The following is a 114,518-nucleotide window of genomic DNA, read 5'->3' on the forward strand; positions in this document are numbered from 1 at the left end:
CAGCTTGATGGCGCGGAAGTCCCGCATACCACCTCCCACGCGCTTCGTGCTGTAGAAGAGGACGTGGGGTTTTGCAGTGAACGGATCACGCAGCATCGATGTGTTGCGGTCAACGATGGTATAGGCTCGTTGGAAGTCGCCAAAGGCGATTGAGATGCTATTAGCCGAAACGTCCGGCATGTTCTCGTCTTCGTGCACGGGATAACTCAGCAGCGTTGACGGTTGTCCGGCTTCTAATCCCTCCTTCCAAATGTAGTCACCGTTTGCGTTCTTGAATGTCCTTATCAGCTCAAGCGTATTGGTATTCATCGTCCAGGCGGCATTGATGCGGTACCGGGGCTTAAGAGAATGAACCAGCTTTATCAGCTTGTCGGAGGGATTGCTTGCAGCGAATGCTCCGGACGCACCAGAAGCGACATACTGTAGAGCGCTTTCTGCCCGTACTCCGTCAGCAGTGCTTTCTATATCGTGAGTCAGAATGCCGCGTGGTTTATTGACCCCATCGCCGACAATGAACGCCTCGCCTTCACCCTCGCCGAATGCTTCAGCAAGCTCGTTGATCAGCCAGTTTTCCAGGTCAAAGTTATTGTCATCAAGCAAGCGTTGAGTCACAGCAGGGCTTGCGTAGACTTCTCCCATGGCTGGTTTCAGTTCTATAAAATTGGGGCCATCTGTCTTGGGTCTGGATTGAGTTTCCCCCACCCATGAGTAAGTGGTGCCGCCTACGCTATGGAGCATCGAATATTCACCGCTTTCGATCTTCACTACGCGCGCAAGCTGCCGCATGGGCGAAAGCTCGCGCAGGGCTTTAGAGATGGTGCCGTCGATCTGTATCGGAACGAGATAGCCGCCGTTCGGGTCGTTATTGGTAGCCATGGCCTTGGCTTCAAGTCCACGCTCCCGGCCAGACCGCAGGTAGCCTAAGAAAGCCTGCTTGTGCTCTCTCTCTTCCGGCTCTTCCGCTCCATGAAACCCGGCGCCGGGTCTATTCGCCTTTTTTGCAAATTCGTTTAGAGCGGTCTCCAGATTCTTGATGCGCTCGTTTTGAGCATTCTTGAATTCGGTAAATGCCTCGCCCTGCTTTTCAAGAATTTCCTTAATTTCATACATGTGATAAAGTCCTTATAAATGTCATCACCATACTCATAAAATTCGAGTATGGTGTGATAATACAAGGACTTATTCCCCGTTTAGGGGTACTAGGGAATTACTTATTTAAATTTAATTTGCACCAGGTAAATTTATTCCTGATGGTCTTGAAGGTGAGTTGCTGACGACCGTTGCGGGGATGGTGGTAGGTTATAAGTTGCCAGACTCGGTCTACTTTCTCTATGGGACTTGAGGCGGATCCATGCATGTCTCGCCTTACAGCCTCAAGTTCCAATTCTTCCAAAAGTCTCTCGAAGGTGAGGGGGTTTCCTATTCTGGTAAGCAGCTTGAGAAGATAGTCCTTTAAAAATCCCGGTCTCTTCCCAAGCCGCTGCTGTTGTTCGAAGGATAGCCCCAAACGTACCAGATTCATCACGCGGTCCCGTTCAGGGCTGGGTGGCAAGGTTTTCTCGATGTAAGAAGGAATGTTCACTTGCCGTCCTGAAGCTGAGACACGATGATTTTGGCCCGTTTCACGCTGTAGCCTTGCGCTCTAAGCTCCTTCTCGATCTTTCGTTTACGCAGTGCCTCCGCACGTCTGCTGCCTTTCAACATAGACGAGACGAACGTCCGTCCTAGTCCTGTTAGTTTACCCATGTAGACCTCTCTGCTCTGCGATAGGCCAGCAAGGGACCACCAATCACTTTATTGTCCGGGCCCACCGCGAAGAGCTCTAGCCCGTTTACATCCGCCTGCAAGACAAGACGAGCCTTGCCGTTATTCACCAGGTCATCAACAATCTCACTGGCTTCCTTGTTCTGCCGGCCGATAGCGATAACCATCAATTCCATAATTTGCAATGATGTTTTGACGCCATTTTCCAGGGTGTCCAGGATTTCTTTGTCTATTTCTTGAGTCATTTTTTACCTTTTTTGTTACGGTTTATGAAAGGAAAGGGGACGGCGCGGTCTAGGCCGGTTTGCTCTGGACTTTTTATGCCCCCCATACGCTCTCGGCTCATGCCGCCTTCCTTTCCAACTGTGCGTCCGTGCTGAATTGCTCGATTACCTCAAGCAATGCGAGCCCGTCATAATGCGCGTGCGGGATCGCCAGCTCGAAAGTCCCGATACCTTTGATGCCTACCTTGACCAGCACCGGGTCTGTGCTGGCGTCATCTACCAGCACAGCGTATTTCCTTCCAGCTTTGATCTGATCTTCCAGACTGGCTTGACCAGCTCTCACACGAAGCTCTGCAAGAAGCGCCTGCTTATTCTCCCTGATCACATTCGGCCAATCACTGACCGCACTTCCTTTTCCATCAAGATAAAGATTTCCGCTTTCAGAAACAGACAGCGTTAAGCCGTCAGCAGCAATCTGCTCAAGGATCAACGCCGGGTTCATATTTCTATCCTTACCATGCGTTCTTCATTACTTGCAGCGTCATAGTCATCCAACCATGGATCACTGGTTACTTCCTTTTCTAAAGACTGGTTTTGACTTTGCTTTTCTTGGCTAAGCTTTTCTGTACTTGACTGTACTAAGGACCCGACCTTGACCCGTCGGGGTTGCTGCGGGTTAGTCGTCGGCATACCCGACGAGGTAGCCGACGGGTTAGGCGTATCTCCTTTATTTGGGCGGCTTCTAGCGTTTCTCTTTTTCTCGTTTGTGATGGCTGCACCACGCTTTCCACCCTCTGATTTCCTCTCTTTTCGCTCGTCCAAGTACTTTCTGTAGTCTTCCAATTCAGGAGAGAAAATAAAGCCTTCTGATACCCTAAAAAAAGGCATTACGGCAGGCAGACAGTCAATGATTTCTTGCTCAGAAAACCCCAATACCTTAGCAAGCAAACCCGGTTTTTCTGGGAGTCTTTTATTCGCCCAGCATTCATGCCGCATGGTATACAGCAGACCCCGCTCCTGTAATGTCATGGTTCGATACTCGATTCTCGCCATCATTGCTGCGGCATATTCCTGATAAGCAGGAGCTTCACGGTTTTGGCTCATGCTGCCCCTCCATGGAGGAATTGAGCCATCTCCAGCAGATGCGCTCGTTCCGATTGCTCCGCCACCTTTGCGACAGCAAGAGCATTGTCAGGAAGTAAAGCCTCTACCTTTTCCCTGAGTATTCGCCGCATGGTTCCCGCCGGCATGGCCTCTGCTTCCACCGTGAACGCTATATGCTGAGAGCGCGCATCAGATTCCTTGCGCGGCTTGGTTGGCAGGTTGAACTCTTCTATTTGGTCAAGGTTGATCCCTATGCGCTCGAATCTCAGCTCGATGTCGTCGCTCAAGTGCCGCCTCATTTCCTGCTCAAGGCTGCGATCTATCAGGACTCCAGCCGGGTCGTAATCGCCTATATAGAAGATTTGAAGTGGCCGCCAGTCGTCCGAATCATTGTGTTGGCTTGCCGCTTCATGAACGAACGACAGGCTGGAAAACCCTCCACATGGAAAAAGGTCAACCGCCAGCTCGTTACAGTCTTTCAATAGTACGCTTGCAATCGATCTGGACTCCGCCCACACCTCGCAGCGGCAATCAGCATCAGCCCAAAGATCAGCCCGGTATAGGCCCGCCATGCGCTCTACGAAGTCCCCAGCACCGCCGTACGTGTTCACGTAATACCCTTGCCGCGACATATCGGCAATCCAAGCGTAGGGGATGGCGCCGGAGCGCCGCAGAGCAACGCAACGCTCCTGCACATGCCGATAGCCTCGATCACTCTTTTCCACCGGCTCCCACAAGCGGGGATCGGTCATGCGGTAAAAGACATGCCGGACTGATTGCGGATGATCCTGGCGCAAGATGTCGATAATCTGCCTGTCGAGCTGTTCAACTTGGGCCGCAGTACGTCTCACGCGTTTTATCGTGCCAGCACGATAAAATTCATTCGTGCTCATTATTTGCCTCCCGTCGCGGTCATTGGCTCGACTAGCTTCAGGTAGGACGGGTTCTTTCTATAGCGGGAATGGGCTGACTTTATGGTGTTAATAATGTGGACGGAAGCATAATTTATCTCCTCCTCAGCCCATTTTTTAAATGCGGGATCCCCCCACATTCTCCATACGTAGTTGGATACGCAGGAAGGATCGGTTCCCTCCTCCGGGGCATACTCGATCTCAAATTTGCTCAGGATGGGCGGGGTTTTCTTCGGTGCTTGGCGTTCGTTCCAGATCCTCAACTCAAACCTGCCACCTTTGATTCTGGCCGTTCTGAAGTAATACAAAGGGCGGAGGTTGTCGGGCAAGTCTGAGGTATAGACAACTCGCTTCCTTGCAACGGGGAAATGATGATCAAGCGCCAGACCAAGGGAAATTAGCTCTTCCTTAGTGCCAACGTAATCTGTGAAATGAGGTGTTGCGGAAATAACGATGAACTTGTGCGCGAACGCGCGAGGGGATTTAGCAGCCATTATGGCCTCCTGATAGATACGTTGAAATTTCACCCTTGTTGAGAGGGCGGCCAGGCACTTCAACACCGCTATCAGACGGCTGGCAGCTTCAGCCCGAAGGCTCTTTTTACACTGCCCACTACCCGGCCATAGGGAAACCAATGGACGTAAAAAATCCACGACTAACGGGCGCGGAATATGCCGCTGATAGAGGTGTGTTGAGCACCATGCGTCAAACTTATATGGAAAGAATGGGGATGTCAAGCAGAAAGTCACGGTAACACCACCCCCGGTTGAGATTGCCGAGCTGCCATCCGTTTTTCCCATTCCTCGGCAGTGCGTCGGGGGATGATGACTTGATCGCCAAGTTTGATTTCGTCGGGGGCAAGATACTGCTGCTTGAGGACTTCGTAATACTCGCGGGGGCAGTGATACGCTTCGCAGAATTGCTCTATCGTGTAGGCTGCGTATCTCATTGCGCGCCTCCATTCAGAAGCGCACGAATGTCAGCAACAGGCCAGGCTAACCGGCCATTTATGCGGATAGGCCGGATAGGACCGTTCTCAAGGCAGGCCCAGGCGCGCAGGGTTTGGGATTTTCTGTTCAGGTGATGCGCGGCGGCATCGGTGGGAACTGTGACGCGGGTTTCGTGCTCCAGCGGGATGAAGTGCTGATTTGCTGCTGTTTGCATGTTGAACCACCTTTCGCCCTTCGGCGTTGTTGAAGATGGTTCATAATTATTGTCATATTATCCGTGCTGTATACACTATTCACGATTTGATGCGAATATGCGAAAGGGATTATTTTTTTTGGGAAAAGTATTTCCTTAGCCCCTTGTATCTATGCTTTCCTCCTAAGAATTCTTCCTGATTTTCATCTATCATCGTAACAAGTGCGCGTGCTTTGGTTTTTTCTACGTCATGATTTCCTTTTTCTAATACGGCATTTAATGCGGAATCGAGACTTGGATGATCTTCGGCTATTTCCCAAACAGCGTTCCATATCTTTAAACCAGTCTGCCAATCACGACGAGCCGCTACCGCTCGTTTTCCAGATTGCGGAAGCTTCTTGGAAGAGAATACTTCATCAAGAGATACCGGTCCGTCCGGCTGTAAGAACTCGCTAAATCTCTTATTAAAATCAAGCGCCAACCAAGTTGGCAGTGGCATATTTTCCTCACCGCAGTAACGAATTGCATGCAGTAAGGCTAAAGTGTCGCCCTTTTCATATCTCTTTTTAAAGACATCCAGTTGATCATGCACCTTGACAATGGATAAACATTTTATATGTCCCGGTATGTGGCCAAAGCGCATTCCCGTTCTAAGAGCCAAGGCCGCTTTGGCCCATGCAGATTCCACTTTGTCCAAGTCTTTTTCATGCTCATTGAAATAAGTTTCCGCTAAAAAGAAAGGTTCGGTCATCTTTCCACCACCCGTAAGCCGGGTTTCTCCGCTATAAATTCAATTCCCGCTTGTTCCAGGATCCATGCCTCGATCTTCACGTGCCACATTCTCAGCAGGTCGAGTGGCCGTCGAATATAGTTTTGCTCCCGTACGCCTTGCGGTTTGTGTCCCTGTATCTGTGCTGCAATTCCTGATGGCATCTCGATCCATTCACAGAGACTTGCAAAGCTGCGCCTGAGCCCGTGTAAAGTCATTTCAAGCCCTGCCACTGCACAGGCTTTATTATGCGCTATGCGCGGATCTACAAGCCTTCCAGACGCTGCCGTAGGGCTGCTGAATACCCAACCATTCCGGCGAGGTAAAACGCTCAGCAAGAGCCTTACGTAAGGCGTGAGAGGGATAATGCGCGTACCTTCTACCTTGTCGCGTATGGTCAGGCTGTTCCACTGAAAATCCACCTCTTCCCATCGAAGGGTGGCCAGTTCATTCCGTCTTGCGCCGGTCAATAACAGGGCTTGCAGGTATGCGCTGGTGACAGGGTTGCCGATCTGCTTTACCGCTGAAAACCATAGGGCCAATTGCTCACGCTGTAGAGCGTCATTCTTCACTGAGGGCTTGCCCAGGCTTTCGCGTGCCTTCCTGCTTCGCGCAGGGTTTTCAGATACGATTTCTTTATACGCGGGATGATTCTGGCACCAGAAAATAAAAGCCTTGAGAAGACGCAAGGTATTCCGGGCTCGGGTTGGTCTTCGCTCGGATTCTGTCTTTGCCCATCTATCGATCATTTCGGATCGAAGGTCAGCCAGCCGAACTGCTGCGAATGGACGGAGGATTCCGGGCTCGGTAAATTTTTTATTGCTGCGGGTCCTGGGTGCACCGCCGGCCTGCATCGCCCGTATATGGTCATGTAGATGAGCTTTGCCCCAATGCGGCTTTCGCTCTGCGATGTATTCCTCCCAGGCATCACCTACCGTGACTGATTCCTTGACGCTCTGCAATATCGCCGCAACTGCTTTTGCTTTCTTGGCGGCTTCTTTTTCGGCTTCCACTTGCCGGGGATCGTCGCCCTTGTCTATGGTGACTTTTAGCTCACGTGCTGCCTTTTGAGCTTCCGCAATGCTCCACGCGCTCACATCACCGATAGTGACGCGCATGGATTTACCGTCAACCTTGGCCTGGAAAATGTAACTCTTCCGAACTGAGCCGGCAGTGGCGCGCACTCCCAGGCCTTGAACCTCATCACACCAGAGAAAGGCCTGCTGCTTGCCTTCAGGACAATGGAATCTTTCTATCCTGCCAGCGGTAAGTCTTGCCTTTGTCATAAAATATGTAACCGATTTGTAACCCGGTTTTCAGTATATAGCGGAATATGGATCAACACAACGAACAGGTAAGAATGCCTTAATTCGTTGTTTTATATGAAAACTATGGGAATAGGGGAATAGGGATCAACAGTGATAAATACCGTCTCAGCGAGACTCATAATCCCTTGGTCGTTGGTTCGAGTCCAACCAGACCCACCAATAAAATAAAGGCTTACGGATAAAACTGTAAGCCTTTTTCTTTTTAGGGGCACTAGTGGGGCATATTCAACCGGTCTGCGCTAACCAGGAACCGGTAAATCCCCAAAAATTAGCCGTAGTTCCGACGAAGTTGAACAGTTAGGACCGATGGGTCGCCGCAGGTAAGTGCCCGAAGTGGACAAGCAAACATTAATATTCATTTAACTAGTAATTCATTAGCTAAAACTGACATTAGTGGTTTGCCAGTTTTGTTAGGAATTACCTTCTAAACATAGATTCTTACTCAACACTCAATCACGACACTCAGTTAAGCACTCTCATTGAGGGGGCCAAGAAGACTTATCGAAACGTCGAGGAGCTTTTTCAAGAAGCCTCAATCCTCCATGACCACAGAGCGCTCAACCGGGCACTGTTTCTACACCAGATATCATTGGAAGAATGCGGAAAGATCGAAATGCTGGGAGCATAGGCAATTAGCCTTCTCAAGGGCTTTAAGGTCGATGCCCAAAAGATCACAAAAGCACTTGCGAGTCACAGAGCCACTTGCGAGTCACAGAGCCAAGAATAACACAAACTCCTATTTTCTCCCCGTATTTGATGCTGAACGCCAAGCTCGTGCTACATCAGACCGCCTCGCCGCCGTAAAAGTGTTTAATGATCGGTAGTCCGACTTTCACAAGGAGTCTAACTTGGCAAAGAACTCATCCTTGTACGTGGCTAAAGCCGCTCCCCCCGCTTATGACCTTTATGTCAGCCAGGTTCAGGTCAACCTCGATGCACTGCCCTGAATCTGGAAAGGAAGCTCCATGCCGCAACCTTATTAACGATCCATCAATCTCTAACCCTCCATTTTTGTAGTTCTGCTACAACTGGTGCTAGTGTGACTCGCCAACTGCTAGTCGAGACAAATGGAAAATTGACTGCGTGCGGAGTTTGTCAGTCTGAAATACACCCCATCCTGACAAATCTGCCTGACACTTTTCCTGCCGTTTTATGTCAATCTAGAGTTCAAAATTATATTGATTGACACTCACTCATGAAGGTCATAGACTCTACTCTGACATTTTTAGCAGGGGGAGAACCATGACCAGCCAGAGAATCGGATACATTCGCGTCAGCTCATTGGACCAAAACCCGGAGCGGCAGCTCGACGGTATCAAGCTAGACAAGGTATTTACTGACAAGGCATCCGCCAGGGATACAAACAGGCCTCAGCTGCAGACTGCACTCAATCACGTGCGTGCAGGAGACACCCTCGTAGTTCATTCCATGGACAGGCTGGCGCGTAATGTCGAGGACATGCTCAGGCTTGTGAGGGAGATGAACGATCGGGGTGTATCAGTTCAATTCATTAAGGAGAATATGAGCTTTACTGCTGGCAGCGAAGATCCTCGCTCTACGCTGATGTTTACGATGCTCAGCGCCTTTGCACAGTTTGAGCGTTCGCTGATCAAGGAACGGCAGCGGGAAGGGATAGCCCTGGCAAAGGCCAAAGGAATCTACAAGGGCAGGAGGCCGGCACTGAATGCAGAGAGGATTGCGCAACTGCGTGAGCGGGCCGCAGCAGGCGCAAACCGAACAAACCTGGCGAAGGAGTTTGGGATAAGCCGCGAAACCCTGTATCAATACATCCGATAAGAAGGAAGAACGAGGTAGTTGAGTGCCTTCGTTAAACTTGAGCAGCAAAAGTGAGCAGGGATACTATTTTTTTCGCATATTCCGGGGAGAGCTGCAGTTAGGACTTAAGGTCCTTAATACATAAGAAAAATATTATGAAGATAATTAAAACATTTAACTTTTTTTATGGAAGTACTGCGTACGATGTTCCAATGTCATGAACCGCATCAAGATGGAGCGGCTTTCACTTCATCCATTTCATTGGAGTCTACCTATCATGGAAAAAGAAGTAAGGAAGTTTTAACATCCATATCCATGCGGGGCCTGCTGGCCTCCTGCACCGAGGGCGGTACGCTCGAAGCAAGGAATGACAATGTGAGCATGGCCACACAAAGTATCAGAACTTCTGTTGACGACGACGGGCTCGGCAGGTAAAGCTGCTTGGGACGCTATTTGGCAACCTTGTTCGGGATGACTTTGTTGTCACATCAAATCCGTGGTTTTCTTGGCGCGTGGTTGGATGGAATCGCTATCACCAGTCCAGGGATTTCAGCTGGATGTGGTATGCCGACATTGTACTGGCCGCTCTTGCAGCCATCATTAACTTGCCGATTCGAGAGGCGCCAGTATCGGGCGCTACTGTTAGCACACCTTAACTCTATATATAAGGTAAAAGGAATCCAGGCAATGGCAAGCGAACAGTATCTCGACGACTTTACTGTAGGGCAGCGATTTGGATCTCCACGTCTGGTGATGGATGGCGACGCGATCAAGCGATTTGCAGCAGAGTTCGATCCTCAGCCTTTCCACCTCAACGAACAAGCAGCACAGGAAACCATATTTCGTGGGCTGGCTGCGAGCGGATGGCATACAGCGGCGCTGACTCACAAGCTTTTGGTTGCGAGCGAGTTCAAGCCAGCGGGCGGAATCGTTGGTGGAAGTTTGGAAATCCAATGGCCCCGCCCAACACGTCCTGGAGACGAACTACATGTTGAAACTGAGGTGCTTGAGGTCAGGCCATCGAAGTCGCGACCCGAACAAGGCATCGTCAAGGTTCGGGTCACGACTTTTAACCAAAGAGAGGAAGTTCTCCAGACGTATGTGGGGAACCTAGTCGTACGACGCCGGCTGCCATAGCACGTTTCTCAGACACTGCTAGCAGCCACATACGCTAGAAATGTTTGCAAGATGCTTTCAAAGCGTTTGAAGTCGGTTTCTATCTCAGGGTTCTTCATCACATCGTAGGCCATGAATGTCGGCAGCGCCTCGTAGCCGATCCACTTGAAGTTGAGATGCATCGGCAGCAATAAATCGTCTTCACTGATCCCATCGAAAATCCCTCGTCGGGATTGTTGAAGGCTTCTCTAGGAGGTCAGCTCGCCCTCGGCACGTCATCGCCCCAGCACTCGACAACGTTCAGTGTGCCGTACTCCCGGAATACCAAGGCAACCTTTGCCGCATGCTGCCGGTAGATTTCACGATTGTCGTAGGCACGGCGGCAACGAATCCATCGATGTAGTTCATGATCGATCTCCTTTATGGTTTGAATTGAGCCGTTTGGTCAAACCCGCTCTTACTACTGTCTATCTGCGTGCGATCGATTAAACCCTATGCCCGTGAACTCGAGTGAAATGCCTTAAGCTTGAATGCCACGCAGCCATGCCTCAACTGTTGCCATTTCCACCCGTCTTCCGCCGTCCAGCGTAACAAGTGTCCGCGGGCCATCGTACACCCGCGGGGTGCGGAAGAGGACGCGAAGCGCCAGCCAGTGTGGCGGAGCCAGGTAACGGTCGGCAGCGTGGCGGCGTAGGCTCTGCCGTACCAGGGGGTAGTAGTGGCTGCACATGTTGGGGAAAAGATGGTGTTCGACGTGATGGCTGAAGTGAAAGTGTAGCCTATCGACCAGCTTTGGCGTCGTGACACTCATAGTTGTGCCGAGAGTGTCGCGCTCGTGAGTGAGCGGGCGCATCAGATGGTTAGTCACGATGTAAGACATAACGACAAAGTTTGCGATGAGCATCGGCAGCAGCACAACCAATACAGCGCCTCTGGGACCGCTTTCCACGCAGACCAGTAGCCAGAATGCTGCCAGGACTGCACTGTCAAGCATAGCTCGCCCGCGTTTGAGCTGCTTAAAATCCGCCCGTCCTCTTGATTTCAGCCAGAGCACTCCTTGGGCTTGAAGAGTGAAGAACAGAAAGAGATATGTAGCGCTCAGCCAGTGGCCTGAACCCGGGGCAAATTTCAGCCACAGAACATCCGCACGAGTCGGTTGGCCGAGTTTGTAGTCACTCATGGTACCGAAGTTATCAGGATCGTGACCCTCCATATTCGCGTAGGGATGATGGACTTGCTGGTGCCAGATCCGCCACAAGTGGGGTGAAAGACAAAAGATCGCAAACGCGGGATAGAGCAACCAGTCTTGCAGACGTTGCGAGCGGACTGTAGCACCGTGGGCGATCTCGTGCCCGAGAAACATCAGGCTTCCATATAAACTGCCGAGGAACAAAGAACCGATGACGGCGAGGTACCATGGCAGCGGGATCCGAACCAAAGTTATGCTGCAAAAGACGATGAGTCCAACGAGCGGAAACACGAATAAGGCTCGCCAGGGTCGATTAGTGAACGCATCCGCAGGCAAGTCAGCCCGAATCTTACTTTTAAGGATTTGATCAGCTTTCACGCTCCCCCCATGATTGCTAGTACAGCAGAGGACGTATACTCATCTAAACGTTGGATTTACTTTACGTACGCCTTCGGCATAATCGCGTCAACCTTTCATCGGATGGATCGATAGGTTGAAGCTGGGTAGCCTTTGGATAGTACAATTTGCCACAGCTGCAAACGCCGGGCCTTAAAGGCACTGGCAAAAGAGGCCAAGTAATACTCCCACATGCGGGCAAAGCGGTCTTGAGAGATGGACGTCTGCAGGGGCAGCGGCTGATAATTCTGTTTGAAGTTATCGCGCCAGCTCAGTAGTGTTCGGGTATAGTCCACGCCAAAGTTGTGCCAATCCTCCATGACGAATAGGCCTTCTATGGCTTCTCCCATCTGCCGGACAGACGGAGCCACGCCGTTCGGGAAAATATACCTATCCAGCCATGGATCACAGCGCAGGCGAGAAAGGTTGTCACCGATGGTATGGAGCAAGAACCAGCCCTCGTCAATCAAGACCTCATCTACTACTTCCATAAACGTGCGGTAGTTTTTTGGGCCGACATGCTCAAACATTCCGATTGAGACTATCTTCTCAAATTCACCATGTGCCTCCCGGTTAAGCTCGCGGTAATCGCCTTGGATAATTTCGATGGCCATTCCTGTGCAGTTCGCTCTGGCGAAAGCCGCCTGTTCTTCCGAAATGGTGATTCCGACCCCGCGGCATTGGTAGCGCTCGCAGGCAAATTTCAAAAAACTACCCCAGCCGCAGCCGATATCGAGTATGCGATCCTGAGGGGAAAGGGCTAATTTGCGGCAAATTAAATCCAGTTTGGCTTCTTGAGCCTGGTCGAGTGTCTCTGCCTCCTTCCAATAGCCGCAGGAATAGTTCATTCGTTTGTCGAGCATTGTTTGGAACAATGCGTTGCTCAGGTTGTAATGAGTCTGCGCCACCTCTATCGCCTTGCGGTAAGACTGCCGGTTAAAGACTTTCGCTTGAATAAGAGCCAGGCTCTCGCGCCAGCTCAGACTCAGCTTTTGGTCGGCTTGGTAGCGTAGTAGGCGATAAAAAAACTCCTCCAATTGCGCACACTCCCACCAACCGTCCATGTATGATTCCCCTAATCCCAAGGTTCCCTGGGCTAGCACCCTTTCGTAAAACTGCTCATTGCTTACCTGGATGTCGTAAGGTGCTGATCCATTGATCGTGATACCCGCTTCGGCAGCTAAGTTCTGAATCAGGGTGCGGTACTTATTCACAGTTTCTTCTCGCGATAGCAAACTTCGCAACAGGGAATTCAAACACCATTGGCTTGAGCTGGCAGTGAAGGTGACAGCCAGGTCCTAACGGGACGCGGTCAGTAGTAGCTATGAAATCTTCTTTCATCATCAGGCTCCCTGGTTACCTAAAGTCGGGATGTTCAAATGCGCTCTCACGCAGCCTATTGAGGAGATCCCCTGAACTCTTTATAGGTGCGAGTAATTACAGTTGCAAGCTCATGCTAAAAGAATGAAAGCCAACTTCTGTGTCCAGGAACTGGACTCCGATGCAGAGCCGGGTGAGTGTCGTTCTGGAGGGCATGGGAATGAACATCACCTTACGCCTCAGCTGAAGAAATGGTGCGACAGAAGGTTACATTGGCTCTATACGTCAGCCAGTGAAGTGGTGCGTGAAGCCTTGCGTTTGATGGAAGAGAATGAAACGCTCCGGGTTCCGTGGAGGCTGGTTGGTTTAAGTTAGACTTCGACGGTGATTTTTTCTTCGGCTTCCGCTGGTGGAATATATCCTATGGGTGCCAGCAAGCGGTGATGGTTAAACCACGAAACCCATTCCAGCGTGGCCAGCTCGACCGATGCCCTGGTTTTCCAGGGGCCGCAACGGTTAATTACTTCGGTCTTGTACAACCCGTTGATGGTTTCGGCTAAGGCATTGTCATAGCTGTCTCCACGACTACCCACGGAGGGCCGATCAAAGCCGCTGTTCAATCTGAAGGTACGATCAGAAATCAACCGAAAGGAGAATTGAAATGACTTATGGTACAACTCCTGCTATCCAGGCAAATGATTTCCTGCTCGAAGGGCAGAATAAACAGATTCACTTCGGGGCAACAACCTTTCCCGGCGTACCGTTCCTTAGCTATAAGGATGAGGAAGATGAGAGTAACGATCGCGAGTTTCGTGGAGACGAGATCGATATACAAGAAACGAAATTCGGAAAACTGATCACAGTTTTGATTGGACAAGTGCCGGATTCTCACATGGTTTACCTTGCCCTGCTGCTACCAACGATCTATCTGCCGGGGCAAACCAGGGAGTTTCCTGTTAAGACAATAGCAGTTGTTACCACCCATCGAACTCCTTTTATCGGACGCCGAGGTAATGTTAACGGGCTACAACTTGATACATACGACACGCTAACCCTTAAAGGAACTGCTCGCTTCATCATCGCATAGACATGATACTTTTTTATCATCAGACGACAGGATAAGGATTAAGCTTTGCCGCAGCTAAAAATACAAGCTGCTATGTCTGAAACCGCACGGTAACAGGCTGAGATTGAATCCAGTATTACATCTCTCTAACTAAAGCTCGGCCTCACCCTTGATAGGCCAGCATCCTTCGTTATGAAATCGTCTGCTCATATTATTGGCGCCGGAGGTATCGGCATTGCTGCAACAGCCTGCCTTAGGCGTGCTGGATGGGACGTGACCATAATTGAGTCGAACCCCGAAAAGGTCGCCGCTGGTCGCCGCAACGAAATGACGCTGAATGGGCAACCCATTCACGGCACTCATTTTGTGCACTTTGACGACTGGATTCCGCCAAAAGAGGCAGCAGTGTTGTTATGCACAAAGACTTTCGATAATGCTCCGATCCTGCAACGCATCGCGAACACGCAAACATTGGTGCCAATCCAGAATGGCTACGACGAAACCCTCGAAAGGTCCCATCATCCCGCAGAAGCTATTGCTTCATTTGTTTCCGAGTGTCCCACTGACAGTCTCGACGCTCGCATTACTCGGGCCGGGTCTTTGCATATCGGCCCACGTCGCAAGGTAGGCAGCGGTGAAGGTGAGCGTGTCCATATGCTTGCCTCTGCCTTTGCTAAGGGCAAACTATTTCCGGTGGAACACGTTGCGGATATCCGCCCGTTCAAATCAACGAAACTGATGTACAACTCGGCCATTTCACCCTTAGCAGCAAGCGCGGGCGTTGATAATGCCGAACTTCTCATTGATCCGTTTACCCAAAAACTGTTCTTCACTTTGCTGCGGGAAAATTATTCGATCCTGCAGCATGCTGGTCTTACGCTGGAAAAGATCGGGCCATTTCATCCCGACACGGTCATGCGCATATTGCAAACCCCGTTCTTGCCGAAGCTCATGGGATTATTCTTCCGCCCTTCCTTGCGTGGAACATATTGCTCCATGAGTCCGGATATGGGAAGCGGCCAGACGGAGATCGATGCTTACAACGGGCATCTTGTTCGACTTGCAGGAGACTTTCCCTGTCCAATCAATAATGCGGTTATCAAGCTTGTCGATAGAATCTCTCGCGAGCGGCTTCCCAAGGCAAGATCCCACCTTCACCACCTCGTGACGTCTCTGCCGGATAGTGTTTTGATATGAATTTGGTGACAGGTGGCGCCGGGTTTATCGGTTCACATCTGGTGCAGCAATTACTCGCCGCCGGCGAAACCGTGCGGGTGCTTGAACATCCCAAAGCTGTGGTAAGTCATTTACCACTTGAATGTATTGAACTTGTCCAAGCAGATATTCGTGACTTAGATGCAATGCGTAACGCGGCGCGCGGCTGCGAGCGCGTCTATCACCTGGCTGCTGACCCAAATCTGTGGCGACGCAACCGTCGTGAGTTTGACGAGATCAACCATGTTGGCACTCTTAACGTCATGCGTGCCGCGCTCGACAGCGGAGTCAGTAAAGCGCTGTATGTAAGCACTGAAAGTATTCTCACATCGGATCAATCCAATGGGGGAGCGGTTGAGTCTGCGCGCTTTCGCGAAGAGGATATGATCGGGCCTTACTGCTTGAGCAAATTCCGAGCGGAACAAGCCGTGTTCCAACTTGCCGAAACCGGCGCTCCGGTGATCGTATGCAGTCCCACATTACCTATTGGACCGGGCGATCGAAATCAAACGCCTCCAACTCGCCTTTCGGTTGCATTCTGTAGAGGAAAGATTCCTGCATATCTTGATTGTCAATTGAATCTGATTGATGTTCGCGACGTTGCTGACGGAATGATACGTGCGATGCAGCGGGGTCGGCCTTTCATTCGATATTTACTAGGTGGACACAACTTTCGTTTGATCGAGTGGCTTCAACTTCTCGGGGATATCGTGAATCGTCCAGCCCCACGATGGACTATTCCCTATTCGGCAGCGTTAGCGACTGGTTGGTTCAGCGAGTTATGGGCTGATAATATTTCGCATCGCATGCCTATGGCAACTGTTACAGGTGTACGCCTTACAAAACGTTTAATGCACTTCGATCCTTCACAAACCTTTGAGGAACTGGGTTTGAAGCCTCGGCCGATAGAGGAATCAGCAAGGGATGCTGTCAGCTGGTATCGTCAGCAGCATTGGATCTGATACGAGGGACTTTGGGGGCCGGAGTGTTGCATTTTATTCCATACTTGGGAACTATGGTCGTTGCGCTCGCCAGTGGTGTTGCCGGGTTGCTGCAATTCGGATCACCTGCCCTATTGTCAAGGTGGTTTGCGATCGAGCCAGATGCTTAAACCTTTGGGTGAACTTTTGGGGCAATAATCAACCTTTACCCTCACTGATAAAACCTCAGTATTTAGCAATTCTGCGATACATCGCTATACCTGTAACATTTAACCACGGAGAGCAGATGAACGTTGATAATGCCGATTATAAAGGATACAGAATTGTGGCCAGCGCAGAGCAGGACGATACCGCTGGTCTTTGGAACGGCCGTTACAGGATTATTGATAAGGAGGGTATAGTCGTTTACGAAAGTTTCGCCATGCCTGTGGACGAAGAGAGCAAGGCGCTAGAGGCTGCCCATGCAGAGGCTAAAGCATGGATCGATAGCGATACTGCTAAACTTTCCGGTTCGCCTGATTAAGAAGGTCCTATCCAGGGCAAATTTTTTGAGCTTGGCATACGGGACAGTATGATCCTTAAGAGGCGCGGAACGTAAGCGATTAAGGATGCCGCGAAAGCTCCTTGAATAGGGTCGAATGGCGCCGGATTTATTAGTCTTGAGGGCAAGAATCCACTCTACACTGTCACCAGATTGTTCCGTACCCTAGCGAACACAACGAGACTTTCACCTTCCATCTAATGAATTCCCCGGAGCTTCAGCAAAAAGCCTTCCTGCTCCTGTTAATTGTCATCTCCCTGGCATTCGGGTGGATATTGCTGCCTTTTTTCGGCGCAATATTCTGGGGCTCCGTTCTCGCCATAATATTTGTGCCGTTTTATCGCTGGTTGCTAGAGCGCCTGGGCCAGCGGCAGAATCTTGCCGCGCTCACAACCTTATTGCTTTGCCTGATCATGGTGATTCTCCCGTTCACGCTCATCACCGCTTCACTGTTGCAGGAGGGGGTAGTCTTTTATCAGAGAATTCGCTCAGGGGAGCTAAACTTTGGCGCGTATTTCGAACAAGTCATGAGCGCGCTGCCGCCCTGGATAGTCAAATTTCTCGATAACGCCGGGTTGGCCAGGATTTCCGAGCTAAAGGACACGTTGTCAAACATCGCCTTGCAGGGAAGCCAACGCCTCGCGGAGGAGGCGCTCCAAATGGGCCAGAATACATTTGAGTTCGTTGTCAGTTTTGGCATCATGTTATATCTGCTGTTTTTCTTGCTTCGGGATGGGACCCTTTTGTCTGCGAAAATTAAACAGGCAATTCCGCTACGCCCGGAGCATAAGCGGAATTTATTCGGTAAATTCACCACCGTGGTTCGTGCCACCGTAAAGGGCAATATCGCCGTGGCCGCGATACAAGGCACGCTAGGGGGAGTGATATTTTCATTCTTGGGTATACAAGGAGCGCTGCTGTGGGGCTTTGTGATGGCTTTCTTATCTTTATTGCCTGCTATTGGCGCTGCCCTGATCTGGGCACCGGTAGCGATCTATTTCCTGCTTACCGGGGCCATTTGGCAAGGAATAACTCTCATCGCCTTTGGTGTGCTTGTAATTGGAATGGTGGATAACGTTCTACGGCCCATACTTGTCGGCCAGGATACCCGGATGCCCGACTATGTAGTACTTATCTCAACGCTCGGGGGTATGGTTCTTTTTGGCCTTAACGGTTTCGTCATCGGCCCCGTAATCGCAGCACTGTTTATTGCCGCTTGGGATCTCTTTTCTACAACACGGGAGAGGCTCAACGATTAATGAGAAAATTATTCTAAACCAGCAACAGCGCGTGGGTGATTAACGGTGGGCGGCGTAGGCTCTGCCATACCAAGGGTAGTAACGGCTGTACATGTTGGGAAAAGATGGTGTTTCGACGTGAAGACCCTAGCAGAATACGCGGTACCTGAAGATTCAAACACAGCTGTCCAATTTTTTTAGCAGCAAGACACTGCCTGATACGTTTGAGCGCTCTGTGCGGATAGAGGGAAGGTCAGGCGCCATACCAGAACACGGCGAAGTAATGGCATGTGGTGCCCACCAAAACGAAGAGATGCCAAATCAGGTGAGCATATCGCAAGCGCGAATCGATAGCGAAAAAAACCACTCCGAGTGTGTAAGACAACCCTCCGGCAACTAACCAGAGCAAGCCAGGCGTTGGCATTTTGGCAATCAATGGATCCGCGGCAATCACAACCAGCCATCCCATGAGCAGATAGAGACAGGTGGATAGAATGGGTGGGGAGGCCCCATAGAATACCTTCAGCACCACGCCGGCTGCAGCAAGAACCCATATAGTTGAAAGAAGAATCCAGCCCCATGCGCCATGAAGTACCCCTAGCGTGAATGGCGTATAGGTGCCAGCGATAAGAAGAAAGATCGCAGAATGCTCAAGGACCCGAAACACCTGCTTGGCGTTGCTCGTGGGCAACGCATGGTAGACGGTAGATGCAAGGTAAAGAAATATGGTCGTTGCGGAGAAGAGAGTCACACCAACAACAAACCCATCATTTCCATGCCGTGCCGCCTGCGTGATGAGAAAGGGAGTTCCGATGAGTGCTGCGGCAAGACCGATGCCATGGCTAATGCTATTGGCGATTTCTTCCCCTTGCGATTGCTCACGACTTAGCGGGGTAAGCGGCATGATTAGAGTCTCACATGTTGCTCAATCTGATTTTGTTGTTTCTCTAATAACTCACCTTAAACGTCAGTCGCGTCTTCCAGGCTGGCGCTAAATTGGTAACCCCAATCGGATCAAGTCCGGCCAGAGGCGCCTCTATGAGACAGCATTTGTCCTGAGTCCAGAACTTGTCGCTGTTCACATCGCTTAAGTGGACCTCGACATGGGTAACTTGATCTTCGAACCCGCTCAATATCTTGGTTACGGCTGATCCAACAGGCCGGGAAAGTTCACTATCCCTCAACGCAGCTACCACTGTTTATCTGAACTTGCACGATGTGCCCCATTTGCTTTTAAACATCACCTGTCCACTGAAGCATAGCAGAGGAGCCAATGTTTAGGACTATTGCCCCCATCAAGTGGAAACCTGCCCGGAACCTCAAGCTTCCGCAGTCACCCTCGGGTTGGTCGTTACCAAAAACTAGTTGAATTTATGGTTATGGGAGGAGAAATCGGCGTAGAAAGCGTTGTCGCGGTGGAAAGCGCGTTTTGGATTGAGCTACCATCGGTGGAGTCGCCGCAAATCAAAGGTAGCAAGTAGTGGGGCAACGAACAGACTGTGGATGCATGGTTCTGTAATTTAACGGGTTTTCTTTAGGAAATCATCAATGGTCCGAATAAACGAGGACAGCTTTTGATGATTTTAATAATCCATAGTGCGTGCCCGCGATCAGGATCAAGGTCAAAGGGGCGGTTCCCAATCCCGGAATTACCTTTCAATCAAGGAGTCACTCTCTCAAAGAGTGCACCCATATGTTCAGTTTGCTATCCATATTTGATTCAAGACCGGTCCAACCAGTAGCTTCCAAAGCAAGTATTCTCATGAAAGGTTCTACTGAGCAAGTATTCCGATATCTTGGCGATAATTTCTTTGAGAATTATCCAAAATGGTCTCCCGAAGTTAAAGAGCTTAAGCAAATCGGAGATCAGCCAATGGGTCCAGGAGTTACCGCAAGGCAAGTGCGTGTTGATGGTGGACACCGATCTGAATCCAACTTCAGAATTACACTTTATGAACCCAATCGATCTCTGGCTTTTGCAGGTATTTCTGAGCCCTTCCACTGCATGTACGAGATACAGGATGAAGGTAGAGAAGGTCTAGTCAAACTGATATTTACCTTCGAGTTGCTGGAGATGAAAGTATTTATGCGACCCTTCGAGCGACTAATACGCATTGCGGCTCAGCATGGGGCTGAGCGAACGGTGCGTAATATAAAAAGGTTGATCGAAATCGATGCTGATACTGCCAACTGCCATAGCGGTACAGAGAGCTATCCAATCACCGCTATAGGACAAGAGCCTGATGGGTAAGTCGCAAAGCAGACAAGTCTGGCATCGCTCGGATAACTTAGCATCGCAAACCTATAGCAGTCGCGGTACCTCTCTGAGGTGAATATCTGGTCACCCTACCTCTCAAGATGGGATTTACGGTCTCCAGCTTACTCTCACCTCTCTCGAAGCAGCTAGAACAGCTGTCAATCAATGAACCAGAAGGTGTTCATGTTGCACGACAAATGGCTTACCGCGGGACTGGCGTATCCTTGCCGCCAAGCATCATTTTTTACGTTCTACCAAACAGGGCTGAAAGCATGAGTATTGACGTTCTATCCTACCAATCGAGGTTGCGAACGTATCCCGTTTTCCTTGTCCTTTAGCACCAATTTGCTAAGCGCGGGAAGGATGATAAACGTACATACCATGATCCAGAATATGCCTATAGTAATAATCAAACCCATACTAGCAATGCCCGGATGCGAGGAGAATGCTAATCCTCCAAAACCGGAGGAGGTGGTAAGAGCCCCATAAAATATGGCTCTAGCGGTGCTGGATTGATAGATATCGCGAGCTTCCGAAAGCGAGTGGCGCAGCTTTACAAGCATGTGAATGCCGTTGTCAACACCTAATCCTAGTAACAGCGGCAGGGCGATGATGTTGGCAAAATTAATGGCGGTGCCGGTGATCGTTGCGCTTGCCATGGTAAAAAGTCCGGCCAGTATGAGCGGCGTCATGATCAGTGCCGTATCCAGAATGCTGCGCCGGATAGCGAGTAATAGTAGTGCGATGGCAACCAGGGCGATTACAACAGCTTTCTGAAAAGCCTTGATAACCTCTCTCATGGATTCCCAGTAGATGATGGGCAGGTCCGTGGTTTCGGGAGCGACTGATTGCACTTCGGTGATAAATTCCTCAAGATTGGCTAAATCGTTCAGGTCTTTTTTTGGAAAGATCTGAATGCGATACAAGCCATCCCTGCTCAGCCATTTATCCCTAATGTCGGGGGGCAGGTCAGACAGTGTGATTGTTCTGGCTTTCAAGCTGGCTGATAGATCGTTCATCACAGCCGGTAGCGTGCCGAGCAGCGCGGTCTGGATTTTTTCAATGAATATCTCCCGGCTGGGTTGATACCGTGTATCAAGCTCGATCAAAATATCCTGCAATTCCTTTTTTAAGCGTGTGAGTGAAGTGCGCTCCTCCATATTCGATTTTTCAGGCAAGATGGCATCGATAGTTCCAATCAAGCGGGTGATCTGCGGACCCGGGTCACTATGCGCTTTGAGTTGAGGGAAGTTCTGTACTTCCGCACCAAGCATCAGTCCCATTTCTTCGATCAAGGCCAATTTTTTATCCTGGTCGGCGGGTTGAAGGTCAAAAAGACTGACCGTTTTATCAACCGAAGGTAATGCCGAAAGCTTTTGCTGCAAGATTTTGGTGCTGCTTTCATCCCTGCTCAGGACGGTCAAGGTCAGCGGAGTGGTTTCCTCGTCCTCCATTAATTTTTTGAAAGCGATAACAGATTCGGTATCGGGATCGCGAAGATTAATCGGATTAAAATCGGTTTTCACATTGAACGCCAACACGACGGAGATCAGGGAAATAACAAGTGTTACAAGGGAAATCGGTTTGGCGTATTGAAGCGGCAAAGTTCCCAGTTTCTTTGAAAGCTCCGAAGGAGCATGAGGACCTTTTGCCGATCCGAATTTTACCGGTGCTGGCAAAAGTTTTAACAGTGCCGGCAAGGCAACCAACGTAACTGACAGGGAAATAAACAAGCTTGTTCCTGCTAGCAGGCCAAGCTCGGCGACGCCTTTGTAATCGGTTGGTATAAAAGCATAAAGTCCGATGGACGTAGTACCGGCGGCCAATAGAAGTGAGGGAGCTATTGTCATTAAAGTCACACGTAGTGCACGTTCTTTACGGTGACGATTCAGCTTATCCCGGTAGCGTAAGCAGAAGTGGATCGCATATTCCACGCCCAAGCCGACATTGGTTACTGCAAACGCGAGTGAAATCAGATTTAATTCTGTTACGGAAAAGGCCGCGAATGCCCCGCAAAAAATTACTCCTAAGGCTAGAGTTATCAACGTGGCTACCGTCAGCAAAATGGAACGGTAAGCAATCACTAAAATAAACAACACCAGTACAACTGAGAAAATACTGGCGGTAAAAGTGCCGGTACTAATGCCTGCCAACTCATCATCTTCAAGGGCGACTTCGCCGGTAACCCACACCTTAACAGCGGGGAGATAGGGATCTTGAATGCTGGCAATTGCCTTGTTGATGGACTCAATCGCATTTTTCGCAGGACGGATATGTGAGTAATCGAATTTAGGCGAGACAATAATAAACTCCTTACTGGAGTGTGTTTTCTTCCCAGAAATCATCGATTCCCAGGAGAGCAAAGCGTTTTCGCCATTGATTACTTTATCTAAAGCCAGCGTGACTTTATGGGTTAGCGAGGTTAGATCAATGGCTGCAGTACGAGTCGTGTCTCCGGGCTTTAGCGCATCCTCTAAAATAGAAAAAAAACCTGTTAGATTGGTTTCCTGGGCGATTCTGCCGATGAACGGCTGGGCGAGCGACAGGCTGTCGGATAAGCTCTCCAACTCGTCGGTATCGAGATAAAGCAATCCGTTCTGACGGAAAAATTCGTTGTCGTAGGGGATATAGGCCGAATTGAAATGATCTGTGTTGTCGCGGAGCAGGCGCAGTAATCTTTTACTAGCGGATTTGGTTAGTTCGGGCGTGTCCGATTCAACCACCAGCAAAAGCGTGTGCAAATCCTGTGAAAAGGCTTTCTCATAAGAGCGGCTGTGTTGCTGGAAAGGTGCATCCGGTGCGATCAGTCTGGTGGTGTCTGTGTTTATGCGCAAATGACCGAGCGCGTACTGGAAGGCCAGGATACCGAGCACAACCAGTATTGACAATGCGGTAATCGGATGGCCGATTGTCCAGTTTCGCCAGAAGGTGTAAATGCGGGATCTCGGCATAATCACCGGGCAAATTCCTCGATTCCCATCTCTGATTGAATCTTTTTTCTCAGATTAACAGGACGACGTAGTCATTCAGCACGAAGGTAGACGTTGCTGGCGCACTGGGTATCAGCGGTAGATTAAGCAGAGGGAGCAGGCTTTAGCCAATTATTTTGTCCATCCTTAGGAGAGCGGTACGTTCGCTACCGAACCGAATGGACGAAATCCAATCCATGTACTCAGATCCAAGGGACGCGACGTGATCGAGAAGCAAGCGCATAATAGTTTATGTCCCGGACTTTCTGTTGGAAGGTCATCCAGGCGATCAATCACATTCGCATGTTGTGGATTGGCCATCGTCAAGGTGGTCTGGGATCAAGCCGAATCGCTCGAATCGTCGTTCGTGCCACCGTAAAGGGTAATATCGCCGTGGCTGCGATACAAGGCACGCTAGGTAGAGAAGGCCTAGCCAAACTGATATTTACCTCACTAATACGCATCGCGGCTTAGGGTGGAGATGAGCGAACCATACGTAATATCAAAATTCTGGTCGAGATTGAGGCTGATATTGCCAACTGACATTGCGGTACAGAGAGTTATACGATCACTCCACCATCGGACAAGAAGATAGCCTGATGGGTAAGTCGTAAAAGAGGATTTCCATTCCCAGCTTATTTTTGGTTCCCTCAACCCCAAGGTAGCTGGAATGGGGCTGCCGATCAATCAACCAGGAGGTATTCATGTTGCACGACAAATGGCTTACCGCAAGACTGGCATATCTACGCGGCCTCGAAGCACCAAGCGAACAACAGCGGCAACTCCTTTTGCTGGTAGACAAGCTCAGGCGCACTGACGCGGACTCGCGTATCCTTGCCGCGTTAATTAAGGCGGAGGCGGCGGCAGAACGGGCACAGAGGGCGAGGACGGAAGCTGCCCGCCTTGCAGCAAGGGACGAGGAAGCAGCACGTATTTTAGAAGCAATCAACAGGGAGGCGGCCTCCAGAGAGCACGACCAGGAGCTGCACAATGCTGCCGAGTTGCTGATTCTGGCAGGTCTCGTGGATCCGGAAACCCGTACTCCGGTATTCGATCGAGGGGAGCTACTGGGAGCCTTGCTGGGGCTGGCAAATGTGCCGGCAGAGGATCCTAGAAGACGCGAGTGGAAACGTGCGGGAGATGCATTGCTCGCTGAGAAAACAAAATAAGAATGTTATGTTGCCCAAAAAAGAGCATGGACTACTAAATTTTTACCCATGATAACCTATTTTATCATGGGTAAAATTCCCCTTTCCCAGTCGACCTGCTAGAGGCCTAACACGATCATTTTCTGCATCCGGAAGGTTATAAATTTGCAAATAGCGATTTGTTCAAAAAGGGATTCTTTTGGCTCAAAGCAACTGTGAGGGCGCCAGATCATCTCGAACCTAGCAGCGCTACTGCTACGCAGGATCACTCCATTCAATGATTGATGCGACGACAGTTTGCTCGGAGGTACGTGGGGCACTTGGAAATAAATACTCGCGAAAAAGAACAACAAGTCACAATAAAGAAAGAACGACAAATGATTGAACAAATTGTTATTATTTGTTGTGACCCACTGATCTCTTGTTTATAAGAGACTCATAATCCCTGATCGTTGGTTCGAGTCCAACCAGACCCACCAATAAAATAAAGGCTTACGGATAAAACTGTAAGCCTTTTTCTTTTTAAGGGCATTGGTAGAGTACTTGATCAAAAGTATCTCCTCCAAACCAACTGCATTCTTCTCGAGGGGTAGGGCTTATAAATGCCCGGGCTCTGCCGGAGAGAAGACGTTCCCGTGAGGTGGAGGACACCTCCCGCGGGGTTTACACGTACGCATCGACGATGCCGTGCATGTGTTGCATGCGTTCCAGAAGAAGGCAAAATCTGGCATCATCACTTCGCAAGCGGACGGGCAGTTGATCGAGAACGGTTGCAGGCAGTGCTCGCCCCTATATTAGGGTAAAGGGAGATCATGATGACGCACAAAGAGCATTCTCAAGGTACCGCCAATGTGCTGCCCAACCCCGATTTTGACGGTGGGGAGGAACCATCGGCGAAGACGGTCCTCGCGGTCAAGCTAAATGAACTGATCGGCAGGCGAAGCTTAAGTGAGACGACGACTGCTCGCCTCACCGACATGAAGCTGCCGAAAGCGTCCCAGATTCGGTGCTACAAGCTGCAGAACATCTCGCTCGAGCGTTTGATGCAGCCAGTGACTACCATCAAGGTACCGTGTAATGTCACGGGATAGATTAGCTGAGTTGAGCCGGTTAATGGCCGGCCTGGTTGTCTATATCTCATGCACCTGCCTCGCTCAAGCAGAAATATTGAGCGGTCGCGTTGTCAAGATCGCCGATGGCGATACCCTGACAGTCCTCGACAAGTCAAACCGGCAGCACAAGATCAGACTTTTGGGAATTGATGCGCCTGAACATGCACAGCCGTTTGGCACCGTATCCCGGCAAAACCTGGCTGATCTGGTGTTTGGCAAAACAGTTGCTGTGGAGTGGCACAAGCAAGATCGCTATCAGCGTGTTTTGGGAAAAGTGCTGCTGAATGGGCAGGACGTAAACCTGAAGCAGATCAAGGCGGGACTGGCATGGCATTACAAACAGTATGACAAAGATCTGCGGCGGGCTGATAAGCAGCTGTATGCCGAGGCTCAGAAGGCAGCCAGTCTCAAGGGCATTGGACTGTGGAATGATGCGGCGCCCGTCGCACCGTGGGATTTCAGGCGCAACAAGCCTATCCCGTCAGTTGCAGACGATGAGTGCGAGATCAGGCTTGGTGAATTCCGGTACAAGATCGACCCCGTCATTTGTGGGATTTGTCGGAATGCCCTCAAGTCTGCTTCCACTCTGCCCGGACTCATGGAGCTTGTGCGTCTTGCAACTCGTCCCGCTTCCGATGAAGCTAATTGAATCGAGGCCAGCTCTTATGCAACGCGACAGTGAAGGCGGGTAAAAAAGTTGGCACCCATACGTGGTTCTGATGGACTACCTATCGGCTTAAATAGAGGAACATGATGGGAACTATGTACAAATTTCCGACTGCAAAAACACCTTCTCCTGCAATTAATCTTGCCAGGGTCAAGACTTCGCTACTTAAAGTGAAGACGGCATGGAGTCTAAGCTAAGTTTTCCCCAACTGGCATGTATGGGTCTGTCGATAGCTGTCTGATCTTGTGTCTCAGCTTGGGTTTCTGTGCTGATCAGGATTGCGGCAGACTTTTCGCAATGAGAAAAATCATTCCCCTGATAAGGCAGGAAAAAACAGGATTTTTTCACCCATAAGAAAAATGCTATTTGCTCTAAATTGGCCGTATGAACGATGCGCAACGGCTAAGAGGAGCGGATAGCATGGATAGGGATGACGAGGCATGGCGTTCACTTTGGACGCTTGAAATGATTTCCCGAACGGCAGTGCATCAATCCGGTGTCACAGCCAGAGTGACGCGCTCGCCAAATAATCCAAAGATAGACCGCATCTCGCTTGAAAATAAGGACAGCCTGGATCCCTCACGCTGGGATCTGGGCGACATTTCCAAACAGCTCATGGCGCTGTGGTTGGAGGGAAGTTTTGAGCGCGCATGAAGGCTGCATACGAAAACCATTTTCGCACCTGGGCCAGCTATCCAAAAGTAATCACCTCCGTTTGCTTTCCCAAGGTCTTCAGCAGTAGCTTGTAGGTATCGAGATCAAACTTCATGGATGAGCGCGTCCCGGGCACATCGTCCAAGCCAGCTTCATTGTCCACCGTTCCCAGGTGGCACCAGTAGTCGAAGACATGCACTTCCGATCGGCCGGACAACGCATTGTATTCCCGTATGCCGATCCTGCCGGGATAGGGCCATGATTTGAGCTTAAGCGGGAGCAGTGCCTGTTTCAGGCGTAGGTAATGCAGTTGCGGCGCTTCCTTGCCCGCGCAGATGCCGTTACAGCGTTTCAACTGGTGCGCGAAACACGCGCCTTTCCCATTCTCAAGGCCTACCACCCGGGGGCACAACCTGTTCTCCCGAACGATCCCGCGCAGCGCATCGACTGCCTTTGTCTTCGAGCGGAAGAGCCCGTACAGATGCCCGAACACCTCGGGCTGGATATCCTCTTCCGTCACGATATTCACCAGTTGGGGCTCGTGCGAGCCATCGGCCAGCTTCAGGGAAAAGAGTGTGCGGGAGCGGCGCAGTCGCTTGTTGTGGATGGGCTGATGCTCCTTGATCAATCTCGACTCCAGCAGCAGCGCGCCCAGTTCTCCGGCTGTTTCCATCCATTCGACCCGCTCGACCTCCTGGGCAATGCGCATGTCGCTGAACGAGGCATGGTCCCCACTGAAGTGGGACATGATCCGCGAGCGCAGCGTCACGCTCTTGCCGATATAGAGCGGAAGGCCGTTTTTGCCGTAGAAGAAGTAGACACCCGACCTGTCCGGAATCTGTTCCAGAATCGAAGCATCCAGGCCTGTGGGGAGGCTGGGGTCTTTCAGCAAGACAGCCGCCGCTTCTTGCACCTCTCGAGCTCCCAGCTCGCGCCTTGCCATCTCAAGATAGGCTGAGACGAGTTCCACGTCCCCCATCGCCCGGTGGCGCACTTCGGTCTTTAGCCCATGACGCTGCATGATGGCATCGAGCCCATGACTCTTGTGCTGCGGATAGAGCTTGCGCGAGAGTCTGGCCGTGCACAATACCTTGTGCTGAAGCAGCGCGCCCATGCGTCGGTACTCGTTCTTCAGGAATCCGTAGTCGAAGCGGACGTTATGCGCTGCCAGCACCGCTCCATCAAGAAAACTGTAGAGCCGGTGGGCGATGTCTCCAAAGGAAGGGGCATCCTTTACCATCCCATTGCTGATACCAGTCAGATGCGTGATGAAAGGCGGAATGGATATGCCTGGATTGACCAGCGTTTCCCAGCGCTCGCTTTCCATTCCTTCCTCGAAACGGATGAGCGCAATCTCGATAATGCGGTCATGAAGGGGCGTGCCACCCGTGGTTTCCAGGTCCAGGATGACGTAGGGGAAAGGAAGCAAGGTTGCGGCAGGAGCGAGGGCAGGTTTTTAAATTCCCGACAGCTTACAGAGTTAATCAGCTTGAGCAAAGAATCAATTAAATGGGTTAACGAAAGATTTTCGCAATTGGAAAATTTCCCATCCCCCGTTGGGGCTTGTTACAGGCCATGCCAGTCGTTCAAGGCTTTTCTTTTTGCTCAAGTATTCGAATTTTCTCAATGTATGGTCCCGAACAGAGTAGGAGAATTTAGCGGGGTAGCCTTTGCTATCCGCTCTTGAGAAGGAGAATAAGCGATCGCGAAGCAACCGCATGAGGTTGGGCCGGAAGCAGAGGCTTTCAGACCAGGTTAGCGTGATTGCGAGCAAATTTTCCTTGCTCATCATTTCCTGATTTACTCTCATCAATCTTAGCCAGATGGCCTGAACGGCCTTTATGCTGTCTTACGCGCTAATTGCGCAGAGGAGGACAAAATGGCACTCAATCTGTTTGAAGATAAAGGTTGCCCGCTGGAAAAGCAGCGGTTTACCTGGAAGGAGCTGGTGCAACCCCCGATCAGCAAGCTCGATGATGACGCATTCACCCGTGTGCGAGTCATCCTGATGAACGGCATTGAAATGGAAGCGATACGCTTCTCGCATGGATGTGCCCGGATGAATAAAGAACTGCAGTTACCCCTTGCGCAGCTTCGCATCGTGGAGCAGCACCAGGCAACGATGGTAAATGGACTGATAGGTGCAGATCACTCGATGCTTGAAACAACCATAGGCTATGAACAGGTCGCGATCGAAGTGACGGCGGTGGTTGCCCAGAATGAGCCTGATCCATATCTGGCGCAGGTGTACCGGTTTGGCATGCTGGAGGATTTCGACCATTTGTATCGCTACAGCGCCATGCTGGATCGCCTGGAAGGCAAGGATGCAAATAACATCACGCAATGCTACACGGATATTGTTCCGGGCCGTCCCACGGTAATTGAACATCGCGCGCCGCAGGACAACCTGCGCGAACATTACGACCGCTCGCGTGCTGCACCGATTACCAAACTGAACGCGTTGACCATCATGTCGGCCGAGCAGCAAACACAGAATTTCTATCTCAACGTCGCGCCCCTGTATGCGGACCCGGTAGTGCGGCAGTTGTACGTGGAAATCGCATCCATCGAGGAACAGCACGTGACGCAATACGAATCCATTATCGATCCGCATGAAACCTGGCTCGAGAAGTGGCTGTTGCATGAAGCCAACGAGGTTTACAACTATTATGGCTGCGTGCAGCAGGAATCGAATCCGCGCATCAAGGCTATCTGGGAGCGCTGCCTCGACTATGAACTGGGACATTTACAGGTGGCGATGAACATGTTCAAGCAATACGAGCGGCGTGATCCGGCCGAGGTATTGCCGGGGGAATTGCCCGAACCCATCAAATACGAAAGTCAGCGAGAATTCGTGCGACAGGTACTCAACCAGGAGGTTGATTTGAGGGCGCTCGGTACGCAGTTCGTGGATAAATCGCAGGAAGGCGAAGCGTCGCAGCAATACAGGGCCCAGCTCAACTCGTCAGGCTCGCCAACTGATACGGTTTCCGCGGGCTATCAATGGTGGCCGGGTACCGAGATCGTTCGCGGCAAGGAAATGGCCTTTAAAGAGGAATACGCCGCCGATACGGAGACCATCCGGTAATTTTCCGGAGACAGACATCAGGAGGTCAGAATCATGGAAAAAACGACAGTTTTAGGAAAAAATCGAACCGGCATCGATATGTCCCCGATCGACGCCAAGGAAATGATGGCGCTCGCCAAAATCACCCCCTCTTCCTCAACGGGCGATGAACAGGCGATTGCGGAAATGCGGAGCCAGTATATTCGCGAAGCTGAAGTCATTGGTTCGATTCCCCCGCCAGGTACTCTGAAAGGCATGGCCAGCACTGCCATGGAAAAGCTGACAGGCAAGAATCCAGAGGTGTTCATCGATAAGCTCGGCTGCAGGCTTGCGTTCGAGCGAGCCGGTGTTCGCTTGTACGACGCGCTGATTACAAAGTGTGCGGCTTCATCTAACGGTTCCATTGTTCCGATCGAAAGGTTGCGTGAATTCCGGAATGAGGAGCTGGAGCATTTCAAGCTCGTGGAAAGAGCCATTCGTTCGATTGGCGCCGACCCGACAGCGCAGACCCCTTCCGCCGATGTGGACGGAATGGCTTCGATCGGATTGGTTCAAGTGCTGACTGATCCACGCACGTCGGTGGCTCATTGTCTGGAAGCGATACTTATTGCGGAGCTTGCGGATAATGATGCTTGGCAACTACTTATCATGCTTACGGAAAAAATGGGCATGGATGACATGGCGCGGGATTTTCAGAACGCGCTGCGCGAGGAAGACGAGCACCTTGCTCATATCCGTCAGTGGTTCAAGCAGATGGTGATGGAGGATGCGGCAGTCGTCACTTAATTTAGGATTGTCAAGGCTGGGGATACGGTTTGGGATTACGACGTGTTCTCCTCAAAGTGTATTGGTTACAGATGCATTCTATTCAAGCCCTTTGTGTATTCGCTTCTTTTATGCCAAAAGCACATCTATATGCTTTGTGCGTAAACGAACGGAACATATTAAAAGCTGGAGTAGGATGTTGATACAGCAATTTTGCTGTATTGATATGAAGGAGTAATAAATGAAGCACATTTCCATTCTAAAAAACGCTACTTCGTCCATCCTTATGGCTGGCTTGGTAGCAGGGTTGGTTGGCTTTGCTCATGCGCAAACCAGCGGTTCTAGTGGCTCGGGTCAAGGGGGTGGCGCAATGTCCGGACAGGGCGGTTCAACATCCGGAGAAGCGATTACGGGACAAAGGAACCCGCAGGGTGACGGCACCACGGACAATACCGGGAAAGGCACATCCGGACAGGACGATTCCTACTCAATGTCTCCGAGAAAGAAAGGATCCGGATCAAGTGGCCAGCAAAGAGGGCCGGGTTCATCTGGCTCTGGTTCGGGCGGATCGCAGGGTTCTGGTAGTTCTGGTGGTTCCGGAGGATCGGCAGGCGGTGGCGGATATTAAGAGCTTTGGGTTTTGGGGGGTATGAATGCTCCCCTCAAGGTTTTTGCTTTTGCAGTTGGCTACAATGGAATTGATCTTGAGGGCTCCTCCCATCGTCGTTAACAAGCGGGGTGCAATCATTCATTCCTGCTGCTCTGTTGATCTGCTCGAGGCCTGATAATCATTCTCAAGGATTGATCTTTGGTGAAAAAAGCAACTGCCCAGTTTGCTAATGTCATAAACCGGTTGCGATAAGTGACAAGAGAAAAAAGGTGTACAAATAACCAGATTCCCCACGCCATGAATCCCTCAAGATGCAAGGCGGGTTTGGGAAAGTCGGCCACAGCCTTGTTTCTCCCGATAATAGCCAGCGATCCTTTGTCATTGTATGCAAACGGTGTCAAAGGTTGGTTACGGATGACGGCAACAAGATTGGCAGCCAGGTTTTTGCCTTGCTGAAGCGCTACTTGTGCAAGCTGGGGATGTCCCTGGGGAAAATTTTTATCCGAGGTCAGCAGGCAACTATCGCCTATGGCGTAAATGTTCCCTGTTCCACTGACTTTGTTATATTCATTTACCAGCAGACGGTTACCTCGTCCATAACATTCCTGAGGCAGGCCTTCGAATATCTTCCCAGTCACGCCTGCAGTCCACAGCAGGATTTGCGTCTCTAGGGTTTTTCCGTCGGAGAAAATCACTGTATCGTTTATGTAATTCTTCACCTGGGTATTTAGATGTATTTCAACGCCCATTTTCAGCAGCACTTCGTAGGTGTATTTTTGCGATTGAACGCTCATGGCGCCCAATAGAGCGGATGCACTGTCAACAAGGTGAATCCGTGGCTGGAGACCGGTCAATTCAGGGTAATCCCTGTGCAGGATTCTCTTGCGCATCTCTGCCAACATGCCCGCAATTTCCACTCCCGTCGGACCACCGCCGGCAATCACGACCGAAAACAGCTTTTTCCTCCTTATTTCGTCAAGCTCAATAGTTACTTCTTCCATTTTTTGAAGCATGTAATTTCGTATTTCTATAGCATCATCCGCCGTCTTCATGGGTAACGCAGTCCGACGGATATTTTCTATGCCAAAATAATTGGGCTCGGTACCCGTGGCGAGAACAAGATAATCGAAGGCCAACTCGCCCGTGGACAGGAGTACCTTGTTGTCTTCAGGCATCACCTTTTGCAGCTTGCCCAGCCGGAAGTGGACATTCGCCTTGCCATGGAAAAATTTTCGGAAGGGGTAGGCAATATTGGACACGTCCAGGAAGCCGGTCGCAACCTGATACAGAAGCGGAGGAAAAAGATGATAGTTATTCATGTCAACCAGCGTCACATCAAATTCCTCTTTCCCAGCCAAATGCTTGCTCAAGTTTAGTCCAGCAAAGCCGCCACCGATAATAGTGATTTTTGTTTTCATCATGGGGTAATTGACAGAGATGAATAGGAAGGTAGCTCCAGTTCTCTATCAATGCCACAATCTGGAGCAGAAGATTCGAGCATGATGCGTAATTTTTTGATCTTCATCCACTAGAAAAGTCAGGGGGCACTGTTTGGAGCGAAAGGTGTACGGTACCGTACAGAATTAGCTAAAAAACAGCTGTAGTTTTAATTTCCAAATTTGGCTAAACAGGGTGAGGTAGATTATGAGATACGATTTCGTTTTTAGAAATTTGATAGGATCAATTTTGATCACGGCTATGGCGTTTGGAGCCGCTACGTTAGTCCAAGCTGAGAAAAACCCTTCCACTGACACGGGTAGTTCGTCATCCGGCTCGCCTAAAAAGGAACAGAAATCTGCGGGTCAATCAAAGGCTACGCCATCCAAAAAGCAAGACAACTCCGCGCAAGCACAGGACAACTACAGTTACGGCAAAGACCAGACAGCCGACTACTGGAAGGCACAAGGCATCAGCGCTCATGTATATGGCAAGGATGCTGCGAGCGACTACTGGATATCTCAAGGGAAGACGCACACCGGAGGGGATTGAGCGAGGTTGGACATGAAAGAAACCCAAGCCCCTATAGGACAAGGAGCTTGGGGTGGGTAGATAATGGCGTCACGTTATCGTCCCACATGCCAATACTATCCTTTTGCTGATTATCTTATTGGCGAATAAAAGTCGCTTCAGCGGTGCTATTCCATGGATTGATTCTCTTTTAAAACTGAAAAAAAGCCCGGCGTGAACCGGGCTAGGGGAGCTGCATTGGATTCGTTTCCCTGTTTTTGGGAGGAGGGAAACGAGTAGGAAGTTTAACCGGGCGAATAAAATATTACCGTTAAATAATTAACACAACCTGAAAAAACCGGTGGAAGAATGTGGGGCAATAAAACCTCCCCCGAAGGAGGTTGCGGTTATTTCTCATTTTCAAGTACTGTCACTCTTTTACACGCGTCCGCTGCCTGTTTGGTGGAGGCATTTCAATATCGACGCTTTTCCCCGAGGAAAACAGTCTTATTCTGTTCGATATTTTCCACCTCGGGTTTGAGATTGGCGTTCTCGATGGCGACTGAACGGTGCGATGTGATGTGTATTGCACCCGGAACTTGTGACCGGTAGACAGGTGCTGTCAGCGTACACTTCCCTGAATTGCAGCAATTGCAGTGCGCGTCAGCCTGCGTGTGAGGTTTTCGGAATGGAGAGATTTTTCTTCACAGCCTTCTGTCCTCGCTGCAATTTCTCCTCTCTCTTTTCCAAAACAGCTTCTCATTTTCCTGTGAAACTTCGTTACAAGAAGCCGATGCTCTTGCTTCTTGAGCTTGAGCATCGGCTGATTGATTTGAGTGAACTTTGAGTTCTAGTATTGTGGATCAGTATTATTTTTCTCTCCGTCCTTCCTTGGACATGAAATACCAGACAGCAACAGCACCTATACCTACTACGAGAATCGCCATTTCCATGATAACCCCCTTTCAGAATCAAGATGATATGCTAAAAGATCAACTTGATGACCGGCTAAATAATGTCAGGCCACCAAGATCTACACAAGCGGACATAAAAAAACGATTGCCCGCATGATATTTGAGACGCGGCTCAGAGTAAAAGTTCCTATATTTCTATAAATTTTCGTAAAAAATGTGAGTTCAATCCAGACAAAGATCAGCGGGATTGGATAATGATTTTGCTGGCAAAAAACCGGGTGACGGGTTTTGCATAATTGAAGTCTCAAGAAGATAAAGGACTGAATTTATAGCTGATGTTTCCCTGAGCTTAGATCCTACTCTATGAGAGTCCACATATTGAGGATATCGACTACCTGGTTTTCTCGCAGATTATTTTTTCCGGATAACGCAGAAACGCGGTCGTATTCCCATTTCAATGCCCAAGGGTGATCATGGGAAATCGCATTTTTCACAAGGGCCGGGTCAATACTGCCCTCCACCTTAAGTTTTTCGAAGACCTCACTCAGCATTAATAGAATCAGTTTTTCACCATCACTCAGCTTCATTTTTCCCTCCCTGCTCTGTTAACACGCTTTCATCTTATAGAGTTCAAGACCCATTACCATTGGCCTGAAGTACATTGTACGGAAGTACAACATCTTCCCGTTGAAGGCTGCGGGGTATACCGAGGACAGATGAGCGCCCTCCTTGCAGTTTTCGTTATGAGTGCTGTTGGATGCTGTTGCCGATGGACTGCTCTCGCTCGCGGTCTTCTGAGCAGTCTGTAACCGAGGGTGCGTTAGCGCACTGAGGATTTCAGAGAAAGGAGTATATATATTGTCCCTGCAAGCGTATTGCAGCCCGGCCAAAATTCGCCAGCCTACCGCTTGGAGGATCCAATGTTAGAAAGCATTACCTGTATTCGTCACCGAAACTTACATTATTTCATCTGCCACCCATTTACTTATAGGAGTTGGACATGAATAAACTCACATCGATAGTTGTTCTGGCGTCCTTCACGGCGGTTTGCAGCTTCAGCGTGCTCGCGGGATCGCATGATTCGGATAAGGGAGCAATGGACAAATCAATGGATAAATCTTATCAAGACATGGGCAAGAAGAACGTCGACAAGAACGCGCCCAGCTCAACCTCTGAGATCATGAAGGAGAAGATGCCCAAGGATTTACCGGAGGGAGTGAAGCAGGAATACAGAGATCAGGAAGTAATGAACAAGAAACCGTATAAGCAGCCGCAGCAATGATATAAAGGATCAGAGGCGATCGTTTCCTGAGAAATCGCCTCTGATTTTTTCAATTCTTTACGGCTTGAATATTTCCGGGTTTGCCTCCCCACCCCCCTGAGATAACCTGCTAATCCTTTCTCCATACGCGACAGCGCATGATCAACCAGAATATAGCGCCTGGATAATCGACCTTGAATTCCACAATGGTGGCGCTGCTGGCGGAACGGGCGTCGTTTGCACATCTGTCAATGGCGGACTGGTCAATGAAGCCTGGTCGTGCACCTTATCGAAGACTTCCCCGATGATGTGGAAGCTGGAGGTTTATCCGATTTGGCGCCCAGTTCGGGAATGGCAATGTCATGCATCGCACCATCGTCGTTGACCAGATTGATCTGAACACTGCGCCCGGGCTTACCTCCAGGTCAGGGTTGATTTTGCCCGGATCGCACCTGATTCACCGACAAATAAGCAGTAAAAAGGTTCTTCGCATGCTTTTTCTCCTCAGGTAAACGGATACAAGACTGCTAAGCTCGTACAGGCAGCGGGATGTTCTTTCTGCCATGCAAGCTCCCCGACAGTCGAGCCCATGCGCTGCTGCAGGCCGAAAGTCGTGGTCAAGGGCGGGGAACACATCGCGCGACCGCAAGTCAAAGGAGGTTATACTTGATCAGCTTACACTCGGCCGGTGCAACCGATGTGGGCCTGTGGCGGGATAACAATGAGGATAGTTATCTGATCATACCACAGGCTCGCGTCCTGGCACTCGCAGACGGCATGGGTGGTGCGGCGGCCGGCGAGGTTGCCAGTCAATATTTTGTCGACATGGTGCGAATCGTATTTTCCGAACTGGCTTCGCCCTCGAAAGATACCGTTCCTGATCGCATTCAGCATGTATTCGAGTCGGCAAATGCGTGTATGCTCGAACACATCATCCAGCACCCGGCCGATGCAGGAATGGGATGCACAGCAGATCTTCTCGTGTTCGACGGCGAGCGGTATATTATCGGCCACGTGGGCGATAGCAGAGTTTATCTGCTGCGCGACGGAAGACTGCAGCAGTTGACTAAAGATCATTCGTTGGTACAGTCACAGGTGGATAGGGGCATGCTCACGCCCGAGGAGGCAAAGCATCACTTCCGAAAAAACATTCTCCTGCGCGCCGTGGGAACCGATTTGTCGATGGCATGCGATATCGTGCAAGGGGCGGTGCTTGGCAGCGATATTTTTTTATTGTGTTCGGATGGATTGACCGACATGGTGGAGAATGCAGACATCGAAATTGTGCTCGCTTCCGCGGAATCTCTTGAGCAAAAAGTGGAGAGACTGATCTCGGCAGCTTTGGAAGCTGGGGGAAAAGACAATGTCACCGTGATTCTCTGTGAAGTAGAGGATGTGTAGATTGCGGTTGAAGGCGGCAATTATCGACAATTGCTGGCAATTGGCAATTGTCAGTTGTTATCCGTAATCCAGAGGGGCAGCTGCCGTTCGAGCGGGCGAGGAAGCAGGATGTTCAACCTCTCTTCCTCTCCTCGTAACGCCAACACAGCTATTGAGCTATACTCCCTATTCACGTCGTTGGAGGTATCATGAAAATCCATGAATACCAGGCCAAACATATCCTGCATCAGTTTGGTATACCCATACCTCGAGGACATTCCTGCTTCAGCGTGGATGAAGCAGTAGCAGCCGCTAAAAAACTGGGTGGAAGCACATGGGTGGTCAAGGCCCAAATCCATGCAGGGGGACGCGGGAAGGGTGGCGGGGTGAAGATCGCCAGATCGCTTGACGAGGTGAAACAATTTGCCGGGAAAATACTCGGCATGACGCTCGTCACGCCACAGACGGGTTCGCAGGGTCAGGTTGTACGACGGCTGCTGATCGAACAGGGCCTTGATATCAGGAAGGAGTTTTACATCGGACTGGTGGTGGATCGGGGTCGCCGCCGTGTCTGCCTGATGGCGAGTGCCGAAGGGGGGATGGACATCGAGCAGGTCGCTGCCGATCATCCGGAAAAGATCCACAAAGTGTATATCGCTCCGGGGACGGGACTGACCGCTACGGAAGCGGAAGATATCACGAGCAGGATCGGCTTTTCCGGTGCGGCAGTGGCGGAAACGGCTGCACTGTTGCAGAATTTATATCGCGCTTACGACAGCACGGACGCATCGCTCGTCGAAATCAATCCGCTGATACTCACCGGCGAAAATCGCATTGTCGCGCTCGATGCGAAGGTGAATTTTGACGATAACGCGCTGTTCAGGCACCCCGATATCGCCGACTTGCGTGATCTTGACGAAGAAGATGCGGCAGAGATCGAGGCATCCAGATACGGTCTTTCCTACATTTCGCTCGATGGCAATATAGGTTGCCTGGTAAATGGCGCCGGTCTTGCGATGGCTACCATGGATATCATCAAGTTCTGCGGAGGAAACCCAGCCAATTTTCTCGACGTGGGAGGAGGCGCAACCACTGAAAAAGTCACGGAAGCATTCAAGCTGATGCTGCGCAATCCGAGGCTGCAAGCCATACTGATCAATATATTCGGTGGCATCATGAAATGTGATGTCATCGCAGAGGGAGTAGTGACAGCAGCGCGTGAAGTGAGGTTGAATGTTCCCCTGGTGGTTCGTCTCGAAGGCACGAATGCGGATATCGGGAAAAAAATCCTGACCGAATCAGGTCTTGCCATCATTTCAGCCGCGAATATGGCGGATGCCGCGGAAAAGGCTGTTACCGCAGCCGCATCAGCCGCTTCGGCCGCCATGCCGGCCACAGGGTCGTGAACAGAATCGGCAAACGAGGGAAATCAGTATGTCGATCCTGATCGACCGTAACACTCGTATCATGACGCAGGGGATTACCGGCAAGACCGGGCAATTCCACACGCGGATGTGTCGCGATTATGCTTATGGAAAAGAATGCTTTGTTGCCGGAGTCAATCCGAAGAAAGGGGGCGAGGATTTTGACGGCATCCCGATTTTCGGCACGGTAGAGGAAGCAAAGCAGGCAACAGGAGCCACCGTTTCTGTAATCTATGTACCGCCACCGTTTGCCGCCGCCGCAATCGATGAAGCGGTGGATGCGGAACTGAATCTGGTAATCTGTATTACCGAAGGTATCCCTGTACGCGATATGATACGTACCTGCCACAGGATGGAAGGACGAAAAACGCGGCTGGTAGGACCGAATTGTCCCGGCATCATTACGCCCGACGAGATCAAGATCGGCATCATGCCAGGTTACATTCATCGAAAGGGACGCGTCGGCGTAGTCTCCCGTTCCGGGACACTGACTTACGAAGCGGTGGCGCAACTGATGGAGCAGGGATTGGGTCAATCCACCTGCATCGGTATCGGCGGCGACCCGGTGAATGGCTTGAGGCATCTGGATGTGATGAAGCTGTTCAACGAAGATGATGAAACCGAGGCTGTTTTAATGGTGGGAGAAATCGGCGGTACCGATGAGGAGGATTGCGCCCGCTGGGTCAAGGAGAACATGCGTAAACCAGTGGTAGGATATATCGCAGGTTTGACAGCACCTCCCGGCAGACGCATGGGTCACGCCGGCGCCGTTATTTCGGGCGGCCGGGGAACCGCTCAGGAAAAGCTTGCGGTCCTGGAGGAGTGTGGGATTAAAGTCGCGCGAAATCCCGCTGAGATGGGCAAGGTTCTCAAGTCCGCATTGGGTTGAATAATGCTTATCCCTGAAACTGCTTTGAAGGAAAGCAGCATGATTTTCTCGCAATGAATTTTCTTTCGTTGATTTTCGCTCTTCTGCTGGATCAATGGCGCTCCGGCAGTGCGCGCAAACGTATTGTTTCCTCTTTCCTCTCCTATGCCGATTCGCTGGAGCGTCATTTCAACACCGGCATCCATCGGCACGGCATCATTGCCTGGGTGGCCGCGGCAGGGCCTTTCCTTATACTCTCTCTCCTGGTTTATTATTTATTATATGGAGTCAGTCCGCTGCTGGCATGGGCGTGGAATGTGGGAATACTTTATCTCACCACGAGTTTTCGCCAGTTCAGCTATTCCCTGACTGAAATAAAGGAGGCGCTCAGGAACGAAGATTTGCCGCTTGCACGCGATCTCTTGAAGGAATACTACGGGATGGAGGCGGAGGGTGCCAGCAGTGAGGATATTTCGCGGATTGCCATCGAGCTGGGGTTGATCCATGCTCATCGTAACATGCTTGGCGTCATCGTCTGGTTCACTTTGTTGCCCGGGCCGCTCGGGCCCATGCTCTACCGTCTTGCGGAATTATTGAATGACGCCTGGGGGGAGCGCCCGGATGGTTTTGGTGTTTTTGCGGTAAAGGCGTTTTACGCCATCGATTGGCTGCCCGCGAGGGTAACAGCGCTGAGCTTTGCCATTGCGGGCAACTTCGAGGATGCGGTTTATTGCTGGCGGGCGCAGGCGGCATCGTGGGCGGATCAGAACCAGGGAACCATTCTTGCTAGTGGGGCAGGTGCGCTTGGCGTGCGCCTGGGAGATCCGTTGCGGGAAGAGACCGGGGCATATCACCGTCCCGAGGTAGGCGTGGGTGAAGAAGCCGACATGGATTTTCTGCAGGGCACCGTTGGCCTCATCTGGCGTACTCTGGTGCTATGGCTCGTCCTGCTGCTGTTGCTCGAGATCGCTGGCTGGACGAGGTGAGCAAGTAAGGAAAAACTGATACAGTTCACATAAAGCCAATATACAGAGCTTGTAAGCTGCATTTATGAGGGCACTATGGCACAACCGTTGCTGATCGCGCAATCCGACCATCCCCTTGGTTTATTGCCTGGCTTCGCCAACCGGCATGGCCTGATCACGGGCGCGACCGGCACAGGTAAGACCGTTACGCTCCAGGTGCTGGCAGAACGCTTCTCGTCGATCGGCGTACCCGTATTCATGGCGGACATAAAGGGTGATCTGGCGGGTCTCTCCTTTCCTGGCGCTGATTCAGCCAAAATGAAGGAGCGGCTTGCTCAACTCCACCTTCCGGAACCTGAATGGACTGCATATCCGGTTACGTTTTGGGATATTTATGGAAAAGCCGGACATCCCGTGCGAACCACCATATCCGATATGGGCCCGCTGCTGTTGGGTCGATTATTCAATCTGAACGAAACGCAGCAGGGTGTGCTGACACTGGTATTCAAGATTGCGGATGATAACGGGCTTCTGCTGCTCGACACCAAGGATCTGCGCGCGCTGCTGCAGTTTGTCGGCGACAAGGCGAAGGATTTTACGGTGCAGTACGGTAACATTTCCGCCGCCTCGATCGGTGCCATTCAGCGTTCGCTTCTGCAGATCGAGCAGCAGGGTGGCGATATCCTGTTCGGCGAGCCGATGCTCGATATTCATGACCTGATGCAGGTGGACAGCAGAGGGCGGGGGATGATAAACATTCTCGCAGCCGACAAATTACTGAACGCTCCCAAGTTGTATTCCACCTTTCTGCTGTGGATACTGTCAGAGTTGTTCGAGCATCTTCCTGAAATAGGCGATCCCGAGAAACCGAAATTGATATTTTTCTTTGATGAAGCCCATTTGTTATTCAATGATGCGCCCCGTCCTCTCCTGGAAAAAATAGAACAGGTCGTGAGGTTGATACGATCCAAGGGAGTGGGGGTGTATTTTGTAACGCAAAATCCTCTCGATGTTCCTGAAACCGTTCTGGGACAGCTCGGCAATCGCGTGCAGCACGCCTTGCGCGCGTTTACGCCGCGCGATCAGAAGGCGGTGCGGTCGGCTGCGCAAACCATGCGTGCGAATCCTGATCTGGATACCGAAAAGGTGATCAGTGAACTTTCGGTGGGTGAGGCGCTCGTTTCGTTGCTGGACGAGAAAGGCCGTCCCGCCATGGTTGAGCGGGCGTTTATCTTGCCGCCTCAATCGAGGATAGGATCGATCACCGATGCGGAACGCGCAGGTATCATCAAATCCTCGATAATTTTCGGCCATTACGAGCAACAGGTGGACCGTGAGTCCGCATACGAAATACTCAGAAGCCGGGCTCCGATGACCCAGAATACCGGGAATGAGGAAGCCCCCATCCGTGCTAGGGCAAAAAAGACCGAATCCGAAGAGGGTATGATGGATGCGCTGGGTGATATGCTGCTCGGCAAAACCGGCCCGCGCGGTGGATATAAACCTGGCATTCTCGATACCGCTGCACGCAGCGCGGCGCGCTCCATCGGTTCGCGTGCCGGCCGTGAAATCTTCCGCGGCATTCTGGGAGGCATGTTCGGCGGCAGTAACCGCAGACGTTGAAAAAACAGAATGCGCGACGAACTCAAATGCCTGCAAAATATCTTATTCTGAACGAGGGAAGCACAATGCGAGCAATCGCGGCAATTCTTTTGGTCACCACAATTCTGGGTTGCGCCCCTACCACTACAGGTCAGAAGGACTCGCAACCTCCATCTCCGCCTCCGCCGTCACCTCCGACTTCGACGGCACCTCCGACTTCGACGGCGCCTTCATCCCCGCCACAGCCTACCCGCCGGCCGGTTTACAACCTTACTGGTTATTCGCCCGGTTTCAAGGATGGCTATATCGACGGTTGTGAGACTGCGAAGAAGACTGCAAATGGAGCGAAGGATGAGCAGAGGTTTGCAGAAGACAAGCAGTACCGGCTGGGATGGAGCGACGGGTTCAGTTTGTGCGGGCGTAACCGCGCCGAAAAATAGGATCGGCAAGTCCATCCGGAGCGGAGCATTCTAATTCGTCCGTCTGCTGAAGAGACGGGGGCGGCCTGCAGCCGTGCGGGATAACCTTTGACCGATTCAGAGCCCCGGCGGATAACGTCTTCGATATGGCTGGGATATAATAACGCTTTTTTTGCAGATCGCCATGAGACGCTTGCTTCCTATATCGCTGTGTCTGCTTGCCCTGCCACTGGCTGCTCAGCAACCCCAGTTTCACGCGCCGCCGCAAACTCTCTCCGTCGCCGCCAAGTCTTATATACTTGCCGACCTTCAGAGCGGACAGGTGCTTGTGAGCAAGAATGCCCATGAACGCGTCGATCCGGCATCGCTGACAAAGCTGATGACGGCTTACGTGGTTTTTGCAGCCCTGTATCAGAAACGTGTTACCTTGACGCAAGCTGTGCCAGTCTCGACACGTGCATGGCGGGCGCAAGGCTCCCGCATGTTCATCGAGCCGAAGAAACCGGTAACGGTCGATGAATTGATGCGTGGCATGATCGTGCAGTCAGGAAACGATGCGTCCATTGCACTGGCGGAGGCCGTTTCAGGGTCAGAGGAGGCATTCGCTCAAGCGATGAACAAGGAGGCGGCGCGCATGGGCATGAAGAACACCCGTTTTGCCAATTCAACCGGACTTCCGGACCCGGATCATTACACCACCGCGTACGATCTCGCCTTGCTCGCAACCGCTATCATCCGCGATTTTCCGGAATATTATCCACTCTATTCCCTTAAGGAATATACCTATAACAAAATCACCCAGGCGAACCGGAACCGCTTGCTCTGGCTTGACCCGAATGTCGACGGGATGAAGACAGGACATACTGACGCAGCCGGTTACTGCCTCATTACTTCAGCCAGGCGGGGACAGCGTCGGTTGGTTGCGGTAGTGATGGGAACCGCATCGGAGAGCGCGCGCGCGATGGAAAGCCAGCGGCTACTGAATTATGGTTTTCAGTTCTACGATACGGTTCGTCTCTATCCGGGAGAGCAGGAAGTGGTTGCCATTCCATTATGGAAAGGCGCCCAGGACAAACTCAGGACGGGATTCGGAAATGATGTTTATTTTTCGCTTCCCCGCCATCAGACTGACAGGCTTAAGGCCAGGATGGAATATAAGCAGCCACTTCTCGCTCCTGTCGCTGCGGGTCAAAAAGTTGGCACGGTGAAGTTTATGCTCGAAGGGAAGCAGGTGGTTGAACATCCGCTGGTAGCGCTCGAAACCGTCAGCGCCGCGAATATTTTTGGCCGGGCATGGGATAGCATGCGGCTTCTGTTTAACTAGAAGCAAAAACCCCGGACTATCCAGGCTGATCATGATCTATCTCAACGGCGATTTCCTCAGAATTGAAGAAGCACGCATCTCTGTGCTGGATAGAGGTTTTATTTTTGGTGACGGGGTATATGAGGTTATTCCTGTCTATTCCCGCAAACCTTTCCGTCTGGCTGAGCATCTGCGCCGGCTCCAGCATAGCCTCGATGGTATTCGCCTGCAAAATCCGCATTCGGACAGCGAATGGACACATTTGCTGGAACAAATCGTCGCCTTGAATGAGGGTGAGGATCAGTATATCTACCTGCATATTACCCGCGGTGTCGCCCGGCGCGACCATGCCTTTCCACAAGGCGTCGCGCCTACTGTCTTCATTATGAGCAATCCGTTGCTGACGCCACCCCCCGGGTTGTTGCATACCGGCGTGGTAGCGATTTCAGCCGAGGATAACCGATGGTTGCGCTGCGATATCAAGGCAATCTCGCTTCTGCCCAACGTATTGCTGCGGCAGATGGCGATCGATGAAGGCGCCCTGGAAACGGTGTTGTTTCGTGACGGTTTCATGACTGAGGGGGCGGCAAGCAATATCTTTGTCGTAAGAGGTGGAATTCTGCTGGCTCCGCCCAAAAACCACCTGATGCTCCCGGGCATCACCTATGACATAGTGCTGGAACTGGCACAGGCGAATGGCATTCCCCATGAAGTTCGCGCGATTACGGAACATGAGGTGCGCACCGCCGAGGAACTTTTGCTGACATCCTCGACCAAAGAAATCATGCCGATTACCCGTCTCGATAACCAACCGGTGGGTGAGGGAAAACCCGGCAAAATATTTGCATTGTTTTATCAGCTCTACCAGAGTTATAAACAAACCACTATGCGAGGCAACTCTTCGATATCCTGAAGGTCGTGAAACCTGTGACTTCGTCTGACGAGAGCACCCTGATTGAATATCCTTGCGATTTCCCGATTAAAATCATGGGACGTGTCGGATCGCCGTCCGGCATTCCACCCAGTGCCGCAACACTGGAATACCGGCGGCAGGATTTTTCACAGAACGTACTGGCGATTGTGAAGCGCCACGCTCCGGACTTTGACGAGGCGACCATGGAGGTAAGAATCAGCAGAAAAAGCAATTATCTCAGCCTCACGTGCACGATTCGCGCTGTTTCTCGCGAACAACTGGATGCGCTATATCAGGAACTGTGCGATCATCCCACCGTGGTAATGGTACTTTAGCGAGTTTCTGATTCCTGTTCCGCGATTCATGTTCCGGATTCCGGAAGCTTCTATCCGTGATACAGCCCGTTAGCCTGGAGTCTGCGCCCTCTCCCGTGCACAGGATTACTTCAGGACTTGAAATCAGATATGCTGCTGTGATGGATTATCTTTCCAGCTGGCAGGCGATGAAGGCGTTCACGGCAAGTCGCACGCAAAATACCCCTGACGAAATCTGGTTGCTGCAACATTGGCCGGTCTATACCCAGGGTGTTGCCGGCAAACCCGAGCATTTGCTCTACAATCCAGGCATTCCCGTAGTACGCACGGATCGTGGTGGTCAAATCACCTATCATGGTCCGGGTCAGATTATTGCGTATCTGTTGCTGGATATGCGGCGCCTCAAGTTAGGCGTGCGCGACCTGGTCAGAAAAATGGAGGGTGCCGTGGTAGACTTGCTGGATGAGTATCGTGTCGATGCCTGCGGCAACGAGGATGCGCCGGGTGTGTACGTTGGCGGAGCAAAAATCGCGGCACTGGGGCTGAAGATAAAAAATGGATGCTGCTACCATGGCCTGGCTCTGAATGTCAGCATGGACCTTACCCCGTTTATGGCTATCAACCCTTGTGGCTATGCGGGATTAAGGGTTACGCAAACCAGCGATCTCGGTATAACCGACCGGCTGGAAACGCTGCAAGGAAAGCTTGCCGAAAAACTGAAGGCCAGGCTGAAGCAATGATTTCGAGAATATTTTAAAGATGGATATCAACCGATCCGGATATTCCGGATTGATATGAATCAATATCAAGAAGACGTTTCTTCCTTATCATGACAATTGAAAGTCGCCAGAAAGGCGTTGCAAAAACCGCGCGCAATCCGGTCAAAATCGCGCCGCAATCTCCCGATCAGTTGCTGCGTAAACCTTCCTGGATCAGAGTGCGATCCTCCAACAGCCAGGAGTTTTATGAGGTCAAGCGGATTTTGCGGGAGCAGAAGCTGCACACGGTATGTGAGGAAGCTTCCTGTCCCAATATTGGCGAATGCTTCGGCAAAGGCACTGCAACTTTCATGATATTGGGCGATCTCTGTACCCGTCGCTGCCCTTTCTGCGATGTGGCCCATGGCCGGCCGCGTCCTCCGGACCCCGAAGAACCTCTGCACCTCGCGCAATCCATTGCCGCCATGAAGTTGAAATATGTAGTTATCACCAGCGTTGACCGTGATGATCTCAGGGACGGCGGAGCTCAGCATTTCGTGGATTGCATCCGCGAGGTTCGAGCCCATTCGCCGCAAACAAAGATAGAGATTCTGGTGCCGGATTTTCGCGGGAGACTGGATATTGCCCTGGAAAAATTATTCGTCTGCCCGCCCGATGTTATGAACCACAATCTCGAAACGGTACCTCGCCTCTACCGGCAGTGCCGTCCGGGTGCGGACTACATGCATTCGCTCCGGTTATTGAAGGACTTCAAGGCACGTTTTCCGGGCATCCCCACCAAATCCGGATTGATGCTGGGACTGGGAGAAACTGACGAGGAGATCCTCGAGGTGATGCGCGACTTGCGCGAGCATGATGTCGAGATGCTTACCCTTGGCCAGTATCTGCAGCCAAGCATCGGGCATCTTCCTGTCATGCGTTATGTCACTCCGGGGGCATTCAAGGAATTTGAACGCGCCGCGATCGAAATGGGTTTCAGCAATGCCGCTTGCGGACCCATGGTCCGATCCAGCTATCATGCAGATCAGCAGGCGCATGAGGCAGGCATCATGCAGAGGTAGCGGTTTTAGCGAAGAGAATCAGCGAGGAGAGGAATTTCAAGGCCGGTTATGCAAACCCGACAGGAGTTACTCCAATGCGCATCATTCCTGCTATTGTTGTCTGCTTTTTGGCTTCCATCCCTGTTTCCGCTGCAGCAAGTGATACCCTTGCAGATGAAGAGGCGGCCGATGGTCTGAAGCAAGCACTTACACTGAGTGTGAATGCGGCAATAGATACACTGGGAGTTCCAAACGGTTTTCTCCATAGCCCCAAAGCAAAAATCCCATTACCTGTCTCTCTGCAGAAAGCAGAGGGTTTGATGCGCTCCGTGGGTATGAACAAACATGCTGATGGGTTGATCGCGGCCATGAACCACGCCGCCGAAACGGCGGCGGCGGAAGGACGGGCCCTGCTGATAGATGCGGTGCAGAATATGCCTGTGGAAGATGCGAAAGCGATACTTGCAGTCGGAGACGACGGAGCGACGCAGTACTTCCGTAACACCTCATCCGCCTCGCTTTCCGACCGATTTTTGCCGATTGTAAAAAAAGCCACCGAGCAGGCGGGCGTGCTGAAAAAATACAATGACTTTGCCGGGAAGGGCGCGAAGCTCGGATTGATTTCGGAAAAGCATGCAAATATAGAAAACCATGTCACCGAAAAAACCCTGGACGGAATTTATCTGTTGATGGCAGAGAAGGAGCAGGCCATACGCGACAACCCCGCGGATCAGGATAGCGAACTGGTCCGCAGGGTGTTTGGCACGCTCAAGTAGATGGCTCCGGAGCTGCCTGCTTATCTGAGGCTGGTTTGTGTCTTCCTGACGTTGACGTATTTGCTGAAGATATCTTCGAGCTTTTTCTGGTAGATATCGCCCTTCGGGTTTTTCCTGTACGCATCGGCGAGATCGAGGACCGCCATGTTGAAGGACTCATCACCAGGGACAACCGATAGCGTAATTGCGCCATGAGTGGCGAACTCGTTTTCCCACCGTTTGCGCACATCTGCCCAGAAGGCGGAAGTATCGTTCCAGTAGTTTATCGCAGGTTGAAAGTTATAACCTTTGATCCGACGGTATTCATTGAAGCCGAACTCGCGTACCAATACCGCATCCTTATCATCTTTCGTCTGGATGACCTTGGTATTGTCCTGCTCATGAGTCCACCCCTGAGGTGCAATAGTATGGCGATTCTCCGTATTGATGATCTGGTAGTCGCTGCGCTTGGTGTACTCGCGGCGCGGTAATGGTCGCCAGTTGCGCTCCGAAGTCCAGGTCGATACATCGTATCGATGGTTCCATTTGCCATTGCCCGAGTAGCGTGGTGCGTCGTTTACTTCGTAAACCAGTTGTGTCCATGTTCCTGGTATTTCAGCAGGGTCACGTTTTTGTTGCTCGAACCGCTGGCTGCCGGTGTAGACCCAGCGCGTCGGTGCTTCATAGACCCAGTCCTGGCGCCAGTGCTTGGTAACTGTGCCATCCCCCATCACCAGGATGTGCTGCAGTGAAATCTTGCGGCCAGTATCTTCCACTAAGAGCACGAACTCGAATCCCATGCTGCGCTTCGGTTCCGAACGCTTGTAGCCCGGTTGCAGTATGACAGTTTCGTCGAATTTAAACTGGACTTCATATCCACCCTGCATAGCGAGTATAGCGCGCCGGTCGCAATCAAAAGGCTTTTCACCCTCTGCGCATCCCGCGACCAGCCGTTCTATGGTCGGGTAGGCGGATTCAGCGGATTTTGCGGATGGGCTGCTTGTCAGCAGGGGAACTTTGCCTGCGCAAGCGCTGAGCAGTGACAGCGCAAGCAAGCTCGCGGCCAGAGTAAGCGAACGTTTCATAAATATTTCCTCATACAAATGCAAATGTGGTACCTGAAAGGTGACGTTTGAGGCTTAAAGGCGTTCAGCCTGACAGGCCGACAGGTTAGCAGTTTAAACCAGGTTTGTGTCTGATTCCCGTATTCGCGCTGTCATACCAGCTGCTCGTTATGATAAGAGCATGGGGGATTTTGCAGCGAGGGGAGCGGTGTGGCTGGAGCTCCGTGCTTAGACGAATCGAGCGGGGGAGCAGTGGATGCCGGAGCAGACGCCACTTGGCCATGAGTTCCAGGCTCTGGAAAACATTATCCTTCCGAAAAACCTTCCTTTCCTTTATCTCGAAGTTCCTGCTCAAGCCATCCGATCAGGCTTTCAATCAACTGGTCGCTCGCCTCTGTAAGGGCTTTTACGGCACCCGCGGCATTTGCCGTCGGGGCGGGCAGCTCTACCCCAAAGCTACGCTGGGAAACTGCGTAACGGGTGGTGCGATCGATAAGGCTGGCGCGAAGTTGCACAATGGCGCTGCTCCGCGAAGGCGTATCGAACACCTGGGCAAATTCTTCGAGGTCGAGCCGCAATATATAATCTGCGCGCGTACCTTCGCCAGTGTTCATCACTCCCCGTTCATTAATGACGGCAATGCGTGTTCTGACGCGTTGCGTGAGTAACTTTGCAGGTGTGGAGGCCCAACGGCTGCTGCGATAAGCGAGAAATCGTGTGGGGTCATCGTAGGCTAGCCGGTAATGAATTGCCGTGCTATCGAGCCAGGCAGGTGCAATGGTCTCAGCGACCAGCAGACTTGTCCGCAGTTGCTTGTTTCCCCCCGCATCGCCCGCGCTGGGCTGGGCAGGGAAGGGCTGTAATCCAAAATCATATACCGCTACCGGTGCTGGATTACGAATAGCGGCGCATGCTGTCAGCGCTGCAATTGCCACTGCAAGAACCAAGTATTTTTTCATCTCATCTACTTCCTGGCGGTACAAAACCTGTCTCACCGGGACCCGGCGGCGGAGGAGGACGACCAAACAGCAGGCTTGCCGGTTGATCTTCCAGTTGGAGTAGCACCCGGTCGACACTGCGGGTGGTATTTTTGATCCCTTCCGTTGCTTCCCGCAATGACCGCATGGTTTCGCCCAGCTCTACCGTGGCTACGGAAAGGCCATCGATGGCTCCTCCCTGCCGGTTCAGCCTCGATGTGATCTGGTTGAGGTCGACTACAAGCTGGTCAGCATTTTTCATCACGGAACTTGCATCGGCAGCGAGCCCCGGGATTGCCTTGAGCCCCGGCTCCAACTGGTTGAGAACCCTGGACAGGCGGCCCGTCGCCTTTTCCGTATTTTCCAGTATATGCATGAATCGCGTCCGATTCTCGTCTTCGAGGAGGAGATTCATTCTTTCGATCAATACGCTGGCAGTACCGAGCAGGTGCTGGCCCGAACTGGTGATACTGTCGAATAAAGAGGGGCGCAGGGGTATTCGCGCGGGTTCATCCGAGTCAGTTTCCAATTGTTCGGCCTCGCCCTCCTCGTCATTCAGCTGCACGTATGCCAGGCCCGTCAAACCCTGATAACCCAGTTGGGCAAATGCATTCCGGGTCAAAGGCACGTTCTTGTCCACTGCGATCTGAACCAGAATCTTATGGGGATCCTTTTTATCCAGCTTGATGTTCTCGACTTTACCGACTGTTACTCCCCGGTAACGCACTGTTGCCTGAGAATTCAGGCCTGAGACCGGAACCTCCGACACGAGCATGTATTTGGCGCGCGTCATCGTGTCGCCCCCGAACCACATGATGGCAGCCGCCAGTGCTGTACCTAGAATAATTACGAATAAACCAGCCGCAAGGGCGTGGGCACGGTTTTCCATAATCGTCCCCCTATAAGATACTGTTGTTTTCCAACGTTTTCCTGCCGCGCACGCCGCAGAAAAAATTCGAAATGAAAGCGTGTTGGGTGTGTATTACCTCTCGCAGGGTTCCCAACGCTACCAGACGCTTGTCGGCCAGCACCGCGACACGATCGGAAAGCGCAACCAGCGTGTCGAGGTCGTGAGTCGCCATGACGATCGTAAATGTCAGTTCGGATTGCATCGTCTTGATGAGCTTGACGAATCCCTCACTGAGTTCCGGATCGAGCCCGGCCGTTGGCTCGTCCAGAAACAGGAGCTCCGGATCAAGCGCCATCGCGCGCGCCAAGGCGATGCGCTTGATCATGCCGCCGGAAAGCTCGGCAGGCATCTTGTTCGCATGGACAGGCGCGATTTCCACCATTTCAAGCTTGAGCATCACGAGATCGCGAATCATGTCTTCGTCCAGCGTGCGCAGCTCGCGCATGGGCAAGGCGATATTGTCATAGACCGACAAAGCGCTGAACAGCGCACCTTTCTGGAACAATACACCACAGCGGTTTCGCATGTTCTGTATCTGCTGGCGATTCCGGCCGCGCAACGGTTCTCCGAAAACCTTCACTGTACCTTGCGCGGGGGTTTCGAGGCCGAGCATCTGCCGCATAAGCGCCGTCTTTCCGCTACCCGAGCCTCCGACCAGCGTCAATACTTCTCCAAACTGCACGCAAAGTCCGATATTTTCATGCACGACGTGGTTGCCGAACTGGGTATACAACTCCTCCACCTCGATAATGCAGTTATTTTTCGGCATGCGACTCCCGCTTTATCTTAATCCCACATCCGAAAAGATCACGGCAAAAATTGCATCGATAATAATTACCACGGTAATGGATGTGACGACCGAGTTCGTTGTACCTTCGCCCAAGCTTTCCGTATTTGATTTGATCCTCAAACCGAAGTGGCAAGAAATCAAGGCAATTGCCATCCCGCATACAATCCCTTTCCCCAGTCCCAGCCATAAATTGGAAACGGCCACGGCATCCGGAAGCCTGCTCAAAAAAAACTTGTAGCCCAACCCAAGCTGGAGCTCGGCAACGGTCATTCCTCCTATCAGTGCAACAGCACTGGTCCATAGCACAACGAGTGGCATCGCAAGACCGAGGGCGATCACTTTCGGCAGGATCAGCCGAAGACTGTGGGGAATACCCATGACCGTCAGCGCATCCAGTTCCTCGGTTACCCGCATCACACCCAATTGCGCGGTCATCGATGAACCGGAACGGCCGGCAACCAGGATAGCGGCAAGCATGGGTCCAAGCTCCCGGATAACGCTGATGCCCAGGATGTTGACGATGAAGATATGCGCTCCAAATATTTGCAGTTGCCGGGAAGAGAGATAGCTCAATACTACACCGATGAGAAATCCCACCAGCGCCGTGATACCCAGCGCCTGCGCCCCGGTCCGGTACAGATTCGCGGAAATTTCGCGCCACGGTATTCGCGAGGGGCGGCCTGCCAGATACTTTATTTCCAGCACCAGTTGGCCCATCAGAATGACGAGGCCGACCAGATGCTCCCACAACAGGAAAACTGCTTTTCCCAGCACCATAATTGGCCACAGCCGATCCGGTGCTACTTTAGAAGGAGGAGTCCACGTTTCTTCCAGGCGATCGAAAAGTCTTTCATGCTCAGGTCTTAAAAACAGATACCGGGGCCGCTGATTACCCCAGCCCCGCCACAGGAGAACGGCTCCTGCGTCATCCATCCGGGCTATCTGTGTAAGATCCCATTGTAGTTCCGGTGTGGTAGCGTACTCGGAAAGCTCCGCAGCAATCGGTCGAATCCGCTCACCTAAAGCAGTGAGGGTGCAGTTCCCTTCAACAATCACGCGCGGAATCCCATCAGCACCGGTAACGCGGCGCAATACCATCGGTGAATTGCTGCCTTGAATCTCCGCCATCATGATTATCCTCAGGAAACACTTGCCAGGATAAGCTTTTCCGCTCTTCCTGGTGTCAACCTTTCCCGGTATTGGTTACTTTATCCCTCGTGGCGCAGTTTGTCCCTATAAAGTATAGCTGAACAGTTTCGCTGCAATACCACCCATTCTCCTAGTAAAACGCATTCGGGCTTTTCAGGCAAGCGAGGGGCGAACAGAAGCAGAAAGAGAAATGGCGAAGCTCATGGAAAGAAAAATGAATGCATACGTCTCCAACGAAAGCTTGAAGGGAAGCTGCGGTTTTTCTCCGCTTTGCTAGACAGCATGACCAGATGGACCCACTATTTGCCGAAATTTCTTACACTTGTACATCTTGAAAATAGGGGTTTACAGATAACCAGTTGTTTTAAAAATATTAAAACAACTGGCACGGCATTTGCTTAATATATTATTAGCTCCCTTTTAATAACAGGCGTACGAACGTGTTCCATGGCTTCAAAAGTGCCTGATCAACTTCAGGCAACGAGAGACAAGAAGCGAAGTGGGCAGTATACGCCTCGTCCCCGGCAGATTTCTCGAAGCTGAGTGATGGATAAATACAGAGGAGGGGGGCAGTAATAACAATAACTACGACAATAATAATAAATAGCAAATCAGGATCGGAGCAGTATCTTCTGAAGCTGAAATACAGCTCTGATTCTGATTATTTTTTCCTTATTACCCCGATCGGATGGATTCGTACGCGACCACTTTTCTGCTGCCGGACAACAGGTTTACCCCATTCATGAAGGATGGAGGGGAGCAAAGCGCGGCTCATCATTCGACATCATTCTTCATCGAATTTTCATATCGCCTGCTCTAATTCTACGCAGCTCGTTTGGTTTGATATGCTGGTTGCGTTGATGTAAGTGGGTCAAATTGAGCGCTTCGTTCGTATTTAAGCCTGACGACCAACCCAGCAAAGTTGGTGTCCTCGAAAAATTCTGCTACGCCGATATCTATCATGCCAACTGCGTAATCCTCTCGAAGATATTACCATCCTCGAAGATGCCTCCTTCATTATGAAAGAGCGCCAAGATGTACCGCAGCGATATCGCGAAATAACTTGGGAACTGCTGAACTGCTGAACAATCGTCCGTCGTGCCTATGAGGGTTTTGTTCAGCGCTTCCTCAGGCTAATGGTGGTCGTGAAAATGTTCTGCCGCTGGACCACCTGATGGGACATTTGACTGCTCTGTGAGGCGAATCTGGTAAGTGACATGGCAAGTGGAACACTTCATCATCGATTCGCTTAATTGCCGCAAGGTATGCCGCAGGTCTTTCCGGGACTCGGCATCAGCGGCGATTTCGTCGAACGCCTTATGCACGGACATGCCGAGCTGCATGAATTCCATAGGCAGCACTGACTGGAGATGATTTTCCCCCTTATGCGCCATACCCATACCCAGCGCGCGAGCATGCGCTGCTACCGCCAGCATGTCTTCCTTAGAGAGGGCCTCGAGAATACGTTGAGTTCCTGATAGCAAGGCGCGCATTTCCGTTAATATATGATCGCGCTGAAGCTCATTCAGCGTGAGGACCTGACGTTTGTCGATTTCACTGGCGGTGGCAGTAGCGACAATAAAAGCCAGTAGAACAGTAAAAACAGCCAAAATCTTTTTCAACTTGATCTCCCGTCCGTTCGGTTTCTACTCACTCACCTGTTATTGCGTCATGATTCCTGCAATCAGCTTTTACCGGGATTATCGCTCTAGTGCTGAGCTTGTCAACCGATAGCCACTCGAGATTCCTTACGTCCAGTTTCGCTGACCTGCCGCGCGTGCAGATCGTGCGCGTCGGAGCGGGTAATTTCAACTTCAATAAATTCACCCGGTTTTAATTTTTTTGCTTTGTCGATATAAACCAGGCCATCGATTTCCGGAGCGTCGGCAGTACTGCGGGCGACAGCCTTGTTTTTGCTTATGTCGTCTATCAGTACAATCATGCGTTTGCCGATTTTGCGGCCTAGGCGTTCAGCACTGATTTTTTCCTGTGTTGCCATGAAACGCGCCCGTCGCTCTTCTTTCACCTCTTCCGGCACAGGATCGGGGAGCGCGTTCGCCGCCGCACCTTCGACAGGTGAATAGGCAAAGCAGCCAACACGATCAAGTTGCGCTTCCTCAAGAAACTCCAGGAGTTGTTCGAATTCCACCTCCGTTTCTCCGGGAAAGCCGACAATGAAGGTACTGCGCAGAGTGATATCGGGGCAGACTTCACGCCATCGCCGAATGCGGGAAAGATTGTTTTCGGAGTTGGCCGGACGTTTCATCGCCTTCAAGATACGCGGACTGGCGTGCTGAAACGGCACATCGAGATACGAAAGAATTTTCCCCTCGGCCATGAGCGGAATCACTTCATCGACATGCGGGTAAGGGTAAACATAATGGAGGCGAACCCATACTCCTAATTCACCCAGCGCGCGCGCCAGTTCGGTCATCCGCGTTTTCAGCGGCCTGCCTTGCCAGAAACCGGGACGGTATTTGACGTCTACCCCATAGGCACTTGTATCCTGCGAAATGACGAGCAATTCCCTGACCCCTGCATTCACCAGGTTTTCCGCTTCCTCCATGACCTGATGGATGGGGCGGCTGACGAGGTCTCCGCGCATCGAAGGGATAATGCAGAAGGTACAGCGGTGATTGCAGCCTTCGGAGATCTTGAGATAGGCGTAATGCCGGGGTGTCAGCTTTATGCCTTGTGGAGGAATGAGACTGGTATAGGGATCGTGCGGCTGGGGCAGATGCATGTGGACCGCAGCCATGACTTCGGGCAGGGCGTGAGGTCCTGTCACCGCCAGTACTTGTGGATGGGCTTGCTTGACCACATCCCCGCCTTCTTTTGCTCCAAGGCAACCAGTGACGATCACCTTGCCGTTTTCCGCCAACGCCTCGCCGATAGCGTCGAGTGACTCTTCCACCGCGCTATCGATAAAACCACAGGTATTGACGACTACAAGGTCCGCATCCTCATAGGTAGAGGAAGTTTCATAGCCTTCGGCACGCAGCTGGGTAAGAATCTGCTCGGAGTCCACCAAGGCCTTGGGGCAACCGAGGGAGACAAAGCCGATACGGGGAGTCTGCTGTTTCAGAGATGCCATTTGATTTGTAATATCGCTTTTCCCATGGGAAAGTCAGAGTGAGAAGAATGATGTATTTTTGCAGAGACAAAATATCTGGCTGAGGATTCCCCGGAAGGTTGGGAATGCGCTTCAGGATTTTTGAGGAGTGAGAAGGGCTTGAGCAAATGAAGCTCACGCATGATGAGCAAACAGGTTTCCAGCTAACCAGATCGAGCTGATGCCGAGGGTGATGAGGGCGACCTGCTTGATGGTCGCGTCGATTTCCGGGCGCCTGTGCAAACCCGGTATGAGATCCGACATTGCCACATAAATCATGGCCGCTGCTGCGAGGCCCAGCAGCGACGGAATCAGGTGTCTCATATCCTGCAACATGAAGTAGGCCAACATGCTCCCAAGCAAGGTGGCCGCGCTGGACAACAGATTGAAAAGCAGTGCCTGTTTTCGGGTATAGCCGGAATTGAGCAGTATCAGAAAATCGCTGGCTTCCTGGGGAATTTCATGGGCAATGATGGCAATGGCGGTGACAATACCCAACTGTATGTCGGCCATGAAGGCGGCAGCAATCAGTATGCCGTCGACGAAATTGTGAAACGTGTCGCCCAGCATGATCATCATGCCGCTGCGGCCGTGGTCATGCTGATGTGTTCCGGCGGCGATTACGCTGCGGGTGGGATCATGAACTTCACATTCTTCCGAATGGCAGTGACGCCACAATACCAGTTTTTCCAGAATGAAGAATAGCAGGATACCGAACAGCACGGTGGCCGTCATTTGCCCCGGGTTTTTCGAAAGTTCGAGCGCTTCCGGTAGTGCGTTGAGGAAAGCGGCCCCCAATAGCGCTCCAATGGCATACGAGATCAATATCTGAACCCAGGAGGTGCGCGTGTTGAGCGTCAGCACGGCAGCGAACAATACGCTCAGGATACCCCCGAACAAGCTGGTGACGATGATCCAGGCAAAGGTCGACATCGATGCTATTGAGACACCCGCGGGAAAAGGCGCGATTATACGCTGTTGCGCCCAAGTTACGGTGACGGCGCGAGTGGATCCGGCCACAAGACCATTCCAACCGGCATATTATCGCCGTTATTGCTGCTGTTGCTGTACTGTCCGGACTCATGCCAGCCAGATCAGGGCGGCCATACGTCCTGTGCTGCCATCGCGCCGATAAGAAAAAAACCTTGCGGGATCGCTGAAAGTACATTCCCCTTCGCCATATACCTCGGTAATGCCGGCATTCTTCAACTGCTGCCGCGCCAGCAGGAAAAGGTCGGCATACCATTTCCCCTTATGGAGATCCGGGCGGAAGGCGAGGGTGGCTTCTTCATCGCGCTCGATAAAAGCCCGTCGTACTTCCTCCCCGACTTCGAAATGCCGTGGACCGATTGCCGGACCGAGCCAGGCCATAAGAGAAGTCGGATCTGTTCCCATCGCAGATATGGCCTGCTCCACGATTCCTCCGGCCAATCCGCGCCACCCGCCGTGAAGCGCGCCCACCGTGGTTCCTTCGCGATCACACAACAGTATGGGCAGACAGTCGGCTACAAGAATCGCGCAGATGTGACCGGAGCGCTGACTGAATGCAGCGTCGCCGCAGGATGAGGACGTGCAATCATTGCGGTCGATATGGATCATGCCCGTGCCATGCACCTGGTTCAGCCACCGAGGTTCGGCGGGTAAAAACCGCCGCAGCAGGGCGCGGTTTTGTTCGACCGCTCCCGTATCGTCACCCACATGGCCACCCAGGTTAAGGCTGGCATAAGGCCCATGACTCACTCCACCGTTGCGTGTAGTGAACAATGCTTTGACATTGGGCGGGGCAGGCCAGTCCGGAGTGATCCAGTCGTTCATTTGATCATGGTTGGAATTGCATGGGATTCTTTATCACGTGCTTTCCGAAGCATCAGCAGCAGATTGCTCATGTCTTCCGGCAATGGCGCTTCCCATCCCCTTCTCTGGTCGTTCTGCGGATGCGTCAATTCCAGCCTGTGGGCATGCAACGCTTGTCGGGGAAAAGTAGCTAACTGCATCGTCGCACTGCTGCCTTTTTTTGCTTTGCCGCCATACAACGGATCTCCCACCAGGGGATGGCCGAGAGACTGCATGTGCACGCGTATCTGATGCGTGCGCCCTGTCTCCAGGCTGCACCGGAGCAAGGTGCAATCGGTGAATTGCTCCAATACCTCGTAACGTGTGCGTGCTTCCTTTCCACTCGCGACTACTGCCATTCTGGTCCGCTGTATCGGATGGCGGCCGATCGGTGCGTCAACCCATCCGTGGGAGGAAACGCTGCCCCAGACCAGCGCCAGATAATCCCGCTTGACCATGCGCTTTTGCAACTGGCGCACCAGGCTGGTTTGGGCTTCCAGGGTTTTTGCCACCACCAGGAGACCGCTGGTTTCCTTGTCCAGACGGTGAACGATACCGGAGCGCGGTATGGCGCTCAATTGTGGAGAATGGTGCAGCAATGCATTGAGCAGGGTGCCCTGCCAGTTTCCGCTGCCGGGATGGACTACGAGCCCTGCGGGCTTATTGATGATAATGATGGCGTTATCTTCATGGACAATATCCAGTGCAATGGCTTCCGGCGCATGCGCAGTTTCAGCAGAATCACGTGCGGGATAGAGCTCGATCTTTTCCCCACCCCACACTTTCTGCCGGGGAATGCTGCATGCGCCATCTACGCTTACCCTCTTTTCCAGAATCCATGATTGCAGCCGACTGCGAGACCATTCGGACAATAGTTGCGCCAGGGCCTGATCCAGCCGGAGGCCGGCGCAATGGTCGGGAATGATCAGTTCCACAATCCTCCCGGGCGGCTCGGGCGTCGGATGCGCTGGTTCGAGCGCTATAGGCTTTGCGCTATAATGGTTATTCCTTTTTCCTGGCGCCGAACTCATCATGTTACGTAGTGTAGCTTTATTTTTCGTATTGCTGCTATCGGCATGCAGTCTGCTCCCCAAGGAAGCGCAGGACACCAAGGCCTGGTCTGCGAGTAAATACTATACCGAGGCAAAGTCGGAATTGAACGACGGCAATTATGCCGCCGCCATTAAACTGTTCGAAGCGCTGGAAGCGCGTTACCCTTACGGGCGCTATGCGCAGCAGGCGCAGCTGGAAATAGGCTATGCGCATTACAAGGATGGCGAGCAGGCGCTGGCGATTGCGGCTGCCGATCGTTTCATCAAGCTTCATCCAAACCATCCCAATGTGGATTATGCGTATTACCTGAAGGGTCTGGCGAATTTCAACGATGACCTGGGGTTGATGGGCATCGTCACGGAAAAAATTCTCAACCAGGACATGAGCGAGCGCGATCCCAAGGCATCGCACGAATCATTTGAAAATTTCAAGGAGCTGGTGAATCGTTTTCCCAAAAGCAAGTACGCGCCGGATGCAGTACAACGCATGAAGCATCTGGTCAACGTCGTAGCGCTGAATGAAATACAGGTGGCCCGCTACTATATGAAACGGGGAGGGTATGTTGCCGCAGCCAACCGCGCCCAATATGCCTTGAAGGAATATCCGCAAACACCGGCGACGGAAGAAGCCTTGTTCATCATGGTGAAGGCCTACGATGCCTTGGGCATGACGGATTTGCGCGATGATGCCGATCGTGTCATGAGAAAAAACTTTCCAAACAGCCGTTTCCTATCCGACTCGACGGGGATCAGCGGCGAGCCCTGGTGGAAATTCTGGTGATGTCAGCAATGCCACAATGTCACTGAGGCGGTTGAATAACTGAGTTGCAAAATTGAGGGCTAGGAACGTCTGAACAAGTTTCCCTGAGACGCGACGGAACTTTGCTGGATGGAATGCGCTAAAGGCAACGACGCAAATGGTGCGGCTTGGCAGCGGAATGCCGGCAATCAAGGTGGAGATTGCCGGCAACCAAGCTGGAGATGGAATCGCAGTCATCATCCTGATTTTGATAACAACGTACTCTGCGAAGCTTGTTCAGCGTTTTCCGGATGTAGTGCGACAACTTACCTCTGCGTCGTTCCCTTTATTTGTTCGAGTACGATCTGATCCAGCGCACTAGAAGTGCTCCTTGCCGTACAGCTTCCAGTTCCACCGGCAGCTTGGGTGCCTAGAACATTTGCGGCAATGTTACATACGGCGGCAGCTACAGAAACAGGTGCCTGCACAGTAACCGGGATCTGGCTGACATCAACATTGATGTTTTTCGCAATATTGTTCGCGACGTTTCTGATGTCCACACTGATCAGGCCAGACTGCGCTTGAGCAATTGTACTTGGTCCCATACTGAACAGTACAGCTGCGCCGATTCCTGCTAATACCTTTTTTACAGTCTTCATGATAAATCTCCTTTTCCCTCTCTTATATATAATTTTCCCTCTCTTATATATAAATATATAAAGATTTCTTAGCTATTCAAAAATCATAGCCAGGGATGCGGCTTCCAGGGCTTTTTTAGGTATAGCACCTCATACCCGGAGCGCAAGAGAACAATTCGAAATTATTTAGACTAGGACGCCAGGGGGTCGAGCGCTGATCTCTCCAGTATCGATTCCTCGCTCGTTACCTCATCCTGCAGGCGAATGGCGATAACGTCGCATTTCGCATGATGGAGAACGCTGTTTGCTGTCGATCCCAGCAGTAGTGCAAGGCCGTGGCGTCCGTGCGAGCCGACAATAATGAGGTCGACCTGTTCCTGCTCTGCTACGCGAACTATTTCCTGTGCGGGCACGCCCCATACCAGCCAGCGCTGGCGGACGTCCACTCCCAAACGGTCAGCCACTTGTTCCAGCTTCTTTTTTTCCGCTTCCAGCAACTCGTAAGCTGAATATTCCTCGAGGGGGACAATGGTTCCATAAGCCATATCAGGCATGGGAATGTTATCCAGCACATGAATAATGCTAAGCTTTGCCTGAAATGTTTCCGCCAGATACCTTGCTTTTCGGATAACGTGATTTCCGTGCTCCGAAAAGTCCACTGCCAGGAGAATATGTCTGTAGCTACCGATCATTTTCTTTATTCATATTCGCAGGGCGAACCTACCAAATATTGATCTCCGAGTCATCTCCGATGAGCTATTCCTGATAAGGCGCAAGGTTACATTACCTCAATTTCTGAACAGTGACAAACTCCGGAGGCAAGTTGATTCCAGCCTGTGGCTTCACCGCGCACCCGGAGAGTCATAAGCAAGCGGTGGTGAAGATTTCTGGGGAGCCTCGAGCATCGTTTTCAACACTTTCCAGACATTTTCCACGATTTTCTCCTGGGCCCGAGCAGTGGGATGTATCCCATCTGCCTGAAAAAACTCGCGTTTGTTACCAAAGCCATCCAGGAGGAACGGCACGAGTTTGATGTCGTGGCGTTTGGCGAGTTGAGGGTAAATATCCTGAAACTTTTGAGTATATGTTATGCCATAATTTGGCGGCAATTGCATTCCGGCCAACAGTACAGTGGCATTGTTCCGCTTGCAGGCTTCAATGATGGCTTCGAGATTGTCCCGGATGGATCCAATGGACGCCCCTCTCAGCCCGTCATTACCTCCCAACTCGACAATGACGATGTCAGGACGATGGGTCTTGAGCGCTTTCTCGATCCGGTTGCGTCCTCCCCATGCGGTTTCGCCACTGATGCTGTTATTGATCAGATATGTCTGAGATTGTGTTTGCAGCCGGTTCTTGAGCAGATTGACCCAGCTTGCATCCGGAGGCAAGCCATAACCGGCAGATAAGCTGTCGCCGAATACCATAACGGTCGTGGTCCCGGAGGTGGGTGCAGACGCTGGCCCGACGGTTGCGCCCAAAGTGGGGATAAAGAATGCCGATACCAGATAGAGAATAACCAGGAAATTTTTCATGACAGATAATGTTGTAGTACGGCCCATCGTGCAGGCGATTGGATTGACCAAGCAAGTGAATACCGGCGACGAACAACTCACCATTCTGGAGAACATCAATTTAAGCGTTAATGCTGGCGATTCCGTCGCCGTAGTAGGAGCGTCGGGTTCAGGAAAGTCGACATTGCTGGGGTTGTTAGCAGGATTAGATACTCCTTCAAGCGGTAAGGTTCACCTTGATGGCGAGGATATTTTTCTGTTGGACGAGGATGCGCGTGCGGCACTTCGCGGACGCATGCTGGGATTTGTCTTCCAGTCATTTCAACTGTTGCCGGCACTCACTGCGATCGAAAACGTGATGTTGCCCCTGGAGCTTGCAAATATATCGGATGCAGGCAGCGCATCGCGTGAATTGCTTGAACGAGTGGGGCTTGGACAGCGTCTAAAGCATTATCCGCGCCAACTCTCAGGAGGGGAGCAGCAACGCGTCGCCATCGCGCGCGCCTTTGTCACCCAGCCTCGACTGGTATTGGCGGATGAACCGACAGGCAACCTTGATTCCGCGACGGGCGCCCAAATCATAGAGCTCATGTTTGAACTGAACCGCGAGCGCGGGACAACGCTCATTCTGGTAACACACGATGAAGCCATCTCTAGCCGTTGTGCAGAGAGAATACGGCTTGCCGGAGGAATAATCGTAGATTGAAGAAGCCGAGAAGTATCTTCACGCTGCGCGCAATTGATAAGACGGTGCTTCCCGCTGTACTTCTTGGTATGCTCCTCTCCCTTTCCGGATCATAATTCGATCGCATTCGGCTAAGTCTCACTGATGGAAGCTATTTCTGAAATAAAAAGGGTTACACCTGTCCGGCGCCTGAGAGTCACAATCCTTGGTCTTATACTCGCTGCCCTGATAGCAGGGGCCTGGGTGTGGCGTAACCCGAGTGGAGCGACCGATGCGAAGAAGAAGACTTCGGAACCTACACCGGTAATAACAGCGGTCATCAACCAACAGAACGTACCGGTACAACTCGCTGCCAACGGTACTGTGTCTGCGCAGCAGACGGTGGCCGTGCGACCCCAGCTGAGCGCAATGATCAGCGCCGTGCATATCAGGGAAGGTCAATTCGTTCGAAAGGGTGAGCCGCTTTTCACGCTCGACGCGCGCACCGAGGATGCCAATGTGCGCAGAACAGAGGGGCAACTGGCGAAGTCACGCGCCGATCTGAGAAATGCGGAACGTAATCTTGAACGCCAGCGGGAACTGTTCCGGCAGGGTTTTATTTCGCAGGCAGCCCTGGATGTGGCGGAGAATCAGGTGGATGCGCTGCGCGCCCAGCTTACAGTCGATGAGGCTACAGCTCAGGCGAATCGAATTGCCCGTGGTTTCAGCGAAATCACTGCCCCGATCTCTGGTCGTTCGGGCGCCATTTCAGTATATCAGGGCAGCCTGGTGCAGCCCAATGATGCTTTGGTGAGCATTACCCAGATCGATCCGATCAACGTCAGCTTCACTTTGCCGGAACGTGAGTTCATACCTTTGCAGCAGGCTTTTGCGAAAGGCGAGGTGCCGGTAACCGTCGAGCTGAATGGGCCGCAAAAACAGACAAGAACCGGCCGTCTGATATTTATCGATAATGCCGTCGATACGGCAAGCGGTACAATTCGTCTCAAGGCAGAGTTTCCCAATGCGGACAGGCACCTGTGGCCAGGCATGTTTGTCATGGTCTCGCTCGCCCCGCAAACTTTGATCCATGCTCTGACGGTGCCGGTGCAGGCCGTGCAGAATGGACCGGAAGGAAAATTCCTGTATGTACTGGACGAAACCGGAAAGGTAAAGCCTTTTTCGGTCGAGGTGCGCCTGGTACAGGAAGGGTTTGCGGTAGTAGAGGGAAAGGCTATTACTTCCGGGATGCATGTAGTCGCGGAGGGGGCGCAGAATCTCCGTCCCGGCAGCGCCGTAACGGAGGCGAGTTCCATCAAGACCGGTGCCGGGCCCGGGTAGAAACTCCGGATGAGAAAATTGTTTTGGCAGGGCACATCTGCAACCCGCATGAAGTCAGCGCGATGAATCTCTCGGAACTGTGCATTCGCCGTCCCATCATGACGGTGCTGTTGTCAGCCTCGGCCATTCTCGCCGGCATTATGGCTTACGGTAATTTGCCTATTGCTGCCCTTCCCAGTTATGACTCGCCCACCATTTCGGTGGCAGCGGTATTGCCGGGCGCCAGTCCCGAGACAATGGCTTCCTCTGTGGCCACGCCCCTAGAGCGGCAATTCTCGGCGATCTCCGGTCTTTCGGTAATCAGTTCCACCAGCACGCTTAGCAATACCGCGATTACTCTGGAATTCGACCAGAGACGGGATATCGACAGCGCGGCAATTGACGTACAGGCGGCCTTGCTGCGAGCCGAGCGTGCTCTCCCGATCGAGATGACGTCGCCACCCTCATATCGCAAGATCAATCCTGCGGATTCGCCCATCCTCTTCCTTACGCTGACATCGCCTTCGATGTCGCTGTCGGAACTGAACAGTCTTGCCGAAGACCTGATTGCTCCCACCTTGTCAACGCTGTCGGGCGTTGCGCAGGTCCAGATCAACGGCCAGAAAAAATACGCCGTACGTATCCATGTCAATGCGGAAGCGCTTGCTGTCCGCAATTTGACGCTGGACGATATCGCCACTGCGCTGGGGACTGCCAACGCCAACACGCCGATCGGCACTCTCGAGGGTCCGCGGCAGACTCTTACCATTCAGGCCAACCGCCAACTCGGAAACGCGGCAGCCTTCGCGGATCTGATCGTGGCGACTTCTGACGCAGGGAACCCCGTGCGCCTCTCGGAAGTAGCGGAAGTTGAAGACAGCGTTCAGTCGGTCAAGACGGCAAGCTGGGCCAATGGCGAGCGGGCAATAACCTTGTCGGTGCAGCGCCAGCCGGGTGCGAATACGGTAGCGACCGTGGATGCCATAAAAGCCGCCCTGCCGGCGCTAGTCGCGCAAATGCCTTCATCGGTGCAACTCAAGCTGACCAGCGACCGCTCGGTTTCGATTCGCGACTCGATTCATGATGTGCAGGTGACGCTGGCGGTAACGATCGTACTCGTTCTGCTTGTGATTTTCCTGTTCCTGCGCAAGGCGTCCGCCACGCTGATTCCGGCGCTGTCGCTGCCGATCTCGCTGCTTGGAACCGTAGCGATGATGTATCTGCTCGATTACAGCCTGGACAATATTTCGCTGCTGGCAATCACGCTCGCGGTCGGCCTGGTCGTGGATGATGCCATTGTAATGCTGGAAAATATCGTTCGTCATATCGAGGAGGGGATGCCGCCCTTGCAGGCGGCTTTGGTGGGATCGAAAGAGGTGAGTTTTACCATCATGTCGATTTCCCTCTCGCTGGTGGCCGTCTTCATCCCGATTTTTTTCATGCCCGGAGTAATCGGCCTGCTTTTTCATGAGTTTGCAGGAGTAGTGGGCATCGCCATCATGATGTCGGCGCTTGTCTCGCTCACGCTGGTGCCCGTGATGACAAGCCGGTATATCGTTCAGCACGAGCCCGAGGGCAGAAGCCTGAAGTGGACCGCCTGGTTCGAGCGGGGATTCATCCGTACCCTGGGGGTCTATGAACGCTTCCTTGATCTCGCGTTGCTTCATCGCCGTACCGTGCTCGGCATTGCCATGGGCACCTTCATTGCCACGGCAGGCTTGTTCGTGGTCTTGCCCAAAGGTTTTTTCCCCACGGAGGATATCGGACAGGCGCTGATCACGGTCGATGCGGTTGAAGACATTTCCTTTCCAGCCATGACGGAATTATTGCAGCGAACGGGGGAAATCATGCGCGCCAATCCGGCTGTTGACACACTCATCGTCAATGCGACCGAAAGCAATAGCGCCCGGTTGTTCATGACTTTGAAGCCGCGGAGCGAACGTCCCCCTCTCAACAAGGTAATGGAAGATTTGCGGCGCGAGGTCAGCACTATTCCCGGCGTCAACGTTTTCATCAATCCCATTCAGAATCTCAGGCTGGGAGGGCGCACCAGCAAGAGCCGTTATCAGTACGTCATGCGCAGTGTGCGCGCGGAGGAGTTGCGCGGTGCGGCAGAGGGTCTGATGGCGCGCATGCGTGCCGATCCGATATTCCGCGATGTCACCAGCGATTCCCAGTTGAAGGGCCTGCAGGCCCAACTCAATATCAATCGTGACAAAGTCAATCTGCTGGGCGTGCAGATGTCCGATATCCGTTCTCTGCTGTACAGTGCGTTTGGTGAGCGCCAGGTGTCGACGATCTATACCTCCAGCGACAGTTATCCGGTTATCCTGCAGGTAGCCTCGGAGGACCGTGCCGACGAGAGTGCGTTCGATAAAATCTACCTGCGTGGCAAGAATGGCATGCTGGTGCCACTCTCCAGCGTTGCATCGGTTGAACGCCAGGTGGGGCCCCTTGCGATCAACCACTCCGGCCAGCTCGAGTCGTTGACCATCTCGTTCAATCTCGCGCCGGGAGCCGCGCTGGGGGAAGCCTCTGTCCGAATAGAGAAGTTCAAGCGCGAACTGAATGTGCCCGCCAGCATTCTCACGAGCTATGCGGGCGATGCGGCGGCATTCCAGTCTTCACAGGCAAGCCAGGTGATACTCATCATCGGCGCGTTGCTGGTCATCTATGTTTTGCTTGGTGTGCTGTATGAAAGCTATATCCATCCCGTCACGATCCTTTCAGGATTGCCATCGGCTGCGGTTGGAGCTTTGGGAATGCTATGGCTGTTCAATATGGAACTCTCGATCATCGCCATGATCGGCATCCTTATGCTGATCGGCATAGTCAAAAAGAACGCCATCATGATGATCGATTTCGCGCTCGATGCCCAGCGCAACGAAGGGATGACACCTCAGGAAGCGATCAGGACCGCTTGCCTGCTGCGATTCCGGCCAATCATGATGACCACTCTGGCGGCCCTGATGGGCGCGCTTCCTATCGCCCTGGGATTGGGAGCAGGCGCGGAATTGCGCCAGCCACTGGGTCTCGCCGTGGTAGGTGGACTACTGTTTTCTCAGGTGATCACCTTGTTCATCACACCGGTGATCTATCTATACCTGGACCGATATTCCGGCAAAGGACCATTGAAGCTCGAGACGGGGGATCTGGCGGGACAGCGGGCGTAGATCGTATTCATCTCCTGATCTATGGGGCAGATCACACCTCGAAATAGATGGAACCGGGTGAGAGCGGGAGGGGATGGCCGTGTATATTATTCTTCTTAAGGTCCGAAAGGGACGCCTGCCGCTTTGACGAGCCTAAACGGAAATTACAGCAGGTTTTGGACTTGACTGATAATCATGCCGATCGACACGCATCCTGCAAGAACGGCAAAACCCTGCTGTAGTCGAGGACCCGTAAAACGATTGGCAAAGGTACTGACCAGCAGCATTCCCATCCCAGCGCCAAATGCAAACGGTAGCGCAATGGCCCAGTCCATTCCTCTCATTGCCATGGCAGATAGGACCCCAACCAGGGAAATCAATGCAATCACCGCGAGCGAAGTGGGCATGATGGACTGCATATGAAGGTCAGTGACCTTTTGAAGGGCAGGAACGATAATAAAACCTCCACCCACGCCTAACAGCCCCGATAGAAATCCGGCCAAAACACCTGCAATCACGATCAGCCGAGCGCACAGCCCAGTCCATATTAGACGACCACCCAAGTCGAGCTGACACGGGGGCGAAGAATTCCTCGCAGTGTCCGCAGGATTTCTCATACTCTGGCGAAATGTATGAAATGCAGCATACCCCAGCACTATCGCAAATAGCAGAGTCAAGGGGGCGTTAGGTATTCTCTGCGCAAGGAATACGCCCAAGGGCGATGCCGCCAAACCTGCAAGGGCGAGAAGGCTGGCTGCCCGGTATCTTACCTTTCCCTGCTTTAAGGCAAGCAACGCTCCCAAGGCTGCTGAAACGCTGACAGCAAACAATGCAATCGGGGCGGCATCTGCAATTGCAAGATGCAGGCCAAAGATCAGCAGAGGAACTGCAATAATGGCGCCTCCTGCTCCCGTAAGTGCGAGAACGATGCCTACGACAGAGCCTAGCAGCGCGCTTTCCGGCAGTAGCGTTTGCATGATTAATCGGGCTGGGGCCTGGATCGCGCAAGCCACTCACGTCCTTTCAGGAAGCCATTCCAGTAAAACCATGGCAGGAATCTCGCTTTAAGAACCCATGCCAAAAAGTGGGGAATGGTGGGATCAAGGGGGAAAGTTGGCAAAAGCTTTCCTCCAAATCCAAACTCGGCAAGGATCACTTTGCCCTTTTCCACAATAAGTGGGCAGGAACCATATCCGTCGTAGCGGGTAGGCAATTCCCTTCCTTCTTTTGCAGCGAGCAGATTCTCTGCTACCACAACTATCTGCTTTCTTACCGCTGCAGCCGTCTTTGCATTGGGCGAGGAGCACACGTCTCCCAGGGAGAATATATTCGGATAGCGAGGATGCTGAAGCGTTTCCTGGTTGACTTCGCACCATCCCGCGGAATCTGCCAGTGGGCTGTGGCGAATAAAATCGGGAGCCATTTGAGGTGGCGTGACATGAAGCATGTCAAAAGGTTTTGCCACACGCTCTACGTTGCCTTTCTCATCCTTGATATCAAAATATGCTGTCCTGTTGATGCCATCGACCTTTATCAGGTTCGAGTTGAACACGAGGTTTATGTTGTAACGTTCTACATACTGCATCAGCGGCGGCACGAAAGCCGCCACCCCGAACAGCACGGCTCCTGCAACGTTGAATTCGACTTCAATATCATCCAGGTTTCCGTTGCGCAGCCAATGGTCGCAGGACAGATACATCGCTTTTTGGGGAGCGCCTGCGCATTTGATCGGCATGGGGGGCTGAGTGAAAAGCGCCTTGCCGCGCTTGAGATTTTGAACCAATGACCAGGTATAGGGAGCCAGGTCGAATCGATAGTTTGATGTAACTCCATTCTTTCCCAAGGTTTCTTCCAGTCCCTCGATTTGCTCCCAGGCCAGGCGAAGTCCCGGACACACGATGAGCTGCTCATAGCTGATAGAACGGCCATCGGCGAGCTGGACAAGATTGAATGCAGGGTCGAAACCGGTAACACCAGCCTGAAGCCAATGCGCCTCCTTTGGAATGACCTTGGACATGGCTTGAACCGTTTTTTTGACGTCGTAAGCTCCTCCTCCGACCAACGTCCACGCCGGCTGATAGTAGTGCTTGTCGCTGGGCTCAACAATTCCGATCCTGAGCGAAGGTCGTCTATGCAAAAGGCTTGCGGTAACACCGATGCCGGCAGAGCCCCCTCCAATCACAAGGACGTCGAAGAAGTTGTCCGGTTTGCGTACAGGGACGTCGAGCCTCATGCCTGTTTGTGAGCTTTCGCTCATCTTTGCATCCTCCATAATCCGCTTTTATCGGCTGTATCGAGTTCCAGGAGTTCTAGGATTTGGCCTAATGACCGCATCCGCATCCGCATCCCGGTCCGTGCTGATGCTTGCTCCGCTCCGGTTTCGGCTGGAGTGAACGCATTGCCTGTTCACGCCCTTGTGCCATATGGCCATGGGTTGCAGGCGCAGACAGAATCAGCCTTGTGAGCGTGCCCTCGCACTGTGGGCAGTCTGGAGCCCGCGTATTAACAGAATGCCGGGCCTCTAACCGCAAGTTGCACGGCATGCATTCGTAATCATAAGTCGGCATCTTGTATCCTTTCGTCTCGTACTCGATTTCCTGGTTAGCGGGGGCAGTAGCCCCACTAACACAAACTGCCATTAATTCGGCCCTAAGGAATTATTCCCACCGTGCTGGTTGTTTATCTTTGACACCGAACGGAGTTGAGGTAACGTCAGTTCTTGCGCGTTTTTCAGCATCAAGTGTCGGTGCCCGCAACCGACGCGTCTCGACTTCCCAGATCCAGCCGCTGATTACCGTATCTTTGGGTATGAGCGGATGGTTTCTGAAAGCTTCGACTGTCTTCATGCAGGTTACGTCCACATCATCCATCATGCCGATCCACTTGGCGAATGCGCCTTTTTCCAGCTTCAATTCGGATAAAGTGGGATCCAAAGTAATATTGTCAGGGTCAATGCCCTTGTCGCGGAAATGCTTCTCCAACTCCTGCGCATTTGCCGAGAGCATGCCGCACTGTGTATGTTGAACAATGACGATTTCTTTAGTGCCGAAGAAATTACACGTCAGCATGGCTGAACGTATCGCATCGTCGGTCACAATCCCGCCCGCATTTCGGAAACAGTGCGCATCGCCATGTCCTGCCGGTGTGTCCACATGAATGCCCAATGCTTCATCCACGGGCAAACGTTCGTCCATACAAGCAAGGACCCACAAATTGAGGTTGTTCGCCCCGCGAGGTCCATAGCGTCGACGTGTTGCCCAGTGTTCGTATGCCGCAACATGCGTATCGAGTTTCTCTTTAAGCGTCATCAATTTCTCCTTGGTGGATTTTACGAACTGCGCGACTTGTCAAAGTAACGCTCCGCGTTTGAAATAAAGCAAATTCTGTGCCATAAATAAATTGACGATAAAACAGCAGGTTGGAAACAATATCGCAGCATTCACGCGTACTGATACTTCTCACCAGATTGGTATTTCTTTAAAAATACTTCGTGGGATCAAGCGGATGTATAAAGAGAAGGAATCTTTCTCATAGGAAGCAACACTTCATGCAAGGGAAATCACTTTCGTTGTTCTTCGCAAGATCTCAAGTCATGCCAGAAGTAGTGGATGACTGGGTGCCTAACGGGAAAGCCGAAACGCGTTTGGATCAATTTGATGCTGTGTTAATTTCTGATGAACCGCGCGCGGCGTTATATGGAGTGATTGGGCGACCTTTTTTATATTTCCTCGAAAACTGACAAGCAGCTCCTTTAACATTGCTTCTTCCACTTCATCTGCCGCCCTCTTCCTGGCTTCTTTTAGCGTACAAGATGCCTGTTGAATCAAAGCCTGTTGCGGGACAGGCTGGGGTTGCGCAGGCTTTTTGGGCAACGCCACCTGCTCCAGCACCTGCCCGGAAGCAAATAAAAAAGAGCGTTCCAGAACATTTTCCATCTCTCTGACATTACCTGGCCACTCGTAGCTCATAAGTTGTGCCAAGGCGCGCCTGCTCAATTTATGAGGGTTCTTGCGGTATTTTTCAGAGAGTCTTGCTAAGATCGAGGTGGCCAAAGGTGGGATGTCTTCAGGCCGTTCACGCAGTGGGGGAATGTGGATCGGCACGACATTGAGGCGATAGTAAAGATCGCGGCGGAAAACCCCTTGGGCCATCAGCTTGTCGAGCTGACTGCCCGCAGCGGCAACGATCCTGACATCGACGGATAAACTCTGCTTGCCTCCTACACGCTCAAATTCATTTTCCTGAAGCACTCTTAGCAACCGCGCCTGGGCTGGAAACGGGAGTGAATCAATTTCATCCAGAAACAGCGTGCCCTTGTCCGCGCGCTCGAAAAAACCCTGATGCACTTCGTAGGCCCCTGTAAAGGCTCCGCGCTCGTGCCCGAACAAAACACTTTCAACCAGGTTTTCCGGGATAGCGCCGCAATTTACTGCAAGAAATTTATTGTTCCAGCGTTCGCTCATCGCATGGATAGCACGCGCGATAACCTCCTTACCCACGCCTGTTTCACCGCTAATTAATACATTCGCTGTCGTCGGGGCGACAATTTCCACGGTTTCCAGTGTTTGACGCATGGCCAATGATTGGGCCACGATGCGCGGCCTGTCAGTAGCGTCAGGTTTACTTGATCTGGAGCCAAACCAGGCCTTGTTCAGTTGTTTTTCCACGCGAGTACTGATTTCTGCGGAAGCAGACTTGCCGAGGATGACTTCCCCCTCCTTGCGATATTCGTCGCCGCCTTGATATTGTTGTGCCTGATTCGGATCAGTATGGATGCAGACTTCGCACATTCCGTCCCCGACGGCGATGCGCTTCTCAAGGATGACTTTTGCGTAACCGAAATTATGCGCCGCGATTCCGCCGAACACGCTCGAAGTCATCTGGCACAACTCCGGAGCATGTCTGACTGCCTCGCCGAAGGGACAGCGAGTATTGACAACGCGCACCACCCCCGGCTCACTGGAAGCAGGGGAAAAGGCGCCTCCTATTTTGTTCTTTATTTCAACAATCAGATCGCGGTACCGAGCATTGTCCAGCGGCCCGACAAGGCCTCGTTCCTCACGGTAAGCCGCCTCGAAACAGCTGCCCGCATTCAATCCCAGTTGCTCAATTCTGTTTATCGGTTTGTCATTTTTATCAGGTTCGCACAGTTCGCTTAATTCGAGGCTCTTCGTTACAAACGTTTGCAGAAAATTAATTGGATTAAGCTGTGAAAAAGGCTGACTGGCCATGGGTAACTCCTATAGATGAGGTCATCCTGAAAGTGATTGGAGGTCATGCTGTCCCTCCTGCATTACTGTTTCTGCTGCAGTAGAGGCCATTAACGGAGGCCATTAACGTGCACGATCCGTATCGCTTTCTCATTGGACAGGCTGTAGATGATGTATTTGCCCCTCCGCTCGGTGCTGAAGAGTCCTTTTCACGCACTGCTGTGAAAGAGCGAATTGTCGGATTCTGGACAACCCCGATACAGGTATGCGTCCCCTGCTACCCGGGTTCAACCTTCTGGCGGCCAGAAGAAGAAATCCTCTCAGGACTGCATACATAGCGATGATCATGAGGGCGTAATGCGAGTGCCCTTGATCCACGCCCCAGGTCCAGCCCGAGGGCCACAGCCCAAGCATCAAGGGGGCGAGAACAATCAGAAAGAAAAAACCGAAGAGGTTGAGTGCGATGCGCAAATACTTGAGCCGAGTATCGAAGGACATGACGAGCTCCTCATGAAGGATGAAACGCGAGCGACGCGCCTCGGTAAGTTTCGAGGCCTCGTCCTCCGAAGTTGGAGAAAGCAACCAGTTTGAATTCACTATGACTCGGGAGCTAGAACTAAATTCTCTTCGTATCATCGGACTAGGGTTATCAGGGTTTTCGCTATCGGCCCATGCGCGAGGCCGTCAGCTTTACGTCAGCATGCTCCCAGGCCCTTTTGAGGCGTGCCTCAATAACATCGGCCTCGGCTTCCTTTTTCTGAGCACGCAGGGCCTGCTGCAACCCGAAAAGGGCCCAACCACTGTCGCGATTCCGTTGCAGGTCGTTCCAGTAGACCGTCTCTGCTTCATCCGGATATCCGGCTTCAAGTAGGATCGCGCCCAGCGCGAGCCGCGGTGGATAGTGCCACTCAGCGGGTTCCGTATAAACCAGCGCATCCTCGTAGCGGATCGCGCGTTCAAGATGCGCTATGGCCGAATCGAATTTGCCGCGGGCGGCGTCAATCTCACCAGCCAGCACTTCGGGAGCAATCCTGAGCACGGTGCGCGGCGTATTCTTGGAGAAGAGTGCACCGTCCAGGCTGGGGTCTTTCATGATCTCGCGCAAAGTACCCAGTTCCTGCTCGGCTTGGGAGAGACGTCCGGTTGCGATAAATGCAAGGCCCCGGACATAATGCCAGCTCCCCTTGAGGAATGCGTTCGTGACGGGAGGGGAGGGCTCATCGAGTATATCCTGCCAGTGTCCGAACCTCGCGAGAGCCCAGTAGGATGTCATGCGGAACACAGCAGTCAGGGGCATTTCCTTCAGCGTGGCATCGTCTATCCTGCTGGCGGTCTTGCGGGCGGCTTCGATTGCGATTCTGCTTTGACCGCTTGCCGTGGCAGAAAACGAAAGAAAGTGGATGTTATGCGGGTAGTAGGCCATCGGGTACAGTCCCTGTGCCTGGCATTGAGCGATGTAGTCCTCGTCGGCCGCTATTGCCAACCGGTTGCTTTTTATCGCATCCCCATAACGTCCCACCCGCTGATAAATATGCGATGACATATGTATCATGTGCCCTGCTGCGGGCATCAGCGGAAGCAGGACGTCCGCGGCCTTCTCCGCGCGCTCAGGCGTGGTCGTGGGCTCCAGCAGATGAATTTGCATGTGCAATGCGGCGGGATGTGAGGGATGGCGGCGCAATACCTCCTCGGTCAGCGCCGCGATTTCAGCCGTTCCCTCATGGGGGTGCCCGTCCCGCATCCAGTATCCCCAGGGACGAAGGTCCATCACTGATTCCACATAGAGCATTGCGATATCAGGATCAGTGGAAAAGCGCCGATGTACCGTCCGCATTGCCTCAGCATAAGCCTTGTCATTTGCCGCGCGATCTCCGGAACCGCCCGAATAACGTTTCTCCAGCGCGCTGATCAGCGCCTGCTCCCTTTCCGAGGCCGACCCCATCAGTGATCTCGCCTTTTGCACCAGCTTCAAGGCATCGGATTCATCCTTGGGATCCATGGGTGCGTTGATGTTGGGACCCAGTACCAGCGCCTGACCCCAGTATGCCATCGCCAGTGCGGGATCGAGTCGTGCGGCTTCGCGAAATGCGCGGCGCGCTTCGGCATGGTTGAAGCCGTAGGCCAGATTGATGCCCTGATTGATAAAGAGCTGTGCTCTTTCATTTCGTGTGCTGACCGGGAATGCATGATTGCCGAGGTTCTGCAACCTGGGTGCCAGCTGCCCATCCGGTCCTGGCTGGTTCGCCCCAGGTGAAGCTTCATAATGCTTGTGGTTCGAGCCTTGCGCTGCAGGGATTTGGCTTTGCTCGCCCACAGCCGAGTCACGCGCTTCTGAGGACGGGCAAAAGACGCTTGTCCCAGCCAATACCAGTCCCATCATAAGGGAATTAAAAGCACGGGATTCCATGTACATCTCCTTAAAAGTATTTTTACAGTTGGCGGGTTTCTTACTCTATTGCTCGAATTCCGCGTTCTAGCAACTCTCTGCCGTGGTGGGATCAATTACAGACAGGATGCGGGAAACACGATTTGCAGGAAAATCGCCTTGTTCGGCGTGGGCTCGTATGGCCATCTCATCGGGTGCAATATAGATGCAGTAAACCTTGTTATCGGTCACGTAGCTCTCCACCCACTGGATCGGAGATCTCATACTGGCTAGTACGTTGCATGATTTCTCTGAAATGGCTTGCAAATCCTGAGCGGTAAACGCGCCCGCCTTGGGGATTTCACGTTCAATGATGAATTTGGGCATTTATACCTCTTGTTTCGATTAATAAATATATGACTGGTCGTCTTAATAAAAGAGAAAAAAATTAGCGAGATGTAGATGTAAGAGGCCTAAAAAAATCTCCCAGCAGATCCTGACAGCATTGCTTGACGGGTCCGGGCGATTTTTCGATCTTCGCTCTCAGCAAGGCCCCCTGCCAGGCATTTATTAATAAATCGGCCATCTCCCCCGCTGATTTATCTGCCCTGACCGTGCCTTGTTGCTGAGCCTTGACCAAGCCAGATTGCAGTAAATCCCGATACCGGGTAACAGCCGCCTGGAGGGATTGCTGACAAAGAGGACTGGTATCACCAATCTCACCCATTAAATTCCCAAGGAGGCACCCACCCTTGAAATCGTTTTTCTCCAGCTCCGCGACAAGCTCATCAAAATAACATTGTATTGCACCCAGTGCGTTGGTTTCGGAGCGTTGTAAATGAGTGGTCAGCTGGATGATAAAAGGGTCGACGTAATGTTGGATAACCTTGGCGCCAAAATCCTCCTTGCTATCGAAGTAATTATAAAAAGAGCCTTTGGGAATATTTACCGCATCCAGAATTTCCTGGAGTCCAGTACCGTGGTAGCCCTGGCGCATGAGCATGCTTACACCCTGATTCAACAGATTGTCCCTGCTCGCTTCCTTTTTTGCAGATCGCGTCATGTATTAATAATACGACCGGTTGTCTTGTTTCGTCAACTGTTCTTGGCTATGCTCATGCGACAAACTTCCTGTAAAGGTTCCCCATGGAGTGCCCATAAGCTTCTGATCTTCCCTAAATAAAATTTTCCTGACGCGTTTTCTCAGCTTTTTCTTCGATTTGAGGTCTTTTCCCCTCTGGGGAGTAGTCAAATCTTATCTTTAGAAAATCATACCCATTCCTCTTGTGATGTTTTTATTGAGGGCGTAGAATAAAATAGACTGATCGGTCTGTTTTTGATGTCATCCTGAATGCACGGAAATCAAAAGTGGCATCAATATTTTCTGTGATGACAGGGAGGTGAATAGTGACGATGAAATGCGTGAATGGAATTGACGTCGACAGGTTACGGAAAACGCGTGCTCTCATCGAGGGGGATGCAAACGGGGCTTTCGGCAACCCCCGGTATGAGTCGACTGTTGTCTGGAAAAACGGGTATCGCACCGTATCCTATGCCATGGATGGCCAGGAAGTCAGTGGTGACTAGCCTGAGCAATACGGCGGCAAGGGGAGCGGCATCACCCCGGAGGACATGCTGCTCAGCGCAATCGGAGGCTGCCTTGTCGCCACCTATATTGGCGCATTGTCGGTGGCGGACATCACCGTGAAATCACTGCGACTCGACGTTTCCGGTCGAGTGAATTTCCGTGCCGCCTTTGGCCTTGAAGCGGCCAATCCCGGCTTTGAAAGCATCCGGGTAGCGGTGGATATCCAGACTGATTCCTCGACCGATAAGGTGAAGGGGATTCTGGACAGACTGCTGAAGACCGCGCCCATTCCGGATACGATCATCCGCCCAGTCCCGCTCAATGTCGAGATCAGTTGCAAGCAGGCTGAATTGACGGCTGAGCTTTTATGACCACTGAGGGGGACTGGAGATGACCGGTGTACATGATGTTGCAGTGATCGGTGCCGGCCCGGCGGGATTGTCGACGGCGTATGAGCTGAAAAGAATCGGCCTCGACCCGCTGGTGTTGGAGAAGACCGCGGCGGTGGGAGATGTCTGGCGCAATCACTATGATGGCGTGCGCCTGAACACAGGGCGCTTCTTTTCCCAACTCCCGGGAAATCCGTTTCCCCGCTCGGCCGGTGGCTGGCCTTCGCGGGATGAAGTCGTGCGTGTCCTCGAAACATTCCCGGAACGAGGGGGATTCAAGGTTCGAACCGGAATCAACATCGCAAAACTCGAGTATGATCGTCAGCGCGACACCTGGGCCATCTCCAGCCAGGATGGGGAGACGTTCGAATCGCGCGCCGTGGTTGTTGCGACGGGTTGCGCGTGCACTCCCATCATCCCCCAATGGGACGGCATGGAGACTTTTTCCGGAGAAATCATCCATTCCTCCAAATTCAGGAACGCCAAAGCCTATGCAGGAAAGAATGTACTGGTGGTCGGAAGTGGCAATTCCGCTGCGGAAATTGCAAGCAGGCTCGCTGAATGCGCAAAAACGGTGACCCTCTCCGTCAGGACGCCACCCCACATTCTCCCAAAGAGCGTCTTCGGCATTCCGCTGGCCGGAATCGGCGTTGCGATTCGTCCCCTGCCACCCGCGTGGACGGATGGTCTCCTGAATGTCCTGCGCCGGTTGTTCATAGGTGACCTGACGCCCTATGGCCTTCCTTTTCCTGAGTCCCCGGTATCGCAGCAGTTTGCCAGGACTCAGGTGGTGCCGATTGTCTATGATCCCTTCGCAGAGGATATTCGCGCCGGAAGTATACGGGTAGTTGGGCAGATCAAAAAAATCGAAGGACAAACCGTGCATGCCTTCAATTCCATTGGAGCAAAGCCTCCTGAAGACCGCGAGCAAGCTACGTTGAACGTGGATGCGATTGTTGTCGGGACAGGCTTTCGTAGTGGTCTCACCAAACTGATCCAGGTTCCCGGCATTACCACGGAGGAGGATAGACCGGTGGCGCAGGGGGATCATGAGTTTCCCGATGCGCCGCGCCTTTACATTATCGGGCACTTCGTTCCTTTGAGCGGCTACCTGCGGGAAATTCGCCTGGATGCAGGCAGGATCGCGAGAAAAATCAGGAAACAATTAGCAGAGCGGGAGCGTCCCTGGCCGAGCAAACCGGCATCAATCCATGCAGATTCTGGAGGAATAGGTCGATGAAGGAAGCTCGCAAATCGATCGAGGAAAAACTGCTTTTGGCCGCGCGCCGCCTGTTCTGCCGTGCCGGGATCCATGCGACAGGCGTTACACGGATTCTCGAGGAAGCGGGTGTGGCACGCGCCAGCCTCTATACCCACTACGGCTCAAAGGAAAATCTGCTCAAGGCGGTGTTCGATACGGAAGCGAACATGTGGTTTCACTGGTTCGATCTGGATCTGCCGCATCTCAAGTGTTCCCCCAGGGAGCGCATCCTGGCCCTGTTCGATCTGCTGGAGAAATGGTTCGCAAAAGAAGACTTCTTCGGTTGCGTATTCATCAATGCCGTAGCGGAACACGAAAAGGATAGCCGCTGGGTAAAGGATATAGCCGGTGCGTACCGGGATCAAATAATTGACCGGCTGAGGTCACTGGTTGTGGAAAGTGGGGCCAGGGATCCCGATATGCTCACACAGAAACTGGGGCTGATCATCGAGGGTGCGATCGTGACTGCCATGGTAACCCAGAATAGCCAGGCCGCCTATATCGCACGACTTGCCGCCGAGGACGTTCTGCGCTGCATGGAGTATGCTCCCTCTCCAACGGAGAACTCTGCATCATCCGCTGCGCCTGTCACCATGGAATCGATTTAGTCGAATTACGGAGAAATCAATGGATAGCATCTGGGCAAATTTGTCGACAGGCATGCGGCGCTTCCTGATCCTGAGCGGATCTCTCGCGGTTATCGTGGCAGTCGGCTTACAGTTTCACGTGAGCTCTCAGGGGGATGTGTCGGACACCTATCCGAAGGGTTTCCGCGGCGGCACATGCACCATAGAGTCCGACTCCCTGGTCATTGGCTATTCGGGTTATTTCATCCCAGGAGACTATGAAATCCCTGAGGAAGCAACAGGCGCGATGTCCGTCCCTGTCTTGTGCGGAAAAATACCCAGTCCCGGAATCCTGGATGTCACGATTGATCTTCTTTATCCGGAATCGGCGCGTGAATGGCCACTGACCATGGCGCTCACAAAAATGGAAGGCGGCACGCCATCGAACACACTGCTGACGATTCCTCCGAGAACGTACGAGTCCGGCACCATTACCCAGGTATTGCGTATCGCCGAATTGGGCGAATACAGGCTTTATCTATCCGGGAAGGATGAGAATCAGACTGATTTCACGCTGAAAATCCCCATCACCGTGGGAACGCCATGGTACGAGGGTTTTGCTCAATTCTGGCCCATGTTCGTTCTGGTCGTGGCGGCAATTCTTTATCAAGTTTTTAGAAAACTCTGACTGCTTAAGTAAAGGAGCCATTATCATGAAATTCACGCAACTACGAAATGCAACCATCATTATCGGATATGCGGGAAAAAAATTTCTGGTTGATCCCATGCTGGCGGAAAAGGGGGCATTTCCCGGATTCGAGGGCACGATCAATAGCCACCTCGCCAATCCCCTGGTCGATCTGCCTGTTCCCATGGATGAGATCCTGGATGTGGATGCAGTCATTGTTACCCATATTCATCCGGATCACTGGGATGAGGCAGCCATAAATCTGGTTCCCAAGGATATGCTGATTTTTGCGCAAAACGAGAAAGACGCAGTGGAAATACGAGCGCAAGGATTCCGCAATGTCCGTGCTCTGGGGGAAAGTACTGTTTTTGACGATATCACATTCATCAAAACCCCTGGGCGGCATGGCGGAGAAAAAACTGTCGAAGAGTGGGGGGATTTATTGGGACATGTATCAGGGGTCGTATTCAAACATCCGAATGAAAAAACGCTCTACATCGCCGGGGATACGGTCTGGTACGAAGGAGTCGAAGAAAATCTGAAGAAATACGAGCCCGATGTCGTGGTCCTGAACAGCGGGGACGCCCAGGTGCTGGGTTATGAACCCATTATCATGGACAAGAAGGATGTTTACGAGGTTTGTAAAGCAGCTCCCAAGGCAACCGTTATTGCGAGTCACATGGAAGCTGTGAACCACGCAATGCTCTCGCGAAAAGAACTACGGGAATTCCTCAGCGAAAAGAATGTGGCGCAACGCGTATTGGTGCCTGAGGATGGTGAATCCTGTATTTTTTAACGGAGTGGCAATCTGATGCCTGTGCAGGCCCCCGAGCACCGTGGGGCTGAACAGTTCAAGTGCCCTGTAATCAGTCTACAACTGGAGGATTCTCAGAATGGCAGGCTATGTTGGCGATGTCGCCATTGCGTATGATCGTGATCTCGGTCACGTGCTTTTCGAGCACTATGCTATTGACATTGCGAGACGCGCAACCGAAAGATCAGTCCGCCACATGCTTGAAATCGCGGCAGGGACGGGAATAGTCACCCGGCAATTGCGTAACGTACTCCCCAAGGATGCGCTACTGACGGTAGTCGACATCAGCGACTCCATGATGGACGTTGCGCGCGCAAAGTTTCTTCCCCACGAGCAGGTCACGTTCCAGATTGCAGATGCTACGACGCTGCCTTTCGAAAATGAGGCGTTCGATGCAGTGGTTTGCCAGTTTGGGGTGATGTTCTTCGATAAAGAGGCGGCGTTTCGCGAAGTGCATCGGACATTGAGGTGTGGAGGGCGATACCTCTTCAGCGTTTGGGATTCGCGGCGCTACAATCCCTTCGCCAGCCTGACTTTCGAGGTGCTGAAGCAATTCTTTCCATTAAACCCACCCAGATTCCTTGAGGATCCCGTTTCCTCCTTCGAGATCGATCCTATCAAGGAAGCGCTTATCCAATCAGGTTTCGAGCGGATTGTCGTCTCGGTTCAGGGACGGGAACATGATATTCTGGATGTGCCGGCCTTCGCACGAGGATTGGTATTCAGTCCTGTCATCGAGGAAATCAGAGAGCGGGGCGGAGTGGAACCGGAGGAGATAGTCGCGGCATTGGCGGAAGCACTGAAAAGAGAGTATGGTTCAAACCCTACGCGCTATCCAATGCAGGCCATACTGTTCGAGGCGGGAAAGCCTTGAGTTGCAATCCCGGGCACACTTCGCGAAGTTTGTCAGGTCCAGGAATCCATCCCCGTTATTTCACCTTCATTCCGGGACGTGCGCCTTCATCAGGAGAAAGCAGATAAGGGCCTTCACCGTCTCCCGCAGCTAGCACCATTCCCTCGGATACGCCGAATTTCATTTTGCGCGGGGCGAGGTTGGCAACCATGACCGTCAGGCGTCCCTTGAGCTGCCCGGGATCATAAGCTGATTTTATGCCTGCAAATACTGTTCGCTGTTCCGAAGCAATATCCAGGGTTAGCTTGAGCAGCTTGTCGGCGCCCGGCACATGCTCCGCATCTAGGATTTTCGCGACCCTGAGATCGATTTTGCCGAAATCCTCGATGGAGATGGTCGACGCACCGGCTTGGCCTGCTTCTCCTGCTTTTGCAGGCGCGGGTGTGGCGGAAGAGTTTTTTTCCATGGTTTCTGCAGCTTGTGCAGCCTGCTGTGACTTTGCGGGCGCCAGGCTTTCCTTGTTTGCGTTGGTAAGCATTTCGATCTGTTTCGGATCGATCCGGGTCATCAAGTGCTCGTAATCGTTGATCCGATGTCCCTCCGGCAATAATCTGTGCTGCGAATTTGCATCCTTCCATGTAAGAGGATCTAATCCCAGGAACTGCTCCGCTTCCATCGCAAGCTTCGGCAGCACGGGTTTCAGATACACCGTCAGCATCCGGAACATATTCAACGCGACGCTGCATACTTCATGCAATTCCCTGTCGTTCCTGCTGTCTTTCGCCAATACCCAGGGTTTCATCCGATCCACATATTGGTTGGCCACATCCGCCGCCGACATGATTTCCTTGATCGCTTTGCTGAACTCCCTGCGTTCATAGAAATTTGCAATGGACATATGACGCCCGAGGAAAGTATCTCCCTCTCCCAGTTCGCAAAAAAGAAACTGATTGAACCATTTCCGGCTTGCTTCCGAAATGTTGTGCGTAAGCTCGCCATCGAATTTTTTGGTGATGAACCCTGCGCATCTGCTGGCGATATTGACATATTTCCCTACCAGATCGCTGTTCACGCGCGCGACAAAATCCTCGAAGTTGAGATCGATATCCTCCATGCTGTCATTGAGTTTGGCAGCGTAATAATAACGCAACCATTCCGGATTCAGACCTTGCTTCAGATAGCTCTCAGCAGTGATGAAAGTCCCCCGGGATTTGGACATTTTCTGGCCGTTGACGGTGAGAAACCCGTGAGCGTAAATCTGAGTAGGAGTGCGATATCCTGAGAATTCCAGCATCGCCGGCCAGAACAGGGCGTGAAAGTAGAGAATATCCTTCCCTATGAAATGCACCATTTCCGTATTGCCACCAGGACGCAGGAATTCGTCGATCTCGGCCTGGGTTCGCTGGTTCTGCTTGAAGTAATTCTTGAAACTGCCGAAATAGCCGACCGGCGCATCCAGCCACACATAGAAAAATTTCTTTCCGCCGGTATGTGGAATAGGGAAGCCGAAATAAGGGGCATCACGCGAGATATCCCAATCCACGAGACCCGCTGAAAGCCACTCGTTCATTTTATTGGCAGCTTCGGGTTGAAGTCGGGGCCTCGTTTCCAAAGCAATGCCAGACTGAGCCGGAATCGATTCAAAAATCCAGTTCTTGAGGAAAGTCCCGCAACGCACATCCGAGAGTTTGAAGAAATAGTGATTCGAAGTGCGGCGCTCCGGTCTGGCGCCGGAGACGGCAGAGTAGGGACTGATCAGGTCGGTGGGCAGATAGGTGGCTCCGCAAACCTCACAGGAATCTCCATACTGGTCGCCGGCATGACACCTGGGGCATTCGCCCTTGATGTACCGATCCGGCAGAAACATCTGTTTGACCGGATCATAAAACTGTTCCACCGAACGTTTGGTAATCAGATCTCTTGCCCTGAGCTGACGGTAGATATCTTCGCAAAACGCCTGATTCTCGGGCGAATCGGTAGTGTAATAGTGATCGAAGCCAATATGGAAACCATCGAAATCCGCCTTATGCTCATGCCATACACGGTCTATCAGCTGTCGTGGAGTGATGCCTTCCTGTTCTGCGCGAAGCATGATCGGCGTGCCATGCGCATCGTCCGCACAAACATAATGAACCTCGTGCTCTTGCATTTTCTGGAAACGAACCCAGATGTCCGTCTGTATGTACTCCACCAGATGGCCGAGATGGATGCTGCCGTTGGCATAGGGCAGGGCCGAGGTGACGAGGATTTTCCGTTTGTTCATCAAGCGATTAAGAAAGGGGTTCGGAATGACGCAAAATGATAATTGTAACAAACTGTGGGGCTTGCGGTCTTTGGGGCTGACGAAAAGGATTTTCAGCACCCGGATTTCCAGCCCCCTGACTCATTTCTGTTTACCTTGCACCTGTGGTCTTTGACGGATTTATCCTGATGGCGTTCGTGTTTTCGACAAGTCTGTCCTGAGCACCTCGGCCTCGATCTCTCGACAGCCTCGGGATCAGGGTGAACGGGGACGAAGGGCTCAGGGCGCATAAGGGATGAAGGCTTCAGGTCGAGGGGGAGAAGGTTTAGGGCGGACGGAGCAAAAGGTTGCCTGACCGTATGGGCAGCAATACCTGCTACTCGAAGCGCTGTCCACCCAGGATAACGCCAGAACCCTATTCCGCCTTAGGAGAGGGAAACGTCCCCTTTTTTCGGAATGAGCACTGCCGCGCCTGTCAGCTTTCCTTCCCGCAATCTTGTCAGAGCCGTATTCACCTCACTGAGTGGAAAGGATTCCGTAGTAACGTGGATTGGCACTTGCGGTGCCAGCTTTAAAAATTCCTCACCATCCTGACGGGTAAGATTGGCAACGGAAACCAGACGTTTTTCCCGCCACAGGATGTCATAAGGAAAAGCGGGAATATCACTCATGTGAATTCCCCCGCAGACGACGATTCCACCGGGACAAACAGCGCGCAGAGCGATAGGCACAAGAGCTCCTACCGGAGCGAAGATGATGGCCGCATCGAGTTCTTCGGGGGGCACCGTATCCGAACTGCCCGCCCAGGCTGCGCCCATCTTGTGGGCGAATTCCTGCGCGGTTGCATCCCCCGGGCGTGTAAATGCAAAAAGTTTGCGCCCTTGATAATGCAGAATTTGAGCGACAATGTGTGCCGCAGCGCCAAAGCCGTAGATACCTACCCGCGTGGCATTCCCGGTCATCTTGAGTGCGCGGTATCCGATCAACCCTGCACATAGCAGCGGGGCAGCTTCCGAGTCGCTATAACGGTCCGGAATACGAAAACAATAGCGGGCATCTGCGACCGTATATTCCGCATAACCGCCATCGATCTGATAACCGGTGAATCTGGCATTCGGGCACAGATTTTCCTGCCCATTGAGACAATAGCGGCAATGCCCGCATGTCCAGCCCAGCCAGGGAATACCAATCCTTTCCCCCAATGCGAAATCCCGAACATCCGCTCCGCATGCAATTACGCGTCCAACGATTTCATGCCCCGGGATAATAGGCAGTTTCGGGTGAGGCAGTTCGCCGTCCACTACGTGCAGGTCGGTGCGACAGACTGCACAGGCCGCAATCTCGATCAATAACTGATCAGGACCCGGCCGGGGGCGCGGGATACAGCGCATCCGAACCTTTTCTCGGGGGGCGTCCAGCACCATTGCCTGCATCAAGCCGTTTTGGTTTTGCATAGCCATTCTCAAAAAAACAGAAAACTCAAGATGCTAAACCTGCCCCTACAGTAGCGGTTCTATTCACCCAATGTGGCGGCACAAGGACGCGTCCCTTCAAGCCCATGCTTGAATAATCTTGCAGCACCGCTTCGGAAATCTGCTGCAATGACTCCGGCTTGCATAAGGCGACGCACGCGCCCCCAAAGCCTGCTCCTGTCAAGCGCGCTCCATAAACATCAGGATGAGTCTGAAGCAGCGTCACCAATTGATCAAGTTGAGGAACCGAGGCCTCATAATCGTCGCGCAAACTGGCATGGGATGCGTTCATCAGCATGCCGAACTCCTCGGCGTTGTTGCATTCAGCCGCCCGCAGCACGCGCGCGTTCTCGCTTACAATATGGCGCACTCGGCGGCCCAGGGACTCAGGCAAGGCATCGGCCAGTGACACCTCCTGGATGTCACGAAGTGTGCTCACTCCAAGTCGGCGTGCCGCTTCCTCACACTCGGCACGCCGCTGGTTGTAGCCGCTTCCGGCCAGCGTCCGTGCAACGCCTGAATCGAGTACCAGCACAGCTGAAGCGGGCGGTAAGGGAACCAGCCGTCGCTCAAGCGTAAGGGTGTCCAGTAACAAGGCCTTCCTGGTTCCCGCAAGGCTCGCTGCCATCTGATCCATGATGCCACAGCGCACTCCTGCGTACTGCATTTCCGCGCGCTGAGCGAGTTGTGCGATTCGCACATCATCCAAGGGAAAACCGGTCAGCGCACGGAGGACTCGCAACGCAGCTACCTCAAGCGCTGCGCTGGAGGACAGGCCGGCTCCCATCGGCACATCTGATTGAATGTAGATATCCAGCACCGGCACCTTCACTCCAACCGCACGAGCTTCCATCAAACATCCATATACGTAGGTGGCGAAGTGCTCAGTTGGAGATTTGCCGAGAGTAAAATAAACGATGTCATCGAGCGTTTCCGAATACAATGCGTACTGCTCGCTGTTGCTATGATTCATGCTGATGCTCGTCTGCTGCTCGATCGCAATCGGCAGTACATAACCTCCGTTGTAGTCGGTATGCTCTCCCAGCAGGTTAACGCGGCCCGGTGCACGTGCCACAACCTCAGGCGAATTTCCAAATACAGCCTCGAAACTGTTCACCCTGCCTCCGTAAAATCTGGACTGCATTGCTTGTCTCGCCGATTTCGAGCCTCAAAGCAAGTTCCAGATCGATTGTCGGGAGAACGGCGAAATATATTCATTCGACAGTAACCTCTACCTGCTGAAGCTCGCGCGCTTTTTCCTCAGGCAACGCGTCCATCGCAAAGAAGCCTGCTGCGATTTCTGTACCCGCGAGATATTTGAGCCGATCACGGGTGCGATAGGGGGGATAGAATTCTGCATGCAGGTGCGATTCAGGATGAGTTTTTCCATCGGTCGGCGCCTGGTACCATGCCATCAGGTAGGGAAAAGGCCTTTGCCAGAGACTGTCATATTTGAGCAGAACCGTTTTCAACGCCCGCGCCAGGTCTGCCCGCTGTTCTGAGGTGAGGTGGATAAAGCTTTCGACTGGCTCAATCGGCGCAACCCAGACCTCGTATGGATAACGGGCACATACCGGAACGAAGGCAACGGCGTGTTCACCCTCATAAAGCATGCGCACACCCGCCTCCCGCTCCCCGGTAATGAGATCCTGTAACACTCCCTTGCCTTTCGCTTCATAGTAGCGTTGCGCCTCCTGCTGCATGTGGCTAGGTACAGGCGGCACCACGGGGTAGGCATAAATTTGACCATGCGGATGGTGCAGCGTTACACCAACCTCTGCACCCCGGTTCTCGAATGGCAATACGTAAGCCATATCTCCCCGCCGTGCCATCACAGCGGTACGGTCTGCCCATACTTCCATCAATAATTCGATGTGAGCGAGCGGCAAGGCACCAAGCGAAGCTTTGGCATCTTTCGTGAAAACTACTACCTCGCAATGCCCTACAGCAGGCGCGCTTGGCACGATAAGCAAGGGGGGCTCTCCTATTGGCCCCAGGGACGGGAAACGGTTGCCGAAGACAGCCACATCCCAATCCCCGGCAGGTACCTCGGTGGGATGAGCGGGATCAGTTGTTATGCCGAGCGGGTTATATTCAGGTGGTGGCAAAAACGTCCGTCCCTGCCGATACGCCGCATACGTCACCCACTCTCCGCGTAACGGATGCCACCTCAGGTGAGGATGTGCATTCAGAGGTTCAGCAAAAGGGCTGGGTGCAACAATGTCCGAATCAATGGGCTTACGTGCATACAAGGTTAACCCACGGCCATCCGGCTTGGTGAGCTCGAGTGAATACACCTAAACACCCCCAGTTATGTAGGTGGGTGAGATGCTCGTGACACGCTCGATTTGCTCAACGGGAGTCTTGGGAGCACAACTATAGTCTTCAGACCGTTAATGCATAAAGAAAATGAACTGTTCAGGCCGACTAGGTAAGAAGTAAGTATAGATACCCGATAAATAATGCATCTAGCGTAAAGCTACTCTACAAGAAATATGTTATTGCTATTCGAAAACGATTTCTCATTACACCCGTGTTGTTCGGCATCAAGGGCAGTTCTAACGTGTTTAACCATACCGGAAAGCGGCTCAAACTCAGGTGCATTTTGTCTTACAAGTACTCCCATATTCTCAGAGCCGCACATTTTTACATTTCCATTTTCCAACCTATAAAGATACCAGCTTACCACTATCGCTTTATTATCTACCATAAGGGCGCGCAAACACGCTGTAGCCTTGAATCTCCTAATAACTAAGCGACCATTAAACCTCTTAGCTTGTTCCTGAATTAGAATATTGTCCGGTACGTGAGTAATGCGATCTATAAGCATGGGAGAATTTGCCAACATCGCGATATGTGGATCCTGCTGGTAAAGCACTACATTGACATTGTTGTAAAGTAATCTACAGATATCGGGTGTAACTATATGACCGGAATGTTGAATAAACACTATTTCTTTAAAATCTGTAGGATTCCGCAGCACCTCCTCAATGAGCATCTCATACAACGATTCCTGCTCATCTATACGTAGGGATCGGCGCGAGAGCCTCTGGAACAGCTTGGATTTATAAATAAAACCACCAATAAATCCGATTACGGCAACAGCGACGCCACTAAAAATGTTCGCAATTATGCTGTCCAGATCCATGCTTCAATGCCCTAAAAGAAACCCCCTGAAAAAAATATCCTCTTCTCCAAAGATATTTATATTTCGCTCTTTTCAATATTTATAGAGGGCACCTATAAAAGAGTCAACTCAATAATGTGTAACCTCACATGTACATGTGCAATGAAAGCATCTGCAAACACACGAACTGGAGATATAACGAAAGGGGATCGTGATCTACTAGGTGTTTAGTCCCGCTGGATGCTCTTCATGTTACTCAACAGTCAGAAATACAGGCAACAGATGGATGCCTGAAGAATGAGCGCACGAGCACCGGATCATCAGCAATGGACAGCAGTTGTGCATCCACACGCTCACGCAGCTTCTCGCCTTTGCGCAAGGGATTTCGCGCAACACCCGTGCGTTTGGCATGACTCCCGATCAACTCGTCCGGATTGATCAGGCACATAGCCAGACAGGAAGTGCAACGTAAGCAGCCCTGTGTGTTCTGCACATGAAGAAGAAACGGTTCGCTGGGGAGCAGATTGTTGTGGTACTGAAGAAAGCCGAGGCTGCATACCCGTTACCAAGTTGATACATCGGATCCGTATTACGGGACAGACGTTTTTACCGATGGAAGAAGCAGTACGCTGGACTGGATAGCAATCAGGAAGCAGCTCAAGCAACTCCAGGAGGAGAACGAACGACTGAAGAAGATCGTGGCCGAATTGAGCCCGGACAAGGTGATGCCTGCTGCCGTCATTAAAAGGTGGGGAAAGCGGCTCCGCGACGACGTGTCATCGTGGACTACTTCAAGAACGCTACACGACCTCTGAACGCATGCGTACCTTCTGGCGGGTATTGCCCAGCGGATCTACAGCTACAGAGTTGCAAAGACCTGCAGACTTACTGGCGGAGAGAGAGGGATTCGAACCCTCGATAAGCTTTTTGAGCCTATACTCCCTTAGCAGGGGAGCGCCTTCGACCACTCGGCCATCTCTCCAACAAAACCGCACTAGGATAGCGGTTTAGAACTCCTGGGTCAAACAAAGCTTATGAAAGGAATGCGGTAAGCGGAATATCATGATATCTGATCGAGTTCGAATACCTTGTGCAAGACACGTACCGCCAATTCCATGTATTTTTCATCCACGACTACGGAAATCTTGATTTCGGAGGTGGAGATCATCTGGATATTGATGCCTTCTTCCGCCAGCGTACGAAACATTCTGCTGGCAATGCCCACATGCGAACGCATGCCGACGCCCACTACCGAGACTTTCGCGATTCTGTCGCCCCCGATCACACCCCGGGCGCCGATATGAGGCTGCACCTGATTTTTCAGGATATCCATCGTTCTCGCAAATTCATTGCGATTCACGGTAAATGAAAAATCGGTCATGTCATCGTGGCCGACATTCTGGATGATCATGTCCACATCGATATTTGCATCCGCCACGGGACCAAGAATCTGATAGGCGATACCGGGACGGTCCGGCACACCCAGCACCGTAATCTTGGCTTCGTCACGATTGAATGCGATGCCTGAAATAATCGCCCGCTCCATGTTTTTTTCTTCCTCGAAAGTGATGAGGGTACCCTCTCCTTCTTCCTCGAAACTGGAGAGCACCCGCAATTTAACCTTGTATTTACCCGCGAACTCCACGGCGCGGATTTGCAGCACCTTGGAACCAAGGCTTGCCATTTCAAGCATTTCTTCAAAGGTAACAGTCTTGAGTTTGCGCGCTTCGGGCACAATTCGGGGGTCGGTCGTGTAAACCCCGTCTACATCCGTATAGATCTGGCATTCATCCGCCTTGAGCGCTGCCGCGAGGGCAACAGCCGTGGTGTCGGAACCGCCTCGGCCCAATGTGGTGATACTGCCTGCCTCATCCACTCCCTGAAAGCCCGCTACTGCCACTACATATCCCGCATCGAGGTCGGCGCGTATTTTGTCCTCATCGATTTTGAGTATGCGCGCCTTGGTATAGGCGCTATCGGTGTGAATGCGCACCTGGGGGCCGGTGTAGCTCTTCGCCTTGATGCCCAGATCCATCAGCGCCATTGATAGCAAAGCGACAGAAACCTGCTCCCCGGTGGAAACCATGACATCCAGTTCCCGGGGATCCGGATGAGCCTGGAATTCCCTGGCCAGCGCAATAAGACGATTTGTCTCTCCGCTCATGGCGGACACCACGACCACCACCTGATCCCCCCGAGCCTGGAATCTCGCCACTCGGCGGGCGACATTCTTGATGCGCTCCGTGCTGCCCACCGATGTGCCGCCGTATTTTTGAACGATAAATGTCACGATAACCTGCTTAACTGAGAATGGCAAAGCCGTGGGCAAAATGCCACATGTCGGATCAATTTAGGGGTTTAAAGTCCTGGCATGGATATTGTGTTCGAATTTTACCTTATTACCGGAAAGAAAACCCGAGAACCTTTGCAGAAGCTTTTTTCAGGTTCCGCGATATGCAAAATGATAAACGGGAAAACTTCAGGATATTGACGTAGGTCAAATTCAGGGTCTGGAGCCGCTCCATTCAGGGAAAACCTGCTTGATTCAGGGGTTTCTTAATACTTGCATAGAATAAAAAAACAAATTAAATTTATGTATGTGCAATACTCCTATAACATAAAAGCGCACCTATTCTAACTACATAACCTGTCGAGATGCCCCCATGAAACTCTTCGAAGAAATATCCAATCCTCGTGAAATTCGACGCAAACTGGGTCTCAATCAGCATGATTTCTGGAGCAAGGTCGGTGTCACCCAAAGCGGCGGCTCCCGTTATGAGAGTGGACGAAATATGCCCAGACCGGTAAGGGAACTGGTACGGCTGGTGCATATCGAGCACATCGATCTTTCCAAGATCAAGAAAGACGATCTGGCTGTTGCAGCCTTACTGAAAAGCAAGGATCCTGAACTGTACAAGAGTCTGAAGAAAGCCTCCAAGGCCAAGCAGTAGGGGCAATACCGGAAACCTGTCCGGATTACTGCTCAAGCTTCATCGGAGAATCAGGAAGGAGAAAAATTCAAGCTATGGATTCAGCTTTACAGCGAGTCCCCGGCGTCTTATTTGTTCCGAAAATGCCTCCATCCACTCCTGCCTGATCTTCGTGAGCCGCGATGCTTCCGGCTGCAAGGATGGACGCGCAAGACCGTACAGAAGCACACCTTCGAGTACCCCCCCCTCGCTCAGAAATTCCTCGATAAATCTCAGATACGCTTCAGATTCATTTCTGGAAGGTGGCATCCCGTCGATCTGAAATACGCAGGTCTGCAACCATGTAGGGCACAGGGATGCAGACAGTTGCAGATTCCTGCGCATCTTTTTCAAACTCATGCGCGTATTATTGATCAGTTGCCTTCCCTCGCGGGTAACACTGTCCAGCTTGAACCATACTTCGCCATTGAGCGTTGCCATCCGGCTCAACCCGCGCTGAACATTGTCCCGATCTATCAGACTGCCATTTGTGATCAATACCAGCTTAAGCGCTTCGGGCAGATCGAAATCGGCTTTTACCCGTCCGAGCAGTTCGATGACTTGCTCGAATTCCCCGGCGCTGGTCGACTCGCCATTGCCGGATAAAGCGATATCATGGAGATGCCTTGCCTCAGCAGGTACCTGTCTTTCCATGAAATCGCCATATACGATTTCGCGCAACAAAGTCCGCAACTCGACTTCAAGTTTTTCCAGGTCAATCGCGGGCGCAGTGCCGCGCGATAGATTCGGCACTTGGCAGTAGATGCAACGCCAGTTACATGCATTGTTCGGATTAAGATTGATTCCGATCGACACACCCCCGGCACGGCGCGAAATAACGGGATAAACATAGGTCATCCCGGCTATATCGCGGCTATGATCTGCTACATCCAATCGTTTGGAAATTTGCTGCAATGCTACAATCCCGATAATGTTAATTACACGCAGGCTGGAATTCGACGCCGGCCACCGTATACCTTCCCACAAGAGTCAGTGCCGGCATCTGCACGGCCATCGTTACGCCATAGAAATTACCCTGTCAGGCGAAATTATCACTGAACCCGGCATCTCCGAGCAAGGCATGGTCATGGATTATTCAGAGGTCAAACGCATTGCGAAAGAAGTGCTGGTGGATAAATGGGACCATGCGTTCCTTGCCTATGCGGAAGACCACAAGTTGCTGGAATTCCTCCAATCCCTCGAAGACCACAAAACCGTGGTGCTGGATACGCCCCCCACGGCGGAAAACCTGGCTCTGACCGCTTTCCACATACTCGATGAAGCATATCAGGATCGTTATGGCAATCATCTCAGGCTGGAGCAAGTGCGCCTGTTCGAAACTCCCAATTGCTGGGCGGATGCGGTGCGAGGACAACTTTGATTGTCCCTCTCACCCATATCCCCTGTTTGATGATCGATCACAACATGGAAGTAACCGGAACAGGCATTCATGAAATCAAGAGGATTGAGACTACCTGTTTTGAAGGTTAGGAATCTTCTCTTCGTTGCAACCGCACATGCTTTTTTTGCTAACATGACATCGCGAGTAACCACTGAGGATTGAAATGCTGAATCAACCCGTTCCCGATTTTGAACTTCCTTCGACCAGTAATAAGACATTTCGTTTATCCGCAGCCCGTGAAAAAAACCTGGTCATCTATTTCTATCCAAAGGACGATACGCCGGGATGCACCACCGAGGGCCAGGAATTCCGGGATGCTTACACCGAATTTACCGCTGCCGATTGCGACATAGTGGGTATTTCGCGTGACAACATCAAGTCTCACGAGAAATTCAAGGCAAAAATGAATTTTCCGTTCGAGTTGCTGAGCGACACGGACGAGACGGTTTGCAACCTGTTCGGTGTGATGAAGATGAAAAATATGTACGGCAAGCAGGTCCGCGGCATCGACCGGAGCACATTCGTGGTCGATACGAAAGGGATACTCCGCCGCGAATGGCGAAGTGTCAAAGTAACCGGACATGTCCAGGAAGTCCTGGAGTTTGTGAAAACCCTGGCCAGCGAGAATCATGAATCCTAGAAAGCCCGGTTCTTCCACGGCTTCCAAATCATCTGCTTCCATCGCTCCGGTCACCCGTCTGATGCCCAAGCTGTTCGTGCTCGACAGCAACGTGCTGATGCATGACCCTATCAGCTTGTTCCGCTTTCAGGAGCATGACATCTATATCACGATGACAACCCTCGAGGAACTCGACAACAACAAGAAAGGGATGTCGGAGGTTGCCCGCAATGCACGTCAAACAAGCCGTTTTCTGGATGAAATCGTCAGCAGCGCGATAACCGATATTGACGAAGGCATTCCTTTACAGTCGCATGGCACCAAGAATGCAACCGGCCGGCTGTTCCTCCAGACGCAGGCGATCACGAACGTCTTGCCGGTATATCTGGCAAGCGGGAGCGCGGACAACCAGATTATCGGAGCAGTCAAGTTTTTGCACGATACCCACCAGAACCGCGTTGTCACACTGGTTTCCAAAGACATCAACATGCGCATCAAGGCGCGGGCTTTGGGGCTGGCGGCCGAGGATTATTTCAATGACAAGGTTCTGGAAGACACTGATGTTCTCTTTTCAGGCATCCAGGAACTGCCAGAGGATTTCTGGGATGAACACGGCAAGGACATGGAGTCCTGGCAGCAGTCGGGGCAGACATTTTATCGTGTGAGCGGCCCCCTTGCCGGCGGCTTTGTAATCAATCAATTCGTTTATCTGGAGCATGACAAACCGTTTTACGCGCAGGTCAAGGAGGCTAGCGGAAGAACAGCCGTTCTGCAGACGCTGAAAGATTATACTCATCAAAAGAACAATGTATGGGGCATCACGGCGCGGAATCGCGAGCAGAATTTCGCGTTCAATCTGCTGATGAACCCGGAAGTAGATTTTGTCACCCTGCTGGGACAGGCAGGTACCGGCAAGACGTTGCTTACGCTGGCAGCAGGTCTGATGCAGACACTGGAGCACAAGGTCTATTCCGAAATCATCATGACGCGCGTGACAGTGCCGGTGGGTGAGGATATCGGATTTCTGCCCGGAACCGAGGAAGAAAAGATGACTCCCTGGATGGGTGCGCTGGAAGACAACCTGGACGTGCTTAACAAGACGGATACCAGCGCCGGAGAATGGGGGCGAGCAGCGACACTCGATCTGATTCGCTCCCGCATCAGGATAAAATCGCTCAACTTCATGCGGGGGCGCACTTTCATCAACAAGTTCCTGATAATCGACGAAGCGCAGAACCTGACACCCAAGCAGATGAAAACACTTATTACCCGTGCCGGCCCCGCCACAAAGGTCGTGTGCCTGGGTAACATCGCGCAGATCGATACGCCCTATTTGTCGGAGGGAAGCTCAGGGCTGACCTACGTGGTGGATCGGTTCAAGGGATGGAATCACAGCGGCCACGTCACGCTGCAACGCGGCGAGCGTTCCAGGCTGGCGGATTATGCGACAGAGATACTGTAAGCGCTATCGCTGACAAGACCGCGCACCTTCTCCGCTCTTGGCGGTAGATCGAGCTAGCCGGATAAGTCTTGGTCATCAGGCAAAGCCTGATCTACACTTCCTAAAATTTACCAGACAATAGCGAAACATAGTTCGACTGTAGTCTTAATAATGACCTGATTTGGCGTAGCTTTCGAATCGGGTATATTCGCCCAGAAAAGTCAGATCGACCTTGCCGATCGGTCCATTCCGCTGCTTTCCTATAATGATTTCAGCGATTCCCTTGTCCGGCGTCTCCGGGTTATAGACTTCGTCCCGGTAGATGAAAAGAATCAGATCGGCATCCTGTTCGATCGCGCCGGACTCGCGCAGATCGGACATGACCGGACGCTTGTTCGGACGCTGCTCAAGGCTTCGATTCAATTGGGATAACGCGACAACGGGCACATGCAGTTCTTTTGCCAGTGCCTTGAGGGAGCGGGATATTTCGGAAATCTCCGTGGCGCGGTTCTCGCCCTGGCTGGCAGCTGACATCAACTGGAGATAATCCACCACGATCAAACCCAGTTCCCCATGCTGGCGATGCAGCCGGCGCGCGCGCGCCCTTAATTCCAGTGCATTCAAAGCGGCACTTTCGTCGATAAAAAGCGGAGCGTCGTTCAGCTTCCCAAGCGCATGCGTCAGGCGGGACCAATCCTCGTCCAGCAGGCGCCCGGTACGCACCTTGTGCTGATCCAGTTTTCCGACGGAGCCCAGCATACGCATCGCCAGTTGCGCCCCCCCCATTTCCATGCTGAATACCGCTACCGGCTTTTGGAGCGTGAGTGCAACATGCTCGGCAATATTGAGCGAAAAGGCGGTCTTGCCCATCGATGGCCGGCCCGCAACAATGACAAGATCGCCAGGCTGAAAGCCCGAAGTCTTTTCATCCAGATCATGGAAGCCGGTTGCGATTCCGGTAACATCGCTTTGATTATCCTGGTTGTAGAGCGTCTCTATACGCTCCACGACCTCCTTCAGCAGCGGCTGGATATCGATAAAACCCTGCTTGCCCCGCGCACCCGCCTCGGCAATTTCAAAAACCTTGGCCTCGGCTTCATCCAGCAGCGCGGCGGCTGAACGCCCAGCAGGGTTGTATGCCGAATCCGTGATGTCGGTCCCCACTTGGGCAAGCTTGCGCATGATTGCCCGTTCGCGCACGATTTCCGCATAGCGTCGGATATTTGCAGCCGAAGGCGTGTTCTGTACGAGGACCCCGACGTAAGCGAGCCCGCCAACCCCCTGCAATTCCGCGGATATTTCAAGTGATTCCGCTACCGTGATGACATCGGCCGGTTTGCTATGCTCGACCAGTTTGCAGATATGGCGGTAGATGAGCCTGTGATCCTGCCGGTAGAAGTCATCTTCCGTGATCACGTCCGCTACCTTATCCCATGCGTGGTTGTCCAGCATCAATCCGCCCAGTACCGATTGCTCTGCTTCAACCGAGTGCGGTGGCAATTTGTATGATTCGAGTAATTGCTCGTTTGAAACTGCCGTTACAAATTGAGGCATGGAGTTACGTGGCGTTACAGGCATATCTGGATTTTAACACTGGTTGCAATGAGCCAGAAATCAAAAAGGGCTGTTGCCAGCCCCTTTTGAAAATGAAAAAACAGAACCTTTTCAGGAGACCGATTCACCCAGAACAGATACGACGATATGCGCAGCCACATCGGTATGCAGCACGACGGTTACCGGGTGATCGCCCACCTGCTTCAATGAGCCCTGAGGCATTCGTATCATGGATCTTTCAACTTCAAAACCCTGGGCCTTTAGCGCATCTTCGATATCCGCATTGGTAACTGAACCGAACAGCTTGCCGTCCACACCTGCCTTTTGAGTGACCTGCAGCATCAATCCTTCCAGCTTGGCAGCACGAGCCTGTGCCGCTGCGAGGATATCCGCCTGGGTTTTCTCCAGTTCTGCACGCTTTGCCTCGAACTCGGCAATGGCCGCCTGGGTAGCGCGCTTTGCCTTGCCCTGCGGGATAAGGAAATTCCGTGCGTAACCATTTTTAACCTTTACAACATCGCCCAATTGGCCCAGGTTGACAACTTTCTCCATCAGTATGATCTGCATATCAACTCTCCTCAGTGCAAATCAGTATAAGGAAGCAATGCCAGAAAGCGGGCGCGCTCCACGGCAGTACTCAGTTGACGCTGATACCTGGACTTCGTCCCCGTTATGCGCGCCGGAATGATCTTGCCGTTCTCGTTGATGAAATCCTTCAATAACTCGGTGTCCTTGTAATCGACTGTTTTGATGCCTTCCGCAGTAAAACGACAGAATTTCCTGCGTTTGAATAAAGGGCGGTTGGCCTTCTTGTCCTTGTCCTTGTCCTTGCCATCCTTACGTTTAGAAAAAAAACGAGCCATAATTTTTCCTGTCTATTCCTGTCTATAAATGAGATCCATTAGATAGGATCGATCCGGTTTACATGCAGCGCCAACTGCAAACTCACGCGGCTTTTTCTTGCAAGAAACCCGGCGAGCTTTACTGTCGCCCCTGGAACCAGGCCTGCAACAGTTTCGGCCATTTGCGCCAAGGCTACGGCAGAAACTTCACACTCCACCTGCCTGGGCTTCCCCGCCTCGATTTGGCGAGAAACGTGTCTGATCTTGAGTTCGACTACTGCCACTCCCGCCGGGCTATAACGCAAGCTGCCGATTTCCGTAATCGTTCCGCAAATTTCAGTCCGATTGCAATCCAATGACTTAGCAGCCTAGGTCGCAAGCGTTGTTTCCTTGGCTTCCTCTGCGGGCTGCGGAGCGGGTTTGGCCTTCTCTTCGCGCATCATGGGCGACGGTGCGGTAATCGGCTCATCCATTTTGATGGTGAGGTGGCGCAATATGGCGTCATTGAATTTGAATGCGTGCTCCAGCTCGTCCAGCGTTTCCTGATCACATTCAATGTTCATGAGCACATAATGCGCCTTGTGAACCTTCTGGATCAGGTACGCGAGCTGGCGCCGTCCCCAATCTTCCAGGCGATGCACCTGCCCGTTTCTGGCGGTTACGATGCTGCGATACCGCTCGATCATTGCGGATACCTGCTCGCTTTGATCGGGATGAACAATGAATACAATTTCGTAATGTCGCATGCAGTCTCCTTATGGGTAAAGCCTCCAGTGATGCGGGCACGGTGAGGCAAGGTCGAATGTTTCAAAGAGGCCGGTACTATACTCAACCCGCTGGAAAATATCAATTTTAATCGGGGTTATAGGAGGGCAGTTAACACTTGTTTCGGGGTCGCGAGCTGCGATGAAAAAGCGTGGGGCAGGGCGCGAAACAAGTGTCAACCGGCCCTGGAGGCATATCTCTGGCGGTACGTTTCAAACAGGCAAATGCCCGCGCTCACGGAAACGTTGAGACTTTCCACACTGCCCAGCATGGGAATCGAAACAAGCTGATCGCAGTTTTCCCGCGTCAGCCGCCGCATTCCTTTCTCTTCCGAACCCAGTACCCATGCGACGGGTCCATGAAGCTCGAGGACGCCAAGCTGAGTATCGGCATCGGCAGCCGTTCCCAGAATCATTACCCCCCGCTGCTTCAATCCGCGCAGGGTACGAGTGAGATTCGTCACGGAAATATAGGGAACGTTATCTGCCGCCCCGCTTGCCACCTTATGTACCGCAGCGGTGAGGCCCACAGCACGGTCTTTCGGGGCAATCACAGCATGAACACCGAAAGCATCTGCAACACGCAGGCAGGCACCGAGGTTATGAGGATCCTGGATGCCATCCAGCACCAGAAGCAGCGCGGGCTCAGTGAGGGTATCGAGCACATCGTCGATATCCACATACGCACGGGCGGAGTCGATACGCGCGACTACACCCTGGTGCCGGGCACTGCCCGCCAAAGCCTTGAGCCTCGCATTGTCGCATGCAATCAACCGTATGCCCTGGGTTTCCGCCAACGTCGCCAGATCGCGGGCACGTTGATCTCTTCGCTCCGCATCGAGGAAAATCTCCCGGACGCTGGCCGCATTCTGGCGCAGCCGGCTGGTAATCGCATGGAAACCGAATATAAAACGCGAGCCGGACATGTATAGTAATGAGTAATTGAAAAAAATGATAAACGGGGGGCGGACACTCACCACGGAAATCAACTCGCTGCCCCGGTTTTTATTTTCCCCGCATCCAGGGCGTTTTCGGCGAGTACAAAATCTATCTTGCTGGATTCCAGATCGACTCGAACCAGCCTGACTCTGAGCCGGTCACCCAGTCGATAGCGCTTCCCCGTCCGCTCCCCCAGCAACATGTGCCTGACTGCGTCAAAATGGAAATAATCGCTGGGCAGCTCTGAAACATGGACGAGTCCCTCGACATAAATTCCATCCAGCGCAACAAAAAGACCAAAACTGGCGACACCGCTGACAACCCCCTCAAAGCATTCTCCGATTCTGTCCTGCATGTAATAGCACTTGAGCCACGTTTCGACATCGCGCGTGGCCTCGTCCGCCCGGCGCTCCGTCTGCGAACAATGCTCGCCCAGTTCGTACCAGTTACCGGGAGAGTATGCTGCCTTGTTCAGGACGGCCTTGATGGCTCGATGTACCAGCAGATCGGGATAACGCCTGATGGGGGATGTAAAGTGCGTGTAGGATTCATATGCCAGTCCGAAATGGCCGACGTTGTCGGGACTGTACACCGCTTGGCGCAAGGATCGAAGCATCACGGTCTGCAACAGCTGCGCATCGGGCCTATCCTTTATTGTAGATAACGTACGAGCATAATCTTTCGCCCTGGGGTCGTCCCCTCCGCCTAGCTGAACACCGAATTCCTTGAGAAAATCACGCAGGGCGCCCAGTTTTTCGGGCGTCGGACCTTCATGGATGCGATAGAGAGTCGCCTGTTTGTGCTTCTGCAAAAAATCGGAAGCGCACACATTAGCGGCGAGCATGCATTCTTCGATGATGCGATGCGCGTCATTGCGCTGTATCGGCAGGATGCGCTCGATTTTGCCCTCATCGTTGAAGATCATGCGCGTTTCGATCGTTTCAAAATCAATCGCCCCACGCAGGTTTCGCGCTTTCAGCAATACCTTGAATAATTTGTAGAGCAACTGGATGTACGGCAAGAGGTCTTGGTATTGTTTCGCTTCCTCTCCCTCGGGATTGTCCAGCATGGCCGCCACTTTGGTATAGGTAAGCCGGGCGTGCGAAAACATGACAGCGGGATAAAAACGATAGCTCTTGAAGTCGCCTGCAAAATCCAGGCTTATTTCACACACCATAGATAAACGATCTACCTCCGGGTTGAGCGAACAGAGCCCATTCGATAGCGCTTCCGGCAGCATGGGGATGACGCGCCGTGGAAAATAGACAGAATTCCCACGATTGTATGCCTCCTGATCGAGAGCGTCGCCCGGCTTTACATAATGGCTGACGTCGGCGATGGCGACATAAAGCTTGTAATCCTTTCCGTCACGCTCGCAATATACGGCATCGTCGAAATCGCGTGCGGTTTCGCCATCTATTGTCACCAATGGGAGATGACGAAGGTCTTCCCTCTTGACCAAGTCTTTTTTTAACACCTTGGATGGAAGACGTCCTGAAAGCTTTTCCACTTCCTGTGGAAACTGGTAAGGCAAGTCGTGCTTGCGAAGCGCAATTTCGATCTCCATTCCGGGGGCTGTATACTCGCCCAGAATCTCCTTGATGCGACCGATAGGCTGCGCATGTTTGCTTGGCTGCTGAATGATTTCGACCATGACCACCTGGCCTGCCCTTGCATTCATCGATTCTTCTTTAGGTATCAGAATATCCTGGCTGATACGCTTGTTCTCTGCCTCCACGTAAAGAATTCCGTGATCCGCATGCAATCGTCCCACCAGTTGCGTTACCGCACGTTCCAGCACTTCCACGATAGCCCCTTCCCTGCGGCCTCGTCGGTCAACCCCGATTTCACGCACCATCACGCGGTCGCCATGCAGCGCCTTGCGCATTTCTTTGGCGCTCAAGAATAAATCCGGACTACCATCGTCGGGTACCAGAAAACCAAATTCGTCCGGGTGACCCTGAACCTTGCCTTTGATAAGATCGAGCTTCTCCACCATGCAGATATCGCCCTTCCGGTTACGCATGATCTGGCCTTCGCGCAACATGGCAGAAAGACGGCGAGTGAAGATTTCGTCTTCTTCTTCGGTGATTCCGAGCAGGTTCTGCAATGCTTCCTCGGGTACGGGAACGCCCTGCTCTTCGAGTATCTGGAGTATGAATTCCCGGCTGGGCAGCGCATGTCCATAACGCTCTTTTTCCCGTTCGAGATAAGGGTCAAGCTTGCGGAGCTTTTGTTTCTTCTTGATTGTCAAAGCTGATTTCCTATAGAATTGCGCCTCTGTCTTATCGTTGGACAGATTCGCTCATTGCCCAGATGGCGGAATTGGTAGACGCACTAGGTTCAGGTCCTAGCGGTGGCAACACTGTGGAGGTTCGAGTCCTCTTCTGGGCACCAATCAAAACATTTCCGCTGATTCCACCTGTGCTAACTGTACCGGCCCAAAAGGCACAACGAGTGCTGTTTTTCTCAGTATAGCAGGACAGCGCATCGCACTTCCGAATTACCCCTACTATCCATTTTTTCCTTTGGTTATACTCAGGCTCTGCGGTGATTTTAGCTAGAAGATTCCAAGGAATATCTAGCTGTAAAATTTTACAGCTATTCACGCCCCGCGATCTGTTGTCTCATAACGTGCTCCTGTCCCAAAAGAAACTGCGGCTCCGACTACCGCATTAGGTTGTCTTGCTGCGCATGGACTACGCTTCTGGCGAATCCAGAAGGCGATGCATTCCATCCGCAATCGGAAGGTGCAGGAAAGCATGTTTGATAAGCTGATTGGGATAAGCTGGTTGGTAAAGTGAATCCGATTCTCGCCGTTAAAGACTTGTGTTCAAGAAAATCCAGCTTGCGTTTCTATCATGATCAGTAAATATATTCCAGCTGCGCTGTTATCGTTGGTGACGAACTCTGGCAAGAGATCCAATAAGGCGAAAACAACGAGATTGGACCAGGAAAACAGGATATTCCCACGAGAATACCTGCTCGTACGCCACTTGAATTATCCCCTCCAGGGGCAATTTTAAATTCTTCCGACTTGAATTACAGTTACTTGAGCTCATCCAGATGAACGACATCGTGACCGCCTTTAACGAATATTTCGAAGTTATCGATGTCGATACCCCGGAATTGTTGCGTGAGGCATTCCGGGTTCGCTATCAAGTGTTATGTGTCGAACAACGTGCTCCAGGTTTTCCAGCATCGCGCTATCCAGAGAAAATGGAAAGCGATGATTATGACCGTCACTCATCTCATATACTTCTGCGTCACCGTCCTTCTGGTGACATTGTTGGAACAGCTCGCCTGATCCTGCCAGATCCGCTCGACCCCGAAAAACCATTTCCGACTGAGCGATACATGACGCTCAATTCCGAGCCTGTCGACATCGGTAAAATCACCCGGCAGAACATAGGGGAAATATCACGCCTTCATATTGTCCGAAAGCTTTGTCGTCGCAAGGAGGACAATGAGAGAAGCGAAGAAGGAGTGGCTTTTGAAGAAAGGGGAGTAAAAATACGGCGACGTTTCCCTCACCCGATTCTGGCTCTTGCCGTTGGTCTCATACGGACATCTGCGGCCCATGACATTATGCACTGGATTTCGATCATGGATCCCGCCTTGAACAGATTATTAAGCCTCTACGGGTTACAGCACGATTCCATTGGTCCGCTAACCGATTACTATGGTCAACGAGGGCCCTATTATGCCAACCTCACCCACATGCTGGATAGGATGAATAAAAAACATAAAGATATCTGGGAGCTGGTTACTGATTACGGCAGGGTCATCCCAAAGCGCCAGAGGGAGGAGGCTGCCTCGACACCTCATCCCGCTGCTCTTGGCAATATTTAAAGCGGTTGGCACCCGACACGCTTACGATAAAGCGGGACTTCCTCCGAATTGTGATATCACCATTTTTCATTCGAACGTCCCAGCGACTCATGCTGTTCTGAGCACTCCCCGTGATGCACGCAAGGTAATGTCTACGGGGCAGATAAAAAAACTTGTGACAATTAAAATAAAAATCAGTCATCTGATTGCGTCTATATGCCTGCTACTCGGCCTTTTATTCGTGGCCGGTAAAACGTGGGCAGTCGAGCCCTACGAGATCGTTACTAACTCCGGCGTCAGCGAAAAAACCCTCTCCAAAAACGCCTTGCGCGCCATCTTCGGCATGCGCCTGCATACATGGCCGGACGGTAGCCCCATTCATGTGTTCGTGCTTCCGGATGAAGCCCCTTTGCACATCGCGTTCTCCAAGGAAAAACTGAATGTTTTTCCCTACCAACTTCGGGCAGCATGGGACCGGCTGGTGTTCTCGGGTACGGGACAGGCGCCGGAAACAGTCGCTTCTCCAGAGGAAATGCTTGCAAAAGTCGGTAGCACACCCGGAGCAATTGGCTATTTAACCCGATCCAGAATGGATGGCAGTGTCAATGTTCTACACGTCAAGTAACCACATTCGCCGCTGTTTGACGCGAGAGGTTATCCGGCTCGTCGTGGTGTCTGCCGTCCTTTCGAATTGTGTTGCTTACGCGCAAAAACTGCCAATTCCTCAGAACCTGCCGAACAATCTGCAAATACATGGCTTTGCCAGCCAGAGTTGGCTCAAGAGCACGGACAACAATAACGTTTTCGGGAAAAGCAGTTCCGATAGTGGAAGTTTTGACTTCAGGGAACTGGGGCTGAATGCTTCCATGAGGCCCAAGCCCAACCTCCAGTTTTCGGCCCAGATGCTCTCCCGCACTGCGGGAAAAGGAAGTCCGGGCAACATCCGGCTCGATTACGGATTCATTGACTATGCGTTTCTATCGGAAGAAAACAGCAAGATGGGAATACGCCTGGGTAGGATGAAGAATCCGCTCGGCTTTTACAATGACACGCGCGACGTTCCCTTCACGCGGCCCAGCATACTTTTACCTCAATCCATCTATTTTGATCGCGTACGCAAGGTTGCAATTGCTGCGGACGGAGTACATTTATACGGTGAATACCGTTTCGATCACGGTGTCCTATCTTTCCAGGGTGGACCGGTACGTCCATTAGTCAGAGGTGCTGAAGCAGAAGTAGCGCTGTTGGGCCAAGGGGTGCCAGGCCATCTTGATCCAGATATCTCTTATATTGGCCGTATAAGCTATGAACTCGATGAGGGCCGACTTCGTTTTGCATTCAGCGGAACGGATTTGAACATAAATTATGATCCCGCGAGCGGCGACCCGCTTCGCGCGGGCTCAATTCGCTTTACACCTCTCATTTTCTCCGCGCAATATAACGCAGAACGCTGGAGTTTCACTTCGGAATACGCGCTCCGCCATTTTGAATATAAAAATTTTGGCATCGCGGCCCTCAATCAAGATTTTTTTGGCGAAAGCTATTACCTTCAGGGAGTTTATCGAATCACGCCGGAGTGGGAAGCGATCGCTCGTTACGATGTACTGTATACGGACAGTAATGACCGCAGCGGAAAAAAATGGGCGGCGGCTACGGGCGGCGACCCGCATCGGCGGTATGCTAAAGACATTACCGTAGGGCTGCGCTGGAACGTCACGCCTGAGTTCATGTTGCGCGCCGAGTATCACCGTGTGCACGGGACAGGCTGGCTTTCGACTCTTGACAATCCCAATTCGGGAGACCTGTCGCCGAATTGGAATCTGTTTTCCATCCTCGGTTCCTACCGGTTCTAGACATGCTGCAGGATAAGTATTTTCATAATCAGGCTATGCAGAGAAATGGAGCGATAGCACCTGAAAAGCCTCAAAAATTTCTGGGACTGAAATGGAAAGTTCTGCTGCTGAGCAGCCTTATACTGATTGCCATCGTGGTTTCATTCACGGGAATTACCTATTTGAGCCTGATGGATGACTTCGAGAGCCAGAGAAATGCCCAGCACCAGCGCTATGCCAAGGAAGTTGAAGGACTGATCGACCAGGTTTCGATAAATTTGCATCAACTCGCCGGATTGATTCCTTTCCTGGAAGGAATGGATAAAAGTCTGCTCTCCGGTAACAAAGAATACGTCACTCAGGCATTTGATCCATATTGGTCGCCTTTGCAACTCAATAAGGGTATCGAATTGCTGCGTTTTTACGATAGCTCAAATCAGCAACTGGCAGGTTGGGGAACTTCCCAGCCTGATACTCACGACGCATTGATGTCAGCCTGGGTGCACGAGGTGAATGCCCAGGAAAAGCCGATGAGCCATCTCAGCTGCCCCACCAGCTGCATGCAATTTGCCGTGGCGCCCTTGCTCGTGGAAGGTAACAACGTAGGGGTGATCGTCATCGGAACACCTCTGGTAGATGTGATTCTGGGTTTCAAGGATATTTCGGGCGCCGATATCGCATTGCTGGTGAGGGAAAAAGGCGATTTGCCCGAAAGCAACAAGGTGAAAATTGCAAACTGGGATGTCACGATTGCTGCACACAGCAGGGAAATGAACATTACTGTTCTGGATGAAGTTGCAGCGAATTATCCGGACCTGGAGAGCCTTGAGGAGGGCATCCTGGTTTCGTGGCGCGATAGACACCTGCAGATAAAGCCGCTGTTTCTGGAGAGAATGGCTGTGTCGGAAGACGATGCCCACTTCATGGTTGTAACTGACATCACCTCCACGATCCGTACCATTCATAGTTCGACACAGCAAAACATGATAATTGGCCTGGTCGGGCTCATATTCTCTGAAATACTGTTGTTCATCATTCTCACCAAGCCGCTGTCGCGGCTCAAGCACATCGTTTTTACTCTCCCTCTTCTGGCCCGCAGCAGTTTCAAGAATTTTCGCCTGGAGCTTCGCTCTGCCGGCCAGAAACGATGGATGAAAGATGAAATCGACCTGCTGGATGAAACAGCGGTGGCCCTGTCACATCAACTGGAGAAGCTCGAGGATCAGGTAGCGGACAGGACTCGTATACTGGCGAGCAAGATGGACGAGCTAAGCAAGGAGAGGGATTTCATTAACAATCTGCTGGACATTGCGCAAGTGATCGTAATCACGCAAAAGGCGGATGGTGAGATTCTCACACTCAATGCCTATGGTGAAACGCTTATTCAGTATACTGAAAAAGAACTGCAGGGAACGCCCTTCCTCCATCTTCTGGCACTCGACGGAAATCTGCACGATCTTCCCGTTCATCTGGAAGAGGTACGGTGCCAACGAAGAGACCAGCTCCGGCACGAAGCGAACATCGTATGCAAGGATGCTTCCATTCGTAATATTCTGTGGCTGCATTCACGCCTGACCCGGCACAGCGAGGATGACCCCGCAATGTTATCGGTGGGTCTCGACATGACGGAACACAAGCGTGCTGAAGGGCGTCTTGCCTGGCTGGCGGATCATGATCCGCTCACCGACCTTTTCAATCGCCGCCGCTTCCAGGAAGAGCTGGAACAGATGCTGAATCTTGCCGCGCGTTACGGGTATTCCGGAGCCTTACTCTTTTTCGACCTTGACCAGTTCAAGTACATCAACGATACCAGCGGACACCAGGCGGGGGATGCCTTACTTAAAATGGTCGCGCGTTTGCTGCTTGGCAATATTCGCAGCGTCGACATACTCGGACGCCTGGGAGGCGATGAATTCGCAGTAATTTTGCCCCAAACCACAGCCGAAGGGGCGATAGAAGTGGCAAAAAATACGCTTGCGAGCCTGAATCAGGGAAAGATTACGATAAATGGTCGCACCCATAAAGCATCAGCCAGCGTTGGTATCGCACTTTTTCCGGAGCATGGCAGCAATGTCCATGATCTCCTTGCCGCGGCCGATCTCGCCATGTATCAGGCAAAGGAAGCCGGACGAGGAGGATGGCATTTGTTTTCTGACGAAGAGAAAACACGTGAGCGCATGCATACACTCGTTTATTGGAAGGAGAAGATTGAGTATGCTCTTTCACACGAACGTTTCCTATTCTATTTCCAGCCCATCATGCATGTTCGACGCAGGACCATCGATCATTACGAGGTGCTGCTCCGCATGATCGACAATGATGGAACTGTTCTTGCGCCCCAGTTTTTCATCCCCGCCGCAGAACAGACAGGTCTTATTCATGCAATCGACCACATGGTTTTACGTAAATCGATTGCGCAATCAGCTGAAATACAACGCGCCGGGCAGTGCATCCGTTTTTCCATAAACTTGTCGGCGCATGCATTTCACGATCCGGAACTGCTACCGATACTGAAAGATGCATTTGCCGAGTATGACGCGGATCCATCGAATTTCATGTTTGAAATAACCGAGACAGCAGCGCTCGAGGATTTGCCCGCGGCGCGGGAACTCATGGAGATGATTAAAAAGCTGGGCTGCAGTTTCACGCTGGATGATTTCGGAGTCGGTTTCTCCTCCTTCTATTACATTCGGCAACTGCCAATCGACGTTGTAAAGATCGATGGCTCATTCATACGAAATCTGGCAGACAGCCCCGATGATCAAATACTGGTGCAGGCTTTGTGCGATGTGGCAAGGGGATTCGGAAAGAAGACAACAGCGGAGTTCGTGGAAAATGCAGCGACTTTTTCAATCCTTGAGAAAATGCAGATCGACTATGCTCAGGGATTTTTGATTGGAACACCTTCTCCCGCGTATGACACATCGTTCAGCGATTTTGTGAAGATGTGACGGAAGCCATGCTCTGGTATGCCGAGAATGTATTGAAGAAAGCAGGTCTTGGTCTCGAACCCGCCATCGCCATCTTTTGCGAGCACACTCGTCTTTCACGCTTCGTCCGGCTCGGGATCGTCCGCAAACTCCACTTTTTGGTCGTTATCTGATGGGCCTTCTTCCTGGCCTTCCCTATGGCCAATCTCGCCGGGAATTTTTGGAGTTGTGCACGCAACATCCGCGTTTTGTGCCCTATGGCGCAGCGCATGGTCCATCAATACCAGTGCGAGCATTGCTTCCGCGATGGGCGTAGCCCGGATACCGACACAGGGATCATGTCTGCCATGAGTTTCCACTATTGCCGGGTTGCCCATCTTGTCTACTGAGCGGCGCGGCAGACGTATGCTTGAAGTGGGCTTGACAGCGATATTCACCACGATATCCTGACCGGTGGAGATCCCGCCCAATATGCCTCCTGCATTATTGCTGAGAAAACCCACGGGACTGATTTCATCGGAGTGCTCGGTTCCCTTCTGACTCACAGCAGCAAATCCGGCCCCGATTTCGACGCCTTTAACGGCGTTGATGCTCATCATGGCATAGGCGATTTCGGCATCCAGGCGGTCATATACAGGCTCGCCCCAACCCACTGGCACACCTTCGGCAACGACACGAATCCTGGCGCCCACCGAGTCGCCCGATTTCCGCAGCTTGTCCATGAATTCTTCCAGGCTTGGCACGATGTCCCGGTCAGCCGAAAAAAAGGGATTCTCGCCCACCGCTTCCCATTGTTTGAATGGAATCTCGACAGGTCCCAGTTGCGCCATGTGACCTCGTATTACCACTCCATATCTTGCACGCAGCCATTTTTTTGCTATGGCCGCTGCCGCCACCCGTACGGCAGTTTCGCGGGCGGACGAACGTCCTCCTCCCCGGTAATCGCGTATGCCGTATTTTTGCCAATAAACATAGTCCGCGTGCCCGGGACGGAAAGTGTCCATGATTTTGCTGTAATCCTTGCTGCGTTGATCTTCGTTGCGGATCAACAGTGCGATCGGCGTTCCGGTAGTCTTGCCCTCGAACACGCCGGAAAGGATTTCCACCGTATCGGACTCGCGCCGCTGGGTCACGTGACGGGAGGTACCGGGCTTGCGCCGATCCAGATCCTGCTGGATATCCTCAGTGGACAGCTCCATTCCCGGGGGACAACCATCCACTACACACCCTATGGCAGGGCCATGGGATTCCCCGAAAGACGTCACGCAAAACAGTTTGCCAAAAGTATTGCCGGACATTTCACTTTTCTAGCCAAATCAAGGCTCGAAGTTTAACATATCCCCATAGCCTTACCGTCCTCCGGTACGCCTTTCATTCCTGTTCCACCCGCAGCCGAGGATCAAGCGGATATTGTTGATCAGCAATCCAGAAAGAAGAATAAAGGGAAATCATGAAAGCGATCCTGATGAATGTTCCGGGCGCACCAGAGGTATTGACATCTGCCGATGTTCCCATGCCCGATCTTGCCAGCGCGTTCGATGTGCGGGTGAAGTTGCACGCGGCGGGCGTAAACCCGATCGACACCAAGGTGCGCAAGGCCAATATGTATTACCCGGACGGGCTTCCGTCTATCCTCGGATGTGATGGGGCAGGTGTGGTTGAAGCCGTTGGCAGTTCAGTGACTCGGGTACGCGCAGGCGATGAAGTCTTCTTTTTCAATAACGGTCTGGGTGGGGCGCCTGGAAACTATGCGGAATACGCGGTAGTGCATGAAGATTATCTGGCATTGAAACCCGGGAATCTGTCAATGGTGGAAGCAGCCGCTGTTCCGTTGGCTCTGATTACCGCATGGGAAGCACTGATAAAGCGCGGCAATCTCAAGGAGAGCCAGACTGCGCTGATTCATGCGGGCGCGGGCGGCGTAGGCCATATTGCCATCCAGCTTGCCCGATACCTGAAAGCCCGGGTTGCCACGACAATTTCGAGCGAGGAAAAGGCCGCCTTCGCGCAATCCCTGGGGGCCGAGCTTGCAATCGATTATCGCCGAAATGACTTTGTGGACACTGCGCTCGAATGGACGGAGGGGCTGGGTGTGAATCTCGCTCTGGATACTGTCGGTGGAGAGACGTTCTGCAAATCCTTCTCCGCCATCCGGCTGTATGGCGGGATAGTGTCGCTGCTTTCAACGGCCTGTGATGCAAAGCAACTCAATACTGCGCGGCTGCGCAACCTGAGCATCGGCTATGTGCAAATGACCGCTCCCCTTTATTTCTGTTTACATCCGGCGCGTGTAGTCCAAACCCGCATACTTGAACAAGGGGCGAGGCTGCTCGAACAAGGTATTCTCAAGATTCACGTCAGCCGCACGCTGCCTCTGACGGAAGCCGCCGAAGCGCATCGTTTGATCGAAGCAGAACATACCCTGGGCAAGATAGTGCTGAAGATTGCGTAGCGGTTTCATTCTTCCAGGCCTTCCTGCCGAGCTTGGGTTTTTAAGAAGAATCCTGGATTCCAGAGTTCCTCCGGTTTTCAGCTTTCTCCCTCGCCAGTTGAAGCCCCCACTTTCGATCCCAGATCCATCGCAAGTCGCTGGAGTGCTTCGCCTTCATCCAGGCCATCGAGGAAGCGCCGGGGTATCCCCGACAAGCCGACTTGGGCTCCAACGAGTGCACCGGTCAAAGCGGCCCGCGCCTGATTTTCGCCGCCGCCATTCACTGCGTGGAGCACAGCCGATTCGAAATCATTCGGAAAACGGGCAGTGAGATGATAGGCCGCGGGAAGCTGATGATAAATGGCGCAGGTCATGCCATAGACGATGGAGACTTTCCATGCCGGTTCTATCCGGATATCCGGGTCTAGCGCAGCTGCCGCTATATATGAGGGCGTGAGCAGGGCGTCCGGAGAGACAGAATATCCACTTTCGCACGGAAGGTCCTCTTGAGGGGGCTGCAAGTCGGTATGGGCCATTGTATGGAAAGGCAGTTTTCCCGCCCTTGCCAATCGCATGAGCTTGCCGGAAAGACTCCTGTTGAGCTGGTGTCCCTGCACCAGGAGACTCAGCACCGACCCGTACGCGACAGTCAGGGTAACCACAGTACCGTCGATCTGGGTAAGACGGGTATTGCCGGAGATAACGGTCGCCATCTCTTGCGGCTGGAAGGCGTAACGGACCGCCAGCGCCAGCGTGCGCCCTATTGCTTCAGTAGTATCGGCCTGACCTCCCGTTTGCCCCCATGGCAGGTTCTGCTGGACACGCTTGCGCCAAGCGTCGCGAATCGACTGCTGGGTATATCCGCCAGGGCCGTTCACGGGCATGCCGTTAAGAAATGGGAGTATTTCCTCATCCATCCGCTGGCAGAAATCCGCTTCGTCATAGCCGCCGCGTTCGACGAGCGAGCGCAGCATGAGCCGGAGAATGATACCGGTCTGGGAGAGTTGGCCTGCCTTGAGATCACTATGGTAGCGGCCGGGCTTGGGATCGGTATAAGTCGTGATCCAGTCGCCGTAGTCGCGGCGGAGCACTGCCAGGTCGTAGTACCAGTGAGGACCGAGGCCCAGGGCATCCCCGATAAAAGCGCCCATGATGGCGCCGGCAGCGCGGTTCTGTATAGCAGGGTCGAACATGTTCTGATCCTCCTCTTCGCAGGAAATGCTTGCGATACACAAGTTTCAGCTTCGAATCGTGAAGCGTAACAGCAGGCGAAAGAACCGTTTTGTTACACTGATCGCATAAGGGCCCGCAAAACCCGCTCAATCAGAAAGGGACATGTATCCGAACAATTTCGATAAGCGGGAACAAGATATGACCTGCATCCACCTGTCCACCTGTTAAAGGTTAAAGGGAGCCTGAAAACAGGACCCTGAGCATCTCCACACCCCACGCCACGCCAAACCCGGTCACTGGGCTTCCCACTGCGCCCAGCCCTTCCTTGTGATTGCTCGCGGAAAGGTCCATGTGCAGCCAGGGAACGTCATCCACGAAGCGATTGAGAAATCTGGCGGCGAGAATGTGATCGGCCTCGCCCTCCAGGGTGCACTGCCTGACATCGGCAATCTTGCTTTCCAGTTCGACATCATAATCGGCATCGAGGGGAAATCCCCAGACTCGTTCGCCTGTTACCCTCCCTGCTGCCAGCGCCTTCTGCATCAACTCTTCGCGATTGCTGAAAATGCCGCTGTAGCGCGATCCCAGCGCCACGTGCATGCTTCCTGTGAGTGTTGCGAAATCCATCATCATATCGGGCTTCTCTCTCGCTGCCATGGTCAGGGTGTCCGCGAGCACCATCCGTCCTTCGGCATCGGTATGGACGATCTCTACAGTAGTCCCATTGAGCGTCCTAATGACATCGTTCTGCTTGTAGGCATGCGGACTGATATGGTTCTGTGCGATGGCAAGCCAGCAATCGATATTCACGGGGAGGTTGACGCGGGTTGCAGCCAATAGTATGCCCAGGGCAACAGCGGAGCCGTTCATGTCCTCGTGCATGCCATGCATGTAACGTGCCGGCTTCAGGTTATGCCCTCCGGTATCGAAGCAGATACCCTTGCCCACCAGTGTGGCTGTCTTGTCCATTTTTTTCATCCGCCGCCGCACGTGCACTATGGCTGCGTCTTCGGGATCGCTCCCCTGGGCAACCGCGACAAAAGCGCCGGCACCCATCTCGCGCAGCGCTTTGACATCGAAATCCTGATAATCCCAGCCTTCCCTTGTCGCCAGTTCCTGGATGCGCTTGCGGTAGAGTCCCGGCGTCAGCTCATTGGGCGGCAATACTGTGAGTTCCCGCGTAAGCAGATTTCCTTCCGCCGTGGCTTTCAGCAGGGCAAAATTATCCGCTTCCTCGTGCCCGTGCAGCACGATTCGTTCGAGCCCGCGGTAGTTCTCATTTTTACCCGTTTTGCGCGATGGTAGTAATGAACCGTTGATCCATGCCGCGTAGAGTGCCAGTTGCGCCGCCATCCGCCTTTCACCGGAGTCGCCATAAACGGTAACGCTTATTTCGGAAGGACTTTCTTCCAGCAACAATTGCAAGGCTTTGCGCATCGATACTTGCTGCTCGAACACGGATTTGACCGGATCGATCCTCACCCATGCACATAATTCGCCACTCGCGAGATTGGCTGAAACCGGCGTTCCGCTGATTTCTTCCGCCTTCATTTTGCGCCGCGACAACAAGACACTCAGTAAATCTTTTCCGAAAAAATCGAGTTCATCCGATGGTTCGGCCCACGCTGGCAATACCACCAGGATATGAGTGACTTTGCCTGCGTCGTCAAGGGAGGCGAGGGGAGCATTTTTCTGGGTGAGCGCTGCAAGCATGAAAATCCCTCTATTCTGTTAGAATGAGACCTCGTCCATTATACGCGGGACGCTTCTTTTTACTAAATTCCATTCGCTGACGTTCACGACTTCGATGCGCCAGTACCTCGACCTGATGCAGCATGTTCTGGAGCACGGACAAAAAAAATCCGATCGCACGGGTACTGGCACGCTTTCTGTTTTCGGCTACCAGATGCGCTTCGACCTGTCTGAAGGTTTTCCCCTGTTGACAACAAAGAAACTGCACCTGAAATCCATCATTTATGAACTGCTCTGGTTTTTGAGAGGTGATACCAATATAAGGTATCTCAACGAAAATGGCGTTTCCATCTGGGATGAATGGGCGGATGAGAATGGTGATCTGGGGCCGATATACGGCCGCCAGTGGCGTTCATGGCCGGACGGGAAGGGAGGCCATATCGATCAGATCAGGCAGGTGGTCGAGCAGATCAGGAAAACGCCCGATTCCCGCCGCATGCTCGTATCGTCCTGGAATGTGGGGGAACTGCAGGAAATGAAGCTGGCGCCGTGCCACGCGCTGTTTCAGTTCTATGTGGCGGATGATAAGCTTTCCTGCCAGCTTTACCAGCGCAGCGCTGACATCTTCCTGGGTGTTCCGTTCAACATTGCCTCCTATGCTCTGCTTACGCTCATGCTGGCGCAAAGCTGTGATTTACGCGCGGGTGAATTCGTTCATACTTTTGGCGATGCGCATCTTTATCTCAATCATCTGGAACAGGCACACGAACAATTAGGGCGGGTCCCGAAAAAACTGCCTATCATGAAATTGAACCCGGCAATCGGGGATGTTTTCGACTTCCGGTATGAGGATTTCAACCTGGAAGGGTACGATCCTCATCCGGCAATCAAGGCACCCATTGCAGTATGACACCTCGACTCTCCGTTTTGGTGGCCATGGCGCGAAATCGCGCAATCGGTAATAACAATGCGCTTCCCTGGCGACTGCCGCACGACCTCAAGCATTTCAAGGAGCTAACGATGGGGCATCCCATCATCATGGGGCGCAAGACGTATGAATCCATCGGCCGGCTTCTTCCCGGTCGCACCAGCATCATTATCACGAGACAACCTGATTATGAAGTTCCGAGCGCACTGGTTGTCAGGTCCATAGGAGAAGCGCTGACCGCCTGCAGCCAGACCAAAAGCGGAAAAGAGGGGCGGCTCGATCAAGTGAACGAATGTTTCGTCATTGGGGGTGCAGATATATTCCAGCAGATGCTGCCGCTATGTGATCGTCTGTATATGACCGAGATCCACAGGGATTTCGAGGGTGACACGTATTTTCCGGAATTTGACAGGAATGATTGGTGGGAGGTTTCGCGCGAAGAGCACGTGGATGACAGCGGGTTGGAGTACCATTTTGTCACACTCGACCGCAAGGCAAGTCAACAGGAACAAGGCGCTCAGCGACTCGGAATTCTGAATCCCGGACTCTGATTTCTGACAAGCGTTAAGCGTTCCTTCAAAAAAAGTGGCGGGCCACAGATAACTGTGACCCGCCTTTTTTATTATTATTGTCCGGTTGCGCCGCCTGACCGTCCCGGAACCAGCTTGTCCAGAACCGTGCTGGCAAGCGGGAATCCTGATTTTATTGAGTTACAGGACGACCACCTCTGGCAAAGGAAATCCGTTGAAGTTACTGGCGTAGGCTGTAGTATAAGCGCCGGCATTGGGTATATAGATGAAATCACCTTCCTCAATATTCTCCGGCAGCAGTTCATCGCGCATGAGAATATCGACCGAATCACAGGTTGGTCCCGCTACAGACCAGGGGATGCTCGGTCCCGTGCGATCAGAAAGAATTTCATACCGCAAGCCTTCCGTGACCTCGATCACGCCACCAAAGACGCCTGCATCCCAATACATCCAGCGTTTGCCGTTACGGGTCGCCGTTCCTACTACGCGGCAGACAAAATAGGCCGCATCCGAGACGAGGTAGCGCCCGGGCTCAGCCATGATGCGAATGTTCTCCGGCAGGTTCGCAATCGCTTCGTTCACGACCTCACCGATAACTTCTATCGATGGAATGGGCTTGACATGCCGCACGGGGTAGCCGCCGCCGATGTTGAGCAAACGCGGTGACAATCCCGCCTGGCGCATGTCGGCAAATGCCTTGATTGCCCGCTCGATGCCGACCCGCCAATTCTGTGGATTGCGGCATTGCGAACCGACGTGAAAGGTCACTCCGGCAAGATCAGCCTGGAGGTTCGCGGCTTCGTCAATAATCTCCTTGATCTCGGCCACATGCGTGCCGAACTTGCCGGCAAGCGGCCAGTCACTCCCGATGTTAGGCGTATCTATCCGCAAATACAGTTTCGCATCCGGCTTCACGCTGACGATCTTGCGTAGCTCCTCGACACTATCCAGTACATACCACTCCACACCTTTGGCTGCGGCATATTCCAGGTACGCCCGGGATTTCATCGGATTACTGTAATAAATATCCGCGGCAGGCACATTCAGGCTGAGCAGGAGGTCAAGCTCTGAAATGGAGGCAATTTCAAATCCAACGCCTTCCTCGATCAGCGTTTTCAATACGCGTGGATCGGGATTGGCCTTGACCGCATAGTGTGGCTGCACACGCGGCATGGCTGCTTTGAATCTTCGGGCCTTGTTGCGGATGATATTACTGTCAACCAGCAGGAATGGCTTGCTGTAGCCCTGTTTGAGAGCTGCCTGAACGTGTTCAAAATCCAGGCTGACTTCGGGGTGGGTGTCGAATATTTCTTCTACTTCTACGGCTTGCCGTAGAGCGGTATTACGCATTTGCATGAGATCGCCCTTCCTTTTGAAGACGCTACGTTACGGGAGTATGGATATTTACCAGATCAGCCGTGATGAAGTAGTTTGCTTTGCCTGTCATGATGACCTCCTGTCCTTCGATTTGATAACGTAAAAAAAAGCGGATTATAGACTTGATTCCAGCGGAATCAAGCGTTTTTTTGAATGTGGAAGAGACCCTGTGTTTGCCCCGAAGTTCCTCCTGGACGTATCGTATTCACGCCATTGCGAATTTTGCAAGTAAGGAAAATACAGGGGGTAAAGTAGACAGTCAAAGTGACGCCTGGCCTTGCCCTCGGGCTGTCGATGGATCGAAGGTCGAATGGTGTTCAGGACAAGCCCTTCGATCCACTCGGGAGCTCGGGACAGGCTTGTGAAGGAAGTACCGGATGTGTTCAGATTTTTGGCAGTGTCACCCCATGCTGGCCCTGGTATTTCCCCCCCCTGTCCTTGTAAGAGGTTTCGCAGATCTCGTCTGATTCGAAAAAGATTACCTGGGCTACCCCTTCATTCGCGTAAATCTTTGCGGGAAGAGGCGTGGTATTGGAAAACTCCAGTGTAACGAAGCCTTCCCACTCCGGCTCGAAGGGAGTGACGTTGACAATGATGCCGCAACGGGCATAAGTGGATTTTCCGAGGCAAATGGTCAATACATTTCTCGGAATGCGAAAGT

At 52.2% G+C, this 114,518-nt stretch carries 112 protein-coding genes, 2 tRNA genes and 4 pseudogenes (2 of these 118 cut by a window edge); 56 read left to right on the forward strand and 62 right to left on the reverse strand.

Annotated features, from left to right (window positions below; all coding sequences use genetic code 11):
• The 10 genes from BMW46_RS01605 to BMW46_RS01655 all read right to left on the reverse strand — a co-directional run.
• Positions 1-1,110 carry the 5' portion of a phage major capsid protein gene (locus BMW46_RS01605; protein ID WP_074703937.1) on the reverse strand. The gene continues 21 nt to the left of window position 1, outside the view, so only the first 1,110 of its 1,131 coding nucleotides appear in the window; its start codon is at positions 1,108-1,110; its stop codon lies beyond the left edge, outside the window.
• A gap of 623 nt (positions 1,111-1,733) precedes the next feature.
• Positions 1,734-2,009: a hypothetical protein gene (locus tag BMW46_RS01615; protein WP_074703940.1), complete on the reverse strand. Its 276-nt coding sequence runs from the start codon at positions 2,007-2,009 to the stop codon at positions 1,734-1,736.
• Positions 2,010-2,106: 97 nt separating this feature from the next.
• A complete protein-coding gene (locus BMW46_RS01620; protein ID WP_074703942.1) occupies positions 2,107-2,490 on the reverse strand; it encodes a hypothetical protein in 384 nt (127 codons plus the stop codon).
• A complete protein-coding gene (locus tag BMW46_RS01625) occupies positions 2,487-3,092 on the reverse strand; it encodes a hypothetical protein (protein ID WP_074703944.1) in 606 nt (201 codons plus the stop codon). The genes BMW46_RS01620 and BMW46_RS01625 overlap by 4 nt, the downstream gene beginning before the upstream one ends.
• Positions 3,089-3,985: a hypothetical protein gene (locus BMW46_RS01630; RefSeq protein ID WP_074703945.1), complete on the reverse strand. Its 897-nt coding sequence runs from the start codon at positions 3,983-3,985 to the stop codon at positions 3,089-3,091. The genes BMW46_RS01625 and BMW46_RS01630 overlap by 4 nt, the downstream gene beginning before the upstream one ends.
• A complete protein-coding gene (locus tag BMW46_RS01635; RefSeq protein WP_074703947.1) occupies positions 3,985-4,497 on the reverse strand; it encodes a hypothetical protein in 513 nt (170 codons plus the stop codon). The genes BMW46_RS01630 and BMW46_RS01635 overlap by 1 nt, the downstream gene beginning before the upstream one ends.
• A 251-nt stretch (positions 4,498-4,748) precedes the next feature.
• On the reverse strand, positions 4,749-4,952 hold the full coding sequence (locus BMW46_RS01640) for a hypothetical protein (protein ID WP_074703948.1): 204 nt from the start codon (positions 4,950-4,952) through the stop codon (positions 4,749-4,751).
• Complete coding sequence (locus BMW46_RS01645) at positions 4,949-5,167, reverse strand: hypothetical protein (RefSeq protein WP_074703950.1); 219 nt, start codon at positions 5,165-5,167, stop codon at positions 4,949-4,951. Before BMW46_RS01645 ends, BMW46_RS01640 begins: the two co-directional genes overlap by 4 nt.
• Before the next feature lie 109 nt (positions 5,168-5,276).
• Complete coding sequence (locus BMW46_RS01650) at positions 5,277-5,897, reverse strand: hypothetical protein (protein ID WP_074703951.1); 621 nt, start codon at positions 5,895-5,897, stop codon at positions 5,277-5,279.
• The gene (locus BMW46_RS01655; RefSeq protein ID WP_074703952.1) at positions 5,894-7,201 is read right to left on the reverse strand and encodes a tyrosine-type recombinase/integrase; all 1,308 of its coding nucleotides are present in this window, start codon (positions 7,199-7,201) and stop codon (positions 5,894-5,896) included. The genes BMW46_RS01650 and BMW46_RS01655 overlap by 4 nt, the downstream gene beginning before the upstream one ends.
• 520 nt (positions 7,202-7,721) lie before the next feature.
• On the opposite strand from BMW46_RS01655, the gene BMW46_RS15890 reads away from it, so the two are divergent.
• From BMW46_RS15890 to BMW46_RS01680, 3 genes are all read left to right on the forward strand, one after another.
• Complete coding sequence (locus tag BMW46_RS15890) at positions 7,722-7,871, forward strand: AbiV family abortive infection protein (protein ID WP_371113488.1); 150 nt, start codon at positions 7,722-7,724, stop codon at positions 7,869-7,871.
• Positions 7,872-8,485: 614 nt separating this feature from the next.
• Positions 8,486-9,040 (forward strand): recombinase family protein, encoded by a 555-nt coding sequence (locus BMW46_RS01665; RefSeq protein WP_074703954.1) that lies wholly within the window; start codon positions 8,486-8,488, stop codon positions 9,038-9,040.
• Positions 9,041-9,706: 666 nt separating this feature from the next.
• On the forward strand, positions 9,707-10,156 hold the full coding sequence (locus BMW46_RS01680; protein WP_074703957.1) for a MaoC family dehydratase: 450 nt from the start codon (positions 9,707-9,709) through the stop codon (positions 10,154-10,156).
• A gap of 235 nt (positions 10,157-10,391) precedes the next feature.
• Here the strand turns inward: BMW46_RS01680 and BMW46_RS15895 are convergent, their stop codons facing one another.
• From BMW46_RS15895 to cfa, 3 genes are all read right to left on the reverse strand, one after another.
• Positions 10,392-10,463 (reverse strand): hypothetical protein, encoded by a 72-nt coding sequence (locus BMW46_RS15895; protein WP_371113489.1) that lies wholly within the window; start codon positions 10,461-10,463, stop codon positions 10,392-10,394.
• A 192-nt stretch (positions 10,464-10,655) separates the two neighbouring features.
• A complete protein-coding gene (locus BMW46_RS01695) occupies positions 10,656-11,573 on the reverse strand; it encodes a fatty acid desaturase family protein (RefSeq protein WP_177171015.1) in 918 nt (305 codons plus the stop codon).
• Positions 11,574-11,797: 224 nt separating this feature from the next.
• A complete protein-coding gene (gene cfa, locus BMW46_RS01700; RefSeq protein ID WP_074703960.1) occupies positions 11,798-12,934 on the reverse strand; it encodes a cyclopropane fatty acyl phospholipid synthase in 1,137 nt (378 codons plus the stop codon).
• Between the two features lie 250 nt (positions 12,935-13,184).
• On the opposite strand from cfa, the gene BMW46_RS15900 reads away from it, so the two are divergent.
• On the forward strand, positions 13,185-13,415 hold the full coding sequence (locus tag BMW46_RS15900; RefSeq protein WP_074703961.1) for a type II toxin-antitoxin system ParD family antitoxin: 231 nt from the start codon (positions 13,185-13,187) through the stop codon (positions 13,413-13,415).
• Here BMW46_RS15900 and BMW46_RS01710 read toward each other — a convergent pair.
• Positions 13,412-13,642: pseudogene (locus tag BMW46_RS01710) on the reverse strand (integrase core domain-containing protein); the annotation flags it as partial. The gene BMW46_RS15900 and the pseudogene BMW46_RS01710 sit on opposite strands and share 4 nt — an antisense overlap.
• Positions 13,643-13,701: 59 nt before the next feature.
• Between BMW46_RS01710 and BMW46_RS01715 the strand changes: the two are divergent.
• The 5 genes from BMW46_RS01715 (at position 13,702) to BMW46_RS01735 (ending at position 18,062) form a co-directional block, all read left to right on the forward strand.
• Positions 13,702-14,127 (forward strand): hypothetical protein, encoded by a 426-nt coding sequence (locus BMW46_RS01715; RefSeq protein WP_074703963.1) that lies wholly within the window; start codon positions 13,702-13,704, stop codon positions 14,125-14,127.
• A gap of 171 nt (positions 14,128-14,298) precedes the next feature.
• On the forward strand, positions 14,299-15,303 hold the full coding sequence (locus BMW46_RS01720; RefSeq protein WP_074703964.1) for a ketopantoate reductase family protein: 1,005 nt from the start codon (positions 14,299-14,301) through the stop codon (positions 15,301-15,303).
• A complete protein-coding gene (locus tag BMW46_RS01725; protein WP_074703966.1) occupies positions 15,300-16,283 on the forward strand; it encodes an NAD-dependent epimerase/dehydratase family protein in 984 nt (327 codons plus the stop codon). The genes BMW46_RS01720 and BMW46_RS01725 overlap by 4 nt, the downstream gene beginning before the upstream one ends.
• Before the next feature lie 265 nt (positions 16,284-16,548).
• Entirely contained in the window at positions 16,549-16,785 is a 237-nt protein-coding gene (locus BMW46_RS01730; protein WP_074703968.1) for a hypothetical protein, read from the forward strand.
• Positions 16,786-17,003: 218 nt separating this feature from the next.
• Positions 17,004-18,062 (forward strand): AI-2E family transporter, encoded by a 1,059-nt coding sequence (locus BMW46_RS01735; protein WP_074703969.1) that lies wholly within the window; start codon positions 17,004-17,006, stop codon positions 18,060-18,062.
• A 232-nt stretch (positions 18,063-18,294) separates the two neighbouring features.
• On the opposite strand, the gene trhA is transcribed toward BMW46_RS01735, so the two are convergent.
• On the reverse strand, positions 18,295-18,945 hold the full coding sequence (trhA, locus tag BMW46_RS01740) for a PAQR family membrane homeostasis protein TrhA (protein WP_074703971.1): 651 nt from the start codon (positions 18,943-18,945) through the stop codon (positions 18,295-18,297).
• Positions 18,946-19,734: 789 nt separating this feature from the next.
• On the opposite strand from trhA, the gene BMW46_RS01750 reads away from it, so the two are divergent.
• On the forward strand, positions 19,735-20,292 hold the full coding sequence (locus BMW46_RS01750) for an SRPBCC family protein (protein ID WP_074703974.1): 558 nt from the start codon (positions 19,735-19,737) through the stop codon (positions 20,290-20,292).
• 293 nt (positions 20,293-20,585) lie between these two features.
• On the opposite strand, the gene BMW46_RS01755 is transcribed toward BMW46_RS01750, so the two are convergent.
• The gene (locus tag BMW46_RS01755; protein ID WP_074703976.1) at positions 20,586-23,249 is read right to left on the reverse strand and encodes an MMPL family transporter; all 2,664 of its coding nucleotides are present in this window, start codon (positions 23,247-23,249) and stop codon (positions 20,586-20,588) included.
• 270 nt (positions 23,250-23,519) lie between these two features.
• Between BMW46_RS01755 and BMW46_RS01760 the strand changes: the two genes are divergently transcribed.
• From BMW46_RS01760 to BMW46_RS01780, 5 genes are all read left to right on the forward strand, one after another.
• The gene (locus tag BMW46_RS01760; protein ID WP_074703977.1) at positions 23,520-23,741 is read left to right on the forward strand and encodes a hypothetical protein; all 222 of its coding nucleotides are present in this window, start codon (positions 23,520-23,522) and stop codon (positions 23,739-23,741) included.
• A 230-nt stretch (positions 23,742-23,971) separates the two neighbouring features.
• Complete coding sequence (gene traD, locus BMW46_RS01765; protein WP_074703979.1) at positions 23,972-24,436, forward strand: conjugal transfer protein TraD; 465 nt, start codon at positions 23,972-23,974, stop codon at positions 24,434-24,436.
• Between the two features lie 791 nt (positions 24,437-25,227).
• A complete protein-coding gene (locus BMW46_RS01770) occupies positions 25,228-25,506 on the forward strand; it encodes an XRE family transcriptional regulator (RefSeq protein WP_218141737.1) in 279 nt (92 codons plus the stop codon).
• A gap of 76 nt (positions 25,507-25,582) precedes the next feature.
• Entirely contained in the window at positions 25,583-26,176 is a 594-nt protein-coding gene (locus tag BMW46_RS01775; protein WP_371113484.1) for a thermonuclease family protein, read from the forward strand.
• A gap of 438 nt (positions 26,177-26,614) precedes the next feature.
• On the forward strand, positions 26,615-26,848 hold the full coding sequence (locus BMW46_RS01780) for a hypothetical protein (protein ID WP_074703983.1): 234 nt from the start codon (positions 26,615-26,617) through the stop codon (positions 26,846-26,848).
• Positions 26,849-26,885: 37 nt separating this feature from the next.
• On the opposite strand, the gene BMW46_RS01785 is transcribed toward BMW46_RS01780, so the two are convergent.
• A complete protein-coding gene (locus BMW46_RS01785; RefSeq protein ID WP_074703984.1) occupies positions 26,886-28,277 on the reverse strand; it encodes an exonuclease domain-containing protein in 1,392 nt (463 codons plus the stop codon).
• Positions 28,278-28,727: 450 nt separating this feature from the next.
• On the opposite strand from BMW46_RS01785, the gene BMW46_RS01795 reads away from it, so the two are divergent.
• From BMW46_RS01795 to BMW46_RS15025, 3 genes are all read left to right on the forward strand, one after another.
• On the forward strand, positions 28,728-29,936 hold the full coding sequence (locus BMW46_RS01795; RefSeq protein WP_074703988.1) for a hypothetical protein: 1,209 nt from the start codon (positions 28,728-28,730) through the stop codon (positions 29,934-29,936).
• 33 nt (positions 29,937-29,969) lie between these two features.
• Positions 29,970-30,701, forward strand: a complete 732-nt coding sequence (locus BMW46_RS01800) for a ferritin-like domain-containing protein (RefSeq protein WP_074703990.1) — start codon at positions 29,970-29,972, stop codon at positions 30,699-30,701.
• Between the two features lie 220 nt (positions 30,702-30,921).
• Positions 30,922-31,308 carry a hypothetical protein gene (locus BMW46_RS15025; RefSeq protein WP_143049066.1) on the forward strand — a complete coding sequence of 129 codons (387 nt, stop codon included), beginning with the start codon at positions 30,922-30,924 and terminating at the stop codon, positions 31,306-31,308.
• Positions 31,309-31,424: 116 nt separating this feature from the next.
• Here the strand turns inward: BMW46_RS15025 and BMW46_RS01810 are convergent, their stop codons facing one another.
• Positions 31,425-32,711 carry an NAD(P)/FAD-dependent oxidoreductase gene (locus BMW46_RS01810; RefSeq protein WP_218141738.1) on the reverse strand — a complete coding sequence of 429 codons (1,287 nt, stop codon included), beginning with the start codon at positions 32,709-32,711 and terminating at the stop codon, positions 31,425-31,427.
• A gap of 265 nt (positions 32,712-32,976) precedes the next feature.
• Here BMW46_RS01810 and BMW46_RS01815 point away from each other — a divergent pair, with 265 nt between their 5' ends.
• Positions 32,977-33,279 (forward strand): hypothetical protein, encoded by a 303-nt coding sequence (locus BMW46_RS01815; RefSeq protein ID WP_143049067.1) that lies wholly within the window; start codon positions 32,977-32,979, stop codon positions 33,277-33,279.
• 1,228 nt (positions 33,280-34,507) lie between these two features.
• On the opposite strand, the gene BMW46_RS01825 is transcribed toward BMW46_RS01815, so the two are convergent.
• Positions 34,508-34,738 carry a YfbU family protein gene (locus BMW46_RS01825; RefSeq protein WP_074703996.1) on the reverse strand — a complete coding sequence of 77 codons (231 nt, stop codon included), beginning with the start codon at positions 34,736-34,738 and terminating at the stop codon, positions 34,508-34,510.
• Between the two features lie 413 nt (positions 34,739-35,151).
• Here BMW46_RS01825 and BMW46_RS01830 point away from each other — a divergent pair, with 413 nt between their 5' ends.
• The 13 genes from BMW46_RS01830 to BMW46_RS01895 all read left to right on the forward strand — a co-directional run bounded on the left by BMW46_RS01830 (position 35,152) and on the right by BMW46_RS01895 (position 47,135).
• Positions 35,152-35,433: a hypothetical protein gene (locus BMW46_RS01830; protein ID WP_074703997.1), complete on the forward strand. Its 282-nt coding sequence runs from the start codon at positions 35,152-35,154 to the stop codon at positions 35,431-35,433.
• 645 nt (positions 35,434-36,078) lie between these two features.
• Positions 36,079-36,813 carry a Stp1/IreP family PP2C-type Ser/Thr phosphatase gene (locus tag BMW46_RS01840; RefSeq protein WP_074703999.1) on the forward strand — a complete coding sequence of 245 codons (735 nt, stop codon included), beginning with the start codon at positions 36,079-36,081 and terminating at the stop codon, positions 36,811-36,813.
• A 188-nt stretch (positions 36,814-37,001) separates the two neighbouring features.
• Positions 37,002-38,198: an ADP-forming succinate--CoA ligase subunit beta gene (gene sucC / locus BMW46_RS01845; protein WP_074704001.1), complete on the forward strand. Its 1,197-nt coding sequence runs from the start codon at positions 37,002-37,004 to the stop codon at positions 38,196-38,198.
• A 28-nt stretch (positions 38,199-38,226) separates the two neighbouring features.
• Complete coding sequence (gene sucD / locus BMW46_RS01850) at positions 38,227-39,105, forward strand: succinate--CoA ligase subunit alpha (RefSeq protein ID WP_074704002.1); 879 nt, start codon at positions 38,227-38,229, stop codon at positions 39,103-39,105.
• A 53-nt stretch (positions 39,106-39,158) separates the two neighbouring features.
• On the forward strand, positions 39,159-40,070 hold the full coding sequence (locus BMW46_RS01855) for a CobD/CbiB family protein (protein ID WP_074704003.1): 912 nt from the start codon (positions 39,159-39,161) through the stop codon (positions 40,068-40,070).
• 75 nt (positions 40,071-40,145) lie between these two features.
• On the forward strand, positions 40,146-41,672 hold the full coding sequence (locus tag BMW46_RS01860; protein WP_074704005.1) for a helicase HerA-like C-terminal domain-containing protein: 1,527 nt from the start codon (positions 40,146-40,148) through the stop codon (positions 41,670-41,672).
• Between the two features lie 65 nt (positions 41,673-41,737).
• Positions 41,738-42,091, forward strand: a complete 354-nt coding sequence (locus BMW46_RS01865) for a hypothetical protein (protein ID WP_143049068.1) — start codon at positions 41,738-41,740, stop codon at positions 42,089-42,091.
• A gap of 163 nt (positions 42,092-42,254) precedes the next feature.
• A complete protein-coding gene (locus tag BMW46_RS01870) occupies positions 42,255-43,394 on the forward strand; it encodes a D-alanyl-D-alanine carboxypeptidase family protein (RefSeq protein WP_074704008.1) in 1,140 nt (379 codons plus the stop codon).
• Positions 43,395-43,425: 31 nt separating this feature from the next.
• Positions 43,426-44,286: a D-amino acid aminotransferase gene (locus BMW46_RS01875; RefSeq protein ID WP_074704009.1), complete on the forward strand. Its 861-nt coding sequence runs from the start codon at positions 43,426-43,428 to the stop codon at positions 44,284-44,286.
• 5 nt (positions 44,287-44,291) lie between these two features.
• Positions 44,292-44,621, forward strand: a complete 330-nt coding sequence (locus tag BMW46_RS01880) for a YbeD family protein (protein WP_074704011.1) — start codon at positions 44,292-44,294, stop codon at positions 44,619-44,621.
• Positions 44,622-44,677: 56 nt separating this feature from the next.
• Entirely contained in the window at positions 44,678-45,340 is a 663-nt protein-coding gene (lipB, locus tag BMW46_RS01885) for a lipoyl(octanoyl) transferase LipB (protein ID WP_074704013.1), read from the forward strand.
• An 89-nt stretch (positions 45,341-45,429) separates the two neighbouring features.
• Positions 45,430-46,380, forward strand: a complete 951-nt coding sequence (gene lipA, locus BMW46_RS01890) for a lipoyl synthase (RefSeq protein WP_074704014.1) — start codon at positions 45,430-45,432, stop codon at positions 46,378-46,380.
• 74 nt (positions 46,381-46,454) lie between these two features.
• The gene (locus BMW46_RS01895) at positions 46,455-47,135 is read left to right on the forward strand and encodes a DUF4197 domain-containing protein (RefSeq protein WP_074704016.1); all 681 of its coding nucleotides are present in this window, start codon (positions 46,455-46,457) and stop codon (positions 47,133-47,135) included.
• A 20-nt stretch (positions 47,136-47,155) separates the two neighbouring features.
• Here BMW46_RS01895 and BMW46_RS01900 read toward each other — a convergent pair whose 3' ends face one another.
• The 10 genes from BMW46_RS01900 to rluD all read right to left on the reverse strand — a co-directional run bounded on the left by BMW46_RS01900 (position 47,156) and on the right by rluD (position 57,884).
• Positions 47,156-48,199 (reverse strand): DUF6607 family protein, encoded by a 1,044-nt coding sequence (locus BMW46_RS01900; protein WP_081355622.1) that lies wholly within the window; start codon positions 48,197-48,199, stop codon positions 47,156-47,158.
• A gap of 284 nt (positions 48,200-48,483) precedes the next feature.
• Entirely contained in the window at positions 48,484-49,137 is a 654-nt protein-coding gene (locus tag BMW46_RS01905; RefSeq protein ID WP_074704017.1) for an ABC-type transport auxiliary lipoprotein family protein, read from the reverse strand.
• Between the two features lies 1 nt (position 49,138).
• Positions 49,139-50,044 (reverse strand): MlaD family protein, encoded by a 906-nt coding sequence (locus BMW46_RS01910; RefSeq protein ID WP_074704019.1) that lies wholly within the window; start codon positions 50,042-50,044, stop codon positions 49,139-49,141.
• Positions 50,045-50,054: 10 nt separating this feature from the next.
• Positions 50,055-50,834: an ABC transporter ATP-binding protein gene (locus tag BMW46_RS01915; protein ID WP_074704021.1), complete on the reverse strand. Its 780-nt coding sequence runs from the start codon at positions 50,832-50,834 to the stop codon at positions 50,055-50,057.
• Between the two features lie 12 nt (positions 50,835-50,846).
• On the reverse strand, positions 50,847-51,983 hold the full coding sequence (locus BMW46_RS01920) for an MlaE family ABC transporter permease (protein ID WP_074704534.1): 1,137 nt from the start codon (positions 51,981-51,983) through the stop codon (positions 50,847-50,849).
• A gap of 1,154 nt (positions 51,984-53,137) precedes the next feature.
• Positions 53,138-53,626 carry a phosphate ABC transporter permease family protein gene (locus BMW46_RS01925; protein ID WP_074704022.1) on the reverse strand — a complete coding sequence of 163 codons (489 nt, stop codon included), beginning with the start codon at positions 53,624-53,626 and terminating at the stop codon, positions 53,138-53,140.
• Positions 53,627-53,727: 101 nt separating this feature from the next.
• The gene (rimO, locus tag BMW46_RS01930) at positions 53,728-55,098 is read right to left on the reverse strand and encodes a 30S ribosomal protein S12 methylthiotransferase RimO (RefSeq protein ID WP_074704024.1); all 1,371 of its coding nucleotides are present in this window, start codon (positions 55,096-55,098) and stop codon (positions 53,728-53,730) included.
• Positions 55,099-55,251: 153 nt separating this feature from the next.
• Positions 55,252-56,049 carry a ZIP family metal transporter gene (locus BMW46_RS01935; RefSeq protein ID WP_074704537.1) on the reverse strand — a complete coding sequence of 266 codons (798 nt, stop codon included), beginning with the start codon at positions 56,047-56,049 and terminating at the stop codon, positions 55,252-55,254.
• Between the two features lie 147 nt (positions 56,050-56,196).
• Positions 56,197-56,931, reverse strand: a complete 735-nt coding sequence (gene pgeF / locus BMW46_RS01940; RefSeq protein WP_074704026.1) for a peptidoglycan editing factor PgeF — start codon at positions 56,929-56,931, stop codon at positions 56,197-56,199.
• Positions 56,928-57,884 carry a 23S rRNA pseudouridine(1911/1915/1917) synthase RluD gene (gene rluD / locus BMW46_RS01945; RefSeq protein ID WP_074704540.1) on the reverse strand — a complete coding sequence of 319 codons (957 nt, stop codon included), beginning with the start codon at positions 57,882-57,884 and terminating at the stop codon, positions 56,928-56,930. Before rluD ends, pgeF begins: the two co-directional genes overlap by 4 nt.
• 97 nt (positions 57,885-57,981) lie before the next feature.
• On the opposite strand from rluD, the gene BMW46_RS01950 reads away from it, so the two are divergent.
• Positions 57,982-58,782: an outer membrane protein assembly factor BamD gene (locus BMW46_RS01950; protein ID WP_074704028.1), complete on the forward strand. Its 801-nt coding sequence runs from the start codon at positions 57,982-57,984 to the stop codon at positions 58,780-58,782.
• Between the two features lie 284 nt (positions 58,783-59,066).
• On the opposite strand, the gene BMW46_RS01955 is transcribed toward BMW46_RS01950, so the two are convergent.
• From BMW46_RS01955 to BMW46_RS01965, 3 genes are all read right to left on the reverse strand, one after another.
• Positions 59,067-59,399 (reverse strand): hypothetical protein, encoded by a 333-nt coding sequence (locus BMW46_RS01955; RefSeq protein WP_074704029.1) that lies wholly within the window; start codon positions 59,397-59,399, stop codon positions 59,067-59,069.
• Positions 59,400-59,569: 170 nt separating this feature from the next.
• Positions 59,570-60,070 carry a universal stress protein gene (locus tag BMW46_RS01960; protein ID WP_081355623.1) on the reverse strand — a complete coding sequence of 167 codons (501 nt, stop codon included), beginning with the start codon at positions 60,068-60,070 and terminating at the stop codon, positions 59,570-59,572.
• A gap of 150 nt (positions 60,071-60,220) precedes the next feature.
• A complete protein-coding gene (locus BMW46_RS01965) occupies positions 60,221-60,913 on the reverse strand; it encodes an arylesterase (protein ID WP_074704031.1) in 693 nt (230 codons plus the stop codon).
• Between BMW46_RS01965 and BMW46_RS01970 the strand changes: the two genes are divergently transcribed.
• The 3 genes from BMW46_RS01970 (at position 60,912) to BMW46_RS01980 (ending at position 66,049) form a co-directional block, all read left to right on the forward strand.
• Entirely contained in the window at positions 60,912-61,598 is a 687-nt protein-coding gene (locus BMW46_RS01970; RefSeq protein ID WP_074704033.1) for an ABC transporter ATP-binding protein, read from the forward strand. The two genes, BMW46_RS01965 and BMW46_RS01970, sit on opposite strands and share 2 nt — an antisense overlap.
• Before the next feature lie 123 nt (positions 61,599-61,721).
• Positions 61,722-62,897: an efflux RND transporter periplasmic adaptor subunit gene (locus tag BMW46_RS01975; RefSeq protein ID WP_256376917.1), complete on the forward strand. Its 1,176-nt coding sequence runs from the start codon at positions 61,722-61,724 to the stop codon at positions 62,895-62,897.
• Positions 62,898-62,959: 62 nt separating this feature from the next.
• Entirely contained in the window at positions 62,960-66,049 is a 3,090-nt protein-coding gene (locus BMW46_RS01980) for an efflux RND transporter permease subunit (protein ID WP_074704034.1), read from the forward strand.
• A 143-nt stretch (positions 66,050-66,192) separates the two neighbouring features.
• Here BMW46_RS01980 and BMW46_RS01985 read toward each other — a convergent pair whose 3' ends face one another.
• The 9 genes from BMW46_RS01985 to BMW46_RS02025 form a co-directional block, all read right to left on the reverse strand.
• Positions 66,193-67,005, reverse strand: a complete 813-nt coding sequence (locus BMW46_RS01985; RefSeq protein WP_074704036.1) for a sulfite exporter TauE/SafE family protein — start codon at positions 67,003-67,005, stop codon at positions 66,193-66,195.
• A gap of 2 nt (positions 67,006-67,007) precedes the next feature.
• Positions 67,008-68,285, reverse strand: a complete 1,278-nt coding sequence (locus BMW46_RS01990; protein ID WP_218141739.1) for an NAD(P)/FAD-dependent oxidoreductase — start codon at positions 68,283-68,285, stop codon at positions 67,008-67,010.
• A 64-nt stretch (positions 68,286-68,349) separates the two neighbouring features.
• Positions 68,350-68,667, reverse strand: coding sequence for an FmdB family zinc ribbon protein (locus BMW46_RS01995; RefSeq protein ID WP_371113485.1), 318 nt, complete (start codon positions 68,665-68,667; stop codon positions 68,350-68,352).
• An 18-nt stretch (positions 68,668-68,685) separates the two neighbouring features.
• The gene (locus BMW46_RS02000) at positions 68,686-69,336 is read right to left on the reverse strand and encodes a beta-class carbonic anhydrase (RefSeq protein ID WP_256376918.1); all 651 of its coding nucleotides are present in this window, start codon (positions 69,334-69,336) and stop codon (positions 68,686-68,688) included.
• A gap of 312 nt (positions 69,337-69,648) precedes the next feature.
• Positions 69,649-71,259 (reverse strand): sigma 54-interacting transcriptional regulator, encoded by a 1,611-nt coding sequence (locus BMW46_RS02005; RefSeq protein ID WP_074704040.1) that lies wholly within the window; start codon positions 71,257-71,259, stop codon positions 69,649-69,651.
• A 129-nt stretch (positions 71,260-71,388) separates the two neighbouring features.
• Positions 71,389-71,874 carry a DUF6632 domain-containing protein gene (locus BMW46_RS15905; protein WP_371113486.1) on the reverse strand — a complete coding sequence of 162 codons (486 nt, stop codon included), beginning with the start codon at positions 71,872-71,874 and terminating at the stop codon, positions 71,389-71,391.
• 25 nt (positions 71,875-71,899) lie between these two features.
• A complete protein-coding gene (locus BMW46_RS02015; protein ID WP_074704043.1) occupies positions 71,900-73,645 on the reverse strand; it encodes a tetratricopeptide repeat protein in 1,746 nt (581 codons plus the stop codon).
• Positions 73,646-73,711: 66 nt separating this feature from the next.
• On the reverse strand, positions 73,712-73,990 hold the full coding sequence (locus BMW46_RS02020; RefSeq protein WP_074704045.1) for a DUF4242 domain-containing protein: 279 nt from the start codon (positions 73,988-73,990) through the stop codon (positions 73,712-73,714).
• 61 nt (positions 73,991-74,051) lie between these two features.
• Positions 74,052-74,666, reverse strand: a complete 615-nt coding sequence (locus BMW46_RS02025) for a TetR/AcrR family transcriptional regulator (protein ID WP_074704046.1) — start codon at positions 74,664-74,666, stop codon at positions 74,052-74,054.
• A 359-nt stretch (positions 74,667-75,025) separates the two neighbouring features.
• Here BMW46_RS02025 and BMW46_RS15690 point away from each other — a divergent pair, with 359 nt between their 5' ends.
• From BMW46_RS15690 to BMW46_RS02055, 7 genes and pseudogenes are all read left to right on the forward strand, one after another.
• Entirely contained in the window at positions 75,026-75,190 is a 165-nt protein-coding gene (locus BMW46_RS15690; protein ID WP_256376919.1) for a hypothetical protein, read from the forward strand.
• A 27-nt stretch (positions 75,191-75,217) separates the two neighbouring features.
• Positions 75,218-75,562, forward strand: a pseudogene (locus tag BMW46_RS15695) (OsmC family protein); the annotation flags it as partial.
• A 19-nt stretch (positions 75,563-75,581) separates the two neighbouring features.
• Positions 75,582-76,820 carry a flavin-containing monooxygenase gene (locus BMW46_RS02035; protein ID WP_074704048.1) on the forward strand — a complete coding sequence of 413 codons (1,239 nt, stop codon included), beginning with the start codon at positions 75,582-75,584 and terminating at the stop codon, positions 76,818-76,820.
• Positions 76,817-77,449: a TetR/AcrR family transcriptional regulator gene (locus tag BMW46_RS02040; protein ID WP_074704050.1), complete on the forward strand. Its 633-nt coding sequence runs from the start codon at positions 76,817-76,819 to the stop codon at positions 77,447-77,449. Before BMW46_RS02035 ends, BMW46_RS02040 begins: the two co-directional genes overlap by 4 nt.
• A gap of 19 nt (positions 77,450-77,468) precedes the next feature.
• Positions 77,469-78,095 carry a hypothetical protein gene (locus tag BMW46_RS02045; protein ID WP_074704052.1) on the forward strand — a complete coding sequence of 209 codons (627 nt, stop codon included), beginning with the start codon at positions 77,469-77,471 and terminating at the stop codon, positions 78,093-78,095.
• Positions 78,096-78,120: 25 nt separating this feature from the next.
• Complete coding sequence (locus tag BMW46_RS02050) at positions 78,121-78,891, forward strand: MBL fold metallo-hydrolase (RefSeq protein ID WP_074704053.1); 771 nt, start codon at positions 78,121-78,123, stop codon at positions 78,889-78,891.
• 97 nt (positions 78,892-78,988) lie between these two features.
• Positions 78,989-79,783, forward strand: coding sequence for a class I SAM-dependent methyltransferase (locus BMW46_RS02055; protein WP_074704055.1), 795 nt, complete (start codon positions 78,989-78,991; stop codon positions 79,781-79,783).
• A gap of 55 nt (positions 79,784-79,838) precedes the next feature.
• Here BMW46_RS02055 and metG read toward each other — a convergent pair whose 3' ends face one another.
• The 6 genes and pseudogenes from metG to BMW46_RS02085 all read right to left on the reverse strand — a co-directional run.
• Positions 79,839-82,025 carry a methionine--tRNA ligase gene (gene metG, locus BMW46_RS02060; RefSeq protein ID WP_074704551.1) on the reverse strand — a complete coding sequence of 729 codons (2,187 nt, stop codon included), beginning with the start codon at positions 82,023-82,025 and terminating at the stop codon, positions 79,839-79,841.
• Between the two features lie 404 nt (positions 82,026-82,429).
• Entirely contained in the window at positions 82,430-83,458 is a 1,029-nt protein-coding gene (locus BMW46_RS02065; RefSeq protein WP_256376920.1) for a zinc-dependent alcohol dehydrogenase family protein, read from the reverse strand.
• 25 nt (positions 83,459-83,483) lie between these two features.
• A complete protein-coding gene (galK, locus tag BMW46_RS02070) occupies positions 83,484-84,620 on the reverse strand; it encodes a galactokinase (protein WP_074704057.1) in 1,137 nt (378 codons plus the stop codon).
• Positions 84,621-84,690: 70 nt separating this feature from the next.
• Entirely contained in the window at positions 84,691-85,773 is a 1,083-nt protein-coding gene (gene galT / locus BMW46_RS02075; RefSeq protein ID WP_074704058.1) for a galactose-1-phosphate uridylyltransferase, read from the reverse strand.
• A 182-nt stretch (positions 85,774-85,955) separates the two neighbouring features.
• A complete protein-coding gene (locus BMW46_RS02080; protein WP_074704060.1) occupies positions 85,956-86,624 on the reverse strand; it encodes a hypothetical protein in 669 nt (222 codons plus the stop codon).
• A 235-nt stretch (positions 86,625-86,859) separates the two neighbouring features.
• Positions 86,860-87,085: pseudogene (locus tag BMW46_RS02085) on the reverse strand (hypothetical protein); the annotation flags it as partial.
• An 11-nt stretch (positions 87,086-87,096) separates the two neighbouring features.
• Between BMW46_RS02085 and BMW46_RS15910 the strand changes: the two are divergent.
• Positions 87,097-87,331 (forward strand): annotated as a pseudogene (locus BMW46_RS15910) (transposase); the annotation flags it as partial.
• A 161-nt stretch (positions 87,332-87,492) separates the two neighbouring features.
• Here BMW46_RS15910 and BMW46_RS02090 read toward each other — a convergent pair.
• Positions 87,493-87,585, reverse strand: a tRNA-Ser gene (locus BMW46_RS02090).
• 78 nt (positions 87,586-87,663) lie between these two features.
• The gene (locus BMW46_RS02095) at positions 87,664-88,893 is read right to left on the reverse strand and encodes an aspartate kinase (protein WP_074704062.1); all 1,230 of its coding nucleotides are present in this window, start codon (positions 88,891-88,893) and stop codon (positions 87,664-87,666) included.
• A gap of 373 nt (positions 88,894-89,266) precedes the next feature.
• On the opposite strand from BMW46_RS02095, the gene BMW46_RS02100 reads away from it, so the two are divergent.
• Entirely contained in the window at positions 89,267-89,554 is a 288-nt protein-coding gene (locus BMW46_RS02100; protein ID WP_011381257.1) for a helix-turn-helix domain-containing protein, read from the forward strand.
• A 72-nt stretch (positions 89,555-89,626) separates the two neighbouring features.
• Here BMW46_RS02100 and BMW46_RS02105 read toward each other — a convergent pair whose 3' ends face one another.
• Complete coding sequence (locus BMW46_RS02105) at positions 89,627-90,430, reverse strand: radical SAM protein (protein ID WP_074704557.1); 804 nt, start codon at positions 90,428-90,430, stop codon at positions 89,627-89,629.
• Positions 90,431-90,503: 73 nt separating this feature from the next.
• Between BMW46_RS02105 and queD the strand changes: the two genes are divergently transcribed.
• From queD to BMW46_RS02120, 3 genes are all read left to right on the forward strand, one after another.
• Positions 90,504-90,953, forward strand: coding sequence for a 6-carboxytetrahydropterin synthase QueD (gene queD, locus BMW46_RS02110; RefSeq protein WP_074704064.1), 450 nt, complete (start codon positions 90,504-90,506; stop codon positions 90,951-90,953).
• Positions 90,954-91,137: 184 nt separating this feature from the next.
• Complete coding sequence (locus BMW46_RS02115) at positions 91,138-91,614, forward strand: peroxiredoxin (RefSeq protein ID WP_074704065.1); 477 nt, start codon at positions 91,138-91,140, stop codon at positions 91,612-91,614.
• A complete protein-coding gene (locus BMW46_RS02120; protein WP_074704067.1) occupies positions 91,604-93,055 on the forward strand; it encodes a PhoH family protein in 1,452 nt (483 codons plus the stop codon). Before BMW46_RS02115 ends, BMW46_RS02120 begins: the two co-directional genes overlap by 11 nt.
• Positions 93,056-93,199: 144 nt before the next feature.
• Here the strand turns inward: BMW46_RS02120 and dnaB are convergent, their stop codons facing one another.
• From dnaB to rnr, 7 genes are all read right to left on the reverse strand, one after another.
• Positions 93,200-94,588: a replicative DNA helicase gene (gene dnaB, locus BMW46_RS02125; RefSeq protein ID WP_074704068.1), complete on the reverse strand. Its 1,389-nt coding sequence runs from the start codon at positions 94,586-94,588 to the stop codon at positions 93,200-93,202.
• A 111-nt stretch (positions 94,589-94,699) separates the two neighbouring features.
• A complete protein-coding gene (gene rplI, locus BMW46_RS02130) occupies positions 94,700-95,155 on the reverse strand; it encodes a 50S ribosomal protein L9 (protein WP_074704070.1) in 456 nt (151 codons plus the stop codon).
• 11 nt (positions 95,156-95,166) lie between these two features.
• Positions 95,167-95,451 (reverse strand): 30S ribosomal protein S18, encoded by a 285-nt coding sequence (gene rpsR / locus BMW46_RS02135; RefSeq protein WP_074704072.1) that lies wholly within the window; start codon positions 95,449-95,451, stop codon positions 95,167-95,169.
• Positions 95,452-95,489: 38 nt separating this feature from the next.
• A complete protein-coding gene (gene priB, locus BMW46_RS02140) occupies positions 95,490-95,786 on the reverse strand; it encodes a primosomal replication protein N (RefSeq protein ID WP_074704073.1) in 297 nt (98 codons plus the stop codon).
• Positions 95,787-95,798: 12 nt separating this feature from the next.
• Complete coding sequence (gene rpsF, locus BMW46_RS02145; RefSeq protein WP_074704075.1) at positions 95,799-96,176, reverse strand: 30S ribosomal protein S6; 378 nt, start codon at positions 96,174-96,176, stop codon at positions 95,799-95,801.
• Positions 96,177-96,370: 194 nt separating this feature from the next.
• Positions 96,371-97,120, reverse strand: a complete 750-nt coding sequence (gene rlmB, locus BMW46_RS02150) for a 23S rRNA (guanosine(2251)-2'-O)-methyltransferase RlmB (RefSeq protein ID WP_074704076.1) — start codon at positions 97,118-97,120, stop codon at positions 96,371-96,373.
• A 59-nt stretch (positions 97,121-97,179) separates the two neighbouring features.
• On the reverse strand, positions 97,180-99,387 hold the full coding sequence (rnr, locus tag BMW46_RS02155) for a ribonuclease R (RefSeq protein ID WP_074704077.1): 2,208 nt from the start codon (positions 99,385-99,387) through the stop codon (positions 97,180-97,182).
• 56 nt (positions 99,388-99,443) lie between these two features.
• On the opposite strand from rnr, the gene BMW46_RS02160 reads away from it, so the two are divergent.
• From BMW46_RS02160 to BMW46_RS02180, 5 genes are all read left to right on the forward strand, one after another.
• Positions 99,444-99,530: transfer RNA gene (locus BMW46_RS02160), tRNA-Leu, on the forward strand.
• A gap of 669 nt (positions 99,531-100,199) precedes the next feature.
• Positions 100,200-100,985 carry a PEP-CTERM/exosortase system-associated acyltransferase gene (locus BMW46_RS02165; protein ID WP_074704079.1) on the forward strand — a complete coding sequence of 262 codons (786 nt, stop codon included), beginning with the start codon at positions 100,200-100,202 and terminating at the stop codon, positions 100,983-100,985.
• A gap of 154 nt (positions 100,986-101,139) precedes the next feature.
• Complete coding sequence (locus BMW46_RS02170) at positions 101,140-101,589, forward strand: substrate-binding domain-containing protein (RefSeq protein WP_143049069.1); 450 nt, start codon at positions 101,140-101,142, stop codon at positions 101,587-101,589.
• Positions 101,570-102,817 (forward strand): porin family protein, encoded by a 1,248-nt coding sequence (locus BMW46_RS02175; protein ID WP_074704080.1) that lies wholly within the window; start codon positions 101,570-101,572, stop codon positions 102,815-102,817. The genes BMW46_RS02170 and BMW46_RS02175 overlap by 20 nt, the downstream gene beginning before the upstream one ends.
• 2 nt (positions 102,818-102,819) lie before the next feature.
• Positions 102,820-105,747: a bifunctional diguanylate cyclase/phosphodiesterase gene (locus BMW46_RS02180; protein ID WP_081355625.1), complete on the forward strand. Its 2,928-nt coding sequence runs from the start codon at positions 102,820-102,822 to the stop codon at positions 105,745-105,747.
• Positions 105,748-105,842: 95 nt separating this feature from the next.
• Here BMW46_RS02180 and aroC read toward each other — a convergent pair whose 3' ends face one another.
• Complete coding sequence (gene aroC / locus BMW46_RS02185) at positions 105,843-107,024, reverse strand: chorismate synthase (RefSeq protein ID WP_074704082.1); 1,182 nt, start codon at positions 107,022-107,024, stop codon at positions 105,843-105,845.
• Between the two features lie 152 nt (positions 107,025-107,176).
• On the opposite strand from aroC, the gene BMW46_RS02190 reads away from it, so the two are divergent.
• Entirely contained in the window at positions 107,177-108,178 is a 1,002-nt protein-coding gene (locus BMW46_RS02190; protein ID WP_074704084.1) for a zinc-dependent alcohol dehydrogenase family protein, read from the forward strand.
• Between the two features lie 77 nt (positions 108,179-108,255).
• Here the strand turns inward: BMW46_RS02190 and BMW46_RS02195 are convergent, their stop codons facing one another.
• Together BMW46_RS02195 and BMW46_RS02200 are read right to left on the reverse strand one after the other, a co-directional pair.
• A complete protein-coding gene (locus tag BMW46_RS02195) occupies positions 108,256-109,350 on the reverse strand; it encodes an ADP-ribosylglycohydrolase family protein (protein WP_074704086.1) in 1,095 nt (364 codons plus the stop codon).
• Positions 109,351-109,561: 211 nt separating this feature from the next.
• Positions 109,562-111,043: a M17 family metallopeptidase gene (locus tag BMW46_RS02200; RefSeq protein ID WP_074704088.1), complete on the reverse strand. Its 1,482-nt coding sequence runs from the start codon at positions 111,041-111,043 to the stop codon at positions 109,562-109,564.
• 94 nt (positions 111,044-111,137) lie between these two features.
• Between BMW46_RS02200 and BMW46_RS02205 the strand changes: the two genes are divergently transcribed.
• Positions 111,138-111,932, forward strand: coding sequence for a thymidylate synthase (locus BMW46_RS02205; RefSeq protein ID WP_074704089.1), 795 nt, complete (start codon positions 111,138-111,140; stop codon positions 111,930-111,932).
• Positions 111,929-112,501: a dihydrofolate reductase gene (locus tag BMW46_RS02210; RefSeq protein WP_074704091.1), complete on the forward strand. Its 573-nt coding sequence runs from the start codon at positions 111,929-111,931 to the stop codon at positions 112,499-112,501. The genes BMW46_RS02205 and BMW46_RS02210 overlap by 4 nt, the downstream gene beginning before the upstream one ends.
• A gap of 159 nt (positions 112,502-112,660) precedes the next feature.
• On the opposite strand, the gene BMW46_RS02215 is transcribed toward BMW46_RS02210, so the two are convergent.
• Positions 112,661-113,836 carry a type III PLP-dependent enzyme gene (locus tag BMW46_RS02215; protein ID WP_074704092.1) on the reverse strand — a complete coding sequence of 392 codons (1,176 nt, stop codon included), beginning with the start codon at positions 113,834-113,836 and terminating at the stop codon, positions 112,661-112,663.
• A gap of 404 nt (positions 113,837-114,240) precedes the next feature.
• Positions 114,241-114,518, reverse strand: partial view of a dCTP deaminase gene (gene dcd / locus BMW46_RS02220; RefSeq protein WP_074704094.1) — the final stretch only. Its footprint extends 292 nt past the window's final position; 278 of the gene's 570 nt are visible here — the last part of the coding sequence; its start codon lies beyond the right edge, outside the window; it ends in the stop codon at positions 114,241-114,243.

This window comes from Nitrosospira multiformis (assembly GCF_900111585.1).
GTDB lineage: Bacteria > Pseudomonadota > Gammaproteobacteria > Burkholderiales > Nitrosomonadaceae > Nitrosospira > Nitrosospira multiformis_B.

What these genes read in the sequence shown, in the direction of transcription:
- BMW46_RS01800 (WP_074703990.1), top strand. Translation starts at nt 29,970, where the DNA reads ATGGAAAAAACGACAGTTTTAGGAAAAAATCGAACCGGCATCGATATG.
- BMW46_RS02100 (WP_011381257.1), top strand. Translation starts at nt 89,267, where the DNA reads ATGAAACTCTTCGAAGAAATATCCAATCCTCGTGAAATTCGACGCAAA.
- BMW46_RS01905 (WP_074704017.1), bottom strand. Translation starts at nt 49,137, where the DNA reads ATGAAAAAATACTTGGTTCTTGCAGTGGCAATTGCAGCGCTGACAGCA.
- BMW46_RS01665 (WP_074703954.1), top strand. Translation starts at nt 8,486, where the DNA reads ATGACCAGCCAGAGAATCGGATACATTCGCGTCAGCTCATTGGACCAA.
- BMW46_RS02005 (WP_074704040.1), bottom strand. Translation starts at nt 71,259, where the DNA reads ATGGCCAGTCAGCCTTTTTCACAGCTTAATCCAATTAATTTTCTGCAA.
- BMW46_RS02215 (WP_074704092.1), bottom strand. Translation starts at nt 113,836, where the DNA reads ATGCAAATGCGTAATACCGCTCTACGGCAAGCCGTAGAAGTAGAAGAA.
- BMW46_RS01830 (WP_074703997.1), top strand. Translation starts at nt 35,152, where the DNA reads ATGAATAAACTCACATCGATAGTTGTTCTGGCGTCCTTCACGGCGGTT.
- BMW46_RS01760 (WP_074703977.1), top strand. Translation starts at nt 23,520, where the DNA reads ATGTCCCGGACTTTCTGTTGGAAGGTCATCCAGGCGATCAATCACATT.
- BMW46_RS01860 (WP_074704005.1), top strand. Translation starts at nt 40,146, where the DNA reads ATGGCACAACCGTTGCTGATCGCGCAATCCGACCATCCCCTTGGTTTA.
- BMW46_RS01910 (WP_074704019.1), bottom strand. Translation starts at nt 50,044, where the DNA reads ATGGAAAACCGTGCCCACGCCCTTGCGGCTGGTTTATTCGTAATTATT.
- BMW46_RS15905 (WP_371113486.1), bottom strand. Translation starts at nt 71,874, where the DNA reads ATGATACGAAGAGAATTTAGTTCTAGCTCCCGAGTCATAGTGAATTCA.
- dnaB (WP_074704068.1), bottom strand. Translation starts at nt 94,588, where the DNA reads ATGCCTCAATTTGTAACGGCAGTTTCAAACGAGCAATTACTCGAATCA.
- BMW46_RS01985 (WP_074704036.1), bottom strand. Translation starts at nt 67,005, where the DNA reads ATGCAAACGCTACTGCCGGAAAGCGCGCTGCTAGGCTCTGTCGTAGGC.
- BMW46_RS01725 (WP_074703966.1), top strand. Translation starts at nt 15,300, where the DNA reads ATGAATTTGGTGACAGGTGGCGCCGGGTTTATCGGTTCACATCTGGTG.
- BMW46_RS01755 (WP_074703976.1), bottom strand. Translation starts at nt 23,249, where the DNA reads ATGCCGAGATCCCGCATTTACACCTTCTGGCGAAACTGGACAATCGGC.
- galK (WP_074704057.1), bottom strand. Translation starts at nt 84,620, where the DNA reads ATGCAGTCCAGATTTTACGGAGGCAGGGTGAACAGTTTCGAGGCTGTA.
- sucD (WP_074704002.1), top strand. Translation starts at nt 38,227, where the DNA reads ATGTCGATCCTGATCGACCGTAACACTCGTATCATGACGCAGGGGATT.
- queD (WP_074704064.1), top strand. Translation starts at nt 90,504, where the DNA reads ATGTTAATTACACGCAGGCTGGAATTCGACGCCGGCCACCGTATACCT.
- BMW46_RS15025 (WP_143049066.1), top strand. Translation starts at nt 30,922, where the DNA reads ATGAAGCACATTTCCATTCTAAAAAACGCTACTTCGTCCATCCTTATG.
- sucC (WP_074704001.1), top strand. Translation starts at nt 37,002, where the DNA reads ATGAAAATCCATGAATACCAGGCCAAACATATCCTGCATCAGTTTGGT.
- BMW46_RS02035 (WP_074704048.1), top strand. Translation starts at nt 75,582, where the DNA reads ATGACCGGTGTACATGATGTTGCAGTGATCGGTGCCGGCCCGGCGGGA.
- BMW46_RS01780 (WP_074703983.1), top strand. Translation starts at nt 26,615, where the DNA reads ATGGATAGGGATGACGAGGCATGGCGTTCACTTTGGACGCTTGAAATG.
- BMW46_RS02115 (WP_074704065.1), top strand. Translation starts at nt 91,138, where the DNA reads ATGCTGAATCAACCCGTTCCCGATTTTGAACTTCCTTCGACCAGTAAT.
- BMW46_RS01770 (WP_218141737.1), top strand. Translation starts at nt 25,228, where the DNA reads ATGATGACGCACAAAGAGCATTCTCAAGGTACCGCCAATGTGCTGCCC.
- BMW46_RS01920 (WP_074704534.1), bottom strand. Translation starts at nt 51,983, where the DNA reads ATGGCGGAGATTCAAGGCAGCAATTCACCGATGGTATTGCGCCGCGTT.
- BMW46_RS02165 (WP_074704079.1), top strand. Translation starts at nt 100,200, where the DNA reads ATGAACGACATCGTGACCGCCTTTAACGAATATTTCGAAGTTATCGAT.
- BMW46_RS02175 (WP_074704080.1), top strand. Translation starts at nt 101,570, where the DNA reads ATGTTCTACACGTCAAGTAACCACATTCGCCGCTGTTTGACGCGAGAG.
- lipA (WP_074704014.1), top strand. Translation starts at nt 45,430, where the DNA reads ATGACAATTGAAAGTCGCCAGAAAGGCGTTGCAAAAACCGCGCGCAAT.
- BMW46_RS01615 (WP_074703940.1), bottom strand. Translation starts at nt 2,009, where the DNA reads ATGACTCAAGAAATAGACAAAGAAATCCTGGACACCCTGGAAAATGGC.
- BMW46_RS01980 (WP_074704034.1), top strand. Translation starts at nt 62,960, where the DNA reads ATGAATCTCTCGGAACTGTGCATTCGCCGTCCCATCATGACGGTGCTG.
- BMW46_RS02055 (WP_074704055.1), top strand. Translation starts at nt 78,989, where the DNA reads ATGGCAGGCTATGTTGGCGATGTCGCCATTGCGTATGATCGTGATCTC.
- BMW46_RS01750 (WP_074703974.1), top strand. Translation starts at nt 19,735, where the DNA reads ATGTTCAGTTTGCTATCCATATTTGATTCAAGACCGGTCCAACCAGTA.
- BMW46_RS02040 (WP_074704050.1), top strand. Translation starts at nt 76,817, where the DNA reads ATGAAGGAAGCTCGCAAATCGATCGAGGAAAAACTGCTTTTGGCCGCG.
- BMW46_RS02015 (WP_074704043.1), bottom strand. Translation starts at nt 73,645, where the DNA reads ATGGAATCCCGTGCTTTTAATTCCCTTATGATGGGACTGGTATTGGCT.
- BMW46_RS02020 (WP_074704045.1), bottom strand. Translation starts at nt 73,990, where the DNA reads ATGCCCAAATTCATCATTGAACGTGAAATCCCCAAGGCGGGCGCGTTT.
- BMW46_RS02025 (WP_074704046.1), bottom strand. Translation starts at nt 74,666, where the DNA reads ATGACGCGATCTGCAAAAAAGGAAGCGAGCAGGGACAATCTGTTGAAT.
- BMW46_RS01645 (WP_074703950.1), bottom strand. Translation starts at nt 5,167, where the DNA reads ATGCAAACAGCAGCAAATCAGCACTTCATCCCGCTGGAGCACGAAACC.
- BMW46_RS02195 (WP_074704086.1), bottom strand. Translation starts at nt 109,350, where the DNA reads ATGTTCGACCCTGCTATACAGAACCGCGCTGCCGGCGCCATCATGGGC.
- BMW46_RS01955 (WP_074704029.1), bottom strand. Translation starts at nt 59,399, where the DNA reads ATGAAGACTGTAAAAAAGGTATTAGCAGGAATCGGCGCAGCTGTACTG.
- BMW46_RS01825 (WP_074703996.1), bottom strand. Translation starts at nt 34,738, where the DNA reads ATGAAGCTGAGTGATGGTGAAAAACTGATTCTATTAATGCTGAGTGAG.
- BMW46_RS01650 (WP_074703951.1), bottom strand. Translation starts at nt 5,897, where the DNA reads ATGACCGAACCTTTCTTTTTAGCGGAAACTTATTTCAATGAGCATGAA.
- BMW46_RS02045 (WP_074704052.1), top strand. Translation starts at nt 77,469, where the DNA reads ATGGATAGCATCTGGGCAAATTTGTCGACAGGCATGCGGCGCTTCCTG.
- BMW46_RS01730 (WP_074703968.1), top strand. Translation starts at nt 16,549, where the DNA reads ATGAACGTTGATAATGCCGATTATAAAGGATACAGAATTGTGGCCAGC.
- BMW46_RS01655 (WP_074703952.1), bottom strand. Translation starts at nt 7,201, where the DNA reads ATGACAAAGGCAAGACTTACCGCTGGCAGGATAGAAAGATTCCATTGT.
- BMW46_RS02210 (WP_074704091.1), top strand. Translation starts at nt 111,929, where the DNA reads ATGACACCTCGACTCTCCGTTTTGGTGGCCATGGCGCGAAATCGCGCA.
- BMW46_RS01640 (WP_074703948.1), bottom strand. Translation starts at nt 4,952, where the DNA reads ATGAGATACGCAGCCTACACGATAGAGCAATTCTGCGAAGCGTATCAC.
- rlmB (WP_074704076.1), bottom strand. Translation starts at nt 97,120, where the DNA reads ATGTCCGGCTCGCGTTTTATATTCGGTTTCCATGCGATTACCAGCCGG.
- BMW46_RS01735 (WP_074703969.1), top strand. Translation starts at nt 17,004, where the DNA reads ATGAATTCCCCGGAGCTTCAGCAAAAAGCCTTCCTGCTCCTGTTAATT.
- rplI (WP_074704070.1), bottom strand. Translation starts at nt 95,155, where the DNA reads ATGCAGATCATACTGATGGAGAAAGTTGTCAACCTGGGCCAATTGGGC.
- BMW46_RS01870 (WP_074704008.1), top strand. Translation starts at nt 42,255, where the DNA reads ATGAGACGCTTGCTTCCTATATCGCTGTGTCTGCTTGCCCTGCCACTG.
- BMW46_RS01965 (WP_074704031.1), bottom strand. Translation starts at nt 60,913, where the DNA reads ATGAAAAATTTCCTGGTTATTCTCTATCTGGTATCGGCATTCTTTATC.
- BMW46_RS01915 (WP_074704021.1), bottom strand. Translation starts at nt 50,834, where the DNA reads ATGCCGAAAAATAACTGCATTATCGAGGTGGAGGAGTTGTATACCCAG.
- BMW46_RS01900 (WP_081355622.1), bottom strand. Translation starts at nt 48,199, where the DNA reads ATGAAACGTTCGCTTACTCTGGCCGCGAGCTTGCTTGCGCTGTCACTG.
- BMW46_RS01865 (WP_143049068.1), top strand. Translation starts at nt 41,738, where the DNA reads ATGCGAGCAATCGCGGCAATTCTTTTGGTCACCACAATTCTGGGTTGC.
- rimO (WP_074704024.1), bottom strand. Translation starts at nt 55,098, where the DNA reads ATGGCATCTCTGAAACAGCAGACTCCCCGTATCGGCTTTGTCTCCCTC.
- BMW46_RS01960 (WP_081355623.1), bottom strand. Translation starts at nt 60,070, where the DNA reads ATGATCGGTAGCTACAGACATATTCTCCTGGCAGTGGACTTTTCGGAG.
- BMW46_RS01810 (WP_218141738.1), bottom strand. Translation starts at nt 32,711, where the DNA reads ATGATGAAAACAAAAATCACTATTATCGGTGGCGGCTTTGCTGGACTA.
- BMW46_RS02180 (WP_081355625.1), top strand. Translation starts at nt 102,820, where the DNA reads ATGCTGCAGGATAAGTATTTTCATAATCAGGCTATGCAGAGAAATGGA.
- BMW46_RS01995 (WP_371113485.1), bottom strand. Translation starts at nt 68,667, where the DNA reads ATGGCAGTTTGTGTTAGTGGGGCTACTGCCCCCGCTAACCAGGAAATC.
- BMW46_RS01625 (WP_074703944.1), bottom strand. Translation starts at nt 3,092, where the DNA reads ATGAGCCAAAACCGTGAAGCTCCTGCTTATCAGGAATATGCCGCAGCA.
- BMW46_RS01715 (WP_074703963.1), top strand. Translation starts at nt 13,702, where the DNA reads ATGACTTATGGTACAACTCCTGCTATCCAGGCAAATGATTTCCTGCTC.
- BMW46_RS01990 (WP_218141739.1), bottom strand. Translation starts at nt 68,285, where the DNA reads ATGAGCGAAAGCTCACAAACAGGCATGAGGCTCGACGTCCCTGTACGC.
- aroC (WP_074704082.1), bottom strand. Translation starts at nt 107,024, where the DNA reads ATGTCCGGCAATACTTTTGGCAAACTGTTTTGCGTGACGTCTTTCGGG.
- BMW46_RS01680 (WP_074703957.1), top strand. Translation starts at nt 9,707, where the DNA reads ATGGCAAGCGAACAGTATCTCGACGACTTTACTGTAGGGCAGCGATTT.
- rpsF (WP_074704075.1), bottom strand. Translation starts at nt 96,176, where the DNA reads ATGCGACATTACGAAATTGTATTCATTGTTCATCCCGATCAAAGCGAG.
- BMW46_RS01895 (WP_074704016.1), top strand. Translation starts at nt 46,455, where the DNA reads ATGCGCATCATTCCTGCTATTGTTGTCTGCTTTTTGGCTTCCATCCCT.
- BMW46_RS01970 (WP_074704033.1), top strand. Translation starts at nt 60,912, where the DNA reads ATGACAGATAATGTTGTAGTACGGCCCATCGTGCAGGCGATTGGATTG.
- BMW46_RS02050 (WP_074704053.1), top strand. Translation starts at nt 78,121, where the DNA reads ATGAAATTCACGCAACTACGAAATGCAACCATCATTATCGGATATGCG.
- BMW46_RS02200 (WP_074704088.1), bottom strand. Translation starts at nt 111,043, where the DNA reads ATGCTTGCAGCGCTCACCCAGAAAAATGCTCCCCTCGCCTCCCTTGAC.
- BMW46_RS02000 (WP_256376918.1), bottom strand. Translation starts at nt 69,336, where the DNA reads ATGACGCTTAAAGAGAAACTCGATACGCATGTTGCGGCATACGAACAC.
- BMW46_RS02065 (WP_256376920.1), bottom strand. Translation starts at nt 83,458, where the DNA reads ATGCAAAACCAAAACGGCTTGATGCAGGCAATGGTGCTGGACGCCCCC.
- BMW46_RS01795 (WP_074703988.1), top strand. Translation starts at nt 28,728, where the DNA reads ATGGCACTCAATCTGTTTGAAGATAAAGGTTGCCCGCTGGAAAAGCAG.
- BMW46_RS02105 (WP_074704557.1), bottom strand. Translation starts at nt 90,430, where the DNA reads ATGACCTATGTTTATCCCGTTATTTCGCGCCGTGCCGGGGGTGTGTCG.
- BMW46_RS01950 (WP_074704028.1), top strand. Translation starts at nt 57,982, where the DNA reads ATGTTACGTAGTGTAGCTTTATTTTTCGTATTGCTGCTATCGGCATGC.
- BMW46_RS01635 (WP_074703947.1), bottom strand. Translation starts at nt 4,497, where the DNA reads ATGGCTGCTAAATCCCCTCGCGCGTTCGCGCACAAGTTCATCGTTATT.
- pgeF (WP_074704026.1), bottom strand. Translation starts at nt 56,931, where the DNA reads ATGAACGACTGGATCACTCCGGACTGGCCTGCCCCGCCCAATGTCAAA.
- BMW46_RS01975 (WP_256376917.1), top strand. Translation starts at nt 61,722, where the DNA reads ATGGAAGCTATTTCTGAAATAAAAAGGGTTACACCTGTCCGGCGCCTG.
- BMW46_RS02205 (WP_074704089.1), top strand. Translation starts at nt 111,138, where the DNA reads ATGCGCCAGTACCTCGACCTGATGCAGCATGTTCTGGAGCACGGACAA.
- BMW46_RS01855 (WP_074704003.1), top strand. Translation starts at nt 39,159, where the DNA reads ATGAATTTTCTTTCGTTGATTTTCGCTCTTCTGCTGGATCAATGGCGC.
- BMW46_RS02120 (WP_074704067.1), top strand. Translation starts at nt 91,604, where the DNA reads ATGAATCCTAGAAAGCCCGGTTCTTCCACGGCTTCCAAATCATCTGCT.
- trhA (WP_074703971.1), bottom strand. Translation starts at nt 18,945, where the DNA reads ATGCCGCTTACCCCGCTAAGTCGTGAGCAATCGCAAGGGGAAGAAATC.
- traD (WP_074703979.1), top strand. Translation starts at nt 23,972, where the DNA reads ATGTTGCACGACAAATGGCTTACCGCAAGACTGGCATATCTACGCGGC.
- metG (WP_074704551.1), bottom strand. Translation starts at nt 82,025, where the DNA reads ATGAACAAACGGAAAATCCTCGTCACCTCGGCCCTGCCCTATGCCAAC.
- BMW46_RS01720 (WP_074703964.1), top strand. Translation starts at nt 14,299, where the DNA reads ATGAAATCGTCTGCTCATATTATTGGCGCCGGAGGTATCGGCATTGCT.
- BMW46_RS01875 (WP_074704009.1), top strand. Translation starts at nt 43,426, where the DNA reads ATGATCTATCTCAACGGCGATTTCCTCAGAATTGAAGAAGCACGCATC.
- BMW46_RS15900 (WP_074703961.1), top strand. Translation starts at nt 13,185, where the DNA reads ATGAAAGCCAACTTCTGTGTCCAGGAACTGGACTCCGATGCAGAGCCG.
- BMW46_RS01935 (WP_074704537.1), bottom strand. Translation starts at nt 56,049, where the DNA reads ATGTCGACCTTTGCCTGGATCATCGTCACCAGCTTGTTCGGGGGTATC.
- rpsR (WP_074704072.1), bottom strand. Translation starts at nt 95,451, where the DNA reads ATGGCTCGTTTTTTTTCTAAACGTAAGGATGGCAAGGACAAGGACAAG.
- BMW46_RS01620 (WP_074703942.1), bottom strand. Translation starts at nt 2,490, where the DNA reads ATGAACCCGGCGTTGATCCTTGAGCAGATTGCTGCTGACGGCTTAACG.
- BMW46_RS01630 (WP_074703945.1), bottom strand. Translation starts at nt 3,985, where the DNA reads ATGAGCACGAATGAATTTTATCGTGCTGGCACGATAAAACGCGTGAGA.
- BMW46_RS02190 (WP_074704084.1), top strand. Translation starts at nt 107,177, where the DNA reads ATGAAAGCGATCCTGATGAATGTTCCGGGCGCACCAGAGGTATTGACA.
- BMW46_RS02080 (WP_074704060.1), bottom strand. Translation starts at nt 86,624, where the DNA reads ATGGATCTGGACAGCATAATTGCGAACATTTTTAGTGGCGTCGCTGTT.